The sequence below is a fragment of the Streptomyces sp. NPDC059875 genome (assembly GCF_042731085.1).
GTDB lineage: Bacteria > Actinomycetota > Actinomycetes > Streptomycetales > Streptomycetaceae > Streptomyces.
The window spans coordinates 1-115,343 of sequence record NZ_JBHWJZ010000007.1 but is presented as its reverse complement, the minus strand read 5'-3'; the positions used below and the strand labels follow the sequence as shown (position 1 = coordinate 115,343).

Genomic DNA, 115,343 nt, shown 5'->3' with positions numbered 1-115,343 from the left:
CTCACCGGGTCCCGGAAGCGGTGCGCCCGTCTCGGAGTCCTGGCCGACCCACGGCTGGCCCGGCGCCGCGTACACCCGCGAGAAGGCGTACCTGGAGCGGGTCCTGGACACCTTCGAGCGCGATCATCCGCAGACCCGCGTGGTGCGGATGCGGCCCTGCTTCCTCTTCAAGGAGGAGTCGGCGAGCGAGCAGCGCCGGATCTTCGCGGGCCGATTCTTCCCGGGCGGGCTCATGCGCCCCGACCTGCTGCCGCTCCTGCCCGAGCTGGAAGGGCTCCGCTTCCAGGCGATGCACACCGACGACGCGGCCGACGCCTACCGCCGGGCGCTGGTACGGGACGTCCGAGGCGCCTTCAACCTGGCGGCGGATCCGGTGATCGACACCGCGGCCCTGGCGTCGCTCCTGGACGCCCGGGCGGTGAAGGTGCCGAGCGGCGCGGTACGGGGTCTGCTCTCGGCGGCCTGGAAACTGCGCGTGGCCCCCGCGTCCCCGGACCTGTTCGACGCCGTGCTGCGCCTCCCGCTGCTGTCCACGGAGCGCGCCCGCCGGGAGCTGGACTGGGCGCCGTCCATGACCTCCCTGGAGGCCATCGGCGCCTTTCTGCGGGGCGTACGCGCGGGCAGCGGCGACGCGACCGCCCCGCTCGCCGGGCGCCGCATCGGCTGAGACGGCGCGGTGGCCCGCCGTACCTGGCCCGCACCCGCCGCACGCGCCCGGCCGCACCCGCCCCGCCGCGCCCACCCCGCCCGCATGGGCGGGAGCGAATCGGGTAGGCGCGGTGCGTCCCACCCCCGGCCTCCTCCGCGAGGCCTGTCCCGAGAGGCGCGCACGCCATGGTTTCCCTCGCCGACCCGGCAGCGGCCCTTCCGCTCCAGGAAGGCCGTATCGTCCGGCTGCTCGGACTGGCGCTCCGGTTCACCGGCCCGGGCGACATCACGCTGCCGGTGCCCCCCTCGGGGTCGGCCCCGGCCCCGTTCACGGTGAAGGAGGGCGCCGAGTTCCGTGCCGTGGTGCGTTTCCGGGTCGAAGGCCCGTCGGTGACCGGCCTGAAGGTGGTCGACGTCCGGACCAAGGACGGCGCGGAGATCGGCAGGCGCGAGGTGGCGCTCGGGGACTTCCGGCACGGCGGCCCGTACGACCTGGAGCTCCCGCCGGAGCGTGTCCCGAGCGGGCCGCGGGCGCGCGGGGTCTACGAGGTGTACGCCGCGCTGGTCGACGGGGAGGGCCGGACGCTCGACCGGCGCGACTACCGCTTCGAGGTCAAGAAGGACTGGGAACCGCCGTACGCCTGAGACCGTTCCCGCCGCGCCCCGGGCACGGCTCGTGCCGCCTCGGTCGCGGCGCGAGCTCCATGACGCTCACCGGGCGTACGAATCCGGTCACCTCGGTGCGGAATAATGCGGCACATGCGCATCTCAGCCAGGGCCGACTACGCGGTGCGAGCCGCGCTTCAGCTCGCCGCCGCCCAGGACGCGGGGCCGGTGAAGGCGGAGGCGATCGCGGAGGACCAGGGCATCTCCCACAAGTTCCTGGAGGGGATCCTCGGCGACATGCGCCGCGGTGGTCTGGTGCTGAGCCAGCGGGGCGGGAACGGCGGGTACTGGCTGGCCAGGCCGGCCGACTCGATCTCCGTCGCGGATGTGATCCGGTGTGTGGACGGCCCGCTGGTGTCGGTACGCGGGGTGCGCCCTCCGGAGCTCTCGTACACGGGACCGGCCGAATCGCTGCTCACGCTGTGGATCGCCCTGCGGGCGAACGTGCGCCTGGTGCTCGACGGGGTGTCCCTCGCGGACGTGGCCGCGGCGAAACTGCCGGACGGGATCTCCGAGCTGGCGGAGGACCCCGAGGCATGGACCAACCCCTGACGGACGCCGGTCTCGCCCGGCGAGATTGATCTGTCCATGATGTGAACACCTCTTGGGACCCCGATCGACCCTCTGCCAATATCCCTACTATTCCAGTGGGAATACTAGGGATCATGTGAGGTGACGTGAGAACGCCGAAGAAGTCAGCGATACGGCCCACCTCCGGACGGGCCGACTCCCCGCCCGACCGCCCGGCGGTCCGCTCGGCCGACGACGAGATCTGGCCCCGTGTCACCCGGGAACTCGCCGACGACCTCGCGGTCGACGCGCCGGCCAGGGACCGGGCCGGCAAGGTCCCCTTCGACGAGGTGGCCCGGCTCCGGGAGGCCGGACTGCCCGCGCTGCTCACTCCACCGGGGCCGAGCCGCCGCGGCGCCGACTTGCGGGCCGCCTGCGCGGTGATCCGCGAGATCTCCGCGGCGGACAGCTCGATCGGCGAACTCCTCGCCCACCACTACGTGTTGTCCTGGACCGGCCGCTTCCTCTCGGGAGGCGACGAGGCGCCGGGCGGCCCGGAGAGCCTCGAGGAGCGCACGACACAGGAGCGGTGGCTGCTCGCCGGCAGCCTCGAGCCGTCCCGTACAGCCGGCCTCGAGCCCTCACGTACAGCCGGCGAACCCGAACTCACCCTCACCCCGGTCGACGGCGGTCACGTCCTCGACGGACGCCGCTCGTTCGCCTCCGGCGTCACCGTCGCCGACCGCCTGATCGTGGGGGCGCGGTGTACCGGGACGGGTGACTTCCTGGTCGCGCTGGTGGACCCAGCGGATCCCGCCGTGTTCACCGACGCCGGGACCGACCGGATCGGCCAACGCCTCGCGGGCGCCGGAACCGTGACCTTCGACCGGGTCCCGGTGAACGCCCCGAACATCCTGGGCGTGCTCCCCCGCGACGAGCACGCCGTGGCTCCCTTCACGACCCTGGCCCCGCTCGCCCTGCGGCTGACCCTGGTCCACGTCGCCCTCGGCGTCGCCGAGGGGGCGCTCGCGGAGGCCCGGGACATCAGCCGCGCCACCCAGGCCGCGCCCCCGCCCACCGAGCCGCGCACCGGGCCGGACGAGTACCCGGTACGCGGCGGGGAGGACCCGTACCTCCTGCTGGCGTACGGAGAGTTGGCCACGGCGGCCCACGCCGCCGCGGCGGTCGTCGAACGGGCGACGGAGGCCCTGGCACGCGGACTGCGCGCGGAGCGCTCGCTGGGGGTCGAGGAGCGCGCCGACATCGCCGTGCTTGTCGCCGCGGCCGAGGCGGTGACCAGCAGTTCGGCGGTCCGGATCACCACGCGGATCCTCGAACTGGTCGACACCGCGGAGACCGCCGATGCCTCGGGCGGCGGGCCGGGCTTCGACCGCTTCTGGCGCAACGCGCGCGCCCTCACGGCCCAGTCGTCCTCCGCCCACCGGCTCCGCGACATCGGCGACCACTACCTCAACGGGACCCATCCGCGGCTCACGCTGCGGGCGTGAGCCGCCGGTCCCACCAGGTCACGGGCAGCCGGTGCGGGTGTCCCCCGGGTCGGTGGAGCAGGAGTCGAAGCCCGGACCGCCGTGGGCGCTGTGAGCGCGGGGGCGAGCAGGCCCACGACCAGCGCCGTCGCGGCGGCGGCCGGCGCGGCGCGCCACGGCAGGCCCGGTCTCGGTACTGAGCTGAAGGAGGTCATCACAGGTCCACGCGCCGCTCGTCCTCGTCCGGCGAACCTTCGGCCGCCGCCGCCGGTCCCCACGCTCCCGGCGCATCGGTGTGACGACGACTCAGCACCTGTCGGGGCTGCGCCCACTGGCGCTCGTGATCCACTCCCCGGGGTGAGCGGAGGCGGCGGACCGAGGACCGACGTACCGTCATGTCGGGACGTCCGGCCCTCTCGTCAAGCGGCCGACGGTCCCACGCTGGGAGGGAGAGGAGCGGGTCGACGTGCCCGGCCCGCCACGGACGGACGGAGACAGCCTGATGAGCCGAGAGATCGTCGTGGGAGTGGACGGTTCGCCCGAGAGTCTCGCTGCGGCCGACTGGGCCGCCCGCGAGGCGCGACGTCGGCGCCTGCCCCTGCGGCTGGTCCACGCCTGGCGCTCGCAGCCGCTCGACATCCCGCTCGAACAGGACCGGGCGAGCCAGGAACGGATGGCCGACGGTGTGCTGCGGGAGGCCGAGTCGGCGCTCGCCGAGCGCCATCCCGACCTGACGCTGACCGCCGAGGTGGTGCCCGACACCCCGGTCGCCGCGCTGCTGAGCACCGAGGAGCGGGCCGAGATGCTCGTCATCGGCTCCCGCGGGCATGGTGCGTTGGCCGGGTTCCTGCTCGGCTCCCACGGTCAGCAGATCATCGCGGCCGCCCACCGGCCGCTGGTGGCGGTGCGCTCGCGGGACGGCGCCGGTGAGGAGGACCCGGACGGCGGCGAGATCGTCGTCGGTCAGCTGGGCGGGGCGGAGGACAGCGCGCCGGCACTGCGCTTCGCCTTCGAGACGGCGGCGGCCCGGGGTGCGTCGGTCCGCGCGGTACGGGCGTGGAACCTGCCGCCCCTGTACGCCTACAGCCCCGGGTCCATGGCGCTCGCCGACGAGGCGGGCGGCCTCGTCCCGTACGAGGAGAAGGCGCTGCACGAGGCACTGGCACCGTGGCGGGAGCGGTTCCCCGAGGTGCCGGTCGCCGAGCACGTGGAGATCGGCAGCGCGGGGCAGGTACTGCTCGCCGCCACCGGCGCCGCCCGGCTCCTGGTGGTCGGACGGCGGGCGCGGCGCGGGGCGATCGGGCCCCGGATCGGCTCGGTGGCCCATGCGGCGCTGCACCTGGCGCCGTGCCCGGTGGCGGTCGTACCGCACGAGTGAGTCGCTGGCACACCGGTTGACGAGGTGTGTCGACGAGTCGGGGGCCGGAAAGTGTAATGGCCGTCGCCCCGGCGGCTCTCCTTTGTACCGGACCGTCCGGTGGACTCGGAGAAGAGAGCGGAGCCCATGCAGCACCACGACGAGCGCAGCCCCGAGGACCAGCGGACGAACGGCGGCGGCAGGCACCGTAGAAGAGGGGGTGCGCGCCGGCGCGCGCGCCGGGCGCCGTCCTTCCGGACCGCCGTGACCGTCGCGGGGACGGCGACGGCCGTCCTCACCGTGGCGGCCGGGGCGTACGTGGCGTCCCTGGGCACTGCGGACGGTGCCGGGACCCGACACCCGGAGGCGGTCGCCCTGTCGCAGGTGGCCCCGCTGACCGAGCGGTCCGTGCCGTCGGCCGCACCCGCGCAGCGGACGCCGTCCGCCGCGCCGACCGCCCCTTCGGTCGCCTCGCCGCCTCCGTCCGTCGCGGCGTCGGCTTCCGCCACGGCCGTCGCCCCGGCTTCTCCTCGGCCGACGCCGCCCCGGGAGAAGGTGGCGGCGCGGCCCGTCCCGCAGAACGCGGCGGCGCCGGCGGCCGAAGCGCCTGCCGTCGGGAAGGCTGACCAGTACGTCGACCGGGTCGTCTCGCTCGCCAACGCCGAACGGGAGAAGGCGGGTTGTTCCCCGCTCCACTCCCACAGCCGGCTGCAGCAGGCCGCCCAGGCGCACGCGGACGACATGGCGGCGCGCGACTACTACGAGCACATCAGCCCCGAGGGGCGGGACGCGGGCGACCGCATCAGGGCCGCCGGGTACGCGTCGTCCGGCTGGGCCGAGAACATCCACCGCGGCCCGAAGAGCCCCGCGGAGGCGATGGAGGACTGGATGAACAGCGACGGGCACCGCCGCAACATCCTCAACTGCTCGTTCAAGGACATCGGCGTCGGGGTGACGCTGACCGAGAACGGGCCGTGGTGGGTACAGAACTTCGGCACCGGCCGCTGACGGTCCGGTCCTGCGTGCGGTGGGGGTTCAGGAGGCGGGCGAGGCCAGCTTCTGCACCCACACCGTGCCGTCGGGTCCGGACACGGCGGCGACTCCCGTGTGCCGGTAGCGGCAGTTCAGCATGTTCTCCTGGTGCATCGCGCCGTCCATCCATCCCTCGAAGACGGCGGCGGGGTCGGCCGTCCCGCGCGCCAGGTTCTCGGCCCAGGCGGACCAGGTGTAGCCGGCCGACGAGATCCGTGCGTCGGCGAACTCGCCCTCGGGGCTGCTGTGCGCGTAGTAGCCGCGCCGGACCATGTCCCGCGCGTAGTCCCGGGCCGCCTCGGCGAGCCGGGGATCGCTGCGCAGCGGCGCGCACCCCGCCTCCGCGCGGCGCTGGTTGACCAGCCCGTTCAGCCGCTCCTCTGGGGTGACCGTCCGCGTCGGGGTGGGTGTCCGGGACGGCGTCGGGGTGGGCGTGGGCGTGGTGCGGCTCGGCGGGGGCACGGTCGTGGGGGACGGGGGCGGCGCCGCCGCAGGCGTGGCGGGCGCGGGTTCGCGGGCCTCCGGCTCGGACGGTACGAGCAGGATGACCCCGCCGAGCACGCCGAGGGCCACCGCCCCGGCGACCCAGGCCCGTCGCAGCGAGCCGCCGGCCCCGCTCGCACCGGCCCCGGAGTCGCCCGCCGTGCCGGTGTACGGCGTCGCGTCCGGAGCCGACGCCGGGTGGGTGAGCGGGTCCGGTTCTGCTCCTCCGTAGGGCATCGCATCCGTGCCGTTGCCGTCACCCGGAGCCCAGGCCGCCGAGCCGGTCGGGTCCGGAGCGTCACCCGCCCAGGCGGCCGCTTCGGTCTCCGGACGCACCGCGGGCCAGACCAGCAGCGGCGCGACCAGGCCGAGGCCCACCAGGAGCCCCTCGGCGGGGGCGAGGCCCGAGCGGGTGCGGCCGCACGAGGCGCAGGTCGTCACATGGCGGGCGAGGCGCTTGCGCCAGACCGCCGCCGGGCGGCCGTCCCAGCCCGCGGTCACGCGGGCCAGTTCCGCGCAGGACGGCCGGGCGGCGAGGGCCCGGACGACGGCCCGGCCGGTCTCCAGCCGCTCCTTCATCCGCTGGACGCGGACCGCCGCGTGCGCGGGGGTGAGGGCCAGGGCCTCGGCGAGTTCCGCGCGGCTCAGTTCGCCGCCCGCCTCCAGCCACCACAGGGCGAGCAGTTCACGGTCGCTCTCGTCGAGCCAGCGGGTCGCCTCGGCGACCTCGCGCCGCTGTCCGGAGAGGCCGAGCCGCAGGATGGTGAGGTCGACGAAGTCTCCGGAGGGGTCGGCGAGCTCGGCCGCCCGGTCGAGTCCGGGCAGGGGCCCCGTCTGCCGCTCGCGCCAGCGCCGGCGGACCTGGTTCATCGCGATCGCGACCAGCCAGGACCGGAAGCGTTCGGGGTCGCGCAGCCCGGGGAGTCCATCCAGGGCACGGAACATCGTCTCCTGCACGACGTCGTCGACGTCGGCGTGCCCGTCGAGCGCGCGGCCGACGATGTTGTAGACGAGCGGAAGGTACGCGCGTATCAGCCGCTCACGGGCGTGCGGGTCCCCCGCCGCGGCCGCGTTCACCAGTGCGGCCGTGCCGCGCTCGTCGCTGTGCATCCTGCCTGCTCCCTCGTGCCTGGGTCCGTCCGTCCCCGTCGTCAGGAGACCCGTGGGTGCGGGTGGGATAACACTTCTCGACGATGTTCATGCCGGTGGATGCGGCAGGTACGGCACGGTGGCCGCCTTCCCCGCCCGTACGGCCTCGACCGCGGCCTCGTGGAGTTCGCGGCTCTCCTCCTCGGTGGCGCACGGAACCGGACTGCCCGACATCGTGAACCAGTCGGACGCGCCGCTGTACTGCACGGCCACGCGTGCTTCGCCCTCTGCCCAGGTGGTGTGCACGGTCAGGTCGCCCGTGACCGCACCGACTTCGTCGGTGAGCACCCCACCGCGCCCGGTGTAGACGCCGGGGGTCGTCCATGAAGCCCAGCTCATCCATCCAGGTTCACACCCGGATGCCACATCCGCCACCGACAAGGCCGCCCCGGCCGGAGGAATTCCGGCCGGGGCGGAACAGCTTGTCGCGCCGGATCAGGCGAGGGACGCGATGGCCTCGTTGAAGGTGGCGGACGGACGCATCACGGCCGCGGCCTTGGCCGCGTCCGGCTGGTAGTAGCCACCGATCTCGGCCGGGGAGCCCTGCACCGCGATGAGCTCGGCGACGATGGTCGCCTCCTGCTCGGTGAGGGTCTTGGCCAGGCCGGCGAAGGCCTCCGCGAGCTGCACGTCGTCGGTCTGCTTGGCCAGCTCCTGGGCCCAGTACATGGCCAGGTAGAAGTGGCTGCCGCGGTTGTCGATACCACCGACGCGACGGGTCGGCGACTTGTCCTCGTTGAGGAAGGTGCCGGTGGCGCGGTCGAGGGTGTCGGCAAGGACCTGGGCGCGGGCGTTGCCCGTGGTGGTGGCCAGGTGCTCGAAGCTGGCGGCCAGGGCGAAGAACTCGCCGAGGGAGTCCCAGCGGAGGTAGTTCTCCTTGACGAGCTGCTGGACGTGCTTCGGGGCGGAGCCGCCGGCGCCCGTCTCGAACAGGCCGCCGCCCGCCATCAGCGGGACGACCGAGAGCATCTTGGCGCTGGTGCCCAGCTCCAGGATCGGGAAGAGGTCGGTCAGGTAGTCGCGCAGCACGTTGCCGGTGACCGAGATGGTGTCCTCGCCGCGGCGGATGCGCTCCAGGGAGAACGTGGTGGCGTCGACCGGGGAGAGGATCTTGATCTCGAGACCCTCGGTGTCGTGCTCCGGCAGGTACTGCTCGACCTTGGCGATCAGCTGGGCGTCGTGCGCGCGGGACTCGTCGAGCCAGAAGACGGCCGGGGAGCCGGTGGCGCGGGCGCGGGTCACGGCGAGCTTGACCCAGTCCTGGATCGGCAGGTCCTTGGTCTGGCAGGCGCGGAAGATGTCGCCCTCGGCGACCTCCTGCTCCAGGACGACGTTGCCGGCGGCGTCGACGAGGCGGACGGTGCCGGCCGCGGCGATCTCGAAGGTCTTGTCGTGGGAGCCGTACTCCTCGGCCTTCTGCGCCATCAGGCCGACGTTGGGGACGGAGCCCATGGTCGACGGGTCGAAGGCGCCGTGGGCGCGGCAGTCGTCGATGACGGCCTGGTAGACGCCCGAGTAGCTGCTGTCCGGGAGGACGGCGAGGGTGTCGGCCTCCTGGCCGTCCGGGCCCCACATGTGGCCGGAGGTGCGGATCATGGCCGGCATGGAGGCGTCGACGATGACGTCGGACGGCACGTGCAGGTTGGTGATGCCCTTGTCGGAGTCGACCATGGCGAGGGCCGGGCCGTCGGCGATCTCGGCGTCGAAGGACGCCTTGATCTCGGCGCCGTTCGGGAGGGCGGCCAGGCCGTTGAGGATCCCGCCGAGGCCGTCGTTCGGGGAGAGGCCGGCGGCGGCGAGCGCCGCACCGTGCGCCGCGAAGGTCTTCGGGAAGAAGGCGCGCACGACGTGGCCGAAGACGATCGGGTCGGAGACCTTCATCATCGTGGCCTTGAGGTGCACGGAGAAGAGCACGTCCTCGGCCTTGGCGCGGGCGATCTGCTCGCCGAGGAAGGTGCGCAGGGCGGCGACGTGCATGACGGAGGCGTCGACGACCTCACCGGCGAGGACGGGGACCGACTCGCGCAGGACGGTGGTGGTGCCGTCGGCGGCGACGTGCTCGATGCGCAGCGTGCCGGCCTCGGAGACGGTGGCGGACTTCTCGGTGGAGCGGAAGTCGTTCTCGCCCATGGTGGCGACGTTGGTCTTCGAGTCGGAGGACCAGGCGCCCATGCGGTGCGGGTGCGTCTTCGCGTAGTTCTTGACCGAGGCGGGGGCGCGGCGGTCGGAGTTGCCCTCGCGCAGGACCGGGTTGACGGCGCTGCCCTTGACCTTGTCGTAGCGGGCGCGGACGTCCCTGTCCTCGTCGGTCTGCGGGTCGTCCGGGTAGTCCGGGAGGGCGTAGCCCTGCGCCTGGAGCTCGGCGATCGCGGCCTTCAGCTGCGGGATGGAGGCCGAGATGTTCGGCAGCTTGATGATGTTGGCCTCGGGCGTCTTGGCCAGCGCGCCGAGCTCGGCGAGCGCGTCGTCGATGCGCTGTGCCTCGTCGAGACGCTCGGGGAAGCCGGCGATGATGCGCCCGGCCAGGGAGATGTCCCGGGTCTCGACATTGACGCCGGCCGTCGAGGCGTAGGCCTGGATCACGGGCAGGAACGAGTACGTCGCCAGGGCGGGCGCCTCGTCAGTGTGGGTGTAGATGATGGTCGAGTCAGTCACCGGGTGTGCTCCGCTCCACGTCTGCGTCTGCGAGATTGCTCGACATCAAGATATCTCGTGATCCGCCTCGGTGGGAAAGGGCCCTGCCTCCTCTGTGGGAAGGGTGGTGCCGGTGAGTCGGTACGGAGGGGGGATGGCGTCCAGGTCGACATGGCGCAGCAGGGCGAGCAGCACCAGCGTGGCCGCGGCGCTCGCACCGGCGGCGAGGCCGTGTCCGGCCTGGTAGGCAACGTGGGACAGGTTCGGGTCGGTGGGCTCCAGGACGAACATGGAGTCGACGAGGAGGACCAGGCCGGCGCCGAGCCCGCCGACGGCGGCGACGCCCAGGGGGACGATCACGAAGACGGTGCGCAGCGGGAAGCGGCGCGAGCGGGCGGGGCCCACCTTGCCGCGGCGGGCGAGGAGGGCGACGAGTCCGCAGGCCACGGCGAGGACGAGCAGGTCGGCGCCGATCGCGTCGCTGGGCCGGTGCCATCCGGCGGCCACGGTGTACGCGCCCACGGCCGTCGCCCACAGGGCGCAGAGGCCCACGGCGAGGCCGCGGACCCGGTACGGGACGACGAGGGCCAGGCCGAACATCACGCTCATCGCGACCGTGGTGTGTCCGCTGGGGAAGCTGTTGTGGGTCAGGTGGGCGGGCGCGTGGGCCAGATCCGCGCGGCCGAGGACATAGCCCTTGAGCACCTCGGCCAGGAAGAGGGAGACGCCGACGGTGCCCAGTGCGACGAGCATGAGCGCGTACCGTCGCCGCAGCATCCCGATGACGGTCAGCACGAGCATGGCGACGGCGAGGGAGTACACCGTGATGTGCTGCAGGGTGCGGTTCGCCTCGTGGGCGGCGGCCAGGGTCTCGTCGGTGAGCCGGCCGGTAAGCACGGCGTTCTCCCAGCGCTGGCCGGTTGCGGTCAGCACGAGGCCGGCGTAGACGACGGCGAGCAGCAGGACCGCGGCGAGGCAGGCGCGCTGCATCCTTTTGCGTACCCGGGCGCTGAAGGAGTCGGCCGCTTCACCGGCGATGTTGGCGTACCACCAGGTGCCGGTCTCCAGCGACTGCGTTCTGCGGTCGGCGCGGAGCCTGTCGTAGGGAGCCATGCTCCGATTCGAACCCGGCACGGTCCGGCGCGCCCGCTGGGCGCACCCGAACGAATCGCCGAGCGGTCGTTCCGGGGCGGTGGCCGACGGCTCAGCCGTCCTGACGGGGCCGCTGCGCCAGCACGCTCAGGGCGAGACCGCTCGCGAGCGCCACGAATCCGACGTTGCTCACGACGATGCCCAGGTCAGGATCCTCGACGAGCAGCGCGTCGACGGCCTGGAGCAGGAACGATCCCGCCATCACGAGCTGCGCCCAGCCGAACAGCGGGGTGCGGTGGATCCATCGGCGCTGGTAGGAAAATATCCATCCCCGTCGGATCGCGGCCACGCCGCCCGTCGCGAGCAGCAGTGCCAGCAGCAGGCTGCCGACGCCCAGGTACGACTCCATGATCCCGCCCCTTCCCCCAGTGTCGGCGGGATCATGCCACAGCGGAGTGCCCGGCGGGTGAACGATCGCGCTTGCGCGTCCCGAAGAGGGTGAACGCCGTGTTCACCAGGGCGACATGGCTGAGCGCCTGGGGCATGTTGCCCAGCTGGCGGCGGGTGTGCGGATCCCATTCCTCGGCGAGCAGACCGACGTCGTTGCGGACGTCCAGGACCCGCTCGAAGACGTCTCGCGCCTCGGTCTGACGCCCTGTCATCGCCAGTGCGTCCGCGTACCAGAACGTGCAGGCCACGAAGGCCCCTTCGGCGCCGGCGAGGCCGTCCACCTCGTGGACCTCGCCGTTGCTCACGTCCGCGTACCGTCGCAGGAATCCGCCGTCGTCGAGGCGGCCCATCGCCCGGACCGTACTCAGGACGCGCGGGTCGGTCGCGGGGAGGAAGCCGAGCCGGGGGATCAGCAGCGCCGTGGCGTCGATCCGCCGGGCTCCGTAGTACTGCACGAAGGACTGCTGCTCGTCGCTCCAGCCACGGGCGCACACCTCGTCGCGCAGATCGCGGCGCAGGGCCTGCCAGCGCCGGACGGAGGTGCGCAGTCCGGCGACGCGGGCCAGGCGCAGGGCACGGTCGGCCGCGACCCAGGCCATCACCTTGGAGTGGACGAAGTGGCGGCGCGGGCCGCGCACTTCCCAGATGCCCTCGTCCGGATCCTGCCAGCGCTTCTCCACGTACTCCAGGAGCGAGGCCATCAGGCTCCAGACGTGCGGGTCGATGGCGACTCCGGCCCGGACGGCCGAGTAGATCGTCCCCAAGACCTCGCCGTAGATGTCCAGTTGGAACTGGTCGACGGCCGCGTTGCCGAACCGGACCGGGCGGGATCCCTCGTAGCCGGGCAGCCAGTCGGCCTGCACCTCGGGGAGGTTGCGCTGTCCGCCCACCCCGTAGAGCGGTTGCAGATCCGCGGGGTCGCCGGCGATGGCGCGGACGAGCCAGTCCTTCCAGGCGAGCGCCTCGCGGCGGTATCCGCTGCGCAGCAGACAGGAGAGGGTGAAGGTGGAATCGCGCAGCCAGCAGAAGCGATAGTCCCAATTGCGCCGGCCACCGATGCATTCGGGGAGCGAGGTGGTGGCCGCGGCGACGACTCCACCGGTCGGCTCGTAGGTGAGGGCTTTCAGGGTGACGAGCGATCGGATGACCGCCTCGCGATATGGCCCCTCATAGCGAAGATTCGACGTCCAGTCGTCCCAGAAGGCGAGCGTCCGCGCCAGTTCCGCCGCCACGTCGGGCGCCGGGGGCGGCGCGGAATGGGAGGGGCTCCAGCCGAGGACGAAGGAGACGCGCTGACCGGCCGTCACCGAGACGTCGAGCGAGACGCATGCGTCGGTGACGGAGATGTCGGTCCCCGGACCGCACCGCAGATACGCCGCGTCCGGCCCCGCCACGGTCGCGACCGTACGCCGGTCCACCAGGCGCGACCAGGGCACGACGCTGCCGTGATTGAAGCGCATCCGCAACTCGCCGTGCAGGTCGACCCGTCCGGCGACCCCCTCCACCAACCGGATGATCTGCGGGGTCCGTTCGCGCGGGGGCATGAAGTCGATGATGCGCACGGTGCCGGAGACGGATTCCCATACCGATTCCAGAACGAGCGACTCGGCCCGGTAACTCCGGCGGTTGCAGGGGCGATTCCCGACCGGCGCGAGACTCCACCGCCCGTGGGACTCATCTCCCAGAATCGCTGCGAAGCAGGCGGGCGAGTCGAATCGGGGGGCACACCACCAGTCGACAGCCCCGTCCGTCCCTATGAGAGCGGCCGTCTCCGAATCGCCGATGAGGGCGTAGTCCTCAATTCGCCCGGCCATGAACGGATTGTAATACCGTGGAGACGAGGCCGCCCGGACGGGAATTGATGAATTCCCACCGTTCCGCATAACGAGCCGTCCGGACGATGCCGATCGCGGAAAGCCGTACCGCTGAGTAAGAGGTCGTCAACGAGCGGACCAGGCGCGCCGCGCTTGACGGATCAGATATCGGATGCTAACGGTGGAAGTCAGGCATTTCAGATGCATGACAGGCCCTCGGCTGGGTCGGTTGCCGGAAGAAGCTCATCGTGACTTCACTCCACATCAGCCGAACGCCGGCGGCACCCGCTCCGCATCCGCTGCGACGGGTGACCGACTGGCCCACCGCCGAGTCCCGGCGCCGTCGACCGTGCGTCCCGTCCCGCCGTCCCACCTCCCATCCCGCACGGCGGGCGACCGACCGGCTCTCCCCCGCGGTCCGGACCTGCCGTTCCGCCGTCCGCCGGCCGCGGGCGGCCGCCCGGCGCCGACGCTCCCGTACCGTCCGCGCCCGCGCCGCGGACAACCGGCGCGACGGCGGCTCGGACGGCTCCGGCCGAACCGCGAAACCCGCTGACCGCAGGCGATCGGGCGGGCCCGCCGTGCTCGGCGCCCTTGCCCCATCCCTGCTCCTGGCCGCATCGCCGGCGGCGCTCCGGCTGCCCCATGCCGTCGCCCGGCTGATCGCGACGACGGCGACGACCACTGTGGCGCTGTGGCGGTTCTTCGCCCGCCGCGGCGCGCCCGTCCCGTACGAGCCCGGCGCGAGCGGGCCCGACGGGACCGGGCCGACCGGTACGGAGCCCGGTGTGCCGGACCGGGCTCCGTACCGCCGACCCGCGCACCCGGCTCGTGACACCTCGGAGATCGGCCGGATCCAAGGACCCGACCAGGACGCCGGGCGCGACCCCGACCGCGCCGCGGGCATCCCCACGGTGCTGATCAAAGCCGACCTGTCCGGCGACCGTGTGGACGGGAACTTCGACCTCGTCGTCCCCACGGACCGCTGGAAGGCCGCCCAGGCGGACCGGTTGGGGACCTCGCCGGCCCACGGGCTGTTCCAGAACCTGTCGCTGCGCAAGCTGTTGGCGCCCGAGGTGATGGCGCGCACGCAGGGCGCCCGGGAGGGCTGGTTCTCCGACGGCGGCCGGGCCCTCGCCGGCGCGGCGGCGCGCGAGATGGCGCTGCGGGTGCCGTTCGTCGTCACCAAGAGACGGCGGAGGCGCACCTCATGAGCACGGTGCGAGGTCCCGTCATGGTCGCGGTGTCCGGACCCGACGGCGCGGGCCGGTCCTCCCTGGTCCGGCGCATCGCCGGGCTGCTGCGGGAACGCGGTCTCGCCGTCGCCACGCTCCACTGCTACGGCTGCTTCCTGTGCCGTAGCTTCAGCTCTCCTCCGCGGGTGAGGGACGAGGAGGAGAAGGCACGGCGCCCTGACGGTCCCACGCGCCGGGGATCGTGGGCGCGCCGTGCCCACGCCTTGCTCGACGCCGTACGCAGCCGAGGCCTCCCGGACGCCGGGAGCGGAAACGCCACGCCCCGCAAGCGGGTCGTCGTCTCGATCTACGACGACGTGGGCAACCCCGAACACCGGGGCGGTGGAGCGCGGGTGGTCGAGAAGGTCGCCCGGCGGCTCTCGGACGACTTCGACGTGACCGTGGTGACCGCCGGGAGGCGCGGCGGCACGCGCGAGCGCGACGGCATCCGCTACGTCCACCTCCCCGTCCGCTGGGCCGGCCCGCGCGCCGGACAGCTGCTCTTCCTGACCCTGCTCCCCTTCCTGGCCCGCAGGCTTCCGCACGACGCGTGGCTGGAGAACTTCACGCCGCCCTTTTCGACGAGCTTCCTGCCGCTCTTCTCCCGCGCGCCGGTCACCGGCATCGACCAGGGGCGCAGCGCCGAGGCGCTGTGGCGCAGGTACCACATCCCACTCTTCCTGGTGGAGCGGCTCGGGCTGCGCTGCTATCGGCACATCGTGGTGACGAACGAGGCCGACGCCTCGGCCGTCCGGCGGCTCACCTCCCGGGCCGACGTCCAGGTGATCGCCAACGGTGTCGAGCAACGCCAGATCGACGACGCCCGGCTCGGCGCCGGCGACTACATCCTGTTCCTGGGGCGCATCGACATCTGGATCAAGGGGATCGACCTGCTGCTCGACGCCTATCGCCGGGAACGTCCGCCGATGCCCCTGCTGTTGGCCGGCAGCGGCACGCAGGCCGAGGAACGGAAGCTGGCGGCGCTGCTCGCAGCGCACCCGGACAGCGTCCGCTGGGTGGGTTTCGCCGGAGAGGGGCTCGAGCGGGACCTCCTGCGGAACTGCGCCTTCCTGGTCATGCCGTCGCGGCACGAGACCTTCGGTCTGGTGGCGCTCGAAGGCATGTCGTACGGGAAGCCGATCCTCCACTTCGACCTGCCCGCACTGAGGTGGATGAGCGACGGAGGCGATGTCACCGTGCCGCCGTTCGACGTGGTCGCGCTGGGCCACCGGATGCGGATGCTGGCCACCGACGAGGCTGCGCGCCGCACGCTGGGGCGGCAGGCGGGGCAGGCAGCGCAGCGCTACACCTGGGACGAGATGACGGGCCGATACCTGGCCCTGGCCCACCGCCTCGTCGACGCTCCGGCCGCCGGGCGACGGCCGAGGAAGGACAGGAGGGGTGCGCCATGGCGGACGACGCTCTGACCGCCGCCATCGGATCCGATCACCCGTTGGTCGCGCTGTCGCCGCATCTGGACGACGCGGTGCGGTCCTGCCGGTCGCCGCGTGCGGGCGGCCTGACGGGGCGGCTGCCGGAGATCGACCATGTCCACCCCACGTACCGGCTCCATCTGTCGCGTGGCCGGGTCTCCCGCCACGACGCGGGCACTGATCATGACCGTTAGCGCGCGGCCGCCCCGTGTCCTGCTTCTGACCAGCAGTCCGCTGGACGGGGCGGACGGGTCGGACGTGGGGCTGGCCAGGGAGGTTCTGGGAGGGCTTCCCGATGTCGAGTTCCTCTGGTTCTCCCAGCGGCCGGGGCGGACCGGTTCGCCGGTGCCGCCGGTCGGCCGGGCGATCCCCCTCTGGTCCGGCGACGGCTCCCCCCACGCATCCGTCCGCGTGCAGGCCGCGCTCGCCGGGGCCGTCGCGGCACGCCGGGCCGATCTGGTGCACGCCTTCCTGACGATCGGGCGCACCTTCCCCGCGTTCTCCTGGCTGCGCCCCCTGCTGCTGGGAGCACGGCCCGTCGTGCACACCGTGCCGGGGGTGATGCACACCCGGCTGCTGGCGCGCAGCCGGCCGCTGGGCACGACGGTCGCCCTGTCGGAGTCGATGGCCCGGCGGCTGCGGGCGGCCGACTTCGGCGACGTCCGGGTGATCCTGCCCATGATCCCGCTGGCCCACTGGCCCTGTCGGCCCCGGCCCGAGGGCCTGCCGGTGGTCCTCTTCGCCGGCCCTCACGACCCCGAGGGCGGGGCCGTGACCGCGATCGAAGCTGCGGCCGAGGCGGAGCGCGCGGGGGCCGGGTTCCGGCTCGTCCTCGCCATGCGCGGGCGTCCGGGGCAGGAGACCGCGGCTCTGGAGGAGGAGCTGCGGGAGCGGGCCGGGTCCGCGGGGCTGCGGGACGTCGAGGTCCGCGGATATGTCGACGACATGAACTCCCTGCTGGCCTCCGCCCATGTGCTGCTCTTCCCGCCGCCGACGATCGGCGCCAAGGCGGACATCCCGCTCACCGTGCTCCAGGCACTGGCCACCGGGCGGCCGGCCATCCTCAGCGACCTCCCGCAGTTCACCGACTTCGGCGACGCGGTGCTGCGCGCGCCCGCAGGGGACGGGCGCCGGACCGGTGACCTGCTGGTGTGGCTGCTCGACCAGCCCCGGGTGTGGGACATGCTCGCGGAGCGGGGCAGGGCGACCGTGGAGGAGCGCTTCAGCCCGCAGCGGTTCATCGCCCAGTACGCGGCGCTGTACCGGGAATTGCTCCCATGAGCCGTTCCCCCGCCGTCACGCCGTGCTCCTGCCGGCCCGCCGGCCCCACGCGACGGGAGCCGCACCCGGTCACGGCCGGTCCTCCCTTCGTCCGGCCGTCAGCAGGAGCACCCCGGTGTCGCCGTACTCGGGCAGGGTGCGGTCCTTCGCCAGCCGGCGGATCCGCAGCTCCTCGGTCAGCGGGGCGAAGACGGAGCGGAGGGCGTCCGCGTCCACCGGGCAGGCCGGCCACGGGGGTCCGGTACCGATGCGGTAGCTCGGCATCCGTTCCATGAAGGAGGCGACGAGGCGCCCGCCCGGACGCACCGAGCGGACGAAGGCTCCGCACAAGGCGGTGACCTCGGCGAAGTCCTCGGTGACGCTCTCGGCGACGAAGTTCATCGAGGCGAGGTCGTACGCCCCTTCGGGGATGTCGGCGGCGTCGCCGGGCACGATCCGCACCCGGGCGAGGGCGTCGGCGGGCGTGTCGGGAAGGCCCGGGTCGAGCTCGCGGCAGAGGGTGTAGAAGGCTTCCCAGCTGTCGTCGGGTCCGCGGGTCAGCTGGTCCCGGAGGTAGCGGATGTTGGCGGTGCTGGGTTCGAGCGCGTCGATGTGCCGGCTGGCCGCCGCTGCCAGCATGAGCGGGTAGAGGTTGGGTCCGGCGCCGAACTCCAGGGAACGCCCGATGCTGCCGGGCTCGAAGTGCCGGTAGAAGGCGGAGTGGTGGCAGATCACGCCGATGTCGTACGGGTGCAGTTGCCGGTAGTTCTCGGAGAGGTAGTCCGCGACGGGCCAGGCGTTCCAGTCCGCGTCGCGGTTGCGCCGCACCCCTCCGCGGCGGCCCGCCCGGTTCATCAGGGATCCGACGAGGGGTGTCCGGCCGCGACGCCGCCGGCGTGCGGCTCCGCGGGCCGCTGCAGCGCGAAGTAGTGGGACAGGTCGGTCAGCGCCGCGTTGAGCTGGTCGATCTCCTCGTCGGTGTTGGCGGCGGTGACCTGGATGCGGAAGCCCACCCGGTCGCGCGGGACGAGCGGATAGCTCGCCAGCGTGACGTAGATGCCCCGGCCCCACAGGAACGCGGCGACCGCTTCGAGGTCGAGCGCTTCGGCGAGCGGGATCCCGATGATCGGGAGTCCGTCGGTGTTCGGGGTGGCGATGTCCAGGCCCCGTACGTGGCGCAGGACCCGGTCCGTCTTGCGGTGGAGGTCGGCGCGGATCGCGTCGCCCCGCTCCGCGTTGACGTCGAGGCCCGCGAGCGCCGTCGCGAGCGAGGCCGTCGGGGAGGGGCCGGAGTAGAGGTAGGGGGCCGCCGCGACCTTGAGATGGTCCTTGAGCCGGCGGGGCACGGCGAGGAAGGCGAGGAGCGAGGAGTACGCCTTGGAGAAGCCGCCGACGAGCACCAGGCTGTCGTAGGACTCGCCGAGATGACGGACGATGCTGTTGCCCCGGGAGCCCCAGGGGGAGCTTTCACCGGGGCCGCGTTCGCCGATCACGCCGAACCCGTGCGCGTCGTCCACGTACAGCAGCGCGCCGTTCTCGCGGCAGATCCTGGCGATCTCCCGGAGGTCCGGGTAGTTGCCGGTCATGCTGTTGACGCCGTCCATGCAGACCAGGCGGCTCACGTCGCCGGGTACGGCCCGCAGTTGCATGTCCAGCTCCCAGGGGCTGTCGGCGTGGAAGCGCTTCACCGTCGCGCCCTGGCCGCGCGCCACCACGCACCCGTCGTACACGGTGCGGTGGGCCTGGGCCTCGACGAAGACCCTGCCGGTGCCCGCGAGGAGCGGGATCACCGACTGGTGGATCAGGGTGACGGTCGGCAGCAGCAAGGTGTCCGGTGCGCCGAGGAGTTCGGTCAGCCGCTCCTCGATCCGGGGGTAGAGGCGGGGGCTCCCGATCAGGCGCGACCAGCTGGGATGGGTTCCCCAGCTTCTGACGTGCGGGCCGATGGCGGCCATGATCTCCGGGTCGAGGTCGAAGCCGAGGTAGTTGCAGGAGGCGAAGTCGACGAGCCACTGCTTCTCGACGCGGAGCTTGCGTCCGTCGATCTGGTCGATGACGGCGTCGCACATCGGGCTGGTCCGCTTCAGGCGCTCCAGGTCGCGCCATCGTAGGTCGCGCTGGACGGGCCCGCCCCGCCGGCTTCCGACGGCCCGCCGGGCGGCCGTCTGCCGGGCCGCGGTACCGGCCCCGAGGCGGGTGGGCAGCCTGCCGCCCGGCGTCCCGGGCTCCGCCCGCACGGCCGCGGCGGCGTCGGCCCTGCCCTGGGCGCGGCGCAGGAAGGACTCGGCCTGGTGGGCGGTCATGGGCCGGGCGAAGAGATAGCCCTGGCCGTACTGGCAGCCCATGTCGGCGAGGAGTTCGCGCTGCCCCTCGTTCTCGATGCCCTCGGCGACCACCCGCAGCCCGAGCACGTCGGCGATGCGCACGATGCCCTCGACGAGCGCCACCTGCTGGCGGTCGGTGGTGATGTCGTCGATGAACGACTTGTCGACCTTGAGGACGTCGATGGGGAACTCGCGCAGATAGCTGAGCGAGGAGAACCCGGTGCCGAAGTCGTCGATCGCGAGGGACACGCCGAGGTCCTTGAGGGCGCGCATGGTGGTGCGGATCTGCTCGTCCTTGCGGGTCAGCACGGTCTCGGTCAGTTCGAGGACCAGGGAGCCGGGCGCGAGCCCGGAGGAGGCGAGCGTGCGGCGCACCTCGTCGAGGAGCCCCGGGTCGCGGAACTGGCGCGGGGACACGTTGACACTGGCGTACAGGGGCGACTGTCGGCCGGGGCGGGCCCGCTGCCAGCGGGCCACGTCGAGCGCCGCGTGTTCGAGCACCCAGGCGCCGAGCGGCATGATGTGCCCGCTCTCCTCGGCCAGGGTGATGAACTGGTCCGGCGGGACCATGCCCCGCCGCGCGTGCGGCCAGCGGATCAACGCCTCGAAACCGGCGACGGCTCCGTCGGCGACCTCGACGATCGGCTGGTACCGCAGGGCGAAGGCGTGTTCGGCGATGGCCGTGTCCATGCCCTCCTGGAGTTCGTGTCGGGCGACCAGCCGGGAGTGCAGCTCGGGCCGGAACCGCCGCCAGCGCTTCTTGCCCGCCGCCTTGGCCGCGTAGAGGGCGAGGTCGGCGTGGCCGAGCAGCTCCTCGGCGTGGGCGCTGTCCAGGACGGTGGCGACCCCCACGCTGGTCGACACGGAGACGGCGCCGTCGGTCAGGTGGAAGGGCTGGCTGAGGGTCTGCACGATGTGGGCCGCGAGCGCTTCCGCGTCGGCGGGCTCCTTGGCGCCCTCGATGAGCACGGCGAACTCGTCTCCGCCCAGGCGGGCGGCGGTGTCGCTCAGCCGCAGCACGGAGGTCAGCCGGCGGGCCACGGCGACGAGCAGTTCGTCGCCGACCGAGTGCCCCATGGTGTCGTTGACGACCTTGAAGTCGTCCAGGTCGACGAAGAGCATGCAGGTCAGGGTGGACTCCCGGCGGCCGCGCAGCAGGGCGCGCTCGATCCGTTCGAGCAGCAGGACACGGTTGGGAAGCCCGGTGAGTGAGTCGTGGAACGCCCGGTGGGTGAGCTCACGCTCGAGCTTCCGCTGCTCCGTCACGTCGCGCAGGGTCAGCACGAGGCCGTGGACGGTCTGCTCGTTGCGGAGGTTGCTGCACCGGATCTCGACGTGCAGGTCGGTGGAGTCGCCGCCCAGCAGCTTCCAGTCGTCCCGGGCGTCGAGGTCGTCGCGCGAGCGCACGTCGGCCAGGATGCGCAGCGCGCTCGCGGCGTCGCCCGGGGCCAGGATCTCGACGAGGGGGGTGCCGGGCAGCAGGGGGTGGCCGAACATCGACTCGGCCGAGGGGCTGGCGTACCGCACGGTGTCGTCGTCGTCGACGATGAGGATGACGTCCGAGGTGTTGTGCACCAGGGTGCGGAAGTACGCCTCGCTGGTGCGCCGGTTGACCTCCTCGCTGAGCCCGAAGCGCTCCAGGGCCAGGGCCGCCTGGGAAGCCAGGGACTGCGCGGGTCCGGATATCCCGTGGAGCTTCTTCTCGGGACCCGCGAGCAGCAGGACGCCCAGCATCGACTCGCCCGCGGCGGGCGCCTGCAGGGCCACCGGGCACAGCAGTGCGTGCGAGAGGGGTCCGAGGGCGTGCGCGACCGTGGGGTCGAGCTCGTCGGTGGGGACGAGCCGGCTGCCCTGGGCGAGGAGTTCGGGCCACGGGGCGCTGCCGGGGCCGGAGAGCTCGGTGCCCCGGAAGTTCCAGGGCAGGTGCCCGGTCGGGACGGCGTACAGGGAGCCCCGGCGGTCCCGGGCCAGGAGCATCGTCCTGTGGGGTGTGCCCGGTCCGACGAGCGTCGCGGCGGCCACTTCCACCGCGCCGGCGACCTCGCGGGGGCTCAGCGAGGCCACGAGGGACGCGGCGGCCACGCGCAGACTGCGTTCGCGGGCCTCGGCGTTGCGATGTTCGGCCATCATGCCCCACAGGCGCGTGAGGACGAGCAGGAACATGATCGCGGAGAAGACCGCGATGACGGCGATGTCCTGTTCGCGGTCGTTGCGCAGGGACTGGTGGAGCAGCAGGGCGGGGGCGACGAGCGAGGCCGCCGCGAGCAGGGCGAGGCGCCGTTCGGCGTTGACGGGCGTCGGCTGGGGCGCGCGCTCGGTCAGCCCGGTCATGGAGGGGTGCAGGGCCGCGAGACCCCAGGCGGTGAAGAAGATGACCCAGCCGAGGTCCCAGCCGGTTCCGACGTGCCAGGTGCCCTTCAGCTGGAGCGTTCCGTAGATGACGTCGGAGGCCAGGATTCCGCAGGTCCCCACGGTGAGCAGTTGCACCGCCCGGGACTTCAGCCCGCCGGGGACGAGGAGGCGGGCGAGCATCGCGAGCATCAGCACGTCGCCGAGCGGATAGGCGATCGAGATCGCCTTCTCGATCCACGTCATGTCGGGCGACTTGGCGAGCGGGGTGATCAGGTTCACCCACGAGAGCAGCGCGAGTCCTGAGGTGAGGATGAGGGCGTCGAGCGCCACGGCGAGGTCGCGCCCGGCGGCGCGGTAGCGGATGAATCCGAAGAGCCCGAGGGCGAAAAGGGGGTACGTGGCCAGGTACAGGGCGTCCGCGACGGAGGGGAAGGGGTTGGTCCGGCCGAACAGGCTCTCCAGGAGGTTGTACGCCGTGTCGCCCGCCACGAAGGTGAAGTTGGCCCCCGCGAGCACGAGCCAGGGCCAGCGCTTGGCCGGCTTGTGGAGATGGACGCCGGTGAGGATGGCGGCGACGCCGCCGAGTCCGATCAGCGCCCACAGAAGGGTGTGCCAGTCGGGAAACGCGAGATAGGCGGCCGTGACTCCTGAGACGACCACCACGTACACCAGGGTCCAGCGCCTCAGCGTCCCGGGCCGGGAAGGCGCCCGGTTGTGCTGTCGCACCGGCATAGTCGACCGCCCTCTTGCCAGCTTGGCGTCCGGTGGCGGAACGGACCCTGTGTGTACCAATTCTCCGCACATCGCACGCGTGGTGCATCTCGAAGGGGCGTCGCGCGGGAGCGTGAGGGGAACGGGGCGTCAGTGCGGGCGCACGGGCCGTCAGGACGAGTCGCGGACGACCAGTTCCGTCGGCAGGACGCGGTGGTGCCGCTCCTCCGATGCCCCCGCGATCTCCTGGAGCAGCAGCCGGGCCATCGTGCGCCCCATCTCCTCGATCGGCTGGCGCACGCTGGTCAGCGGCGGGTCCATGTGGCGGGCCACCGCCGAGTCGTCGACGCCGACCAGGGCCACGTCCTGCGGGACCCGGCGCCCCGCCGCGCGCAGGACGGCGCGGGCGCCCGCCGCCATGACGTCGGAGGCGGCGAAGACGGCGTCGAGGTCGGGACCGCGCTCAAGGAGCGACCGCATGGCCCGGCGCCCCCCGTCCTCGGTGAAGTCGCCGGTGGCGACGAGCGATTCGTCCGGGGCGAGTCCGGCCTCCTCGAGGCCTCGGCGGTAGCCGTCGAGACGGCAGCGGGCGACGTACATGTCGAGGGGGCCCGTGATGGTCGCGATCCGGCTGCGGCCCCGGCCGGCGAGGTGGGCGACGGCGGAGCGCCCGGCACCGACGTTGTCGGAGTCGACGTACGCCACCGGTTCGGCCTCGGTACGGCGGCCGTTCAGTACGGCCGGCAGCCCGAGGGCCCGCACCTGGTCCGGCAGCGGGTCGTCGCCGTGGACCGACACCAGCAGCACGCCGTCCACCCGCTGGGCGGCGAGGTACTGCTCGAAGCGCTGGCGCTCCTTGTCGCTGCGGATCAGCGTGAGCAGCAACTGCTTGTCGGCGTCCGCGAGTTCGGCACTGACACCGCGGATGATGTCGAGGAAGTACGGCTCGGCGAAGAGCCTGGCCTCGGTCTCGGGGATCACCAGCGCCACGGCGTCGGTGCGACTGCCCGCCAGGGCCCGCGCCGCCCGGTTGGGTACGTAGCCGAGTTCGGCGACGGCACGGTCGACGGCGGCCTTGGCCTGCTCGCTCACCCGCGGGGAACCGTTGATCACCCGCGAGACCGTGCCCCGGCCGACGCCCGCCCTGGCCGCGACCTCTTCCAGGGTGGGCCTGCCGGTCTGGCGCCCGCTCACCACCATCTGCCGTCTCCCCTCGTGTCCCCTGCGTCCCCGTGACCCTATCAACAGTGGGAGCGCTCCCACAGCCCGCGTAACGGATCCCGGCCCACCTCTTGACACTCCTGCGAGCCAGCGAGCAGTCTTCCGACGAGACGCGGTGGGAGCGCTCCCACGCATGGGCTGCTCCGCCGTCGTCGCACGCATCGCACCACCCCGGACGAGGAGAGTCGTATGCGCACTTCCAGCACGAGCCGCAGCAGACAGAGACGCCGGACCGCACGCGCCGCGGTCGCCGGAGCCGTGGTCTGCGCCGCACTGGTCACCGGTTGCGGCGGCGACGGTGGGTCCGACGAGGCCGGCGGCGACGGGAAGATCACCCTGCGCATCGGCACGTACGGCTCCTTCGGCTACGACGACAAGACCGGCGCCAAGCTCTACTCCGAGTACGAGAAGACGCACCCCAACATCAAGATCGAAGAGTCGAACGTCGCCGACGGCCAGAAGTACTGGGACACCCTCAAGCTGCGCCTCTCCCGCAACAGCGGCCTCGCCGACATCCAGGCCCTGGAGGTCGGCTACATCGCGGAGGCCACCGGCCCCACGATGGCGGACAAGTGGGTCGACCTCGGTACGACGGGCGGCGCCGACCTCGGCGCGTACCTCGACTGGAAGGTGAAGCAGGCCACCACCCCCGACGGCAAGGTCATCGCCCTCGGCACCGACATCGGCCCGATGGCCATCTGCTACAACAAGGATCTGTTCGCCAAGGCCAAGCTGCCCACCGACCGCACCGCGGTCGCCGCGCTGTGGCAGGGCGACTGGTCGAAGTTCCTGGAGACGGGCAAGAACTACCAGAAGAACGCCCCCGCCGGAACGGCCTTCCACGACTCCGCGAGCGGCCTGTTCAACGCGGTCGTCTCCAGCGAGCCGGTGCAGTACGCGAACACCAAGGGCGAGCTGGACTACGAGAACAGCCCCGGTGTGAAGAAGGCGTGGGAGACCGCCGTCGCGGCGGCGCAGGCCGGTATCACCGCCAAGCTCCGCCAGTTCGACGAGAAGGGGACCTGGAACGCCGCCTTCAAGAACGCCAAGTTCGCCACGGTCGCCTGCCCGAGCTGGATGACCGGCATCATCAAGGACCAGGCGGGCGCGGCCAACCAGGGCAAGTGGGACATCGCCGCGCCGCCGGTGGCGGGCAACTGGGGCGGCTCGTTCCTCGCCGTCCCCAAGTCGGGCAAGCACGCCAAGGAGGCCGCGGAGCTGGCCGCCTGGCTCACCGCCCCCGCCCAGCACGCCAAGGTCTTCGGCGTGAACGGCAACATCCCCCCGTCCAAGGACACCCTGACCTCCGCGGCGGTGCTGGAGGCCAAGCTGCCGTACTTCGGCGACACCCCGGTCGGCAAGATCTACTCGGAGGCCGCGGCCGGTATCACGCCGGCCCCGATCAGCCGCTGGGACGGCCAGGTGAAGACCTTCCTCACCGACAACGGCATCCTCGACATCGAGCAGCGCGGCACCGATCCCGCGAAGGCGTGGGACAACGTCAAGAAGCTGATCGACGACAAGATCGAGCAGTAGCGGGGGCTCCTCGAGCCGCCCGGCGCTCCCCCGCCGGGCGGCCGCCCGACCACGCCCCCGCGCGCCGCGCTTCCGCACCGACCCCGAAGGGACGCCCCCGTGGCCACCTCCCTCCGGGCGGCGGCCGACGGCTCCCCGCCGCCCGCCCCGCCCACGCCGGAACCCCACAACCCCGGTCCCCCGCGCCCCGGTTGGCGCAGCCGCCTGTACCGGTGGGACCTGCGCTTCAGTCCGTACGCCTTCGTCGCCCCGTTCTTCCTCACCTTCGCGGCCTTCGGGCTCTTCCCGCTGGTCTACACGGGCTGGCTCTCGCTCCACCGGGTGGAGCTCGGCGGCGAAGCGGAGTGGAAGGGGCTTGGCAACTACACCGCCCTCGCGGACAGCGAGTTCTTCTGGAACGCGCTCGCGAACACCTTCACCATCGGCGTCGTGTCCACCGTCCCTCAGCTGCTGATGGCCCTGGGCCTGGCCCATCTGCTCAACTACAAGCTGCGCGGCCGCGGTTTCTTCCGGGTCGCCGTCCTCGCCCCGTACGCGACCTCGATCGCGGCGGCGACGCTGGTGTTCGCCCAGCTCTTCAACACCGACTACGGCCTCATCAACACCCTCCTCGGCTGGGTCGGCTTCGACCCGGTGGACTGGGAGTCCTCCCGGTGGCCGGCGCAGATCGCCATCTCGACGATCGTGACCTGGCGCTGGACCGGCTACAACGCGCTGATCTACCTGGCCGCGATGCAGGCCGTACCGCAGGACCTGTACGAGGCGGCGGCGCTCGACGGCGCCTCGCGGTGGCGCCAGTTCCTCAGCGTGACGATCCCGTCGATCCGTCCGACGATCCTGTTCACGATCGTCGTCTCGACGATCGGAGCCACCCAGCTGTTCGGCGAGCCGATGATCTTCGGCGGCAGCCTCGGCGTCAGCGGCGGCAGCGGGAACCAGTTCCAGACGCTGAGCCTGCTGATGTACGAGAAGGGCTGGGTGACCGGCGCGCTGGGGCAGGCGTCCGCCATCGCCTGGGTGATGTTGCTGCTCCTGCTCCTGATCGGGGCGTTCCGCATGCTCCTCGCACGGGCGAACCGCAAGAAGCCGGGGGCCTGACCTCATGTCACGTGTTCGTACAAGCCTGCGCCCGTCGGCCGGCCGCCAGCACCACGCCGGCCCGCTGACCTACGTCCTGCTGGGCCTGGCCGCGCTGTTCTCGCTCTTCCCGCTGTACTGGAACCTGGTCGCCGCCTCCCACTCGGGCGAGCGCGTGGTCGAGGCCCCCGCCCCGTTGCTGCCCGGCCCCCGGCTCTTCGACAACCTCACCTTCGCCTGGAACCAGGTGGACATGGGCGAGGCGCTGATCAACACCACCGTCGTGGCGGGGCTCGTGGCGCTGTCGACCGTCCTGTTCTCCACGCTCGCGGGTTTCGCCTTCGCCAAGCTGCCGTTCAAGGGACGGGGCGCCATGCTCACGCTCGTGGTGGCGACGATGACGATCCCGCCGCAGCTCAGTGTGATCCCGCTGTACCGGATCATCACCGACCTGGGCTGGGTCGACCAGCTGCAGTCGGTCGTCCTGCCGTCCCTGGTCGCCGCGTTCGGGGTGTTCTTCATGCGGCAGTTCCTGATCGAGGCGCTGCCGGTGGAGCTGGTGGAAGCGGCACGCATGGACGGCGCGCACAGCCTCCGCGTCATCTGGCACGTCGTGTTCCCGGTGGCGAGGCCCGCGATGGCGGTGCTCGGGATGCTCGTCTTCGTGCAGGCCTGGAACGACTTCTTCTGGCCGTTCATCGCGCTGACCCCGGACGGGAACCCGACCCTCCAGGTCGCCCTGGCCGGTCTCGGCGCGGGCAACCACACCGTCGACCAGTCGATCGTGCTGACCGGCGCGCTGATCTCCACACTGCCGCTGCTGCTGGTCTTCGCCGTGCTCGGCAAGCACATCGTGGGCGGCATCACCGCAGGCGCGGTCAAGAGCTGACCGGCGCCCGATCCCGTCCTTCCGTCGTTCGTCCCTCTCACCCGGGAGCACTTCCGTATGACCGCGACAGATCCCCGACCGCTCACCACGGTCCGAGAGTTTCCGGCCGGCTTCCTGTGGGGCGCCGCCACCGCCGCGTACCAGATCGAGGGCGCCGCGGCCGAGGACGGCCGTACCCCGTCGATCTGGGACACCTTCTCGCACACCCCCGGGAGGGTCTTCGAGGGCCACACCGGCGATGTGGCGGTCGACCACTACCACCGCTTCCGTGACGACGTCCGCATGATGGCCGAGCTGGGCCTGAGCGCCTACCGGTTCTCCGTGTCGTGGCCACGGGCGCAGCCCACCGGCCGCGGCCCGGCCGTCCAGAAGGGTCTGGACTTCTACCGCCGCCTGGTCGACGAGCTGCTCGGCGCCGGTATCGAGCCGGTCGTCACCCTCTACCACTGGGACCTGCCCCAGGAGTTGGAGGCGGCTGGCGGCTGGCCCGAGCGGTCCACCGCCGAGCGGTTCGGCGCGTACGCCGCGCTCGTCGGCGAGGCGCTCGGCGACCGGGTCACGCGCTGGACGACGCTCAACGAGCCCTGGTGCAGCGCCTTCCTCGGCTACGGCTCCGGCGTCCACGCGCCCGGTCGCACCGACCCGGTGGCCGCCCTGCGCGCCGCCCACCATCTCAACCTGGGCCACGGTCTCGCCGCCCAGGCCCTGCACGCGGCGCTCCCCGGCCGGGCCCGGCTCTCCATCAGCCTCAATCTGCACGAGATCCGGCCGCTCACCCCCTCGGCCGAGGACCGGGAGGCGGCCCGCCGGATCGACGCGGTCGGCAACCGGGTCTTCCTGGGGCCGCTGCTCGACGGCGCGTACCCGGAGGACCTCCTCGCCGACACCGCGTCCCTCACCGACTGGGACTTCGTACGGGACGGTGACACGGCGGCGATCCGGCAGCCGCTGGACTCGCTCGGCATCAACTACTACACGCCGACGGTCGTGTCGGCGGTCGCGGAGGGCGAGGCGAAGCCGCAGGACGACGGTCACGGCGCCAGCGACCACTCGCCCTGGCCGGGCGCGGACGACGTGGCCTTCCACCGGGCACCCGGCGAACGCACCGCGATGGGCTGGGCGGTGGACCCGGACGGACTGCACGAGCTGCTGACCCGGGTCTCCGCCCGGTACCCCGACCTGCCGCTGCTCGTCACCGAGAACGGCGCCGCATACGAGGACGAGGTCCGAGGCGACGGCACCGTCCACGACCCCCACCGGATCGCTTACGTACACGCCCATCTGGCGGCCGTCCACCGGGCGATCGCCGACGGAGCCGACGTCCGCGGCTACTTCCTCTGGTCGCTCATGGACAACTTCGAGTGGGCGTACGGCTACGCGAAGCGGTTCGGCGCGATCCATGTCGACTACACATCACTCGCCCGTACCCCCAAGTCGAGCGCCCACTGGTACGCGCGGGTGGCGCGCTCGAACGCGCTCGCGGACCCGACGGAGGACTTGAAATAAGACCAGGTCAGGACCTTCCGACATGCGTGAGGCACCCGCTCGGCGTAACGTCGCCGGTGGATCTCGGGTACCCCGACCGCACCGGGAGGCTGTGTGCGCGACTCCAGTCACGAGGACGACGCCACGCCGTCGTCCTCTCGCAGTCGGCGAATACGCATCGCGCTGTCGGCGGCCGGAGTGGCCCTCCTCGCCGTGGGCGGACTGTACGTGGCGGGGCTCGTCGCCGACGGCGACGAGATAGCGGAGGGCACCCGGGTCGACGGGGTGGACATCGGCGGCATGAGCCGCGACGAGGCACGCGCGAAGCTGACGTCCTCGGCGCCGGCGTCCTGGACCGCCCCCGTACCGGTGCGGATCGGTGAGAGCACCGGCACCGTCGACCCCGCCACGGCCGGCCTGAGCGTCGACGTCGAGAAGACCGTCGAGCAGGCCGCCGACCCCGCCCGCGACCCGGTGACCGTGATCGGGCGGTTGTTCTCCGACGGGGAGGGGGACGTCGAACCCGTCGTCGCCTTCGACGAGACGAAGGCCCGGGCGGCGATGGGCGAGACGGCCCGGACGTACGACCGCGCGACCGTCGAGGGGGCCGTCTCCTTCAAGAACGGCCAGGCGGTCACCGTCCAGGCCCGTGACGGACAGAAGCTGGACGTCGACGGCGCCGTCGACACGCTGCGCGCCAACTATCCGGAGCCCGTGGCGAGGTACCCGGTCGCGCTGCCGACCGCCGTCTCCCGGCCCAAGGTGGGCGAGACCGAGACCGCGCGCTTCCTCAACGAGTTCGGAACGCCGGCGATGTCCGGACCCGTCACGCTCACCGTCGACGGCGAGAGCCTGCGGATCACCGCGACGACGCTCGGAAACCATCTGACGGTGAAGGCGGACGACAAGGGCCGGCTCGTCCCCACGCTGAACGCGCAGGGGCTGATCCGCGACCCGGCGGTGGCGCGGCCGCTCGACGAGATCGCCACCGGGCCGGTCGAGGCGGAACTGGGTGTGGAGGACGGCCGGGTGGTGGTGTTGTCGGACGGCCGCGCGGGTCACGAGGTGTCCGCCGATGCCCTGGGCGACGCGGTGCTCCCGCTGCTGCCGAAGAAGGGCGAGGCCGCGCGCACCGGGCCCGTGGCCACGCAGCTGATCCAGCCGGTCCTCACCCGGAAGTCGGTGGCGGAGATGGGGATCAAGGAGCAGATGTCGACCTTCACGGTCAACTTCCCCACGGCGCCCTACCGGACGACCAACATCGGCCGCGCGGTCGAGCTGATCAACGGCTCACTGGTGAAGCCCGGCGAGGTCTGGAGCTTCAACAAGACCGTCGGCGAGCGCACCAAGGCGAACGGTTTCGTCGACGGCACGATGATCCTGGACGGGCAGTACCACTCGGCGCCCGGCGGCGGTGTCTCCGCCGTCGCCACCACCGTCTTCAACGCGATCTTCTTCGCGGGGGTCAAGCCGGTCGAGTACGGGGCGCACTCCTTCTACATCGAGCGGTACCCGCCGGGCCGGGAGGCGACCGTGGCCTGGGGCACGCTCGACCTGAAGTTCCGCAACAACTCCGACGCGGCGATCTACATCCGGGCGAGTTCCACGGACTCCTCGGTGACCGTGAGTTTCCTGGGCACGAAGAAGTACGACGTCGTGGAGGCGGAGGAGGGTCCCCGGACCAACCTCACCGAGCCCGCCGAGCGGAAGGGCACCGGCCCCAAGTGCGAGCCGCAGCCCCCGCTCGAGGGCTTCGACATCACCGTGGACCGCGTCTTCCGCGACGGCGGGGCGGAGGTCGGCCGGGAGACCTTCCGTACGCACTACACCCCGCGCGACCGCGTCACGTGCGAATGAGCGGCGCGTCGGCGAGGGGCGCGTCGGCCGCCAGCACCCGGAGCAGGTGAGTGACGGCCTCGGCGACGGCGGTGCGCGCCGGGCCGAGATACCGGCGCGGGTCGACGGTCGAACCGTTCTCCCCCAGGTGGGTCCGGACGGCCCCGGTGAACGCCTTGTTCAGGTGGGTCGAGACGTTCACCTTCGTCATGCCGGCGTTCACGGCGCGGCTGAGGTCCACGTCGCCGACCCCGGACGAGCCGTGCAGCACGAGGGGTACGCCGACGGCCTCGCGCAGCCGGGAGACGAGGTCGAGGTCGAGGACGGCGTCCCGGGTGAGCATCGCGTGGGAGCTACCGACGGCCACGGCGAGGGCGTCGACGGAGGTGGCGGCGACGAACTCCCGTGCCTCGTCCGGGTCGGTGCGCACCCCGGGGGCGTGGGCGCCGTCCTTGCCGCCCACCTCGCCGAGTTCGGCCTCCACCCAGACGTCGTGGCGGTGGCAGTAGTCCGTGATCTCGCGGGTGGCGGCGATGTTCTCCGCGTACGGGAGGGTGGACGCGTCGAACATGACGGAGCAGAAGCCGAGGGCGACGGCCTCGCGCACGAGTTCGGGCGACTCGGCGTGGTCGAGGTGGACGGAGACGGGGACGGCTGCGCTGCGGGCGATGGCGAGGGTGGCGAGCCCGATGGGTTCCAGCGCGCCGTGGTAGCGCGCCGTGTTCTCGCTGATCTGGAGGATCACGGGCAGTCCCGCGGCCTCGGCCCCGGCGACGATGGCCTGCGCGTGCTCGATCTGGATCACGTTGAAGGCCCCGGCGCCGGCGTTCCGCTCGCGCGCGCCGAGGACGATCGCGTCGGTGGTGGCGAGCGGCATCAGCTCTGCTCCGTCGCGTCGGTCGAGAGGACGACGGACCGGGTGAGGTTGCGCGGCCGGTCGGGGTCCTGGCCCTGGGCCTCGGCGAGCAGGACCGCGAGTCGCTGCGCGCGGATGAGGTCGGCCATCGGGTCGAGCGCGTCGTCGGCGCCGCTCGACTCCGCGACGAGGGTGCCGCCGACGCGGGCGACGTCGTCGGCGAGGCCGGTGGGAACGGGGCCGAGCGACCAGGCCACCCGGCCGGGCGCGGTGATGCTGATGGGGCCGTGCCGGTACTCCATGGCGGGGTACGCCTCGGTCCAGGCGCCCGCGGCCTCGCGCATCTTCAGTCCGGCTTCGAGGGCGAGGCCGTAGGTCCAGCCGGTGCCCAGGAAGGTGTACTGCTCGGCGCCGGTGATCTCGGCGGCGAGGGGTTCGGCGACGGCCCGCTCGGCGTCCTTGGCCGCCCGCTCCACCGTGCGCAGGCCGGCCGGAAGGGCGTCCTCGGCCTCCAGGTGGGCGCGGAGCAGGGCGAGGGCGGTGGTGGCGAAGCGGGTCTGCACCACCGACTCCTCGTCGGCGAAGTCGAGGACGGCGACGGCGTCGGCGGCTGCCATGACGGGGGTCTTCGGGTCCGCGGTGAGGGCGCCGGTGGCGACGGTCCCCTTGACGCGGGTGAGCAGATCGAGGACCTCGGTGGTGGTGCCCGAGCGGGTGATCGCCAGGATCCGGTCGTAGCGGCGGCCGAGCGGGAACTCGGAGGCGGCGAAGGCGTCGGTCTCGCCGTGGCCGCCGCTCTCGCGGAGCTGGGCGTAGGCCTGGGCGATGAACCACGAGGTACCGCAGCCGATCACCGCGACGCGTTCCCCGCGCGCCGGGAGGGCCGCACGGTGCTGGGGCAGGGTCTCGGCGGCCTTGCGCCAGGAGGCGGGCTGGGAGGCGATTTCGGCGGCGGTGCGGGAGGGGGAGAGTCCCGAGGTGGGCACGTGCGGCTCCTTCACTGGAGAGTGATGCTCATTTCTGCTCGTAACAACATACTTTCAAGCAACTTCGAGCATCTGTTCTGTGCGCAGTATCCATCAGTCGGCGCGTTCGGTCCAGCTCTCCCCTTCCCGTACGGCGGCTAAAATCGCGATCATGTCGAAGCACGAGCGGTGGAACACGCTCCTCGAACTGCTCGCCGCCACCGGCAGGCTGGAGGTCGAGGACGCCGCGGCGACGCTCGACGTCTCCCCGGCCACGATCCGCCGGGACCTGGACGAGCTCGCCGAACAGCGGCTCCTCGTCCGCACCCGTGGTGGGGCGGTGCCGCAAGGGGTCTCGTACGAGCTTCCGTTGCGCTACAAGTCCTCCCGGCACGCCGCGGAGAAGCAGCGCATCGCCGCGGCCGTGGCGGAGCTCGTCCACGAGGGCGAGGTCGTGGGTCTCAACGGGGGGACGACGACGACCGAGGTGGCCCGCGCCCTCGCGCTGCGCTTCGCGGGCGGTGGCACACGGGAGACGACCGGCGCCCCGGCCCTGACGGTGGTCACCAACGCGCTGAACATCGCGGGCGAGCTCGCCGTCCGCCCGCAGATCAAGATCGTGGTCTCCGGGGGCGTGGCCCGCTCGCAGACGTATGAACTGGTGGGCCCGCTGGCCGCCGGGGTGCTCGACGAGGTCGTTCTCGACGTCGTCGTCCTCGGTGTCGACGGCATCGACCCGCGGCTGGGGCTCATGGCGCATCACGAGGACGAGGCGGGGATCAGCCGGCTCTTCGCCGAGCGGGCGAGCCGGGTCGTCGTGGTCGCCGACGCCTCGAAGCTGGGCCGGCGCGCCTTCGCCCGGATCTGCGGCGTCGACCGGGTGGACGTCCTGGTGACGGACGCGGCCATCCCGGCAGAGGCGGTGCGGGAGTTGACGGACGCCGGCGTGCGGGTCGTCACCGTCTGACCCGCCGCACCGCCCGACCCGCCGCACCGCCTCGTCGGTCCCCTAGGCGGTGATGATGCCGGGGTCGCTGACGCCGGGGGCACCGGTCTCCACATGGCCGGCGAAGCGGCGCAGGAAGGTGGTGTCCCGGTCGGACACGACCGACACGTCGTACCAGCGGCGGCTTCCGCTCAGCGGCACGGTGTGCGTCACCGTGGCGCCCTTGGCGACCGTGACGGACTGCGAGCCGCCGCCGTAGGCGGGGGCGTTGGTGACCTTGAGCGTGACGTCGACGGAGCCGGCGTTCGTCATCGTGAGCACCAGGGTGCCGCCGACGGCGTCATGACGGGCCTTCACCTCGGGTCCCGCGGTCTTGCCCGGCCCCCGGAAGGTCCGCAGGAAGCCCTGCGGGCCGTGCACGGTGAGGTCGTACACCCCGTTCGAGTACGTGGTGTTCCAGGTGTCCGGCAGGGTCTTGCCGGGCCCGGCGGTGTACGTCCACGGACCGTCGGTGCGGTTCGGCGCGGTGACGTGGAAGAACGCCCCCGCCTTCGCCCCGGCACCGAAGGTGAGGGTGAAGCGGCCCGTCGACGGGGTGGCCGTGCCGTCGACGAACAGCTCGTACGGCGTCGGCCGGGTGGGGCGCGCGCCCCGCTCCTGCACGGGCAGCACGGGCTGGGCGGGCGGCTTCGGTACGTAGCTGGGGTGCCGGACGTTGTCCGGCGGCTCGTAGCCCGAGGTGTCCGGCAGCGTCGGCGGCGCGGTGTCCTCGAGACCGAAGTCGAAGGCCGAGGTCAGGTCGCCGCAGATGGCGCGCCGCCAGGGCGAGATCTGCGGCTCCTGCACGCCGAAGCGACGCTCCATGAACCGGATGATCGAGGTGTGGTCGAAGACCTCGGAGCAGACGTAACCGCCCTTGCTCCAGGGCGAGACCACGAGCATCGGCACGCGCTGGCCGAGACCGTAGACGCCGGCCGCGTACCCGGCGTTGCCGGAGAACCGGTCGAGGGAGGTGTCGACGGTGGAGAGCCCCTGGGCGGCCGAGGACGGCGGGTAGGGCGGGACGACGTGGTCGAAGTAGCCGTCGTTCTCGTCGTACGTGATGAACAGCGCCGTCTTGCTCCACACCTCGGGGTTGGAGGTGAGCGCGTCGAGGACCTGGGAGATGTACCAGGCGCCGTAGTTCGCGGGGAAGTTGGGGTGCTCGCTGAAGGCCTCAGGGGCGGCGATCCAGGAGATCTGCGGGAGCCGGTTCGCGGCGACGTCCGCCCGCAGGATGTCGAAGAACCCGTCGCCGTTCTTGGCGTTCGTGCCGGTGCGGGCCTTGTCGTAGAGCGGGTTGCCGGGCTGGGCGTTGCGGTACTTGTTGAAGTAGAGCAGGGAGTTGTCGCCATAGTTGCCGCGGTAGGCGTCGTTGATCCAGCCCCAGTGGCCGGCCGCGTTCAGACCGTCGCCGATGTCCTGGTAGATCTTCCAGGAGATCCCGGCCTGCTCGAGCCGCTCGGGGTACGTCGTCCAGTCGTATCCGGCCTCCTCGTTGCCGAGGACGGGGCCGCCGCCGGTGCCGTCGTTGCCGGTGTGGCCGGTCCACATGTAGTAGCGGTTGGGGTCCGTGGCGCCGATGAACGAGCAGTGGTACGCGTCGCAGACGGTGAACGCGTCGGCGAGCGCGTAGTGGAACGGGATGTCGTTCCGGTTCAGATACGCCATCGTGCCCGCGGACTTGGCGGGGATCCACTGGTCGTACTTGCCGTTGTTGAAGGCCTTGTGGCCGCCGGCCCAGTCGTGGTTGAGCCCGGCAATGAACTGCATGCCGAGGTCCTCGGCCGTGGGGTGGTACGGCAGGACGGTCTTGTTGCCGTCCTGCTGGTGCCAGACCGACTTGCCGCTGGGGAGGGTGACCGGGCGGGGGTCACCGAAGCCCCGGACGCCTTTCATGGCGCCGAAGTAGTGGTCGAAGGATCGGTTCTCCTGCATCAGCACGACGATGTGCTCGACGTCGGCGAGGGTCCCGGACGCGCGAGCGGCGGGAATGGCGGCGGCCCGGGCGATGCTGCTGCCGAGAGCGGCGAAGCCTGCGGTGGCGCCTGCCACCTGCAGGAAGCGACGCCGATTGAGTTCCGTCATGGGTCTGAGCACCTCTGATGGATTCCGGGGGACGGTGGTCCGAGCGAGCCCAAGATCAGTGGGTGAGGGGACGGGGACGTGTCGACGACACGTGGGGGCGCGGTACAGGACATGAACGCGAATCCGGTCGGGCGTCCCCACGGCCGGGAACACCGTAGGGTCCGGCGGCGCGCGGGCGAGGCCGGTCGACGAAGAGTCCATGGGCTCGTGCGAGAAGTCCATGCGCCGTCCGTGCGCCCTTCCCGGGAACCGACCGTGGCCGGAATCTGTCCCCATGGAGGAGGACGGGGGGCGATATGGACGCATGGGTGGTCCCCGGGTACACGGAGTACCGGGAACTGGGTTCGGGCGGCAGCGGGCGGGTGGTCCTCGCCGTCCACGACGCGACCGGCGTGCCGGTGGCGGTGAAGTACCTCGGTGAACGCCTGCGGACGGACGCCGCCTTCGTCCGGGGCTTCCGGGCCGAGGCGCGCCTGCTCGGCGGCCTCGACTCGCCGTACGTCGTGGGTCTGTACGAGTACGTCGAGGCCCCGCGCGGCGCGGCCATCGTCATGGAACTGGTCGACGGGCTCGCGCTGCGTGCCCTGCTCGCACGCGAAGGCGCCACCGGTCCCGAGGCGGCGCTCGTGGTGCTCAAGGGCTCGCTCCTGGGCCTCGCCGCCGCGCACCGGGCGGGGGTCGTGCACCGCGACTACAAGCCCGAGAACGTCCTGGTCGCGGCCGACGGCTCGTCCAAGCTGGTCGACTTCGGCATCGCCACGGACCGCGGCAGCACACCCGGTGTCGCCGGCACACCCGCGTACATGGCTCCCGAACAGTGGAACGGCCGGCCCGCCTCACCCGCCGCCGACGTGTACGCGGCGACCGCGACGTTCTACGAGTGCCTGACCGGGCACAAGCCGTTCACCGGCCAGAACATCGCCGAACTGGCGCTCCAGCACCTCGATGCGCCCGTTCCCAACGCGGACGCGCCGGAACCGTTGCGTCCGCTGATCCGGCGCGGTCTCGCCAAGGCTCCCGAGCAGCGGCCGGCGAACGCGGCGGCGTTCGTGACGGAGTTGGAGACCGTGGCCACGGCCGCGTACGGGCCCGACTGGGAGGAGCGCGGCCGGCGCGCGCTCGCCGCGCTCGTGGCCCTGCTGCCGCTGCTCCTCCCCTCGTCGGGCGGAGGGCCGGCCACGGGCACGACCGCACTCGCTACGACCACCCTGCCGCCGCCGCCCGCGGGTCGCGGGATCCGGCTCTGGCCGAGGGTGCTGCCGGCCGGCGTGGCGGCGCTGATCCTGGCCGTGCTGGCCGCTGTCGCCGCACGTGCCGGGGACGACGGGCCGGGCCGTACGACGTCCGAGGCCTTCGTCACCACCAGCGCGCTGCCGGCGGGCCCCGCGCCGTCGGAAACGCCGGCACCGACGAGCAGTCCTCCAGAGGTGCCGCCCACGGACGCGCCGACCACTCCCCCGCCGTCACCGTCGGACGTGCCGACCTCCACCGCCCCGCCGACGACGACCGCTCCGCCCACTCCGACGTCACCGACACCGACGACACCACCGACGACAGCGCCACCGACGACCACTCCGGCCACGGAGCCCACCTCCGCCCCGCCGACCACGCGGCCCGTCGCCGTGAAGTCCGTCTCCGTCACGAGCCTGCGTCAGACGGGCACGAGCACCGCCGAGGCGACGTTCGAGGTCGTCACCGACGGGACCGGCCCGGTGACCGTGGCCGTCTCCTGGTTCACCGGCGGCACCAAGGGGGAGCTGGGCACGGCCGACGGTTCCGAGAGCGTCAGGCGAAGCGGAGCGACGCGGTACACGATCATGCTGACCCATACCTTCCAGGGCCGTGGCTGCTACTGGGGTGTGCGGGCGACGACCGACCCCTCTGCCGCGAACGGCGGTTCCTCCCAGCAGCTCCTCACCAGGCGGTGCACGGTCTCATGAGCGATCCCCGACGCCCGTACGACCCGGACGAGTACAGCGCCACGGTGCTCGGCAGCCAGTGGTTCGAACGACCGGCGGAAGGGGTGGCACCCGACCGCGTCGAGGGTGAGGTCCTGCGCTTCGGTCCCGGTGTGACCGCGGCCGTCCGGCGCCGGTCCGGGGGCGGCGGTGGCCCCACGACGGAGCAGATCTGGCACGGCACGCTGCCCGGGCGGACCACCAGTGGACCGCCACCTCCCGCACGGCGTCCGGGTCTTGGCCGGTACGCCCTGGCGGGCGTCGTGCTGCTGGCCGTGCTGGCCTTCCTGGCCTGGCAGCGGCTCGGTCCGACGGTGTCCGTACACGGAGTGACGGTCACCGCGCCGCGGCAGCCGCTCGGCTGCGACGGCACGGCGGACGTCGTGGCGGTGGTGGACACCGACGGGCGCCCCGGAACCGTGACGTACCGCTGGGAACGCAGCGACGGCACCACGTCCGGACAGCTCCGGGAGACGGTCGCCCGGGACCAGAAGCAGGCGCGGCTCCATCTGCTGTGGACGTTCCGCGGTCAGGGCGAACACCGGGCGACGGCCAGGCTGGTGATCGTCTCACCCACCCGGCACACGGCCGAGACCCGGTTCGTCTACCGGTGCGCATGAGAGCGCGTCCGTGAACCTGCCGGCCGGGCGTGGTCCCTGCGGGCGAGGCCGGGGACGCCCCGACGAGTACCGACCGGGTCGCGAGTCTGCCCTGGTGAGCGGCGTAGGACGTGGTACGACGCTGCCAGGCGCGAGACACCACGGAGGACACCATGACGACCACTCCCGGCGACGCGAGCAGCGACCTCCCCGGCAAGCCGCCGGTCGTCGACCTGGCCACCTGGCAGGCGGCGCGCGAGGAGCTGCTGGTCCGCGAGAAGGCGCACACCCACGAGGGGGACGCGATCGCCGCGGCCCGGCGGCGGCTGCCGATGGTCGAGCTCGACGGCGCGGTCGAGGTCACCGGCGCCGACGGGCCGGTCCCGTTCCTCGACCTGTTCCAGGGTCGCGACGAGCTCATGGTCTACAAGCACATGTGGTACGACGGCGCGCCGCACCAGGGGCAGTGCGAGGGCTGCACCACCACGGCCTGGCACGTGAAGGACGCCGTCTACCTCAACGCCCGGGGCGTCTCGTTCGCCGTCCTGACCTCCGGCCCGTGGGACGAGGTGGTTCCCTACGTCGAGTTCATGGGCTACACCCAGCCCTGGTACTCGGCGCGGGGCGTGGAGGCGCCGGTCGGCGGAGACATGGGTTACCTCGCCTGCTTCCTGCGCGACGGCGACCGCGCGTTCCTCACCTACTCCACGACGGGCCGTGGAAACGAGGCGGCCAACGGTTCCTTGGGCCTGCTCGACATGACGCCTTACGGCCGCGGCGAGGCGTGGGAGGACAACCCGGAGGGTTGGCCCGTGATCGGCGATGTCCGCGAGGGGTCCCCGTCCGACCGCCGCCAGGCCTGCTGGTACTGGCGCTCGGACGCGGACGGGAACGCCACCTGGGGCCCGACCAGCCGGCCCGTACCGCAGTGGACCCGCCCCGGTGCGACCCCCGTGGACACCCTCGGCCGGCGCGGCCACCACCACTGACGCGTCTTCGTCGGCGGCGTCGACGGCGTCGACGGTCCTGGGGCCCACCCGACCCTGATCCGCCGGACAGGCCCTAGCGGCCGCGGCGGATCCGGGCGGCCGCGCGGGCCTCGGCCGTCTTGCGGGCCTCGGCGGAGCGCCGGGACTCGTTCTTGGCGCGGCCGGGCTTGCCGGGGACGGTCCCCATGCCCCGGAAGGGCGCGCCGCCGCGCTTGGGGCGTTCGCTGCTCGGCGCGCTGCCGTCGACGGGAACCCCGGACGGGGCCTTGGCGCCGGTGATGCGGCTGAGTTCGGCCTCGCCGGAGCGGACCTGGGTGACCTGCGGACGGATCCCGGCGTCCGCCATCAGGCGGACCACGTCGCGCCGCTGGTCGGGCAGGACCAGGGTGACCACACTGCCGGACTCGCCGGCGCGCGCGGTGCGCCCGCCGCGGTGCAGATAGTCCTTGTGGTCGGCCGGCGGATCGACGTTGACGACGAGGTCGAGCTCGTCGACGTGGATGCCGCGCGCCGCGACGTTGGTCGCCACGAGGACGGTGACGTCGCCGTTGCGGAACCGGTCGAGGGTGCGGGTGCGCAGCGGCTGGGACTTGTCGCCGTGCAGGGCCGCGGCCCGTACGCCACTGCCCAGCAGGTGCGCGGTGAAGCGGTCGACGGCGGCCTTGGTCGCCAGGAACATGATCACGCGGCCGTCGCGGGCCGCGATCTCGGTCGCGGTGGCGTACTTGTCGGCGCCGTGCACCTGGAGGACGTGGTGCTCCATGGTGGTGACGGCGGCGGCCGAGGGGTCGACCGAGTGGACCACCGGGTCGTGGAGGTAGCTCCGGACCAGAAGGTCGACGTTCTTGTCGAGCGTGGCGGAGAACAGCATGCGCTGGCCGTCGGTGCGCACGAGGTCGAGCAGCCCGGTGACCTGGTCCATGAAGCCCATGTCGGCCATCTGGTCGGCCTCGTCGAGGACGGTGATGTCCACCCGGTCCAGGCGGGCATCCTTGCGCTCGACGAGGTCCATGAGGCGGCCGGGGGTCGCGACGACGACGTCGGCCCCTTCGCGCAGCGCGGCGGCCTGCCTCCCGATCGACATGCCGCCGACCACGGTGGCCAGGCGCAGCTTCAGCGCCCGGGCGTACGGCTCGAGCGCGTCGGTGACCTGCTGGGCCAGCTCGCGCGTGGGCACGAGGACGAGCGCCCGCGGCTTCCGGGCCTCGGCCCGCTTGCCGGCGGTGCGCACGAGCAGCGGAAGCCCGAAGGCGAGGGTCTTGCCGGACCCGGTACGGCCCCGCCCCAGGACGTCGCGCCCGGCGAGGGCGTTCGGCAGGGTGGCGGCCTGGATCGGGAAGGGCGTCTCGAAGCCCTGCGCGGTGAGCAGCTCCCGTACCCCGGCGGGCAGGCCGAGCTCATCGAAGGACGCGACGGCGGGCAGGGCCGGAGTGTGGCTGACCGGCTGCGCGAATTCGTCCTTGGAGGCGGCGGTGCGACGGGTGTGGTCCGAACGGGCTGAACTGCTCATGAAAACCTGGAAACCTTTACGAGGAACCTTTGTGCCGGGAATTGGCCGTGAAACGCAACGAGCCGGGGCCCTCACCTCTCGGGTGAGGACCCCAGCTGCGTCGGACGTGAGGACGTCAGGCGGGGAGGATGTTCTCCGCCTGCGGGCCCTTCTGGCCCTGCGTGACGTCGAAGGTCACCTTCTGGCCCTCCTGCAGCTCACGGAAGCCAGAGGTCGCGATGTTGGAGTAGTGGGCGAACACGTCCGGGCCGCCACCCTCCTGCTCGATGAACCCGAAACCCTTTTCCGAGTTGAACCACTTCACGGTGCCAGTAGCCATGCCATATCTCCTTCGGGGCATTACCCGGAGACCCGCACTGTGCGAATCCCGGAGTCGCCGCGCGATTACCCCGTCCGGAAACAGCACCGAAAATACAAAAAGTGCCCGACGATTCATCATCGTCAAAGGCACTTGAAGTTTATGGGAACCACAACTGCAACTGATCTCGACTGTAGCACGGCGTGGTCATCCGCGCACGGAATTCCTCATTCCGTCTCTCGTCGGGGCGAGCCCCTTCCGCCGCCGGACGTATCCTCGCCCGGGACATGCCGAACGGAGGGCCGAGGACGTGGCGGACAGAACCAGGAGCGGCTCAGCGGCCAAGGACAGCGGCTCGCGTCCGTCAGCCATGGGAAAGACCGCCGGAACGACCACGGGAACGACCGCCTCGCTGAGCGCACGCGCACGCGAGGCCGTGCTGCAGCGGATCGTCGACCGGCGGTACGCACAGGGCTCGCGCCTGGTCGAACGGGAGGTCGCCGAGGAGCTCGGCATGTCCCGGGTGCCGGTGCGCGAGGCCCTGCGTGCGCTGGTCGCCGAGGGCCTCCTCGAACTGCTCCCGCACAGTGGCGTACGCGTACGGCGCCTGGAGCGCACGGACGTGGAACACCTCTACGAGGTGTGGGAGCCGCTGGCGGTCCAGGCCTCGCGCCTCGCGGCGCGGGCCGCGGCGGCGGGCGACACGGCAGGGCTCGTCGCCTTGGAGGCGACGCTCCGTCAGGCGGAGTCGGCGGCCGCGGCGGACGAGGGGACGCGCGAGGTGGCCGCACACACCGCGTTCCACGAGAGCGTCGTGACCATGTCGGGCAACCCGCTGCTCGCGCGCACGATGGAACAGCTGAGCTGGCAGCTGCGCCTGCTGTTCGGCCTGCGCGAGGAACCCGCGCACATGAGGGCCCAGCACGCCGAGATGTACCGGCACATCGCCGCCGGCGACACGGAGGCGGCCGAGGCGAGCACGCTGCTGCACGTGCGCGACAGCAGGGCTGTAGCGCTGCGCTCGCTCTTCGGCGACGCCTGAGGTCTTTGTATACCAAGCCTGCGTAGCCCAACCATCCCACCCAGTCGAATGAGGCCTTCTGTTGGGCTCATCATGGTCGCGTGGCCACCACCCTTGCCCCGCCTCTCGCGCTTGGTATACAAAATCGGGGAGCCGTCGCCCTACTCCCCAAGGAGCTCCCATGTGTGTCGAAGCCACACCGCCGCCCGCCGGCAGGCTGACCCGCCGTGGCGTCCTCGCCGGTGCGGCCGCGCTCGCCGGCACCTTGGCCGCGGCCGGTTCGGCGGCGGCCACCGCCGGGGACCGCGACGGGGCGTCGCCCGCCGCCCGGCCCACCCACGGTGGCGCCCCGGCACGGGGCGGACACCTCGTCATCCAGGGCGGCACCCTCCTCGACCCGGCCACGGGCGAGGTCAGCGAGGACGCCGTCGTGGTCATCGAAGACGGGACCGTACGCGCGGCCGGCCGTCGGGGCAGCGTCACCGTGCCCAAGGGCGCCGAGGTCCTCGACGCCCACGGCCGCTGGGTGCTGCCGGGGCTGGTCGACGCCCACATCCACCTCAGCACCGCCGCCGAGGCCCGCGCCGCGGTCCTGCAGGGTGCGACCAGCGCGCGCAGCGGATCGACCGCCTTCTACCAGGACATCGCGGTCCGTGAACTCGCCCGACACAGCCCCGCCCTCGCGCCCCGTCTGACGGCCGCCGGGGTCTTCGTCACCCCCGACCTCGGCGACACCGTCCTCGCGGACCCCGACCTCACCCCGCTCGCGCGCCTCAAGGACGGCGTGCGCTCGGCCGAGGCGCTGCGCCGCGTCGTCGAGGTCAACCTCGCCCGTGGCGCGGACGTGATCAAGACGCGGGTCAACGAGCGCGCCGGGCTCCCGGAGCAGGACCCGCTCGCCCAGGTGTACTCGCACGAGCAGCTCGCCGAGATCGTCGCCGCGGCCCGGCGGCGCGGCAAGGGCGTCCTGTGCCACAGCTACAGCGAGCAGGGCTGCCACGACGCCGTCACGGCCGGCATCCGCTCCCTGGAGCACGGCGCGTTCGTCGGCGAGCGCACCCTGCGCGAGATGCGTCGCAGGGGGACGTACTTCACGCCCACCCTCACCGCCATCGCCGGCCTGGCGGAGTCCACGAACCCGGTCCTCGCGGAGCGGGGGCGCACGTACCTCCCCGTGCTGAAGCGGGCGGTCCTCGCCGCACACGAGCTGGGCGTCCCGCTCGCCGCCGGGACCGACTCCTCAGGCGGCACGGTGCGCCCGATCGGTCGCGAGGTGGAGCTGATGCGCGCCGCCGGGCTCCCGGCGCTCGACGCGATCCGCACCGCCACGACCGGCGCCGGCCGCCTCCTCGGCCTCGAGCGCACGGCGGGCCGCCTCGCGCGCGGCTTCGCGGGCGACGCGATCCTCGTGGACGCCGACCCGCTGGCCGATGTCACCACGCTCATGCGTCCGGTAAGGGTGGTGCGGGCGGGCCTCGCGCTCTGATCGCGGCGGCCGCTCACCGGTACGGACGCCGGACCGCGCCGACGTAGGCAGGCCGGTGCCCACCCCGCGGGGCGGGCGTCGCGCTCTGACGCCGACGGCGGCCCTCCGGTACCGACGCCGGACCGCGCCGGTATCAGCAGGCCGGGCGCTGCCCCGCGCCTTTGGCCCGCGCGCCACCGCGCCTCGATGCCGCCCGCCGTTCCTCGTACGGCTTCTGCTCCCGCTCCCCACAGGTCCGCACCACCCCCCTTCCCCCTTCCCCCTTCCCCCGCACCGTCCCCGCCGAAGGAGTCCCCATGCAGCCGACCCCGTCTTCCCCCGGCGCTCTCTCCCGCCGCACGATGCTGGCCGGCGCCGCCGCACTGGCCGGCACCACGGCCGGCATCGCCGCCACGACCACCCCCGCCCAGGCCCACTGCTCGACGGTGGGCGCCGAAGCCCCGGCGCCAAGCGCCGCGGGGCGTCGCGCCAATGCCGTGGTTTTCCGCGACGTACGCCCGTTCGGCGCGGCGAAGGCCACGGACCTCGTGGTCGTCGACGGCCGCGTGTCGGACGGCCCGGCGCCCCGCGGCGCGAAGGTCGTCGACGGCGACGGCCGGATCGCGCTCCCGTCCCTCGTGGACGCGCACATCCATCCCGACAAGACGACCTGGGGCGGCTCCTGGGTGTCGCGGCGGCCGGCGAGCGGGATCGCCGACTACGTGGCCCAGGACGTGGAGCTGTTCCGCAGCCAGCGCCGCCCCGTCGCGGAGCGCGCGTACGGCCTGATGGCGCACGCCGTCACCCGCGGCACGCGGGCGATGCGCGCCCACGCCGACGTGGCCCCGGCCTACGGCCTCGCGGGCGTGGAGGGCGTGGCGGAGGCGCGTGAACGGCTGCGTCACGCCCTCGACGTCCAGATCGTGGCGTTCCCGCAGCACGGCGTCATCCGTACCCCGGGCACGGCGGAGCTCCTGGAGGAGGCGGCGCGCACGGGCACGATCGACATGATCGGCGGCATCGACCCGATCGGTTTCGACCAGGCCCTCGACGAGCAGCTCGACCTCGTCTTCGGGATCGCGGACCGGCACGGCGTCGGCGTGGACATCCACCTGCACGACCGGGGTGAGAAGGGAATCAAGGCCATGCGCGGCATCGTCGACCGCACGCGCGCCCTGTCCCTCGCCGGCGAGGTCACCGTCAGCCACGTCTTCTGCCTGCCCGGCCTGACGGACGGCGAACTCGGGCCCCTCGCCGCCGACCTGGGTGAGCAGGACATCGCCCTCACCACAGTGGCGCCGTCCGACTCCCTCGTGCTGCCGATCGCCCGACTGCGCGAGCACGGGGTGCGGGTCGGGCTCGGCTCCGACGGCGTGCGCGACTCCTGGAGCCCCTTCGGCAACGCCGACATGCTGCACCGCGCGCATCTGCTCGGGTGGGTGACGGACGTGCGCCTCGACGAGGAGCTGACGAACTGTTACCGCGTCGCGGCCCACGGAGGAGCCGACGTCATGGGCCTCGCGCACGCGGACTTCACGCCCGGCGCGCCGGCCGACTTCGTCCTCGTACGGGGCGAGTGCCTGCCCCAGGTCGTCGTGGACATGCCCCGCCGGGACATGGTCGTGCACGGTGGAGTCGTCGTGGCCCGCGACGGGGAGTTCCTCCACTGAGTCGCGGAGGGGCGGGGTCCGTCCGACGTCGGACGGACCCACGCGGTGGAGGTCGTCAGCGGAGCACCAGAACACCCGGGGCTTCGTCCTCGAAGATCTCGACCAGCCAGTCGAAGACCGTCGGGCCCCGTCCCGCGCGTGCCTCGGCGATCTCCTCGGCGACCCGAGCGCGATGCGTGGGGTGGCAGCGCGTCAGCCGGATCTCCAGTTGACGGGCCGTCTCCGGGTGACCCAGCGCCTCGCGGGAAGAGGCGTGGTCGTGCCACTCGACGGTGAAGTCGCCGTCGTCAGGGGTGCCGTAGCCCCCGCGGAGGCAGTCGTTGAACGCGTCCAGGCCTCGTCCGAAGTAGCCGCCGGGGCCGTTGACTGCTTCGCCCATCACACGCCAGAAGTCCTCCAGCGTCCGGATCCGCTTGCCGTCGAGCATGTAGATCGTCGTCACGCGGCCAGGCTAGGGCCTGTCCCGCGGATCAGGGTCGGACAGGCCCTGGGCGACCGGATGCCCGAGGCCGTCGGTCACGCCCCGACGTACTCCGCGAGGTGCTCGCCGGTGAGGGTGGAGCCTGCCGCGACGAGGTCGGCCGGTGTGCCCTCGAAGACGATCCGCCCGCCGTCGTGTCCTGCGCCCGGGCCGAGGTCGATGATCCAGTCGGCGTGCGCCATGACCGCCTGGTGGTGCTCGACGACGATGACCGACTTGCCGGAGTCGACGAGCCGGTCGAGCAGCCCGAGCAGTTGCTCGACGTCGGCGAGGTGGAGGCCGGTGGTCGGCTCGTCGAGGACGTAGACGCCGCCCTTGTCGCCCATGTGGGTGGCGAGCTTCAGCCGCTGCCGCTCGCCACCGGACAGCGTGGTGAGCGGCTGGCCGAGGCTGAGATAGCCGAGCCCGACGTCGGCGAGCCGCTCGAGGATTCGGTGCGCGGCCGGTGTGGCCGCCTCCCCGCTGCCGAAGAACTCCTGGGCCTCCGTCACCGACACCGCGAGCACCTCGCTGATGTCCCGGCCACCGAAGCGGTACTCCAGGACCGAGGAGTCGAACCGCTTCCCCTCGCAGTCCTCGCAGGGGGTGGCGACGGTCTGCATGATCGCCAGATCGGTGTAGATGACGCCGGCGCCGTTGCAAGTAGGGCAGGCGCCCTCGGAATTGGCGCTGAACAGCGCCGGCTTCACACCGTTGGCCTTGGCGAACGCCTTGCGGATCGGGTCGAGCAGGCCGGTGTACGTCGCCGGGTTGCTCCGTCGCGAACCCTTGATCGGGCTCTGGTCGACCGACACCACCCCCTCGTCGACCGGGATCGATCCGTGCACGAGCGAACTCTTGCCGGAGCCGGCGACGCCGGTGACGACGGCGAGCACCCCGAGCGGGATGTCCACGTCGACGTCGCGCAGGTTGTGGGTCGTGGCGCCGCGGATCTCGAGCGAGCCTCTGGGCGTCCGTACCGTCTCCTTGAGGGAGGACCGGTCGTCGAAGTGGCGGCCGGTGATGGTGCCGCCGGCCCGCAGCTCCTCGACGGTGCCCTCGAAGCAGAGGGTGCCGCCGGCCGTACCGGCGCCGGGGCCGAGGTCGACGACGTGGTCGGCGATCGCGATCACCTCGGGCTTGTGCTCCACGACGAGCACCGTGTTGCCCTTGTCCCGCAGCCGCAGCAGCAGGTCGTTCATCCGCTGGATGTCGTGCGGGTGCAGGCCGATGGTGGGCTCGTCGAAGACGTACGTGACGTCGGTGAGCGAGGAGCCGAGGTGGCGGATCATCTTGACGCGTTGCGCCTCGCCGCCCGACAGCGTGCCCGACGGCCGCTCGAGGGCGAGGTAGCCGAGGCCGATCTCCACGAACGAGTCGAGGGTGTGCTGCAGTGCCGTCAGGAGCGGCGCGACCGACGGCTCCTTGAGCCCGCGGACCCAAGTGGTCAGGTCCCTGATCTCCATCGCGCAGGCGTCGGCGATGCTGATCCTCTTGATCTTCGACGACCGCGCGCCCTCGCTGAGCCGGGTGCCGTCGCACTCGGGGCAGGTGGTGAAGGTGACGGCCCGCTCCACGAAGGCCCGGATGTGGGGCTGCATCGATTCCTTGTCCTTGGACAGGAACGACTTCTGGATCTTGGGGATCAGCCCTTCGTAGGTGAGGTTGATGCCGTTGACCTTGACCTTGGTCGGCTCTCCGTAGAGGAAGGCCTGCATCTCCTTCTTGGTGTACCTGCGGATCGGCTTGTCCGGGTCGACGAAGCCGGACTGGGCATAGAGCTGCACGGTCCACTGGCTGTCCGACTTCCAGCCGGGGATGGTGAACGCGCCGTCGGAGAGCGACTTGGAGTCGTCGTAGAGCTGGGTGAGGTCGATGTCGGAGACCGTGCCGCGACCTTCGCAGTGCGGACACATGCCGCCGGTGCGCTGGTAGGTCGCCCTGACCGCCTTCTTGGCGCCCTTCTCGACGGTGATCGCACCGCTCGCCCGGACCGTGGCGGTGTTGAAGGAGTAGGCGCTGGGCGGGCCGATGTGCGGCTTCCCGAGGCGACTGAAGAGGATGCGCAGCATCGCGTTGGCGTCGGTGGCCGTGCCGACGGTGGAGCGGGGGTCGGTGCCCATCCGCTGCTGGTCGACGATGATCGCGGTCGTCAGGCCTTCGAGCACGTCGACCTCGGGCCGCGCGAGGGTCGGCATGAAGCCCTGGACGAAGGCGCTGTACGTCTCGTTGATCAGCCGCTGCGACTCCGCGGCGATCGTGTCGAACACGAGCGAGCTCTTGCCCGAACCGGAGACCCCGGTGAACACCGTCAGCCGGCGCTTCGGGATCTCGATGCTGATGTCCTTGAGGTTGTTCACCCGCGCCCCGTGCACGCGGATCATTTCGTGGCTGTCGGCGACGTGCGGCGCAGGCGACTGCGTCCTCTTCCTCGTGGCCATGCTCTTCGTTCTCCATCTTTCGGGCGGGCCGCCTTCGCGGCCTCCGCCGGCGTCGCCCGGCTCGATCCGATCAGCGTCGAGCAGTACGTCGAGGGACCCACGGGCCCCGGCCGCGCGGCGACATCGCCGACGACGGTCGGGGCCGGGGGACGGTGCTCATCGGTCCTGGAGCAGTCCGAGGACGTTGCCATCGGGGTCGGTGACGGTGGCCACCAGGCGACCGCCACCGACGTCGTGCGCGGGCTCCTTCACGCTGCCACCCGCGGCGGTCACCTCGGCCAGCTTCGCCTCGATGTCCGTCACGTGCCAGTAGGCGACCGGCGAGGTCATGCCCTGCGACGCGCCGCCCGGCACCAGCCCGATGTGCTGGCCCGCGACGTCGAACCCGACGTAGTAGTCCGAAGCGTTCTGGGGTTCGATGCCGAGCAGGGCGATGTACACCGCCTTCGCCTTGGCCAGGTCGGAAACGGGATGCAGCACGGTCTTGATTCCCAGCGGGGAAGAGCCGGTGGCCATGGTCACTCCTGAAGTCGTGGGCGCCTGTGTGGTGCTACCCATGGCTTCGACGCTATCCGTGGCTCCGGGTCCGCGCTTCTCGATTCCTGACCGGTCTGATCGCCCGCACCCTGTTCCGGGCACGACACCCCCATATCGGGCCGTAACGGGCCGCCCCGGAAGCTGCCGCCCTTCGGGGCATCCCGTGGCCGGCCGCCGCGCGGCGTCGGCGCCCGGCCCGGGGTTCGGGATATCTGTGGCCGCAAGCGGCGGTCAGCGGTGATCGTCACAGTCCGGAAAGGCGGGAGACCGTGACCGTCCAGCCCATCCCCGAGGGATATCCGCGTGTCACGCCGTACCTCTGTATCGACGGAGCCGCGGCCGCGCTCGACTTCTACGTGTCCGTGCTCGGCGCGGAGGAGCGCATGAGGATGCCGGCCCCCGGCGGCAAGATCGGCCACGCCGAGCTGGCGCTGGGCAATTCGATCATCATGCTCGCGGACGAGTACCCGGACATGGGATTCCGCTCCCCGAAGGCGGTCGGCGGCACACCGATCACCCTGCACGTGTACGTGGAGGACGTCGACGCAATCTTCGCCAAGGCCCTCGCCCAGGGCGCCCGGGAACTGTCACCGGTCAAGGACGAGTTCTACGGCGACCGCACCGGTCAGTTCGAGGACCCTTTCGGCCACCGCTGGAGCGTCGCCTCGCACATCGAGGACGTCCCCGAGGAGGAGATGGAGAAGCGAGCCCAGGAAGCCATGCAGTCCATGGGCTCCAAGCCGAACGGCGACTGATCCCATTCGACACCCCTGGGTGTTGAACATGTTCAACACCGTTCATAATGAAGCCCGGTCCGCGCTTCCCCAGGGAAGAGGTTCGGGCTTCTTTCCGTCGTCTCCGCACCTTCAGGGGTCACACCGCACATGACGCCACGACTCTCCGGGCGCGCGCTCCCCGCCACGGCCGCGCTGTACGTCGGCCTGGTCGCGGCCGGAGTGGTGGCCAACGCCGTCGCCGGCGGACCGCCGGACAACACGACCCCGCTGTACTTCGCGACCCTGCCCGGCTCGCTTCTCGTGACGGTCTTCGCGGTCCTCCCCCTGGCAACATTCCTCGGAGCGGGCGACGCGACCGACGCCGACCCCGCCAACCCCTTCGGCCTCCTCGTCCCTCTCGCCGGCGGCGCGCTGGTGAACGTCCTGCTGGCCTGGGCGATCCTCGCCGTGCTCCGCAGCGCGAAGCCCTCCCGGCGCGCGAGCCGCTGACGTCCGGCACTGAAGGTCCACGATGCCCACCCCCGCCGAGAGGGCGGCGCACCGGAGAGGCTTCGTCCTCAGGAGTAGACGATGGGGCAGCCCCGCCGGACCGAGTGCTGGGCAGCGCGCAGAAACAGCGCTACGTAGAAGGCCGTGTCCAGGTCATCGCTCCATGGTCCAGCTCGCGCAGCGGCCAGTTCCTGCGCGCCTCCGTCCATGAACCACAGGGTCAGGTCGAGGTTGTCGCACATCTCCGGTGTCTCGGCCGGGAGTTCGATGACCGCAGCCAGCTTCTCGGCGATCGCCAGCACCTGAGGAGCGCCGGCGACCATGGTCGACCCCTCTGTAAAGGTCGAGTCGACGGGCAGCCAGACCTCCTCGTCGAGTGAAACCGGGACCAGCGCCGTCCAGCCGCACACGGTCTCGACTTCCTCGCGTGACAGCTGTGCCTGACACAGCGCGCCGAACCCGTCCATGGAAGGGATCAGCTTCTCCTCGAAGGCCTGCCCCGATCCGCGAACGAAGTCGGCCTCCTCGGGCACGGACTCATAGGCAGGCATACCCCGGCGCCTCAGCTCCTGGTTCAGCGCCGAGGCGATTTCGCCCCACCCGCCCTCTTCCTCGTCGAACCATTCCTCCGCGCCGACACTGACCAGATAGATGCCCATGGCCGCAACGTACAGCGCACCACTGACACCCTGACCGCCTCGTCAGTCGATGACGGCCGTGGCTTCGATCTCGACCAGATGGTCCGGTACGTCCAGCGCCGCGACGCCCAGCAGCGTGGCCGGCGGGACCGGGGTGACGCCCAGCTTCGTGAACGCCCGGGTGATGCCCTCCATCAGGAGGGGCATCTTGTCGGGGGTCCAGTCGACGACGTAGACGCTCAGCTTCGCCACGTCGTCGAAGGAGGCACCGACCTCGGCCAGGGCGGTGCCGATGTTGAGGTAGCACTGCTCGACCTGAGCCGCGAGGTCGCCCTCGCCGACCGTGACGCCGTCGGCGTCCCAGGCGACCTGGCCGGCGATGAAGACCAGCTTCGATCCGGTCGCGATCGAGACCTGCCGGTAGGCATCGATCTCCGGCAAGCCGTTGGGATTCACCAGGGTGATGGCCATGCTGTCCGCCTCCACATTTCGTTCGAAAGTCGCTCTCTTGCGGTTACTCAGGAACCGTAGGAGAGTGTCCGCTGACATGGAAGAACGCACTTTTCGGTGACTGGGGAACCTGATGGTGACCAAGCAGTTCAGCGGCTCGCCCGAGGACGCGGACCTGAGGCGCGCGGACTCGCTCGCGCGGGAGATCTTCACGGACGTCGCCAACAAGTGGGCGCTCCTGATCATCGAGGCTGTGGGTGAACACACCCTGCGCTTCAGCGAGCTGCGCAACGAGATCGAAGGCATCAGCCACAAGATGCTCACGCAGAACCTGCGCATGCTGGAGCGCAACGGCCTGATCGATCGGACGGTGCACCCCGTCGTGCCGCCGCGGGTCGAGTACACCCTCACCGAGGCGGGCCAGGCCCTGCGGGTGACGATCGACGGACTGTGCGACTGGACGCACCGGTACCTGGGTCACATCGACGCCTCCCGCCAGCGCTTCGACAGCTGACGCGTCCACGACCGCACGGCGTCCGGCGGCGCCGCCGGCGTCCCATCCGCGCGGATCCCGGCGTATGCGCCGTCACCCTCCGGGGCGAGCCTCATCCACGCGACGTCCGAGAAGCAGCAGGTGACGGCAGCGTCCGACGGCCGGTCGACCTCGCCGCGCCGCATTCGGCGGTATCGACGGGACCGCCCGAGCTGCGTAGATCCCTCAACCGTGAGGAGACTACGAAGCAAGGACGTCTGCACGTACCGCAGCCGGGACCCGCGTGGCGAGGGAGTGGTGAATGACCGAGGCGCAACCAGAGGGCGCGGCCACCGAACGCGCCCCGGCGAGTGATCGGCCGCACACGTCCGCTCAGAGCTCCGGAGCCGTTCCGGACCTCCGGAGAATCGGCATCGATCCCAATTTCTGGTACCCGGTCGCCGTCTCACGGGACGTCCCCAAGGGGAAGACATTCCCCGCCGTATTCGCGGGCGAGCGCATCGCGCTGTATCGCGGCGAGAGCGGCGAGGTCTTCGCCCTGGAGGACCGGTGCGCACATCGGCAGGTGCCACTGAGCATGGGAGTCGTGGAAGGCGAGACACTCCGGTGCTGCTATCACGCATGGACCTACCGCGGAAATGGACGCATCTCCCAGATCCCCTACCTCCCCAAGGGGGTCGAGCGGCCACCGCGTGGCGTGCGCGCCTATCCGGTCCGCGAAGTGTACGGACTGGTGTTCGTCTTTCCGGGCGACGCGGAGAAGGCGGTCACGGTACCGCTGCCTGAGCTGCCGGAATTCCATTCGCCGAACCACAAGACCATGACGTTCTCGCGCACAGTGCGGTGCCACTACACCTTCATGCACGAGAATCTGCTCGACATGAACCACCAGTTCCTGCACCGGGGCGTCCTGGGCAGAATCCATCCCAAGCTCCTCGGGTACGACACCGGACCGAATTTCGTCGAGGCCCGCTATCTCTTCGTCCCCGGCGGTGGGAGGAAGGACCGCGGGGCCGGGCTCCTGTCCGCCGAGGGGCTCGGCGGCGCCGACTCCCCCGACGCCGTCACCGTACGCACCGAGTATCCGTACCAGATCCTCCAAGCGGTTCCCACGAATTCCGAACAGCCCGCGTTCTCGCTCTGGGCCGCGTACGTGCCGAAGGACGCCGAGCAGCGCGTGAATCACACGTACGGTCTCCTCTCGATCGCGAAGCCGTCGATCCCGGGGGCTCTCGATATCGCCTGGCCGTTCATCCGCCGCTTCACGGAGCGAGTCTTCGCCCAGGACCGGATGGCGGTGGAGGCCGAGCAGCAGGCCTGGGACGAGCAGGGCGAGGACCGAAATCACGAGGTGTTTCCCCTGATCCTCGATGTCCGAGACGTCCTGCGTACGAATGGAGTCCCGCTGTCTCCCGCATCGCCCTGAACAGCGGCGCCCTCACTCGACGGGCCAGGTGTGCACCGGAACGTTCAAATGCATGAATTCGATGTACTGCTGGGTCATCCGCCTCAGTGCCTGGTGCCGGTCCGCGTGGGCGATGTCGTGGAAGTGGTGGAACATCTCGGATTGCCACACCGCGCCGTTACGGCCGCTGACGCACCGCTGCTCGATGATCCCCAGCAGGGGCTCCCGCCAGGCCGCGTCCATGCCCAACCGCTCGAGACCGCGGTCGGCCAGCGACAGCAGGCGCCGCAGTACGAGCTCGGTCACCGGGACCTCGCCCATCCCGGGCCAGTACAGCTGCGCGTCGATTCCGTGCCGGGCCGCGGCGTGCAGATTGTCCTCCGCCGCCGAGAACGACATCCGTGACCAGACGGGCCGGTCCTCGTCGACCAGGGCGCGGACCAGCCCGTAGTAGAACGCGCCGTTCGACAGCACGTCCGTCACCGTGGGCCCCGCGGGCAGCACCCTGTTCTCCACCCGCAGATGCGGTACGCCGTCGACGACGGCGTAGACGGGGCGGTTCCAGCGGTAGACGGTCCCGTTGTGCAGGGTGAGCTCGGCCAGGCCGGGGATCTCGCCGCGGTCGAGCGTCTCCTCCGGGTTCTCGTCGTCGCACAGCGGCAGCAGCGCCGGGAAGTACCGCGCGTTCTCCTCGAAGAGGTCGAACACGGAGGTGATCCACCGCTCGCCGAACCACACCCGTGGCCGCACTCCCTGCACCTTGATCTCGTCCGGCCGGGTGTCGGTGGCCTGCTCGAACAGCGGAATCCGCGTCTCCCGCCACAGCTCCTTGGCGAACAGGAACGGAGAGTTCGCCGCCAGGGCCACCTGCACCCCCGCGATGGCCTGCGCGGCGTTCCAGTAGTCCGCGAACTCGTCCGGCGAGACCTGCAGATGGAACTGGGTGCTGGTGCAGGCAGCCTCCGGCGTGATCGTCTCGGCGTAGGTCCGCAGTTTCTCCACCCCGTCCACCGAGATCAGCAGGTCCTCGCCCCGCGCGGCGAAGATCTGCTCGTTCAGCAGGTGATACCGCGGGTTCTCGGACAGCGCCGCCGGCCCCGCGTCCTTGAGCTCCAAGGTCGGCAGTATCCCGATCATGACGAGATGCGCGCCGATCGCCGCGGCCTTCTCCTCGGCGTGGTTGAGCGCGGCGCGGATCTCCTGCTCCCAGGAGTCGGGACCACCCGCGGTGAGCCGCCGCGGCTCGATGTTGATCTCCAGGTTGAAACGGCCCAGCTCGGTCGACCAGGAGGGATCCGCGATCGCCTCCAGGACGTCCGTGCTGCGCATGGCGGGCTCGCCGGCGGCGTCCACCAGGTTCAGTTCGATCTCCAGGCCGACCTGCGGCCGCTCGAAGTCGAACCGCGCCTCCCGCAGCATCCGTGCGAACACGTCGAGGCACGTGTGCATCTTGTTCCGGAACTGGCGACGGTCGTCACGGGTGAAGACCAGCGCCGGGACGTCGCGTCCCATTCGGCCCTCCCGAGTCTCCTCGGCACGGACCCCCACCTTTCAGCCTCCCACTCCAGGGGCGGCCCAACCACCGAAGCCGTCGGGTGAGGTGATACGCGTCGCCACGCAGCGTGAGCAGGCGCCGGCACGTGACCGCGTGCGCCGGCCGCGCCTACGAATGGGGCGGCCCGTTCCCGACACAGGAGGGGCACAGCCCGCGGTAGGTGACGTCGACCTGGGACACCGTGAAGCCGAAGCGTTCCCCCTCCGGGAGGCAGGCCAGTGGATCGCCGGTCGGGTGGACGTCGCGGATGCTGCCGCAGCCGGCGCAGACCAGGTGCTGGTGCGGGTGGTGCGCGTTGGGGTCGTAGCGTTTCGCGCGGCCGTGGGCGGAGACCTCCATCACCTCACCGAGCAGGACCAGTTCGCCCAGGGTGTTGTAGACGGTGGCCCGGGAGATCTCGGGCAGCATCCGTACGGCGCGGGCGTGCACCTCGTCGGCCGTGAGGTGGACGTGCTCACCGTCGAGGACCTCCGCGACGACACGCCGCTGAGACGTCATCCGCCAGCCCCGCCCGCGCAATCGCTCCAGCAGGTCGCTCATTTCGGTTCACCTGTTCAGGCTCGGTGGAGTGACGGAAGTTTAGCGGTGGAAGTCCGGTTCCCATGGGAAGCGAAAGAGGCGAATTTCCGGAACCGACTCCTTGATACGCGGGGGTGCTCTGCGTGTTCTCGTAGCCGTGCCGTCTGCGGTGCGCGACCATAACGTGCGCCGACACACGCTCGATCATCGACGTCTTTCGTGAGGACCACGGGCGCGGGTCGCCATGCTCGAGACCGGAAATACAAACAGGAAGAAGGATGGACGTGTCCGGCAGCGAAAGCGAGAACCCGGTAATCCCCTCCCCCACCACCACGACGACTCCGCCCAGGACGAACCGGGACTGGTGGCCGAACCAGCTCGACCTTCAGGTGCTCCACCAGCACTCGCCCCAGTCCAATCCGATGGACGAGGACTTCGACTACGCGGAGGAGTTCGCGCGTCTCGACGTCGACGCGCTGAAGCAGGACGTCTTCGAGGTGATGACGACGTCGCAGGACTGGTGGCCCGCCGACTACGGCCACTACGGACCGCTCTTCATCCGGATGAGTTGGCATGCCGCGGGGACGTACCGAATCGCCGACGGCCGGGGCGGTGGCGGCTCCGGCGCTCAGCGCTTCGCCCCTCTCAACAGCTGGCCGGACAACGCGAGCCTCGACAAGGCGCGCCGCCTGCTCTGGCCGGTCAAGCAGAAATACGGCCGGAAGATCTCATGGGCCGATCTTCTGGTCTTCGCAGGCAACTGCGCGATGGAATCGATGGGGTTCAAGACGTTCGGATTCGGATTCGGGCGAGAGGACATCTGGGAACCCGAGGAGATCTTCTGGGGGCCCGAGGACACGTGGCTCGGCGATGAGCGCTACAGCGGCGACAGGGAACTCACCGGTCCCTTCGGTGCCGTGCAGATGGGACTGATCTACGTCAATCCGGAGGGCCCCAACGGAAATCCGGATCCGATCGCGGCCGCCCGGGACATTCGCGAGACGTTCGGGCGTATGGCGATGAACGACGAGGAGACGGTGGCGCTCATCGTCGGCGGTCACACGTTCGGCAAGTGCCATGGCGCGGTCGATCCCTCGTACATCGGCCCGGAACCCGAAGCCGCTCCGCTCGAGATGCAGGGCATCGGCTGGCGGAACACGTACGGCAGCGGCAAGGGCGTCGACACGCTCACCAGTGGGCTCGAGGGCGCGTGGACCAACGAGCCGACGAAGTGGGACAACGGGTACCTGGACAACCTGTTCCGGTACGACTGGGAGCTCACGACGAGCCCGGCGGGTGCGCACCAGTGGACCCCGAAGGATCCCTCGGCGAAGGGCACCGTGCCGGATGCCCATGACCCGTCGAAGAGGCACGCTCCCATGATGCTGACGACGGACCTCTCGTTGAAGCTGGATCCGATCTACGCGCCGATCGCGAAGAGCTTCCACGAGAACCCGGACAAGCTCGCGGTCGCGTTCGCCAAGGCGTGGTACAAGCTGTTGCACCGCGACATGGGTCCCGTTGCGCGTTACCTCGGCCCGTGGATTCCCGAGCCGCAGCTGTGGCAGGACCCGGTCCCCGAGGTCGATCACGAACTGGTCGGGGACGAGGACATCGCCGACCTGAAGAGAAGGATCCTCTCCTCGGGACTGTCCGTCTCCCAGCTGGTCACCACCGCCTGGGCGTCGGCGGCGAGCTTCCGCGGCACCGACAAGCGCGGAGGAGCCAACGGGGCACGGATTCGACTCGCGCCGCAGAAGGACTGGGAGGTCAATGACCTGCCCGAGGTGGCCGAGGCGGTGCAGACCCTCGAGCGGATCCAGCAGGACTTCAACCGCTCACAGTCCGGCGGAAAGAAGGTGTCGCTCGCCGACCTGATCGTCCTGGGCGGGTGCGCGGCCGTCGAGCAAGCCGCGAAGAACGCCGGCCACGACATCACCGTCCCGTTCGCACCAGGACGCACGGACGCCTCGCAGGAGCAGACGGACGTGGAGGCGTTCGCCGTGCTCGAACCCCGGGCGGATGCGTTCCGCAACTACCTCCGGGCGGGCGAGAAGTTGTCGCCGGAGACCCTGATGCTGGACCGTGCCAACCTGCTGACGCTGACCGCTCCGGAGCTGACGGTCCTGACCGGCGGCATGCGGGCCCTGAACACCGGCTTCAAGCGATCGCCACACGGCGTCCTCACCGACCGGCCGGAGGCGTTGACGAACGACTTCTTCGTCAACCTCCTGGACATGGGTACGGAGTGGAAGGCGTCCACCTCGGCGGAGAACGTCTTCGAAGGCCTCGATCGCGCCACGGGCGAGGCCAAGTGGACCGCCACCGCCGTCGACCTCGTCTTCGGTTCGCACTCCCAACTCCGCGCGATCGCGGAGGTCTACGCGGCGGAGGACGCGGGAGCGAAGTTCGTGCGTGACTTCGTGGCGGCGTGGGACAAGGTGATGAACCTCGATCGCTTCGACCTCGCGTGAGCCCTGTCCCGGTCGGCCGCGCGTCGGCCGACCGGGACATCGTCGGGACCCGGTTGCGTGCTCCGACCCCGCCCGTACTCCTGCTCGCCGGCTGCCGCTCTAGCCCAATTCCGGGTAATAGCCCTCCTGGTACGGCGACAACGCGGAGATCGCGAGCTCCCCCGCGCCCCGGCAGATCGGGCAGACGCCGTCCCGGTGGCATTCACCGCAGTTCTTCCGCCCGCGGGCCTCGTCGCGCACCCAGCGGCGTCCCCCACATCCGGGGCACCATCCCAGGCCGTCGCACTCGTAGCACAGCACATATCCGGGCGTGACGGTCTCGGCCGTGCGTACCGGCTCCGGCCACTGGAACTCCTCCGGCTCGTTCAAGGCGATCGCCGGCGTCAGCCCGCTGAACCACACGACGGGTACGTGGTCGCCCACCCGGATCTCGATGCTGTTGCCGTCGCGGCGAGCGGTGACCACCATCCAGGACCTGCCGCCGACGTTCTCCTGCGACGTCGCGACCTCCCAGCCCGCCGAGCCGAGCAGCGCGGCCGCGCGGGACACGATGTCGGTGGCGCCGACATTCGCGGGAAGCTCCCCGTTGAAAGAGCTGGTCGAGTATCGGTAGCGGAGCGGTTCGTGCCAGTCGACGATGCTCGGCTCGTCGAGAAACAGCAGACGCAGGTCGCTGCCGGGGGTCAAGTCGTTGATCAGCTCGACCAGTTGCGCGTGCAGGGCTCGGCCCAGCCGGTCCAGCTTTTCGCGTGCGCCCGGTATGGCGCCCATGGCCGCCCCCCTTGCTCGCCGGGCCTGCTCACCGCCCGATCACCGCCCGATCATCGGCATCTTATTGCCGTTCGCCTGGAGTTGGGCTTGGCTGTGGCACGGTCGGCCTGGCCAGGGCGAGAATCGGCGAGTTCGAGGCGCGCCTGAACACTGGGCCCACCCGCCGGTTCCGGCACCACCCGACACCGAGCGCCGACGGCATTGCCTTTGCCGCATCCCATTGCAACGCTTCATTGCATTCACGCCATCGCCGTTGCATCAATTTGCCGCAACCCACCCGCGACAACGCCTCACACGTGATTGACGAAATCATGAACGCAACGTAGCTTTCGACATGCGTCAAACACGTAGCCGCGAGATGAGGAATGGTCATGAGCGAGTCCCTCCACACCGTCACGACGCTTCCGACGGAGCGTCGGCCCGGCTGCCCCTTCGACCCGCCGGCAGAGCTGATCGACGCCCGTCGGCACGGCCCCATCAGCCGCTACACCCACCCCGGCGGCAAGCCCGGCTGGCTGATCACCGGATACGACCTGGTCAGGTCGGTCCTGGCCGACTCGCGGTTCAGCTCGCGCAAGGACCTCATGAACGTGGTCGACTTCGAGCTCCCCCCGGCGCCGCCCGGCGAGTTCCTCCTCATGGACGAACCACAGCACGGCCGCTACAGGAAGCCGCTGGTGGGCAAGTTCACCGCACGGCGGATGCGACTGCTCACCGAGCGCGTCGAGCAGATCACCACCGAGTGCCTCGACGCCATGCAGAAGGCCGGGCCGACGGCCGACCTGGTGACCGCGTTCGCCAAGCCCATCCCCACCATCATCATCTGCGAGCTGCTGGGAGTGCCGTACGAGGACCGCGACTCCTTCCAGGAACAGATCGACAAGTTCATGAACGGGGAGACGGGCGATGAGGACCTGATAGCGGCCTACACCGCGACCCAGAACTACCTCGCACAGCTGGTGGCCGCCAAGCGCGCGAACCCCACCGACGACGTGCTCAGCGAACTCACCGACAGCGACCTGACCGATGAGGAGCTGCAGGGGATCAGCCTCATCCTGCTGGCAGCCGGATTCGACACCACCGCGAACATGCTGGCTCTCGGTGCCTTCGCGCTGCTTCAGAACCCGGCCCAACTGGCCGCGCTGCGCGCCGATCCCGCACTCGTCGACCAGGCCGTGGAGGAGCTGCTGCGGTACCTGAGCGTCGCCAAGTCGTTCATGAGGACGGCGCTGGTGGACGTCGAGGTGGGCGGCCAGACCATAGAGGCCGGCACGACGGTCGTCCTGTCGTACAACACCGCCAACCGCGACCCCGAGCGCTTCCCCGATCCCCACACGCTCGACCTCCAGAGGGAGTCCGGCGGACACCTGGCCTTCGGCCACGGCATCCACCTGTGCCTGGGCGCGCAGCTGGCTCGCGTCGAGATGCGGGTCGCGTTCGCCGCACTGCTCAACCGCTTCCCCACGCTGCGCCTGGCCGTACCGGCCGAGGAGGTCGCCCTGCGCCCGGAGACCGCGGACATCTACGGGGTGAAGAGCCTCCCGGTCACCTGGGACGTGTGACCGCGAGCCGTTGCCAGGTGCGGTCGCGTACGGTCGCCCGCCACCACTGTGATCGCTCGCCTGCGGCGAACACGCCGACGGCGCGGGCGGTCCGGGTCGGTGGGGCGGCCGGGGCCGGGCCGCCCCACCGACCCGCAGACGTGCACCGGCTTCGCTCTACCGACGTCCAACTAGCGGTTGCCCGCCGTGGTCAGGTCTTGCTGGTGGTACCGCGCCTGTCCGCCGGGCCAGTGACGGGAAAGGAAGGGCGGGCGGTCGATCCGGTCGAAGCAGCGAACGACGAAGTCCGTGAATGTGCCGGCGGTCTCGAACCAGCCGCCGCACCCGCCCTGCACGACGATGCGCCACTCGTCAGGGTCCGGCTCCAGGGGCAGGAAGAAGTACGCATTGCCCTCCTCGTCGTGCCCCCACTCGATGAGGCCACCCGCTTCGGGGTGAAACGGCCAGGGGTACAGATCCGCGTCCCGATCCTCAGGCAGGCGTGGCGGCCAGAGACGCTCCGCCTCCTCCGCGGTACCGGCCACTGGCCGGTCCAGCCACAGGTACCCGTCGATGGCCCCTGGCCCGTAGAGATCAAGAAACGCCTTGTAGTCCGACGGCAGCGTCAGCCCCAGATACGCCTCCGAAGCCTCCCACAACGCCGGCCTCGCCCACCCCCAGGTCTCCGGCTCTCCGAGCAACTCCCTCAACCGACCCAGTCCCAGCCCCAGACCCAGCCCCAGACCCACGACAGCCATGCCTCCCCCACCTCACATGAACGCGTACGGGGCGAACCCTGCCAGGTAGCACCGACGGTGCCCACTCGCTGCTCTTCGCGCCGGGACGCACGTGGTCAGAGGGGCCGGAGCCGGGCGTGCAGAAGGCAGAATTCGTTGCCTTCCGGGTCGGCCAGGACGTGCCAGTTCTCGGTGCCGGTCTGGCCGACGTCGGCGGGCCTGGCGCCGAGGGCGAGCAGCCGCTCCAGCTCGGCGCCCTGGTCGCGGTCGGTGGCGCTGACGTCGATGTGCAGGGGGAGCTTCCCGCTCCGCGGAGCGCGGCTGGAGCTGAGGACCAGGGTGGGCTGCAGGCCGCCGAAGCCGGCGTCGGGCGGTCCGATCTCGATGCTTCCGTCGTCCTCCCGGCCGAGTTCGACGTAGCCGAGGACCTCGCTCCAGAATGCGGCGAGCCGCTCGGGGTCGGCGGCGTCGATGACCAGCTCACTGATACGGCATGCCATGCCCGTCAGCGTACGTGGACAACCCGAGAATCGGGGAGATTCGGGAAGGCTGGCAGCCGATGCGAGGAGGAGGACTGCGTCCCGTAACTGGCCTGGCCCGGGGGTATGGGCGGAGTGCAGTGGTTCTGCAGCTGTCGTACTCCTGCCGGGCCTGCTGTGCCTGCTATGCCTGTTGGGACAAGAGCCTGTGCTGGGCTCAGCCGTTGTGATGTGCTGAGCCATTGGCCCAGCAGGGCGCGGACTGCCGGAAACGTCGACGCGGAGAGGCACATGGAGCTCGGAACCGCAACGCAGTTGATCACCGTTGGGGCGACTCTGAGCGGCGTTGTCCTGACTCTTCTGGCCAACGCCTACCTCGAGCACCGCCGGGCACGGGACACGCGCGAACTTGAGTCGATGCGCATTGATTCGGAGCATTCGAAGTGGCTGCGGGAGGAACGTACGAAGGCTTACGCCGGCCTCTCGCTTGCAGGCGAGGAGGTGCTGCAGTTCATACGTTCTGAGATGCCACTGCTCATCGGCTCAGAGGGTGCTGGTCGACGTGCTGATGCGGAAGCTCGCTGGCGCGAACTTCGCACCGAGCTCCGGAAGGCGTACAACCAGGTAGCGCTCTTCGGCGCCGACCAGGCTCGGACAGCCGGCCTGCACATGTGGCGGACCGCGCGTAACGAAGGCAACGACTTTCTACGTGGCCTCGACGAAGCCCCCTCCGATCAGCTCGACCTCTCCGAGCAGATCAGGACGATCACATCGGACCTCGGGACGGCTGGCGATCGGTTCCTGGAAGCCTGCCGCAGTGATCTACAGGGTGGATGATCCCCCCTTGCAAGCAAGGCCCGGTCCTGACAGGCGAGCCTGCAGGCAGAGGAAGTACCGGCGCCGGCAGGCGGGGCAGGTCTGCCGGGCGGCCATCGCCTTGTCGAGCGCGGCTCCTTCGCGAGCGTCATCGGGATGTTGGGCAGGGCCCGGTCGATCCGGCACAGCCACGCGCACCGCGTGGGATGCGGTCTACGGGTACTTCGCCGCCTGGCAGAAGGACGGCGCGTTCGACCGGGTCGACGGCCTCCTCCGACGGCTCGCGCGCGACTACGAAACCCATCCGCACCGTTCTCGAGCCATGATCGAACTGGCGATGGTTGACCTGATAGGCCGCCGGCTGACCAGGGAATCCACCCCGAACCGGCGCGATACCTGAACTCCTGGCGCATCAATGGAACGGGTGGGACCGCTGGCTCGGACCGGGAGGGTCGAAGCTCACCCCGTTCTCGTCGAGTGCGTTGAAGACGGTCACGCGACCCGTCTCGAAGGCGAAGCTGATGTCGACGTTTCCCTGAGCGACGTCCCCGTCTGTCCATTGGAGCAGTTCGGCCCCCTTGAGCGGGATCCCTCGCAGAGCCTGGAGCCCGGGGAAAGGATCGGGGCGCCACTGCAGATCGAAGTCGGGCCACCGGACGGGACGGGTGGGGTCGATCATGTTCCACGTGAGGGAGAGATCGCCGAGCTTTTGATGGTTGATCTCGACCTGCTCGCCTTCGAAGTCGAACAGCACCGGGCAGTCGCAGAACCACTCGTCATCCCTGAGGTCCCAGACCATCCAGACTCTCGTGAGCGGTCGGCCGGCAAGACCACGCAGACGATGGCCATGCTTCTGCACGACGTCACTACGGCCGTCCAACCATGCCGGTTGGTAACCCGCGATGCCGAAATCGAACATGACGTCATCTTTCCAGAGGCGCCCCTCCCACTTCCCGGCACTCGACGGACACGACGCCCGCCTGGCCACCCGCCCGACCCCGGTCCACGTCGCCGGGCCCTCAGAACTGCTGTGTACCCGGGCCCTGATTCGATGCTGCCTGCACTCCAGTCCAGCGTGAGCCCAGCTGTCGCGGCGTCGAGGTCCCAGCCCGGGGTGCCGGGCGATCGCCCGGCCTGGGTGGCCTTGGGCGAGCAGCTCGTGGACCAGGGCGTGTTCGGCTTGCTCGCGTGCGGTTCGCTCCCCCTCCGTACGCCGCGTCGGCGTCGACCGTGCGGCTGTCGTCCTTTGACTTCTCGCCGGTGCGGGCCCAGGGCGCCTGCCTCACGCACGCGGACGACGCCCTGACCGACCTGGGCATCCCCTCGCCCCGCCCGGCCGAGGCCGGCCCCGTCCCCGCACCGGGTGAACTGCCCGCCAAAGCGGTCCGGCCCGGCCTCGCGTGGCTCGGCTGCGACGTCCTGTGCGAGGGCAGCACCGCGGTGCCCGACTACCTGATGCTCGCCGAGCAGTTCGACACCCTGGTCCTCGACGGCGTATCGCCGCTCCCGGACTACACCCCCGACGCGCGGCGGCGGTTCACCAACCTGGTCGACGTGTGCTGCGACCGCGACGTCCGGCTGGTCCTGATCGGCGCCGACCCGGTGGCCGGCGGCCCCGGCATGACCGGTCTCCTGCACGACCTGGACCGCACACTGAGCCGGCTGTCGATGCTGCACCGGACCCGGCGAGCCGGTTGACCGGATCATCCGACGCGCACGTACTCCGCCCGACCTTCAGGTAGTGCCTCGTGCCTCGCAAGAACGTCCGCACGAAATGTCGGGGCACTCTGCATACTGCGCACACCGCGACCTCGGCCGACCGAGGTCTGCTCGACCGCCGCCTTCGCGACCGCCATCGACGAGGCCGTGGCCGACGGGTGGACCCGGAGGCCGTCACTCTCGCGTGCCGGGAACGAGGCCGGCGAAGGCGGCCGCGTACGCTGGGGCGACTTCGACGGCGACGGCAGGCCCGACCAAGTGGCCATCGCCTACAACGGAGCAGACTCCGTCCGCCTCAACCGCGGGGGGCACCCTGCCCGGCGGCGAAGGATGGCAGGATCTGAGCCAGGTCGTGTGGGGCTGAACAACGGGGGTGACGCCTCCGGCACCAACGGCTGGCGGCTCACCGGACGCGTCACCACTGCGACGCATGACCGTGCGCGGGTGCGCTTCGCGGACAACGACGGCGACCACCGGGCGGGCTACCTCGTCATCAAGCCCGACGGAGGGGTCGGACCTCTACCTCAACCGCGGCGGCGACTTCACCGGTCCGCACGGCTGGCAGACCGTCGGCCAGGTCGCCACCGGCGTCACCACGGACCACACCACCGTCTACTTCGCCGACTTCACCGCCGACACCCACGCCGACCACCTCCACATCGACGCCAACGACACGACCACCGTCTACGCCTGGAACGGCGGCGGCCCCTGCCGGAGCCAACGGCTGGATCAACCTCGGCCCGCAGTAAGACGTCGTTCTACTTGGTGGGTCGCGGACCTGCTTCGGTTACGAGTTGAGCCAGTTGGTGCAGGCGCTGCCAGTAAGGGGGGTCCTCTGTTGCGCTGAGCAACGGCAGGATCTGCTCCAGGTCTGCGATGCGGTTGTGCAGGATCCTCTGGCGCTCTGCATCGAGAAAACCGTCGTTGTTTTGCCAGGTGGACACGCACCCGGCGATGGCGGCATCGAGTAGGACCAGGTCGACGCCTGCCCGGTCCGCACCGCGTAGTCCGGCGGGGAACGGCGCACGCATGTGTTCCTGCCACGAGTGGGCCACGACAGCGACGGACTCATCAGTTCTGTTCACACGATCCATTATCGCGCAGCGTTCCCCCGTGAAGGATGGTGTTCACCTGCTCAGACGGCGGCAGATGAGGGCTGCGGCTGTGCCGACCATGGCAAGGAAGTGCTCGGCCTTGCGTTCGGAGCGACGGTGGAGCCGTCGACAGCCGGCCAGCCAGGACACGGTTCTCTCGGCTACCCATCGGTGGCGGCCGAGCAGTTGTGAGGAGTCGACACCCTTGCGGGTGACGCGGTACCGGATGCCGCGGCTGCGGAGCCATCGACGCAGGTGGTCGTAGTCGTAACCCTCGTCGGCGTGCAGGTGGATCTCCGATCCTGCTGCGATCGGTCGGATTCGGTCCGGTCAAAGGCCCCTTTGCAGCCCGGACGCTGACCGAGTCGATCGCGCACCGCGACCAGTCCAACTCCCCTCGGGCGCCGAGCTCGTCGAGGACGACGCGGGCGGGTCGCTGTTCGGCCAGTACCTTGTCTCGCGAGCGAGTACCCGGCAGCTCGAAGTGCAGGAATCGGCCGCGCACCGCAGGGTGCTGAAGGACGTGATCCTCAAGTTCCTGAGCATTGCGTCGCGGGTGGAGAAGGCGGTGCTCAGGCACCTTCCCAGTGACGGCACTTCGACCGACCTCGAGCTCGACCCCCTTGTCGATGACCTGTGGCTCGCGCAGGCGGAAATCGATCTGGCTGCCAGAAGCGAGCCTCTGCGGGGCGCGACCTGTCGATATGCGGCGCGTCTTACCGAGGCGGCCCGCGGCGACATGGCCGACACGTCCGCGCTGCGCGGGCCGCAGGTGCAGTTCATGGACGCAGCGTATGACGACATGTGGCCTGGCCAGCGACGGGCAACCGGGGATTCCCCCGCACCTCGGTGAGACCGCGGTTGTCGGTGACGACGGTGGCGTAGAGCGCGGCCTGGTAGGCGACGGCGAGTTTGTCGCATCGCGTGGCCAGTCGAGTCACCCCAAAGGAAATTCCCTAGTCGTCCGCGCCGGTAGCCGACGGCGGTACCTCGGCGACGAAGAACAGGAAGGTGGGTTTGGTCGAGAGGGCATGGAAGTCGTCGGGGAACAGCTCACGGGCGGCCGGGTCGGGCTGCGGCTCGCTGACGACGGCAAGGCGGAAGCCGGCGGCAGTGAGGGCATCGGTCATCGCGTGCAATGGCTTGCGCCAGAACCTCATCGGGGCGGACTGTCCGTTGAACGTCCAGTCGAAGGCATAGCTGCTGGTCGCAAAGTAGTTGGGCCGAGGATCCTGGAACGTGTAGGCCACGAAGGGGTGGTCCACCGACGCGATCAGCCGGCCGCCGGGCCTGAGCACTCGCCGCAACTCGGCCAGTGTCGGCCCCCAGTCCTCCAGGTAGTGCAGCACCAGTGACGCGACCACGTCGTCGAACGCACCGTCCGCGAACGGCAGGCGGTCGCGCAGGTCGACCACGTGCAGAGCTACGTCGTCACCGAGCCGCCGCCTTGCCAACTCCAGCATCCCGGCGCTGGCGTCGATGCCGGTGACGACCGCACCGCGGTCGCGCAGTGCAGCCGTCAGGGGGCCCGACCCGCAACCGGCGTCCAGGATCCGACGGCCGGCCACGTCTCCGGCGAGCGCCACCATCGCGGGCCGCTCGTAGTACGCGTTCACGAGGCTGTTCTCGTTCTCCGACGAGTACGCGTCGGCGAAACTGTCGTAGTCATTCACCCGGGCCGGATCTGCAGACTGAGCGAGACTCTCGGGCACATCGGTTACGTGTTCCATCGGCGCAGCCTAAGGGCTGTGGTCCGTAAATGATCTCTGAGTCGCCTTGGGCTGGGTCGGTCGCGGTGTGGTCGTCTCGCCTGTCCGGCGAGGGCGAGGCGCACCATCCCAAGGAGTGCTATCAGCGTCGGCTACGGAGAACCGTTCCAAGGGCCAGTCCGGTGCCCAGGCCGATCAGAACGCCGACCGAGGCCCTCCACCGGTGCGATGCCCCCGCAGCGTGCCCGGAGGGCGAGCTGGGCGCGAGCGGAGGGCGGGGCGGTGGGCCGGCGGCCACGGCACGCGCGTGCTCCTCACCCACGACGCCGACGAAGCGTCGACCGATACGGCTCCCGGACGAGCGGGCGATCCACGACGCCTCAGCCCTCCTCCAGTAGTCACGCCCAGCCCTTCCGCTGAACATCCCGGCCAGCATGTCCCGTAGAAGGGCCTCAGGAATCGTCCCGATCTCGAAGCCCATCCACGCGTAGTTCATCATCAGATCGGCGTACACGTGCTGCTTCTGCTCGTCCGGATCGACGATGTCCGTGACGCCCCACACAGGCTGGAAGAGTGCCATGTCGTCCAGTTCCAGCCGGGCCAGCTCAAGGTAGTAGCTGCGAATTCCCTGAATCTGCTCCGCCCTGGCTTGCCGATTCTGAACGATCAGCGACACCGCGACGCCGGTCAACGCCAGCGCCGACACGATCGCCGATGTGAAGCCGTAGGCGGCGCCGACCTGGCTCAGCCGGTTCCAGTTGACGCCCCGAGACCCGGATATCTCCTCCAGCACGAGAGGCGAAAACAGCACGACCGTCAGTGCCATCGCCGCGGCGGCAAGCAGCAACAGAACCTTGGTCACCCGGCGAACCACCCATGCCGGCCCCGCAGACCCATGACGAACCATCAGGTCAGGCACCCCCAAGTCGGTCTGCCCCTGCGGCGAGACCGAGCCTGGGCAGCCTACTTCCAGTCGACACCCCGGGTTCGCCCACCTGTTCGCCCGCCCCTGGCTACCCGGAGCAGGCGAACACCTACCCACGGAACCTTTACGGGACAGCCCTAGTTGGGCGTCATCTCCTTGCCCCTTCTGAGCGCACATAGAGCCTGCTGTGCGTGTCATCCGGAGACTTCCTGAAGTTTCCTATCCCCCATGTGCTAGGCGTGGAGAGCAGGCATCTCCCCCGGGCCAGAAGGGCATGTGCGTGACTGTCGGCGAAGAGCTCAAGAGGCCAGCCCCTCCATCACTGCGAACTCTCGCGACCAGCCGACGAGTGAACGCCCTGTTCAGGGCGATGTCCGCGGACCTCCTGCTCCGGGAGCAGTTCGTCACCGACCCGGCGCAAATCCTTTCCGAGTACGTCGACGGCAACAGGATCTCGCCACAGAAGGCCTCTGTCGTCAACCAGCTGATCTACTCGGTGGCATCCGACGCGGAGGCGCTGCGGTGGCTGCGGGGCTACGTCATGGCGCACCGCGACACACCCGTACCCCGGGACCGGTTCATGGTGGACCTCGGCCGCGCGGTGACCGAGAGGAAGTCGGTTCATGTCGTTCTCGCGCTCCTGAGGTTCTCTCTCGAAAGAGAAGACATCGCCGCCGTCGTCGATGGGGACCTGGTACCGATCGTCAGCGACTGCGGGCTCTTCCGGGACGAACGCGAGTCCGGTACGGAGACGAGCACGGGTACCCAGTTCGGCACGCAAACGAGCGGAACCCACATGAGCACCGGAGCCGTCATCTCCGGCACCGAGACGAGCACAGGCACGCAGTTCGGCACCGAGACGAGCGGGACCCACATGAGCACAGGAGCCGTCATCTCCGGCACCGAGACGAGCACGGGTACCCAGTTCGGCACCGAGGTCAGCGGGACGCAAGTGAGCACCGTCGTCAGTCTTTTCGGTGGCCATTACGTTCCGGCTCTCGAGGCTCTCGTCGAGTACTCCGTCCGGCTACGCGACCGCGGGGTACTGGAAAGCGTTGGGAACCAGTAGGTGGAGGACCTCCGCGCCCCGGACGCAAGCCTCCCACGCGGTGCCGAGCACGTGCACAACCTCGGCCGCACCCGCCAGGAGCAGGGTGATCACGAGGGAGCCGTCACCTGTTTCCGGGAAGCGCTGCGCGCCGCTCCCCACCTGCGCGTCGTGCGCCGGGATCTCACGACGTCCCTGGCACGGCTCGGCCGGAGTGACGAGTGCGTCTCTCTGTGGCGAGGCGAGGCCGCCTACGATGCCGAAGACCTCGCCTGGCTGGAGCACCAGTCCTGGCTCGCCCTGTTGACCCATGACCTTCCGATCGCAGGCGAGTACGCGCGTATTCATGCTGCGGTCCGCCTGGGCAGCGCGTGGTACCCCCGATCCGCCCCGCCGCCGAGCGCAGTGGATCCGGAGATCCGCCTGACGATTCCGAAGCTGCGCCACGACATCGAGCAGTTCCGGTACCTGCAGCGGCGCGGCGTCCTCGGTGAGGAGTTCACCGACATCATCAGCGCCTTTCAGGAGACGGTTTCCCGCCTGGAGTCGGCCGGTGCGGAGGGGCAAACGCCGATGGATGCCGCTGCCGGGCGGAGTATCGAGCGCGTCTACGGCCGGCTCATCCATGTGCGGGACACTCCCCGCGTGCGGCGTGCCCTGTCCGACGCGTGGAAGCCCCGGGAGGTGGAGAACCAGTATCTCGATCAGCCGCCGGGCGTCGTCGTCATCGACGACTTCCTCGCTCCCGAGGCGCTCGAGAGCCTCCAGCAATTCTGTCTGGAATCCACCGTATGGCTGGGAAACCGCTACGCGCATGGACGGCTCGGCGCCTTCTTCCGGGACGGTTTCAACTGCCCGCTGCTGCTCCAGATCGCCGAAGAGATCCGGAACGCCTTGCCCCGGGTGATCGGCAAGCGCTACCCGCTTCGCCAGTTGTGGGCATTCAAGAACCAGAGCAACTTCCCGGCGGATTCCAACACGCACGCGGATTTCGCCGCCGTCAACCTGAACTTCTGGATCACTCCGACTGACGCCAATCTGGACGAGGAGACAGGAGGCCTTGTCGTCTACGGGGTCGACGCTCCTCTCGATTGGGACTTCGCCACGTACAACAACCGCACCGACGTCATCGAGCCCTTCCTGCGACAGCAGCACGCGAAGGCCTTCAAGATTCCCTATCGTCAGAATCGAGCGATTCTGTTCAACTCGGACCTGTTCCACGGCACGGATGGCCTGTGTTTCCGCCCGGGGTACGAGAACCGGCGCATCAACATCACGATGCTCTACGGTGAGCGGGAGCACGACGCCCACCATCGACAGCTCTCACCCACTTCCCCGGAAGGTTCGTCCGGAGCCGCCTGGCGTTCCGAGGCCTTCAGCCGCGTTCGGGGAAACAGGTTGTGACCTCCCAGTACAGTCAGGACGAATTCGTCGTCGACGTACTCGATGGAATGCGCGACGGGTTCTTCCTCGACTCCGGGGCGTCGGACGGTGTGCAGGCGAGCAACACTCGCCTGCTCGAGGAGTCCTTCGGTTGGTCGGGCATCTGTGTCGAGCCGAACAGGGAGTTCTTTGCGCGGCTCGTGGAGAATCGTCGGTGTGTCTGCCTGAACTGTTGCCTCTACGACCGGGAAGGCGGCGTCGACTTCGTGGAGGCCGGCACGGTCGGGGGGATCCTCCACGAATACGATCCCTCCCTGCTGCGATACGCCAAAGGGTTTCTGCAGGTCTCCGACGGCAGCAGGCCTCCCACGGTCCGCAGGACCGCGCGTACGGTCCGCTCGGTCCTGGACGGATGCGGGGCTCCCCCCGTCATCGACTACTGGAGCCTCGACACCGAGGGTTCGGAACTGACGATCCTGCTGAGCTTCCCTTTCGACCGGTACTCCTTCCGTGTCTTGACGATCGAGCACAACTGGCTGCCGGTCCGCTCCCGCATCCGGGCCTTCCTCGAAAGCCGCGGGTACCTCTGGGTGCGGGAGGCCGGCTGCGACGACTGCTACGTGCGGCACGACGTCCTGCGCCGTCCGGCCTGGCGAAGCAGTGTGTGGAGGCGGGGGCGCTAGCGGGGACCGGACCGGACCGGCCACGAACAGGGAGGAAAGGCGTGGCCGGCGTGTGGATCGACGAGCCGGGTCAGGCGACCGTGAGGACCTGCGGGGTGCCGGCGGCGGTGGGGTCGAAGGTGTCGGCGAGGCGCATCGCCTCCTCGATCAGCGTCTCGACGATCTTCGACTCCGGGACGGTCCGGATCACCTCGCCCCTGACGAAGATCTGGCCCTTTCCGTTGCCGGAGGCCACGCCGAGGTCGGCTTCGCGGGCCTCGCCCGGGCCGTTGACCACGCAGCCCATCACGGCGACGCGCAGGGGGATCTCCATGCCCTCCAGGCCTGCGCTCACCTCGGCGGCGAGCTTGTAGACGTCCACCTGGGCACGGCCGCACGAGGGGCAGGAGACGATGTCCAGCTTGCGCGGGCGCAGGTTGAGGGACTGGAGGATCTGGGTGGCGACCTTGACCTCCTCGACCGGGGGCGCCGAGAGCGAGACCCGGACGGTGTCACCGATGCCCTGGCGGAGCAGCGCGCCGAAGGCGACGGCGGACTTCACGGTGCCCTGGAACGCCGGGCCGGCCTCGGTGACGCCGAGGTGGAGGGGGTAGTCGGAGGCCTCGGCGAGGAGTTCGTAGGCGCGGACCATGACGACGGGGTCGTTGTGCTTGACGGAGATCTTGAGGTCGTGGAAGTCGTGCTCGGCGAAGAGGCTCGCCTCCCACAGCGCCGACTCGACGAGGGCCTCCGGGGTGGCCTTGCCGTGCTTGGCGAGCAGGCGGGCGTCGAGCGAGCCGGCGTTGACGCCGATGCGGATGGGGGTGCCGTGGTCCTTGGCGGCCCGGGCGATGTCCTTGACGCGGTCGTCGAACTTCTTGATGTTGCCGGGGTTGACCCGGACGGCGGCGCAGCCGGCCTCGATGGCGGCGAAGACGTAGCGTGGCTGGAAGTGGATGTCCGCGATCACCGGGATCGGCGACTTGGCGGCGATGGTGGGAAGTGCGTCGGCGTCGTCCTGGGAGGGGCAGGCGACCCGGACGATGTCGCAGCCGGCGGTGGCCAGTTCGGCGATCTGCTGGAGGGTGGCGTTGACGTCGGAGGTGAGCGTGGTGGTCATGGACTGCACGGAGATGGGTGACCGGCTGCCCACGCCCACGCTGCCGACCTGGAGCTGGCGGGTGGGGCGGCGGGCGCCGAGGACCGGGGCGGGCATCGACGGGATGCCGAGCGCGACCGTCATGGGGTGTCTCCTGCTCTGGTACGGGTGAGGGGCGGGCGGTTCACTGGTCGGCGCCGACGGGCTGCGGGGTGAGGTGGTCGATCGTGACGGAGTCGTCGCGGCCGGCGAGCGCCTCGACGACGGAGCGGGCGATGTGACGACCGGTCAGGCCGTGGGCGGCGAGGATGTCGTCACGGCGGCCGTGGTCCAGGAAGCGCTGGGGCAGTCCGAACACACGGGTGGGGGTGCGGGCGCCCGCGTCGGCGAGGGCCTGGGCGATCGCGGCTCCGGCGCCGCCGCTGCGGCCGCCGTCCTCGACGGTGGCGACGAGGGAGTGGCCGAGGCCGAGCTCCACCAGGGCGGCGGGGACGGGGGTGATCCACCGGGGGTCGACGACGGTGACGCCGAAGCCGTGCTCGGCGAGCCGGTCGGCCGCCTCCAGGCAGACGCCGGCCATCGCGCCGACGGAGACCAGCAGGACGTCACGGGCGCCCGAGGCGTCGTGGCGCAGGACGTCCATGCCGTCGAGGGTGGCGACGGCGGGGACGTCGTCACCCGTGGAGCCCTTGGGGAAGCGCAGCGCGGTGGGTCCGTCCTGGACGGCGACGGCCTCGCGCAGCGCGCGCCGGAGGGTCGCGGCGTCGCGCGGGGCGGCGACCCTCAGGCCGGGCACCATCTGGAACAGCGACAGGTCCCACATGCCGTTGTGGGAGGCGCCGTCGTCGCCGGTGACGCCGGCCCGGTCGAGGACGAAGGTGACCGGGGCGCGGTGCAGGGCGACGTCGAGCAGCATCTGGTCGAAGGCCCGGTTGAGGAAGGTCGCGTACACCGCCACCACGGGGTGCAGTCCGCCGAGGGCGAGACCGGCGGCCGCGGTGACGGCGTGCTGCTCGGCGATGCCCACGTCGAAGGTGCGGTCGGGGAAGCGCTCGGCGAAGGGGGCGAGGCCGGTGGGGGCCAGCATGGCCGCGGTGAGCGCCACCACGTCGGGGCGCTGCGCGCCGAGTTCGGCCAGCTCCTCGCCGAACACGTCGGTCCAGGCCGGTCCTCGGGAGGCGGGGGGCGCGGCCGGGGCGGCCGGGCGGGGGCGTACGGCGTGGAACCGGTCGGCCTCGTCCTGTTCGGCGGGGGCGTGGCCGCGTCCCTTCTCGGTGAGGCAGTGGACGACGACGGGTCGGCCGAGGCCGGCCGCGTGGCGCAGCGCGCGTTCGAGGGCCGGGATGTCGTGGCCGTCGACGGGACCGACGTAGGCGAGTCCCAGGTTCTCGAAGACGGAGTGCGGGGGGCGGTCCTCGGCGCGCAGCTCCGCGAGGTGGGCGGGGATGCCTCCGACGGTGGGGGCGTAGGAGCGGGTGTTGTCGTTGAGGACGACGACCACCGGGCGGTCGGCGCCGTCGGCGAGGTTGTTCAGTGCCTCCCAGGCCATGCCGCCGGTGAGGGCACCGTCGCCGATGACCGCGACGACGGCGCGGTCGGCGATGCCCCTCAGCCGGTGGGCCTTGGCCAGTCCGTCGGCGTAGGACAGGACGGTGGAGGCATGGGAGTTCTCGATGTGGTCGTGCTCGGACTCGGTGCGCGAGGGGTAGCCGGAGAGTCCGCCGGGCTGGCGCAGGGTGCCGAAGGCGGCGGCCCGACCCGTGATGATCTTGTGGGGGTAGGTCTGGTGGCCGGTGTCCCACAGGATGTGGTCCCGGGGGGACTCGAAGACGCGGTGCAGGGCGAGGGTCAGCTCGACCACACCGAGGCTCGGGCCGAGGTGGCCGCCGGTGCGGGTCACCTCCTCGACGAGGAGTCGCCGGATGTCGGCGGCGAGTTCCTCGGTCTGGTCGGCGGTGAGAGCGCGCAGGTCCGCGGGGCCGTGGAGCGACTCGATCGACGTCATGACAGATCCTGTTCTGCTCACAGGGCCTCATCGGCCAGAGGGGTCCGGGGGACACGGCCGGTGATGGGGTCGGCCAACCGGGCGGGCATGGAGAAGACGACGTCCTCGGCGATGCCGTCGTCCAGTTCGACGTCGTGGTAGCCGAGTTCGGCGAGCCGGTCGACGAGTCGGCGGACGAGGATCTCCGGGGCGCTGGCGCCGGAGCTGACGCCGATGCTGGACGCGGTGGCGAGCCAGGACTCTTCGAGATGGCCGGCGTCCGGAACGAGGTGCGCGGCGCTGCCGTGCTCCCGGGCGACCTCGACCATCCGGATCGAATTGCTGGAGTTGCGGGAGCCAACGACAAGGACGAGGTCGTTGCGGCGGGCGAGCGCCTTGACGGCGTTCTGGCGGTTCTGGCTGGCGTAGCAGATGTCGCCGTCGGCCGGGCCGGCGAGGTCGGTGAACCGGGCGCGCAGCGCGTCGACGACCCGCCGGGTCTCGTCGAACGACAGGGTGGTCTGGGTCAGGTACGCCACCGGGGCGTCGTCCGGCAGGTCCAGGGCGGCGACGTCGTCCTCGTTCTCGACGACGATCGTCCGCTCGGGGGCCTCGCCGCGGACTCCCTCGACCTCCTCGTGGTCCGCGTGGCCGACCAGCAGGATGGTCCGGCCGTCGCGGGCGTAGCGGACGGCCGCCTGGTGGACCTTGGAGACCAGCGGGCAGGTGGCGTCGATGACCTCGAGCCGGCGGTCGGCGGCGCCGCTGCGCACGGCGGGCGAGACGCCGTGGGCGGAGAAGACGCAGACGGCGCCCTCGGGCACGTCCTCCTCGCTGTCGACGAAGCGGGCTCCGCGCTTCTCCAGTTCGGCGACGACGTGGTGGTTGTGCACGATCTCCTTGCGCACGTACACCGGGGCGCCGTGGAGGTCGAGGGCGCGTTCCACGATGCCGATGGCGCGGCGCACCCCGGCGCAGAAGCCGCGCGGCTGGGCGAGGACGACGCGCTTGGCCCGTTCGTCGGCCGGGACGTCCGGGGCGGCCGTCGGGATGGTGGCGCTCATGAGGCGTTCCGTTCGTAGGAGGCGGTGGTGAGGGTCGTGGGCCGGGGGGCGGGGGCCGTGGGCGAGTGCCCCTGGGAGGCCCGCCACAGCGCGGCGTAGATCCCGTCCAGGGCGAGCAGTTCGTGGTGGGCGCCGTCTTCGCGGACCCGGCCGCCGTCGATGACGACGATCCGGTCGGCGCGCGAGGCGAGGCTGAGCCGGTGGGCGACGATCAGGGCGGTGCGGTCGGCGACGAGGCGTTCGGTGGCCTGGTTGACCAGGGCCTCCGTGGCCAGGTCGAGGGCCGCGGTGGCTTCGTCGAGCAGGAGGACGTCGGGGCGGACGAGCTCGGCGCGGGCCAGCGCGATCAGCTGCTGCTGTCCGGCGGAGAGGTTGCGTCCGCCCTCGGCCACCCGGTGCTCGTACCCTTCGTCGAGCGCGCTGAGGGTCTCGTGGGCGCCGACCCGGCGGGCCGCGTCGGCGATCTCGGCGTCCGTGGCGTCCGGCCGGCCGTAGGCGATGGCCTCGCGAACGGTCCCGGCGAAGAGGTACGGGTCCTGGGGGACGACGCCGAGCCGCTGCCGGTAGCCGGTGAGGTCCAGGTCCCGCAGGTCGGTCCCGTCGATGCGGACGGCGCCGCGGGTCGGGTCGTGGAAGCGGGCGACGAGCTTGACGAGGGTCGACTTGCCGGCGCCCGTGGGGCCGACGAAGGCGACGGTCTGGCCCTGCGGGATGCGCAGCCGGATCCCGGTCAGCGCCGGGCGGCCGTCGCGGTACTGGAAGTCCACGTCGTCGAAGACCAGTTCGCCGCGCAGGGACCGGACGGGGAGCGCGTCGGCGGCGGCGGGCGTGGTGCTGCGCAGCCGGAGCAGGTCACGGATCCGCAGCAGGGACACGCGCGCCTGCTGATAGCCGTCGAAGAGCTGGGAGAGCTGCTGGACCGGGACGAAGAACAGGTCGAGATAGAGGAGGTACGCGACGAGCGCGCCGACCGTCATGGCGCCCGCGGCCACCCGGTGGGCACCGACCGCGAGGACCACGGCGGTGACGCAGGCGGCGAGGAACTGGATGAACGGGAAGTAGCGGGCGGACAGGAGCTGACCGCGGACGCGGGCGCGCCGGTAGGCGTCGCTGTGCCCTGCGAAGGCGGTGACGACCGACTCCTCGCGGCGGAACGCCTGGACGGTGCGCATGCCGGCCGCCCCCTCCTGGAGCGCGGCGTTGACGACGGCGAGTCGCTCCCGTGCCTCGGTGTAGCTGCGGGCGGAGACCCTGCGGAAGACGGCGGTGGCGAGGACGATCGGCGGCAGGACGGCGAGGACGACGAGCAGCATCCCGGCGTCGGCGACGCCGAGCGCCACGAGCACGCCGAGCAGGGTGAGACAGCTGACGAGGACGCTGATCAGGCCGGTCTGGAGGAAGGAGGAGAGCGAGTCGACGTCGGTCGTCATCCGGGTGAGGGTGCGGCCGGACGCCTCGTTCTCGAAATGGTCCAGGCCCAGGCGGTGCAGATGGGCGAAGACCCGGATCCGCAGCGCGTACAGCAGCCGCTCCCCCGTGCGTCCGGTGACCCGGACCGCGCTCCACTGGACGGCGTACTGCGCGAGGACCAGGGCGAGCGCGGCGAGGGAGGCCGCGCCGACGGCGCCGAGGGCGAGGCGCTGGGCGCCGCCCTCGATGCCCTGCCGCAGCAGGAACGGAAGGGCGAGCCCGGCGAGCGCGTCGGCGACCACCAGGGCGAGGCCCACGGCGAGCGGCAGCCGGTGGTCGCGCAGCAGGCGGCGCAGCCCGAACTCGCCCTCGCCGCGCGGGGCGCGGGCGGCCTCCGTCTCGTCGACGCCGGGGGTGTCGAGGGCCGGGGGCAGCGCCGCGACCCGGGCCTTCATCCGAGCGGCGGCCGCGGACGGCGGCGCGGGGACTCTGGGGGTGCGCGCCGTGGCGGCAGACTGCGGTGCGGGGGCCTGCCCGGTCGGTTCGGGGGTCCGCTCGGTCGGGGCCGCGGCCGGCTGTCCGCCGCGGGCCGGGGTCTCGTCGGGCTCGTGCTGGAGGATCGTGCGGTAGAGGGCGCAGCGGTCCGCGAGTTCGCGGTGGGTGCCCAGGTCGACGATCCGGCCTTGGTCGAGGACGGCGATCCGGTCCGCGAGCGCCAGGGTCGAGCGGCGGCGGGCCACGATCAGGGTGGTGCGGCCGCCGGCCTGGGCGCGCAGCGCGTCGTGGACGTCGCGCTCGACGCGGGCGTCGACGGCGGAGGTGGCGTCGTCGAGGACGAGGACGCGAGGCGCGGCGGCGAGGGCCCTGGCGAGGGCGAGGCGCTGGCGCTGTCCACCGGACAGCGCGCCGCCGCGTTCGCCGAGCACCGTGTCGTAGCCGTCGGGAAGGGCGGTGACGAAGGCGTGCGCCTGGGCGGTACGGGCGGCGGCGTGGACCTCCGCGTCGGTGGCGTCCGGCCGGCCGTAGCCGACGGCCTCGCGGATCGTTCCGGCGAACAGGGCGGTGTCCTCGGGCACGGTGGCGACCGCGGCCCGCAGGGAGTCGAAGGTCAGGTCGCGCACGTCGGCACCGCCGATCCGCACCGCGCCCTCGGAGACGTCGTGGAAGCGGGAGAGCAGCAGGGCGAGGGTGGACTTGCCCGATCCGGGGGCGCCGACGACGGCCAGCGTCTCGCCGGGGGCGATGCCGAGCGAGAGGTCGGTGAGGACGGGCCGGTCGGGTCGGTAGCCGAAGGTGACGCGCTCGAACTCGACGCCGAGGGCGCCCTGTCGGGGCAGCTCGCCCGCGCCCTCGGTCACCAGCGGGCGCGTGTCGATCACTTCGAGGACGCGCTCCACGCCGGCGCCGGCCTGCTGGCCCATGGTGAGCAGCGCGGCCAGGGTCTTCACGGGGCCGACGAGCTGGGCGAGGTAGGCGGAGAAGGCGAGGAAGGCCCCGAGGCTGAGTTCGCCGCGGGTCGCCAGCCAGCCGCCGACGGCGAGCGCGCCGACCTGCCCGAGGGCGGGCACGCACTGGAGGGCGGGGCCGTAGCGCGCGTTGAGCCGTACGGCCCGCATGCGGCCGGCGAAGAGCCGGCGGGCGGCGTCGACCAGCCGGTTCATCTCCCGCTGCTCCTGGCCGAATCCCTTGACGACGCGGATGCCGGCGGTGGAGCTGGCGACGACTCCGGCGACGGCGGCGGCCTGGTTCTGTGCGTGCCAGGTGGCGGGGTAGAGCCACGTGCGGCTGCGGCGTCCGATGAACCAGAGCGCCGGCACGAGGGCGAGCGCGACCAGGGCGAGCAGGGGGGAGAGCGCGGCCATGAGGGCCAGGGAGACCAGGAGCAGGGCCGCGCTGGAGATCGCGGTGGGCAGGGTGGAGACGAGGCCGAAGACCATGTTGAGGTCGCCGGAGGCGCGTCCGAGCAGCTGACCGGTGCTCAGTTCGTCGCGCCGTATGCCGTCCATGCGGGACAGCGAGCGGAACAGGTCCACGCGCAGGTCGTGTTGGACGTCGGCGGCGAGCCGTCCGGCGTACAGGCGGCGCAGGTACGCGGCGAGGTAGCCGAGTGCGGCGACGGCGAGCAGCGCTCCGGTCCACAGGGCGGCGGAGCGGGCGGGGCGCAGGACGACGTCGTCGACGATCACCATCGTCACGAGGGGGACGAGGGCGCTGGTCGCGGTGGTCAGGAGGGCGGCGAGGACCGCCACGAGGACGCTGCGCCGATGCCGCAGGCAGCGGCGCGTCAGCCGCCCTGTCCAGGAACCCCGTTCGGTGTCGTCGGTGTGGGTCGTCATCCCGCGGCCTCCTCTCGTCGTGGTGGTGTGGGTGGTGTGGCTGGCGGTGGGGTGTCGGCGGTGGTGCGTCAGGGGTCGCAGCGGCGCAGGTCGACCGGGGCGCCCGGGGCGCCCAGGCCGGCGACCGCGAGGACGTGCGGGCCGGGGCCGGTGGGAAGGACCGTGCAGGCGGCCCCGGTTCCGCCGGGCAGGGCGCGCAGGGCGGCCGCCCGGGCGGGGCGAGGGGGCCAGTGCGGGGGGTGGGACAGGGGCTGGGTGAGCCCGCCGTGGGCGATCCCGTGGCCGCGGGCCTTGCCGACGGCCTCCTTCTGGGTCCAGAGCCAGTAGAAGGCGGGGACCCGGTCCGCCGCGGAGAGGCGGCCGAGCCAGTCGGCGTCCGAGGGGGCGAGCCAGCGCCGGGCGATCGCGAGAGCGGGCAGGGGCCGTACGGTCTCGATGTCGACGCCGACCGGGGCCCGGGCGGCGAGCGCCACGGCCCGGGCGCCCGGGCTGTGGCTCACGCTCACGTGCAGTCCGGCGGCGGCTCCGGTGAGCCGGGGGCGGCCGCCGGGTTCGTGGGCGAGCCCGATCCGGTGGAGCGGGCTGCCGGTCAGCTCCGCGGCGGCGCGCAGCAGCGTGGTGTGCGCCGCGCGCCGTTCGCCGGAGGCGACGGGACCCCAGAGCACCATGACGGCGTCGGGGCCGGTCACCGGGTCAGGCCGCCATCGCGCGGACGAGGCTCTTCGGGCGCATGTCGGTCCAGTTGGCCTCGATGTAGTCCAGGCAGGACTGGCGGTCGTTCTCCGCGAAGGCGACCTCCCAGCCGGCCGGCACCTCGGCGAAGTCGGGCCACAGGGAGTGCTGGCCCTCGTCGTTGACCAGGACGATGTAGCGGCCGTCGGCGTTCTCGAACGGGTTCGTCATTTCTTTTCCCTTTTCCTTTTCCCGAGGTGACTTCTTTTTTCCGTCGCCGATATTTCTAACGAATCCGAGAAAGTTCGGCAAGCCTTTCCGGAAATATTTCAGCGCATATCCGTGAGGCCCGGTTCGGGCGCGTTCACGAGCACCGCCACATTGCCCGGCGGCTGCTTGTTCTCGTAGACCAGCTGATGGGCCCGGCCGATCTCGGCGAACGGCAGGGCGAGGCTCAGGCAGGGGTCGATGTGGCCGGCGGCCACGAGGTCGATGACCGCCGCGGTCTGGCGCACGTTCGCTGCGTGCGAGCCCTGCAGCCGCTTCTGGAACATCCAGAGGAAGCGCAGGTCGATGTCGCCGTTGTAGCCGCTGGTGCCGGCGCAGGTGACGACCATTCCGGCCCGGTCGCAGACGTAGACCGAGGTCGGCAGGGTGGCTCGGCCCGGGTGCTCCAGGACGATCCAGGGATCTCTGCGCTCGCCGAGCGCGTCCCAGAACGCGCGGCCGAAGGAGCGGACGCCCGAGAGCCATTTCCCATAGGCGACGCCATCACTCGAATCGGGCAGTCGACCCCAGTGGTCGAATTCATTCCGATTGATGACGCCGTGCGCTCCCAGGCGCTTACAGTAGTCGAATTTATCGTCGTCCGACACCACGGCGATCGGAATTCCGCCGAAATATTTCACGAGCTGGATCGCCATGGATCCGAGGCCGCCGGCGCCGCCCCACACGAGGACGGGGTCGCCGGGGCGGACCGTGTGCGGGTGCCAGCCCATGAGCATGCGGTACGAGGTGGAGCCGCCGCCCAGGAAGCAGCCGGCCTCCTCCCACGTCAGGTGCGGGGGCTTCTTGTGGCACTGGTACTCGTCGGCCACGGTGAACTGCGCGAAGGAGCCGTGGTTCAGCTCGTAGCCCCAGGCCCGCTGGGAGCGGGAGGCGGTCGGGTCGACGCCGAGCCGGATGTCGGGGGCCGACTCGTCCCACTTGACGCCGCCGACGATGACGTGGTCGCCCACCTTGAGCTGCTTGACGCCCTCCCCCACGGCCCAAACGACTCCGGCGCCCTCGGATCCGGCGATGTGGTAGTCCAGCGGATCGCCGGCCCGCTGCCGGTCGGCGATGACGTCGGCGGGGGTACCGAGGCCCGCCCAGACGCCGTTGTAGTTGATCCCGGCGGCCATCACCATGACGAGCACCTGCCCCCGTCCGACCGGCGGCACCTCGACCGTCTCGACCTGGATCGACTGCTCGGGCGGGCCGTACCGCTCGCGCCGGGTCACCCCGGCGTACATGTAGCGGGGCACCTCGCCCAGCGGCGGCATCTCCCCCAGTTCGTACAACTCCCGGGTCATCAGCTGTCCTTCCGTGTGGTGCGTGCGTTCAGGTGGGCGGCGAGCAGGCCGCCGACGACGGCCAGCGGGGCGGGCCGCAGCATGTCCTCGTGCCGGCAGTCGACCGGGTGGACGGCGATGTCGCCGCCGACGTGCGTCCGCCAGCGCTCCGCCTTCTCGGCGACCGCGTCCGCGGAGCCGTTCGGTGTGCCGTTCGACGAGCCGTTCGCGGAGCCGTCGGAGGCGCCGTCACCCCCGTCGCGCGCCTGGCCGTTCGCGACGAACAGCAGCAGGTCGCCCGCGAACCGGCGCGGCGTGAACCCGGCGCGCAGCTCGACGCCGGTGCGGTACGCGTCCACGACGGCGCCCACCCGATCGGCGAGCAGCGCAGCGAGCGGCCCCCCGCGCGCCCGCAGCAGCGCGGCGCCCGCCTCGGGGGTCAGTTCCTCGCCGCCCCGGTCCGAGCCGACCCCGGCCGCGTCGAGGAGGGCTCCGAGGACCTGCCCGGCGGGGGGCACGACGACCGGGTCGCCGGGCCGGGCCGGGTAGGAGTCCAGGACCGCGACGGTCGCGACCTCCTCGCCGGCCTCCTCCAGGAGCACCGCGGCCGCCTGGGCGACCAGGCCGCCCAGCGACCAGCCCACCAAGTGGTAGGGGCCGGACGGCCGCACCGAGCGGATCTGCGCCACGTAGTCGGCGGCGACCTCCTCCAGGCTCTCCGGCCGGTGGCCGGGCTCGGCGAAGGCGCGGGCCTGCAGGCCGTACACCGGGTGTCCGGCGGGCAGGTGCCGCAGCAGGGCCGCGTACCGCCAGCTCAGGCCGCCCGCGGCGTGGAAGCAGAAGACCGGCGGGAGTTCGCCTCGGGTGCGCAGCGGCAGCAGGACGTCCAGCGCGCTCGCGGCGTCCGCGCCCTCGTCGTCGAGGGCGGCGCCGACTCCGGCGACCGTCGGCGCCAGGAACAGGGCCTGGATGCCGAGCTCGGCGCCGAGGACGGAACGGATCCGGCTGACCAGTCCGGCCGCGAGCAGCGAGTTGCCGCCGAGGGCGAAGAAGTCGTCGTCGATGCCGACTTCGGCGACGCCGAGGACGTCCGCGAACAGCCCGCACAGCAGTTCCTCGCGAGGGGTGCGCGGGCCGCGTCCGCCGCGCCCGGCGTCGGCGGGGACGGGCAGCGCTGCCCGGTCCAGTTTGCCGTTGGCGGTGAGCGGCAGCGCGTCGAGGGTGACGATCGTGGCCGGCACGAGGTAGTCCGGCAGCGTCTCGGCCAGCCGGGCGCGCATCTCCGCCGCGTCCGGGGCGGTTTCGCCGGGCGCGGGAACCGTGTAGGCGACGAGCCGCTTGTCGCCCGGCCGGTCCTCCCGGACGAGGGAGACCGCGTGGGCCACTCCGGGCAGGGCCGCGAGCGCGCCGTCGACCTCACTGAGCTCGATGCGGAAGCCGCGCAGCTTCACCTGGTCGTCGGCCCGGCCGACGAACTCCAGGACGCCGTCGGGGCGGCGACGTGCCAGGTCGCCCGAGCGGTACATCCGTGCCCCCGGCTCCCCGAACGGGTCGGCGACGAAGGAACGGGCGGTCAGCGCCGGGTCGTTCTCGTAGCCCCGGGCGAGCCCGGAGCCCGCGAGATACAGCTCGCCGACGGCGCCGGTCGGGACCGGCTCCAGCTCGGCGGACAGCACGTAGGCCGCCATCCCGGCCAGCGGGACGCCGATCGGCACGTTGTCCGGGACCGGGTCGCCGGACCGCATCACGTGGTGGGTCGCGAAGACGGTGGTCTCGGTGGGGCCGTAGCCGTTGCTGACGACCGTGCCGGGGCAGGCGGCGAGGACCTTGCGGACGGCGTCGGCGGGGACCACGTCGCCGCCGGTGCGGACTTCGCGGACGCCGGCGAAGCAGCCGGGCTCCTCCTCAGCGAGCCAGCGGAACAGGCCCGCCGTCAGCCACAGTCCGGTGACGCGCTCGGCGACCAGGAGCCGGGCCAGCGTCCGCAGGTCGACCTCTCCGGGCGGGGCGACGACGACGGTCCCGTGGTTGAGCAGGGTCCCCCACAGCTCCAGCAGCGCGGCGTCCCAGGCGTGCGAGGAGTGGAACAGCACCCGCTCCAGCGCGCCCGGGGCCCAGCAGGGCTCGTCGGCCAGCTCGACGACGTCGCGGTGGGTGACCGCCACGCCCTTGGGCACGCCCGTGGAGCCGGAGGTGAACATCACGTACGCCAGCCGGTCCGGCTGGACGGGCATGCCGGGGTCGGTGGGCTCCTGACGGGCCGTGCGCGGATCGGTGTCGACGGCCACGGTCGTGAGGGCGTCGCCCGGCTCGCCGGGCCAGTCGCCGGCGCGGGCCGCGTCGGTGAGCAGCACCCGCGCGCCCGCCCGGTCGAGGACGGTCCGCTGCCGCGGTCCGGGGTGCGCGGGCTCCAGCGGCACGCAGACCGCGCCCGCCTTGAGGACGGCGAGGAAGGCGACGACCAGTTGGGGCGACCGGTCGAGCAGGACGCCGACGCGTGCCTCCGGTCCGGTGCCGAGCTCGAGCAACAGCCGGGCCAGCCGGTTGGCGCGCTCGTCCAGCTCTCGCCAGGTGAGCCGCTCGTCGCCGAAGGACACCGCGACGACGTCCGGGGTGCGGGCGGCGAGGGCGGCGGCCCGGCCGTGAATCGTGTCGAGGAGCGTGCCGTACGGGCCGGACGGGTCGAGCGCAGTCCGCATGCCGCCGTCGGCGAGAGCGCGACGCTCCTCCCGGGACAGCCCGGGCGTCAGCCCGCCCACGCGTCCCACCGGCTGCTCCGGGTCGGCCGCGACCGACTCCAGGACACGGGTCAGCCGCTCCAGCAGGGCCGGCGCGGTCGCCGCGCCGATCACGTCGGGCCGGTGGTCGAGGCGGAACCGCAGGCCCTGCGCGCGCAGCGACGCGACCAGCAGCATCGGGTAGTGGGCCGCGTCCCGGCCCTGCACCGCGGTGGCGCGCAGCCGGGACGGGGCGCGCTCGGTGTTCTCCGGCAGCGGGTAGTTCTCGTAGACGAGGGCCGTGTCGAACAGCGGCCGGACGCCTGCGATCCGGTGCACGTCGGCGAGGCCGAGGTACTGGTGGGTGCGCAGGGCGGTCTGTTCGTCCTGGACGCGGGCCAGGGCGGCGCTCCAGCGCTCGGAGCGGTCGAACCGGACCCGTGCCGGCAGGGTGTTGATGAACAGGCCGATCATGTTCTCGGCGCCGGGGAGCTCCGGCGGCCGGCCGGAGACCGTGGTCCCGAACAGGACGTCGTCGCGGTCGAGATGACGGCCGAGGACCAGCGCCCAGGCCGTCTGGACCACGGTGTTCATGGTGACGCCGGCTCGGGCCGCGTGGGCCTGGAGGGAGGCGGTGAGCTCCGGTGACAGGTCGTGGACGATCTGCTCGGGCAGCGCGGGTCCCGCCGGCTCCCGGCCGGGGGCGAGCAAGGTGGGCTCCTCGACGCCGGCGAGCGTCTCCCGCCAGGCCCGCTCGCTCGCCTCGCGGTCCTGCGCGGCGAGCCAGGTGACGTACGAGCGGAACGGGGCGGGCGTGGACAGCGCGGAGGCGTCGCCGCCGTTCTCGTACAGGGTGACCAGTTCGCGCAGGAACAGCGGCATCGACCAGCCGTCGAGCAGGATGTGGTGCTTGGTGATGACCAGCCGGTGCCGTTCGGCGCCGAGCCGGATCAGCAGGAAGCGGACCAGCGGCGGCCGGCTCAGGTCGAACCGGCGCCCGCGGGCTGCCTCGGTGAGGGCCGCCAGCTCCCGCTGGACGGCGCCCTCGGGCAGCGCGCTCAGGTCGGCCTCGTCCCAGGGCAGGGTCGCGGTACGCGGCACGACCTGGACGGCCGTTCCGTTCGTGCGGTGGTGGAAACCGGCCCTCAGGTTGGGATGGCGGTCCAGAACGGTCTGGCCGGCGGTGCGCAGGGCCGCCGGGTCGAGCGGGCCTTCGAGGTCGAGGACCAGCTGGACGGTGTAGACGTCCGTGCCGCTGTCGTCCGCCTGGAGGGCGTGGAAGAACAGGCCCTCCTGGAGCGGAGTGAGGGCGAAGGCATCCTCCAGACCGCCGGGGGCGGCGGCGAAGTCGTCGATCTCGGGCTGGGTCAGCCCGGAGGTCGGCAGGTCGCCGGGGGTGAGGGCGCCGCCGCGCTCGGACTGGCCGGGGTCGGCGAGGGCGCGCAGGGCGGTGAACCACAGCTCGGCGAGCTCCTCCATCTCGGCGCGGTCGAAGAGACCGGCCGGCCAGGAGTACGTGACGTGGAGCCGCGGTCCGCCGTCGCCGTCCCGGGTCACCGCGTTGATCTCCACACAGTGGCCGAACGGCATGCCCGGGTCGGCGGGCAGCAGCGGGATCCGCAGGTCCGACGCGCTCGACCAGCCCGCGGTCCCGTTTTCGCCGAGCGTGTCGCCGCCGGTGCCGACCCGCCCCAGGTAGTTGAAGCCGATCTGCGGGGTGGCGGCGCCCGCGAGGGCGAGCGCGGTGTCCGCGTTCAGGTAGCGCAACAGGCCGTAGCCGAGCCCGTTGTCGGGCAGGGCCCGCAGCTGCTCCTTGATCCGTCCGAGCGCGGCGACGGTCGCGGCGCCGCCCTCCAGCGCCTCGTCCAGGTCGATCACGCCCGGGTCGAGCCGGACCGGGAACCGGCTGGTGAACCAGCCGACCGTACGGGACAGGTCGAGGGTCTCGTCGAGCTCCTCGCGGCCGTGGCCCTCCATGTCGACCAGGACGGCGTGGGAGGCGTCCTGGGTCCAGCGGCGGCGCCACCGGGCGACCGCGAGGGCCAGGCCGGTGAGCAGCACGTCGTTGATCTGGGTGCGGAAGCGGGCCGGCACGTCGGTCAGCAGCGCCGTCGTCAGGTCCGCCGGGAGGGCGGCCGTCAGGTGCTCGGCCGTCTCGCGGGTGTCGACGGCGGGGTCGAGGCGGCGCGCGCCGAGGAGCGGGTCGCGCTCCTGGGTCTGCCGCCGCCACAGCGGGAGTTCGGCGATCCGGGCCGGGTTCTGCGCCTCCATGACGAGGGCCTGCGCCCAGCGGCGGAACGTCGTCCCGACGGGGGCGGGCCGCGGTTCGCGGCCGTCGCGCGCGGCCTGCCAGGCGGCGGCGAGGTCGGGCAGCAGGATCCGCCAGGACACGCCGTCGACGACGAGGTGGTGCAGGAGGACGAGGAGGAAGCCCTGCTCGTCCGGGCCGGCGTCGAACCAGACGACCTGGAGCAGCACGCCGTTCTCCGGGTCGAGCCGGCGCCGGGCCGCCTCGCCGTGCGCCGACACCGCCGCGGCGAGGTCGCCGGCGTCCCGTACGTCGACACGGGTGACACAGGCGCGGGCGTCGACGCTGCCGCGCGGGGCCGTCTCCAGGTTCCAGGGCAGGCCGAGTTCGGCGCCGGTGAGCCGGGCGCGCAGGACGTCGTGGTGGTCCACGACGGCCTGGACGGCCCTGGTCAGCGCGTCCTGTCCGAGGTCGCCGGGGACGCGCAGGAGGACGGACTGGTTGAGGCCCTGGAACGGGCCGCCGAGCTGGTGGAGCCAGCGGACCACCGGGGTGCCGGGGATCGCCCCGATGCCGTCGTCGGCGACGGGCGCGGCCTCCGCGGAGGCGGGCCGGATCGCGGTCACCAGCTCCGCGACGGTCTGGTGGCGGAAGATGTCCCGCGGGGTGACGACCAGTCCGGCCCGGCGGGCCCGGCCGGCGACCTGGATGGCGTTGATGCTGTCGCCGCCCAGGGCGAAGAAGTTGTCGTCGGCGCCGACTTCGGCCAGGTTGAGGACCTCGCCGACGATCCGGCACAGCAGGACGTGCGGGTCGTCGTCGGCGGTGACGTGCTCGCCCGACGTGGCCGCCTTGGCGGCGGGGGCGGGCTGCTCGGGGGCGGGCAGCGCGGCCTTGTCGGTCTTGCCGTTGACGGTCAGCGGGATGCGGTCGATCTCCATGAGGACGGAGGGCAGCAGGTGCGCCGGCAGGGCGGCCCGCAGGTGCGTCCGCACCGCGCCGAGGTCCAGGTCGTGGCCCGCCTCGGGCACGAGGTAGCCGACGAGCTGCCGGACGCCCGGGCGGTCCTCGCGGACGGTCGCCACGGCGCGCGCGATGCCCGACGCCTCGGCCAGGGCGGCCTCCACCTCGCCGAGTTCGATGCGGAAGCCGCGCAGCTTGACCTGGTCGTCGGCGCGCCCCACGAACCGCAGACGGCCGTCGCGCATCCGGCTGACCACGTCGCCGGTGCGGTACATCCGGCTGCCTGCGGGGCCGAACGGGTCGGCGACGAAGCGCTCGGCGCTCAGGCCGGGCCGACCCAGGTAGCCGCGGGCCACGCCGATCCCGGCGACGTACAGCTCGCCGGGGACACCGACGGGGACCGGCCGCAGCCGGTCGTCCAGCACATGGACGCGCATGTTGGGCAGCGGCCCGCCGATCGGCGGCACGCCGGCCTCGGGCGCGAGCGGCCCGGCCATGGTGCAGGACACCGTGGTCTCGGTGGGCCCGTACGCGTTGAACATGCGCCGCCCGGGCGCCCACGTGGCGACCAGGCCGGCCGGGGCGGCCTCACCGGCCGTCACCAGGGTGCGGACCGTGCGCAGGCTCGCGGGCGACAGCTGGGCGAGCACCGCCGGAGGCAGCGTCGCGTGGGTCACGCCCTGCTCGCGCAGCAGCGCGGGCAGTTCGGCGACCTGGAGCAGCATGTCGGCCGGGCCGAGCACCAGGCACGCACCGGCGGACAGCGGGGTGCAGATCTCCGACATCGCGGCGTCGAAGCTGAGCGACGCGAACTGGAGCGCCCTGCTCCCCGGACCCATCGCGTACGGACCGGTCCTGGCCAGGACGATGTTGGGGATGCCGCCGTGCTCGACGACGACGCCCTTGGGGCGGCCGGTGGAGCCGGAGGTGTAGATGACGTACGCGGGCGTGCGGGCCGTCAGCGGGGCGGTGCGGTCGGCGTCGACCGGGTTCCGCGGAGACCGGTCGGCGAGCGCGGCGACGGTGTCCGGGGCGTCGAGGACGATCCGCTCGGCGTCCACCGAGTGCGGGACCCGCGCCTCGGCCTCGCCGGTGGTGACCACCAGGCGCGGCCGGGCGTCGTCGAAGAAGTACGCGATGCGGTCGGCGGGGTACTCGGTGTCGACGGGCAGGTAGGCCGCGCCGGACTTCAGGACGGCGAGCACCGCGACGACCATCTCCGGCGAGCGGGGCACCGCGATCGCCACGACGGACTCGGGACCCGCGCCCCGCCCGATCAGCAGATGGGCCAGCCGGTTGGCGCGCTCGTTCAACTCCGCGTACGAGAGGGTGACCTCGCCCGCCGAGAGGGCGGGCGCGTCCGGCGTGCGGGCGACCTGGGCCTCGATCAGCTCCGGCACGAGGAGCTCGGGCAGGGGGCGCGCGGTGTCGTTCCAGCCGTGGAGCAGCTGGTCCCGCTCGGCCGCGCTCAGGATGTCGACGTCCTCGATACGGCGGTCGGCGTCCGCGACCACGGCCCGCAGCACCGTGACGAACCGCTGGGCCATCGCCTCGACGGTCTCGCGGTCGAACAGGTCCGCGGCGAAGGCCACGGTGCCGTGCAGACCCGCCGGCGCGCCCTCGTCGGAGCGCTGCTCGGAGAGCCGCACCGACAGGTCGAACTTGGCGCGTCCCGCCCCGTCCCCGACGGGCTCGCCGACGGCGTCGACGGCCAGTCCGGCGAGGTCGACGTCGGCCCGGGAGACGTTGTCCAGGGAGAGCATGACCTGGAAGAGCGGGTGGTACGCGGGCGACCGTCGCGGGCCGGCCGCGTCCACGACCCGTTCGAACGGGACGTCCTGATGGGCGTAGGCGGCGAGGTCGGTCTCCCGGACCCGGGCGAGCAGCTCGCGGAAGGACGGGTTGCCGGAGGTGTCCGTGCGCAGCACCAGGGTGTTGACGAAGAAGCCGACCAGGTCGTCGAGCGCCTCGTCGCCGCGTCCCGCCACCGGCGTGCCGATCGGGACGTCCGTGCCCGCGCCGAGGCGCGTCAGCAGGCCGGCCAGCGCCGCCTGGAGGACCATGAAGACCGTGGTCCTGCTGGAGCGCGCGAGGTCGAGCAGACCGGTGTGCAGCTCGTCGTCGAGCGAGAGGGACACAAGACCGCCGTCGTGCCCGGCCTCCTCCGGCCGGGGCCGGTCGGTGGGCAGGGCCAGGACGTCGGGGAGACCCGCGAGGGTCTGCGTCCAGTGGGCGAGCTGGCGGGAGATCTCGCTGTCCGGGTCCGCTTCGTCGCCGAGCAGCTCGCGCTGCCACAGGGCGTAGTCCGCGTACTGGACCGGCAGCGGCGCCCACTGCGGCGCACCGCCCTCGCACCGGGCCGTGTACGCGGCGGCCAGGTCCCGTACGAGGGGCCGCATGGAGGAGGCGTCGCCGGCGATGTGGTGCAGCACCAGTACGAGGACGTGGTCCTCCGGACCGAGCTCCAACAGCTGGGCGCGCAGCGGGAGATCGGTGTCCAGCGCGAAGTCGACGCGCTGCGCGGCTGCCACGGCCGCGTCGATGCCGGACTCCTCGACCTGGACGACGTGCAGGTACGGACGCGCTTCGGCCGGCTCGAGGACGACCTGGGCGGGCGTGCCGTCGGGGGCCGGGAAGACGGTGCGCAGGGACTCGTGGCGGGTCACCACGTCGGCGAGCGCGGCCTCCAGCGCGAGGGCGTCCAGCGGGCCGCGGAGCCGGGTGACCATCGGGATGTTGTACGTCCCTGCCGTGGCGCCCAGCTCGCTCAGCGCCCACAGGCGGCGCTGGGCGTACGAGAGCGGGACGTCGGCGGGCCGCGGCTGCGGGACGAGCGCGGGCCTGGTCTCCGCTCCGCGCTCCAGGCACGGGGCGAGGGCGGCGACGGTGGGGGTCTCGAACAGAGCACGGACGGGCAGTTCGACGCCGAGGACCGAGCGGATCCGGGAGACGAGACGGGTCGCCAGGAGCGAGTGACCGCCGAGGTCGAAGAAACTGTCGTCGATCCCCACCCGGGACAGACCCAGGATCTCCGCGAACAGACCGCACAGGATGTCCTCCTGCGCCGTCCGCGCCTCACGCCGAACCGCTCCCGAGGCCGCAGGGGCGGGCAGCGCCTTGCGGTCGGTCTTGCCGTTCGGGGTCAGCGGTACCGACTCCAGGGCGACCACGGCGGAGGGGACCATGTATTCCGGCAGCACGTCGGCGACCGCGCGGCGAACCGCCTCCGCATCCAGGGCCGTTCCGTCCACCGGAACGACGTAACCGACGAGACGACGGTCGTTCGGGGAGTCCTCACGGACCATCGCCACGGCACGCGCGACGCCGGGGACGCCGGCGAGTGCGGACTCGACCTCGCCGAGCTCGATGCGGTAGCCGCGGACCTTCACCTGATCGTCGACACGGCCGACGAACTCCAGCACGCCGGACTCCGTCCAACGGACCAGGTCGCCGGTCCGGTACATGCGCGTCCCCTCGGCTCCGAAGGGATCGGCGACGAACCGCTCGGACGTCAGACCGGGTCGGTTCAGGTACCCCTGGGCGACGCCGTCGCCTGCGATGTACAACTCACCGGCCACACCCGGCGGGACCAGACGAAGCCGGCTGTCCAGCACGTAGACGCGGGTGTTCGCGATGGGGGCGCCGATCGGCGTACGACCGTCCCCCGAAACGAGCGCCTGGGTGGACCAGATCGTGGTCTCCGTGGGTCCGTACATGTTCCACACCGACGCGCCGGCGTCCGCCAGCTCCGAGGCCAGCCGACCGTCCAGCGCCTCACCACCGACCAGGATCCGCAGGTCCTGCGCAGCCTCCGGGTCGGCTTCCATCAGCGCACGCCACAGACCAGGAGTCGCCTGCATCACCGACACGCCCTCGGCCCGCACCAGCCGGCCGAGCGCGGCTGGGTCGCGCACCACATCACGATCCGCGACCACCACGACCGCGCCCGACACCAGCGGAAGAAACACCTCCAGCAGCGAGATGTCGAACCCGAAGGTCGTCACCGCCAACCACTTCTCCCCCGCCGACAGACCCACCTGAGAACCCATCGACCACAGGAAATTCGTCAGCGCGCCATGCGGCACCACCACACCCTTCGGACGACCCGTCGAACCCGACGTGTACAGCACATACGCCGCATCCTGCTCTGACACCCCGCACTCCACCGCCAACTCCGCAGCGGGCTCGACCGCGTCGAGAAGCACCACCGGGACACCGATGTCGTCGGGCAGCCGGTCCGCGGTGCCACGGGTCGACAGGATCACCGAGGGAGAAGCGTCGGCGAGGATGTAGGCGATCCGGTCGGCCGGGAAGTCCAAGTCCACCGGCAAAAACGCCCCGCCCGCCAGACCCACACCAAGCATCGCCACCACCGCATCCACCGAACGCGGCACCGCCAACGCCACCACCGAACCACGACCCACACCCACACGCGTCAGCTCATTCGCCACACCCACCGCACGCGACCACAACTCCCCATACGACACACGCACCTCACCACACACCACCGCAAGCTCACCCGGAGCCGACGCCACACGCTCCGCGAACCACACCGGCACCACACCCACCGGCACCACGGCGCCCGACGCGTTCCAACCACTCAGCAACCGATCACGCTCAGCGGCGTCGAGGATCTCGACGTCGGCGATGGAGCGGTCGGGGTCGGCGACGGCCGCGCGGAGCAGGCGCTCCAGGCGGGCGACGATCGTGTCGACCGTCTCGCGGTCGAAGAGGTCCGCGGAGTAGTCGGCGACGCCTTCCAGGCCGTTCGGGACTCCGTTCGCGGTGTGCCGCTCCCCGAGTCCCAGCGAGAGGTCGAACCGGGCCCACGCGGACGCGCCGGCCTCGGCGGACGCGGACAGCCCCGGCAGTTCGAGCGCGGCGTCACGCGAGTTCTGCACGGTCAGCGTCACCTGGAACAGCGGGTGACGGGTCAGCGACCGCTGCGGGTTGAGCGCCTCGACGATGCGCTCGAACGGCAGGTCCTGGTTGGCGTACGCCGCGAGGTCGGTCTCCCGGACCCGGGCGAGCAGCTCGCGGAAGGACGGCGCGCCGGAGGTGTCGGTGCGCAGCACCAGGGTGTTGAGGAAGAAGCCGACGAGGTCGTCCAGGGTGTCGTCGGTGCGGCCGGCGATCGGGGCGCCGATCGGGATGTCGTCGCCCGCGCCGAGCCGGTTGAGGACGGACGCGAGTCCGGCCTGGAGGACCATGAAGAGGCTGGTGCCCGTGGCGCCGGCCAGGGCCAGGAGCTGGCGGTGCAGCTGGGCGTCGAAGGAGAACCGCAGCTTCGCGCCGCACTGCGCGCCGCTGAGCGGCCGGGGCCGGTCGACGGGCAGGGCGAGCTCTTCCGGCAGTCCGGCCAGGGCCTCGGTCCAGTGGGCGAGTTGGCGGGAGATCTCGCTGTCCGGGTCCGCTTCGCCGCCGAGCAGCTCGCGCTGCCACAGCGTGTAGTCCGCGTACTGGACGGGGAGCGGCGTCCACTGCGGGGCGGCGCCCTGGAGCCGGGCCGCGTAGGCCGTGGAGAGGTCCGCGGCGAGCGGGGCGAGGGACCCGGCGTCGCCGGCGATGTGGTGCAGGACGAGCACGAGGACGTGCTCGTCCGCGCCGGTGGCCAGCAGGGCGGCCCGCAGGGGCGCCTCACGGGTCAGGTCGAAGCCGCTGCCGACCAGCCCGGCGATCAGCGTCTGCGGGTCGGTGTCGCCGGAGGCGTCGAGGACGGTGAGGCCGACGGGCTCCGCCGCGCCGTCGAGGACGGCCTGACGCGGTTCGCCGTCCGCGGCCGGGAAGACGGTCCGCAGGCTCTCGTGGCGCAGCACCACGTCGGCGAGCGCGGCGCCGAGGGCGTCCCGGTCGAGGGCCCCGCTCAGCCGGAGGACCATGGGGATGTTGTAGAGGGGGCTCGCCGGGTCCATCTGGTTGATGAACCACAGGCGGCGCTGGGCGAACGACAGCGGGATCACGTCGGGCCGCTCGGCCGGCGCGGGCGCGGGGCGGGCCGTGCCGGCCCCGTCGAGGCGCTCGGCGAGACCCGCGACGGTCGGGGCCTCGAAGAGGGCCCGGATGCCGAGCTGGACGCCCAGCACCGCGCGGATGCGGCTGAGCAGCCGGGTGGCGAGCAGCGAGTGTCCGCCGAGCTCGAAGAAGCCGTCGTGGACGCCGACCCCGCCGACGCCGAGGACCTCGGCGAACAGGCCGCACAGGATCGCCTCCTGCGGCGTGCGCGGCTCCCGGCCCCGTACCGCCGCGGTCTGCTGCGGCGCGGGCAGGGCCTTGCGGTCGGTCTTGCCGTTCGGCGTCAGCGGCAGCGCGTCGAGGACGACGACGGCCGACGGGACCATGTACTCGGGCAGGACGGCGGCGACCTGGCGACGGGCCGCCTCCTCGTCCAGGGCGGCGCCTTCGACGGGCACGAGGTAGCCGACCAGGCGGCGGTTGCCGGGGGTGTCCTCGCGGACGGCCGCGACGGCGCGGGCGGCGCCGGGGACGGCCGCGAGCGCGACCTCGACCTCGCCGAGCTCGATGCGGTGGCCGCGGATCTTCACCTGGTCGTCGGCGCGGCCGACGAACTCCAGGGCGCCGTCGGCGCGGCGGCGCACCACGTCACCGGTGCGGTACATGCGCGTGCCGGCGGGGCCGTACGGGTCGGCGACGAAGCGTTCGGCGGTGAGGGCGGTGCGGTTCAGGTAGCCGCGGGCCACGCCGCCGCCGGCGAGGTACAGCTCGCCGGGGACGCCGACCGGGACCGGGGTGAGCCGCCGGTCGAGGACGTACGCCTGGGTGTTGCGCAGGGGGCGGCCGATCGGGACGGCTCCGTCCGGCAGTTCCTCGCCGGGGGCGATGCGGTGCTGGACGGCGCTGACCGTGGTCTCTGTGGGGCCGTAGACGTTGAACAGCGCGCCGTCGGGGTGCCGGCGGCGCCAGGAGGCGACGGAGGCCGCGGTGAGGGCCTCGCCGGCGACGAGGAGTTCGGCGCCGGCCGAGGCCTGTTCGACGGTGTCGGTGAGCAGGCCGAGGTGGCTGGGCGTCACCTTCAGGAGGCTGAAGTCCTTCTCGACGGCGCCTTCGAGGAAGTCGGTGAGCTGGATGTGCCCGCCGACGGTGAGCGGTACGTGCAGCGAGGTCACCGTGGTGTCGAAGGAGACCGAGGAGTGCAGCAGCACGGCGCCCGCGACGCCCTCGTAGTCGGCGACGGCGCCCGCGATGTAGTCGGCGAGGCCGGCGTGCCGGACGACGACGCCCTTCGGGTTGCCGGTGGAGCCGGAGGTGTAGATGACGTACGCGGCGTGGTCGGGCAGCAGGGGGCCCGTACGGTCCGCGTCGGCGGGGTCGTCGGCGCGGTGCCCGGCGAGTTCGGCGACGGTCGTCGCGGCGTCGAGGGCGAGGACCGGCTGCGTGGCGCCCTTGGGCAGGTGCGGCACGACGTCCTGGGTGGTGACGACGAGGGCGGGCGCGGAGTCGGCCAGCATGTAGGCGATGCGGTCGGCGGGGTACTCGGTGTCGACGGGCAGGTAGGCCGCGCCGGACTTCAGGACGGCGAGCACCGCGACGACCATCTCCGGCGAGCGGGGCACCGCGATCGCCACGACGGACTCGGGACCCGCGCCCCGCCCGATCAGCAGGTGCGCCAGCCGGTTCGCGCGCTCGTTCAGCTCCGCGTACGTGAGGGTCACGTCGCCGCCGGACACGGCCGGCGCGCCCGGCGTGGCGGCCGCCTGCGCCTCGATCATCTGCGGCGCCAGGAGGTCCGGCAGGGGGCGGGCGGTGTCGTTCCAGCCGTGGAGCAGCTGGTCGCGCTCGGCGGCGCTCAGGATGTCGACGTCCTCAATACGGCGGTCGGCGTCCGCGACCACGGCCTTCAGGATGGCGACGAACCGGTCCGCCATGGCCTCGACCGTCGCGCGGTCGAACAGGTCCGTGGCGAACTCGGCGAGGGCGTCGAGGCCGGCGGGCGCGCCGTCGGCGGTGAGGCGCTCGTTGAGGCCGAAGGACAGGTCGAAGCGTGCCACGCCGCCGCTGCCCGGCTCGGCGCCGATGGTCAGACCCGGCAGCGCCAGGGTGGGCTGCGCGGTGTTCTGCAGGGCGAGCACGATCTGGAAGAGCGGGTGACGGCCCAGCGACCTGGGTGGGTTCAGGGCCTCGACGAGGCGCTCGAACGGCACGTCCTGGTGGGCGTAGGCGGCGAGGTCGGTCTCCCGGACGCGGCCCAGCAGTTCACGGAAGGACGGGTTGCCGGAGGTGTCGGTCCGCAGCACGAGCTCGTTGATGAAGAAGCCGACCAGCTCCTCCACGGCGTCGTCGGTGCGGCCGGCGATCGGTGTGCCGATCGGGATGTCCGTGCCCGCGCCGAGGCGGGTCAGCAGGCTGGCAAGCGCCGCCTGGAGGACCATGAACAGGCTGGTGCCGGACTCCCGGGCAAGGGTCAGCAGCTGCCGGTGCAGCGCGGCGTCCAGCTCGAAGCGGATCCGCTCGCCCCGGTGCGAGGAGGCGTCGGGGCGGGGCCGGTCGGTGGGCAGGGTCAGCTCGTCGGGGAGGCCCGCGAGGGTCTGCGTCCAGTGGGCGAGCTGGCGGGCGATCTCGCTGTCCGGGTCGGACTCGTCGCCGAGCACCTCGCGCTGCCACAGGGCGTAGTCCGCGTACTGGACCGGCAGCGGCGCCCACTGCGGCGCGGCGCCCTCGCACCGGGCGGCATAGGCGTCGCCCAGGTCGCGGGCGAGCGGCCGCATGGACCAGGCGTCGCCGGCGATGTGGTGCAGCACCAGCACGAGGACGTGCTCGTCCGGCCCGAGGCTGAGCAGCCGGGCGCGCAGCGGCGTCTGCACGGCCAGGTCGAACCCCTGACGAACCGTCTCGGCGACGTGCGCGGCGACCTCGTCCTCCGTCACGTCGGCGGTACGCAGGACCCGGCCCGCGACGGTCTCGGCGTCGAGGACGACCTGCGTGGGCGTGCCGTCGGGCGCGGGGAAGACCGTCCGCAGGGACTCGTGGCGGGTGACCACGTCGGCGAGCGCGGCCTCCAGCGCGAGGGCGTCCAGCGGGCCGTGCAGACGCAGGCCCAGGGAGATGTTGTAGAGCGGGCTCTCGGTGTCCAGCTGGTTGATGAACCACAGCCGGCGCTGGGCGTACGAGAGCGGGATCTCGGCCGGCCGCCGCTGCGGGACGAGCGCGGTACGGGCGGCCGCGGCGCCGCCGCCGTCGAGGTGACGGGCGAGGGCGGCGACGGTGGGGGTCTCGAACAGGGCGCGGACGGGCAGTTCGACGCCGAGGACCGAGCGGATCCGGGAGACGAGGCGGGTCGCCAGGAGCGAGTGACCGCCGAGGTCGAAGAAACTGTCGTCGATCCCGACCCGGGACAGGCCCAGGATCTCCGCGAACAGACCGCACAGGATGTCCTCCTGCGCCGTCCGCGCCTCACGCCGAACCACTCCCGAGGCCGCAGGGGCGGGCAGCGCCTTGCGGTCCGTCTTGCCGTTCGGCGTCAGCGGCACCGACTCCAAAACGACCACAGCCGACGGGACCATGTACTCCGGCAGCACGTCGGCGACCGCGCGGCGAACCGTCTCCGCATCCAGGGCCGTTCCGTCCGCCGGAACGACGTAACCGACGAGACGGTGGTCGTTCGGGGAGTCCTCACGGACCATGGCGACCGCGCGGGCGACGCCGTCCACCTTCGACAGGGCGGTTTCGACCTCGCCGAGCTCGATCCGGTAGCCCCGGACCTTCACCTGATCGTCGACGCGGCCGACGAACTCCAGCGCGCCCGCGTCGGTCCAGCGGACCAGGTCGCCCGTGCGGTACATCCGGGAACCCGGCTCACCGAACGGGTCCGTCACGAACCGCTCCGACGTCAGACCCGGACGGCCCAGGTAGCCACGAGCCACGCCCTCGCCGGCGATGTACAACTCACCGGCCACACCCGGCGGCACCAGTCGCAGACGCCCGTCCAACACGTACACCTGCGTGTTCGCGATCGGTCCTCCGATCGGCGTACGACCGTCCCCGGTCAGCAGGGCGCTCGTCGACCAGATCGTGGTCTCCGTCGGCCCGTACATGTTCCACACCGACGCACCCGTCTCCGCGAGCACGCCCGCAAGCTGAGCGTCCAACGCCTCACCGCCGACCAGGATCCGCAGACCCTCGGCGGCCTCCGGGTCGACCTCGGTCAGCGCACGCCAGAGACTCGGCGTCGCCTGCATCACCGACACGCCCTCGGCCCGCACCAGCCGGCCGAGCGCCACCGGATCACGCACCACATCACGATCCGCGACCACCACGACCGCGCCCGACACCAGCGGCAGGAACACCTCCAGCAGCGAGATGTCGAACCCGAAGGTCGTCACCGCCAACCACTTCTCCCCCGCCGACAGACCCACCTGAGAACCCATCGACCACAGGAAGTTCGTCAGCGCGCCATGCGGCACCACCACACCCTTCGGACGACCCGTCGAACCCGACGTGTACAGCACATACGCCGCATCCGACGCCGACACCCCGCACTCCACCGCCAACTCCGCAGCGGGCTCGACGGTGTCGAGGAGCAGCACCGGAACGCCGGTGTCGTCGGGCAGCCGGTCCGCGGTGCCATGGGTCGAGAGGATCACCGAGGGAGAAGCGTCGGCGAGGATGTAGGCGATCCGGTCGGCCGGGAAGTCCAAGTCCACCGGCAAAAACGCTCCACCGGCCAGACCCACACCCAGCATCGCCACCACCGCATCCACCGAACGCGGCACCGCCAACGCCACCACCGAACCACGACCCACACCCACACGCGTCAGCTCATTCGCCACACCCACCGCACGCGACCACAACTCCCCATACGACACACGCACATCACCACACACCACCGCAAGATCACCCGGAGCCAACGCAACACGCTCCGCGAACCACACCGGCACCACACCCACCGGCACCACGGCACCCGACGCGTTCCAACCACTCAGCAACCGATCACGCTCAGGGCCTTCCAGCACATCGACCGCACCCACAGGCCGGTCCGCGTCCATGACCGCCGCACGCAGCACACGCTCCAGTCGTCGAAGGATTCGGTCCGCCTCCGCCCGGTCGAAGAGGTCGGGGCGGTAGTCGATGCGGACCTGCACGCCGGCCGCCGTCCGGGAGACGACGAGGGTCAGCGGGTAGTGGGTGGCGTCGCGGCCCTTGGCGCCGACGAGGCGCAGGCCGGATTCCAGTCGGGCGCCCTCGGCGGCCGGGTCCACGGGGTAGTTCTCCACCAGCACGGTGGTGTCGAAGAGTTCGCCTGCGCCGGCGAGCGCCTGGATCTCGGCGAGGCCGAGGTGCTGGTGCGGGCCCAGGTCGGACTGCTCGTTCTGCACGCGCGCGAGCGCCTTCGACCACGGCTCGTCCTCGTCGAGCGCGACCCGGACCGGGACGGTGTTGATGAAGAGGCCGACCATGGACTCGACGCCGGGGACCTCGGCCGGGCGGCCGGCCACGGTGGTGCCGAACACGACGTCGTCGCGGCCGGTCAGGCGGCCCAGGACGACGGCCCAGGCGAGCTGGACGACGGTGTTGAGGGTCACCGCGCCGGAGGCGGCGAGCTCCGCGATGCCGTCGCCGAGGTCGGCGGGGAGCAGGGTCTCGACGCGCTCCGGCATGCGGGCCTCGCGGCCGGCGCCGGCCGGGGCGAGGCGGGTGCCCTCCTCGACGCCGGTGAGGGTGCGCCGCCAGACCTGCTCGGTCTCGGTGCGGTCCTGGGCGGCCAGCCACTGGAGGTAGTTCTTGTACGGGGTGACCGGCGGCAGGGCGCTCTCGCCCTGCTCGTAGACGGTGAACAGCTCGCGCAGGACGACCGGCATGGACCAGCCGTCGAGCAGGATGTGGTGGTTGGTGACGACCAGCCGGTGCAGCGCGTCCTCGCGGCGGATCAGCAGGCAGCGGATCAGCGGCGGCTGGGCCAGGTCGAAGCGCTCGGCGCGGTCTTGGTCGGCGAGCCGGCCGAGCTCGGCCTCCCGCTCGTCGGCGGGCAGGTGGGTGAGGTCCGCCTCGCGCCAGGGCAGTTCGACCTCGCGGAGGATGAACTGCACCGGCTTTCCGGACCGTACGGAGCGGAATCCGGCCCGCAGGTTGGCGTGGCGGCGGAGCAGCGCGGTCATCGCGTTCTTGAGGCGGTCCGCGTCGAGCGGCCCCTCCAGGTCGACGGCGAGCTGGACGGCGTAGACGTCGGGGCCTGCGCCGTCGTCGAGCAGGGAGTGGAACAGGAGGCCTTCCTGCAGGGGGGACAGGGGCAGGACGCCCTCGAGTCCGGACGGCTTGCGGGCCGGTCGGCTGGTGTGCGTCACGTCAGATCCTCCAGGTCGGCCAGGTCGGCCTCGAGCTCGTCGATCTCGTCCTGGTCCAGGTCCACCAGGGAGAGGTCGGATGTCGTCAGACTGCGGGTGGCGCCCCCGTCGGGGGCGGCGTGTGCGGTGCTGTACCGCGTGAGGGCGTCGAGGGCCTCGAACCAGAGACTGGTGAGGTCGTCGATGTCGGGGTCGTCGAAGAGGCCGCCGGGCCACGTCCACGTCACGGTCAACTCGGGTCCCGAGGGCCGGTCGTGGGTGACCGCGTTCACCTCCAGGCTGTGGGCGAACGGCAGGTCCGGGTCCGTCGGGGCGATGCGCACGTCCTCGGGCGCCGCGCCCCAGTCGGCGGGGCCGGTGGAGTGGTCGGTGCGGACGCGGCCCAGGTAGTTGAAGCCGATCTGCGGTGCGGCCCCGCCACGGAGGAGGTCCGCGGTGCGCGGGTTGAGGTGGCGGAGCAGGCCGTACGCGGCGCCCTTGGCGGGGACCGCACGGATCTGGCCGGTCACCCGGCGCAGCGCCTCTCCTGCGCCCGGGGCGCCGCCCCTGGCCTCGTGCCACTTGACGCCCGGGTCGAGGCGCAGCGGGTGCATGGCGGTGAACCAGCCGACGGTGCGGGAGAGTTCGGCGCCGTCGTCGTCTGCGCGGCCGTGGCCCTCCACGTCGAGCAGGACGGTGCCGCCATGGGCGCCGCGTCCGCGGACGCGGCGCCATTCGGCGAGTGCCAGCGCGAGGCCGGTGAGCAGGATCTCGTCGGGGCCGGCGCCGGTGGCCGCGGGCACGGCGGTGAGCAGGGCCTCGGTGCGGTCCGCCGGGAGGGTCCGGGCCCGCCGGCGGGTGGTGGCGTGGGTGTCCACCGCCGGGTCGAGGGGCCGGTCGGCGAGGCGCGGGTCCGCCTGCGCGGTCATCCGTTCCCACAGCGGGAGTTCGGCCTCGACGGCGCCGGTGAGGGCGCGGTCGGCGAGCCGGCGGGCCCAGGTGCGGAAGGAGGTGCGGGCGGGTTCGACGGCGGGCTCGCGGCCGGCCTCCGCGTCGGCCCAGCAGCTCATGAGCTCGGGGACGAGGATGCGCCAGGAGACGCCGTCGACGACGAGGTGGTGTGCGAGGAGCAGGAGCCGTCCGGGGCGTTCCGGGCCGGCGTCGAACCAGACGGCCTGGAGCATGACGCCCCGGTCGGGGTCGAGTGCCCGGCGCGCGGTCTCGGCCTGCTCGGTGAGGAGCGGGGCGAGGGCGTCGTCGGGGACGGCGCTGATGTCGACCCGGCGGACGACGTCGGCGGCGTCGGTCTTGCCGGCCGGCGGGACGTCCAGGGTCCAGGGGCCGTCACCGGTTCGGTCGAGGCGGGCGCGGAGCAGGTCGTGTCCGTCGAGGACGGCCTGCACGGCGGAGACGAGGGCGCGTTCGCCGAGGTCGGCGCCGGTGCGCAGCAGGACGGACTGGTTGAAGCCTTCGACGGGGCCGCCGAGGCCGCGCAGCCACTCCATGATCGGGGTGGCGGGCACGGTTCCGGTGCCGTCGTCCGGCGCCGTCGTGGCGTCGGTCTCCGGGGCGGTCGCGGCCAGGGCGAGGGCCTCGACGGTCTGGTGCTGGAAGATGTCGCGCGGGGTGAGGACGAGCCCGGCCTCCCGAGCGCGGCTGACGAGCTGGATGGAGACGATGCTGTCGCCGCCCATGGCGAAGAAGTTGTCGTCGACGGCGACTTCGGCCACGCCGAGCAGGTCGGCGAAGAGCGCGCACAGCAGCTGCTCGCGCTCGTTGCGCGGGGCGCGTCCGCCGCCGCCCGCGTAGTCCGGTGCGGGCAGCGCCTTGCGGTCCAGCTTGCCGGTGCGGGTGAGGGGCAGCGCCGGCAGCTCGACGAACGCGGCGGGCGTCATGTAGTCGGGCAGCAGGGCCGCGACGTGGGTGCGCAGGGCGTCGGTGTCGAGCGCGGCGCCGGTCGCCGGGACGAGGTAGGCGACCAGGCGCTTGTCGCCGGGCCGGTCCTCGCGGACGACGACGACGGTCTGGGCGACGGCCGGGTGGGCGGCGACCGCGGCCTCGACCTCTCCGAGCTCGATGCGGAAGCCGCGGACCTTGACCTGGGCGTCGGCGCGGCCGGCGAACTCCAGCGCGCCGTCGGCGCGCCAGCGGACCCGGTCGCCGGTGCGGTACATCCGGGAGCCCGGGGCGCCGAAGGGGTCGGCGACGAACCGTTCGGCGGTGAGGCCGGGGCGGCCGACGTAGCCACGGGCCAGGCCCTCGCCGGCGACGTACAGTTCGCCGGTGACGCCGTCCGGGACCGGCCGCATGCGGTCGTCGAGGACGTAGACGCGGGTGTTGTCGAGCGGGCGGCCGATGGGGAAGGAGTTGCGGGCGACGTCCTCGTCGGTGAGGGCGTGGTGGACCACGCACAGGGTCGTCTCGGTGGGGCCGTAGCTGTTGGTGAGCCGGGCGCCCGCGGTCTGCTCCAGGACCTTGCGGACGGCGGTCGCCGAGGCGGTGTCGCCGCCGACGTAGATGTCGCGCAGGTCGCGGAAGGCGTCCGCGTGGTTCTCGGCGAGCAGCCGGAACACGCCCTCGCTGAACAGGCCGACGGTGACGCGGTGCCGGGTCATGGTGGCGGCGAGGGAGGCGATGTCGGTGGCGTCGCCGTCGGAGGCGACGATCCGGGCGCCGCTGAGGAGGGGGCCCCAGAGCTCGTACGTGGAGGCGTCGAAGGACGGCGGCGAGTGCATCAGCACCCGGTCGTCGGCGCCGTGTCCCCAGTAGCGGTCGCGGGCGAGCCCGGCGACGTTGCGGTGGGTGACGGCGACGCCCTTCGGCTCGCCGGTCGAGCCGGAGGTGTACATGACGTACGCGAGCTGGTCGGGGCGGGTGACGGGCAGTTCGGCGCCGGGCGCGTCGGCCGGCGGGAGTCCGTCGTCGACGAGGAGCACGGGCGCGGCACTGTCGGGGACGCGGGCTGCGGTGGCCGCGTCGGCGAGGACCAGGACGGCCGCGGTGCCGTCCAGGATCTGGCGGGTGCGGGCCTCGGGGCTGCGGAGGTCCAGCGGGACGTAGACGGTGCCGGCCTTGGCGACGGCCAGGGTCGCCACGACGTGGGCGGCCCGGTCGGCGAGGAGCAGCGCGACCCGGTCCTCGGGGCGGGCGCCGTGCTCGACGAGGGCGCGGGCGAGCCGGTCGGAGCGCTCGTCGAGCTCGGCGTAGGTCAGGGCGAGGTCGCCCCGGACGAGGGCGACGGCGTCGGGAGTCCGCTCGGCCTGCCGGCGGAACAGCTCCGGCAGGGACGCCTCGGGCCGCTGGTGGTCGGTGTCGTTGCGGACGACGAGGAGGTCGTGGAGTTCCTCGTCGTCGAGGACCGCGAGGCCGCTGAGCGGCAGCTCGGGGTCGCCGGCGGCGGCGGTCAGGAGCCGCTGGAGGCGGGCGGCGAGCGCTTCGGCGGTGGACCGGTCGAACAGGTCGAGGGCGTACTCGATCTGGCCGAGGACACCGTCCGCGACGCCGTCGTCGGTGTGCCGCTCCCAGAGGCTGACGGACAGGTCGAACTTGGCGACGGGGGCGTCCGCGCCCTCGACCTGGACCCGGAGTCCGGGCAGGTCGAGCTCGGGGCGTCCGGTGTTGTGCAGGATCAGCATGACCTGGAACAGCGGGTGACGGGCCAGGGACCGGACCGGGTTGAGCTCCTCCACCAGCCGCTCGAACGGCAGGTCCTGGTGGGTGTACGCGGCGAGGTCGGTCTCCCGGACCCGGGCGAGCAGTTCACGGAAGGTCGGGTCGCCGGCCGTGTCGGTGCGCAGGACCAGGGTGTTGACGAAGAAGCCGACCAGGTCGTCGAGGGCGTCGTCGGTGCGGCCCGCGATGGGCGTGCCGATCGGGACGTCGTCGCCGGCGCCGAGCCGGGTGAGCAGGGCGGCCAGTCCGGCCTGGAGCACCATGAAGAGGCTGACGCCGTGGGCGCGGGCGAGCGCAGCGAGCGCCGCGTGGGTCTCGGCGCCGAGCTCCAGGGGCACGTTGGCGCCGCGGTAGGTGGCGACGTCGGGGCGGGGCCGGTCGGTGGGCAGGTCGAGTTCCTCGGGGAGGCCGTCGAGGGCGGCCTTCCAGTGGGCGAGCTGCCGCGTGAGCTGGCTCTCCGGGTCGTTCTCGTCGCCCATGACGGTCCGCTGCCACAGGGTGAAGTCGGCGTACTGGACGGGCAGCGGCTGCCAGTCGGGGGCGGCGCCGCGGGTGCGGGCCGTGTAGGCGCGGGACAGGTCGGCGAGGAGCGGGGTGAGCGACCAGCCGTCGCTGGCGATGTGGTGGGTGACGAGGACGAGCACGGCGGCGTCGGGGGCGTCCGTGGCGAGCAGGCGGGCCCGCAGCGGCGGCTGGACGGTCAGGTCGAAGCCGCCAAGGACGGTGTCGGTGATCGCCCGCGGGAGCTCCTCGGCGGCGACGTGGCGTTCCTCCAGGACGGCGGCGCCCTCGACCGGGCCGAGGACGTGCTGGCTGGGTACGCCGTCGGTCTCGGGGAAAACGGTGCGCAGGCTCTCGTGGCGGTCGGTGACGTCGCGGAGCGCGGCGCGCAGGGCGGCCCGGTCGAGCGCGCCGGAGAGGCGGATCACCAGGGGGACGTTGTAGGTGGCGTTGGGTCCTTCGAGCCGGTTGAGGAACCACAGCCGGGTCTGGGCGAAGGACAGCGGGACGCGCTCGCCGCGGTCGGCGGGGACGAGCGCGGGGCGCGTCTCGCCGGGGGCGGTGAGGCGGGCGGCGACGCCGGCGACGGTCGGGGCGTCGAAGAGCGCCTTGACGCCGACGCGTACGCCGAGGGTGGAGGCGATCCGGCTGAGCAGGCGCATGGCGAGCAGGGAGTGGCCGCCGAGGGCGAAGAAGTCGTCGTCGACGCCGACGCGGGCGACGCCGAGCACGTCGGCGAACAGGCCGGCGAGGATCTCCTCCTCCGGGGTGCGCGGGGTGCGGGTCACCGGGCCGCCGAGGTTCTCGGGGGCGGGCAGCGCGGCCCGGTCGACCTTGCCGTTGGCGGTGAGCGGGAGTTCGTCGAGGACGACCACGGCGGTGGGCGTCATGTACTCGGGCAGCCGGCCGGCGACGTGTTCGCGGACGCGGTCGGGCACGAGCTGCGCGCCGGCGGCGGGGACGACGTAGGCAGTGAGCCGCTTGTCGTCCTGCTGGTCCTCGCGGACCAGCGGCAGGGCCTGGCGGACGCCGGGGGCGGACAGCAGGGCGGCCTCGACCTCGCCGAGCTCGATGCGGAAGCCGCGGACCTTGACCTGGTGGTCGGCGCGGCCGACGTACTCCAGGACTCCGGCGGAGTTCCAGCGGACCCGGTCGCCGGTGCGGTACATGCGGGAGCCGGGCGGGCCGAACGGGTCGGCGACGAAGCGTTCGGCGGTGCCGCCGGGGCGGCCGAGGTAGCCGCGGGCGAGGCCGGTGCCGGCGATGTACAGCTCGCCGACGACGCCGTCGGGGACGGGCAGCAGGGCTCCGTCGAGGACGTAGGCGCGGGTGTTCCACATCGGGCGGCCGAGCGGGACCGGTCCGGCGGACAGCGGGGCGCCGGCCGGGACGCGGTGGTCGAGGACGCCGACGGTGGTCTCGGTGGGGCCGTAGTGGTTGACGACGGCGACCTGCGGGTGCCGGGCGCGCCAGGCGGCGAGCTGCTCGGCGTGCAGGGCCTCGCCGCCCGTCATCAGCTCGATGGTCGGCGAGAGTTCGTCGGGCAGCGTGTCGAGGATGGGCAGGTGGCTGGGGGTGGCCTTGAGGAAGGTGAGGCCGCCGGGGACGTCGAGGGTCTCGTCGAGGTCGCCGACGTACAGGCAGCCGCCGGCGAGCAGCGTGCCGTACAGGGTGGTGAGGCCCAGGTCGAAGGAGAGCGGCGAGTGGAGCAGGGTGCGCCCGCTCAGACCGGGGTACTCGGCGGCGCAGCGCACCACGTAGTCCACGAGGGCCCGCTGGTCGACGACGACGCCCTTGGGGGCGCCGGTGGAGCCGGAGGTGTAGACGACGTAGGCGGCGTCGAGGGGGGTGACGGGGGCGGTGCGGTCGCCGTCGGCCGGGTTGTCGGTACGGGCGCGGGTGAGCGCGTCGGCGACGTCGGGGGCGTCCAGGACGAGGACCCGGGCGCCGGCGTCGGCCAGGTGCGGGGCGGCCTCCAGGGTCGCGGCGGCGGTGAGCAGGAGGGCGGGGCGGGCGTCGGCGAGCAGCCGGGTGACGCGCTCGCCGGGGTGCTCGGGGTCGAGCGGCAGGTAGGCGGCGCCCGCCTTGCCGACGGCGAGCATCGCCTCGACGGAGGCGGCCGAGCGGGGCAGGGCGAGGGCGACCAGCGTGTCCTGGCCGGCGCCGTGCTCCAGCAGGAGGTGTGCCAGGCGGTTCGCGCGCTCGTTGAGTCCGGCGTAGCGGAGCTGCTCGGCGCCGCAGACGAGGGCCGGGGCGTCCGGGGTGCGGGCGGCCTGGGCCTCGAAGAGCTGCGGGAGGGTGGCGTCGGGGGTCGCGTGGGCCGTGTTGTTGCGGGTGACGAGCACGTCGTGCCGCTCGCTGCCGTCCATCACGGCGAGCCGGCCGATCGGGCGGTCGGGGTCGCCGAGGGCGGATTCGAGGAGCCGGACGAACCGGCCGGCGAGCGCCTCGACGGTGGCGCGGTCGAACAGGTCGGCGGAGTAGCCGGCCGCCGCTTCGACGCCCTGCGGTTCGCCGTGCTCGTCGTACCGCTCGGCGACGGAGAAGAGCAGGTCGAACTTGGCCATGTCGGGGTCGATCCGGGCGACGTCGGCGTGCAGGCCGGGGAAGTCGACCTCGGGGCGGTCGAGGTTCTGCAGGACGAGCTTGATCTGGAACAGCGGGTGGCGGTTGAGGGAGCGGCGCGGGTTGAGCGCCTCGACGAGCCGCTCGAACGGCAGGTCCTGGTGGGCGAAGGCGGCGATGTCGGCCGTGCGGGTGCGCTCCAGGAGCTCGGCGAAGGTGGGGTCGCCGGAGGTGTCGGTGCGCAGCACCAGGGAGTTGACGAAGAATCCGACGACGTCGTCCAGGGCCTCGTCGGTGCGGCCGACGACCGAGCCGCCGATGGGGATGTCGGCGCCGGCGCCGAGGCGGGTGAGGAGTGCGGCGAGCGCGGCGTGCAGCACCATGAAGGAGGTCACGCCGTGGGCGCGGGCGAGGCGCAGCAGGGCGCGGTGCGTCTCGGGGCCGAGGTTGAAGGGAACCAGGCCGCCGCGGTGACTGGGCAGCGCGGGGCGGGGCCGGTCGGTGGGGAGCGCGAGTTCCTCGGGGAGGCCGGCGAGGGCCTCCTTCCAGTACGCGATCTGGCCGGAGATGACGCTGTCGGGGTCGGTCTCCTCGCCGAGCCGGTCGCGCTGCCACAGCGTGTGGTCGGCGTACTGCACGGGCAGCGGGGTCCAGGCCGGGGCCCGGCCTTCGAGGGCGGCGGCGTAGGCGACGCTGAGGTCGCGGGCGAGGGGCGCGGTGGACCAGCCGTCGCCGGCGATGTGGTGCACGACGACGACGAGGACGTGCGTCTCGGAGTCGACGACGACGAGGCGGGCGCGCAGCGGGGCCTCGCGGGTGACGTCGAAGCCGCGGCCGACCGCCTCGGCGACGAGGGCGTCGGCGTCGCGTCCGGCGGCGTCGACGACATCGAGTCGGGGGCGCGCCTGCTCGGGGTCGAGGACGACCTGGCGGGGGACGCCGTCGGTCTCGGGGAAGACGGTGCGCAGGCTCTCGTGCCGGTCGGCGACCTCGGCGAGGGCGCGGCGCAGGGCGTCGTGGTCGAGCGGGCCGGAGAGCCGCAGCACCAGGGGGATGTTGTAGGTGCCGTCGGCCGGGTTCATCCGGTTGAGGAACCATAGGCCGCGCTGGGCGTACGAGAGCGGCAGCACGTCGGGGCGTACGCGGCGGGCCGCGCCGCCGCGGGCGGGTCCGGCGGAGGCGAGCCGGGCGGCCAGGCCGGCAACAGTCGGCGACTCGAAGAGCGCGGCGACCTCCAGGTCCGTGTCGAGGGCCGTACGAATCCGGGCGATCAGGCGGGTGGCGAGGAGCGAGTGGCCGCCGAGGGCGAAGAAGTCGTCGTCGACGCCGACCCGGTCGAGGCCGAGCATCTCGGCGAAGACGCCGCAGAGGATCTCCTCCTGCGGGGTGCGCGGGGCGCGGCGCTCGACGGCGGTGAAGTCCGGGGCGGGCAGCGCCTTGCGGTCGGTCTTGCCGTTCGGGGTGAGCGGCATGGCGGGCAGGGCGACGAGCACGGCGGGCACGAGGTGTTCGGGCAGTGCGGCGGCGAGCGCCTCGCGGACGCGGCGGACGTCGTCGGCGCCGACGACGTAGCCGACCAGGTGGCGGTGTCCGCCGGGGCCGGGGACGACCGCCGCGGCGGCGTCGGTGACGCCCTCCTGGGCGCGCAGGTGGGCCTCGACCTCGCCCAGTTCGATGCGCTGGCCGCGGATCTTCACCTGGGCGTCGCGGCGGCCGATGAACTCCAGCTGGCCGTCGGGGCGGTGGCGGACGAGGTCGCCGGTGCGGTACATGACGCTGCCGTCGTCGGCGAACGGGTCGCCGACGAACGCGGCGGCGGTGCGGTCGGGGTCGCCGAGGTAGCCGCGGCCGACGCCGATGCCGGCCACGTACAGATCACCGGGGACGCCGGGCGGGACCAGCTCCAGTTCGTCGCTGAGGACGTACAGGGCGGTGTTGCGCACGGCGCGGCCGATGGGGGCGGTGACCCGCCGCTCGTCGAGGGTGTCGGGGGTGATGACGGCGTGGGTGACGTCGTCGGAGCACTCGGTGGGTCCGTACGCGTTCATCATCGGGACGCCGGGGAAGCGGGCGAACCAGCGGCGGCACAGGTCGGCGGGGAGCTCCTCGCCGGTGACGACGAGCCGGCGCAGGGCGGGCAGGGCGGGGACCTCGGCGCCCTCGTCCCAGGTGTCCAGGGCGGCGCGCAGCAGGGAGGGGACGACTTCGAGGACGGTGACGCCGTCGTGGCCGACGAGCCGGAACAGGCCCAGCGGGTCGGCGGCCAGGAGCTGGTTCACGGCGAGGACGCGGCCGCCGGTGAGCAGCGGGGCGATCATCTGCCAGACGGAGACGTCGAAGGTGAGGGGGGCGTTCTGGACGACGGCGTCGGCGTCGGTCAGGGCGAGGTCGTCGACCTTGGCGAGCAGGTGGTTGTTCATGCCCCGGTGGTGCACCATCGCGCCCTTGGGGCGGCCGGTGGAGCCGGAGGTGAAGATGACGTACGCGAGCTGCGCACCGGCCGGCACGGTCGCGGCGACGGCGGGGGCGTCGTCGGCCGGGTCGTCCACCGGCAGGGCCTGTGTCCCGGTGCCGGCGACGACGGCGGCGGCCGTGTCCTCGTGTCCTGGTCCGGTGAGCAGCAAGGCGGCCGAGGCGTCGGCGAGCAGGGACGCGGACCGCTCGTGCGGGGCGCGGGTGTCCAGCGGGAGGTAGGCGGCGGAGGCGGCCTGGATGCCGAGGAAGGCGGTGATCGCGGCGGCGCCCCGGTCGGCGAGGACGGCGACGACGGTGTCCTCCTGGGCGCCGCGGGCGCGCAGTCGGGCGGCGAGATGGTCGACGCGGTCCATGAGGGCGGCGTACGTGAGGTCGCCGTGGTCGTCGGTGACGGCGACGGCGTCGGGGTGCCGGGCGGCGACGGCGCGGACGCGAGCGACGACGTCGGTCATCGTCTCGGGAGCGGCGGTCTCGTTCCACTCGACGAGGAGCCGGTGGACCTCCTGGTCCGACAGGATCGGGGCGCTGCCGATGCGGGCTCCGGGGTCGGTCACGGCGGCTTCGGCGAGGCGGGCGAAGCGGGCCAGGAAGGCTTCCGCGGTGGTGCGGTCGAAGAGATCGGAGCGGAACTCCAGGGCGACGAGCAGGCCGGCCTCGTCGCCGCCCGGGGCGCGGTGCTCGCGGACGTTGAACGACAGGTCGAACTTGGCGGCGCCGGTGGGCACGTCGACCAGGCCGAGCGTGAGCCCGTCGGCGGCGGGCAGCGAGCGCTCCGAGCTGTCCATGGAGATCATGACCTGGAACAGCGGGTGGTGGGAGGTGGAGCGGGCCGGGTTGAGCACCTCGACCAGGCGCTCGAAGGGGAGTTCCTGGTGGGCGTAGGCGTCGAGGTTGCTCTGCCGGACGCGTGCCAGGAGCTCGGCGAAGGTGGGGTCGCCTGAGGTGTCGGTGCGCAGCACGAGGGTGTTGGTGAAGAAGCCGACGAGGGAGTCGAGGGAGTCCTCCGGACGGCCGGTGACCGGCGTGCCGATGGCGAGGTCGGCGCCCGCGCCGTGCCGGGTCAGCAGCGTGGCGACGAGGGCCTGGACGACCATGAAGGTGCTGGTGCCGGTGGCGCGGGCGAGTTCCGCGAGGCGGCGGTGGGCGCTCGCGTCGAGGTCGAGCGTGACCAGGTCCGCGGGGGCGGCCGAGGTGGCCTGCCGGGGGTGGTCGGCGGGCAGGTCGAGGTGGTCGGGCAGGCCGTCGAGCTGCCGCTTCCAGAAGGCGATCTGGCGGGCGGCGGCGCTGTCGGGGTCGTTCTCGTCGCCGAGGGCGCGGCGCTGCCAGGCCGCGTAGTCGGCGTACTGGACGGTGAGCGGGGCCTGTTCGGGGGCGCGTCCGTCGCGGCGGGCGGTGTAGGCCTCGGCGAGATCGCCGAGGAGGGGGCCGAGGGAGCCCGCGTCGGCGGCGATGTGGTGGAGCAGGATCAGCAGGACGTGCCGGTCGGGCGCGAGGGCGAACAGGGTGGCCCGCAGCGGGGGTTCGCCGGCGAGGTCGAAGCGGTGGGAGACGGCTTCGGACAGTTCCTCGTCGAGGGTCCGGTCGTCGGTGGTGCGCACGCTGAGCTCGGGCGCGGCGCCGGCGGGCAGGATGTGCTGGGCGGCGACGCCGTCGGTCTCGCGGTAGACCGTGCGCAGGATCTCGTGGCGGTCGGTGAGGTCACCGAGGGCGGCGGTGAGGGCCTCCCGGTCCAGCGGGCCGTCGAGGGTGAGGACGAGCGGGATGTTGTACGCGGCGCTGGGGCCTTCGAGCTGGTCGAGGAACCACAGGCGCTGCTGGGCGTAGGAGAGGGCGAGGTCGCCGTCGCGCGGCACGGGGGTGAGCGCGGGGCGCTCGGCGGCGACGCCTTGGAGGCGGCCGGCCAGTCGGCGGACCGTGGGGGCGGCGAAGACCGCCTCGACGCCGCAGTCCAGGCCGAGTTCGGCGGAGACGCGGCGCGCGATCCGGGCGGCCATGAGGGAGTGGCCGCCGAGCATGAAGAAGTCGTCGTCGGCGAGGACGGCGTCCAGGCCGAGGGCGTCGGCGAACAGGGCGGCGAGGGCGTGCTCGAGCGGGCCGCGGGGAGCCCGACCGGCGCCGGTGGCGACCGGGCCCGGCTCGGGCAGGGCCTTGTGGTCGACCTTGCCGTTGGGGGTGACGGGGATGGCGTCGACGACGGTGACGGTCGCGGGGACGAGGTAGCCGGGCAGGACCTCGGCGAGGGCCTCGCGGACGGCGGCGGGGTCGAGGCCGGCGCCGTCGGCGGAGGCCTCGGCGGGCACGACGTAGCCGGCGAGTGCGGGGGCGCCGTCGGCGTCCCTGCGCACGGTCACGGCGGCCTGGGCCACGGCGGGCAGGCGCAGCAGCGCGGCCTCGGCCTCGGCGGGCTCGACGCGGTAGCCGCGGATCTTGGCCTGCTCGTCGGCGCGGCCGACGAACTCCAGGGATCCGTCGAGGAGTTGACGGACCAGGTCACCGGTGCGGTACATGCGCTCGCCGGACAGCCCGAAGGGGTTGGCGACGAACCGCTCGGCGGTCAGCGCGGAGCGGCCGAGGTAGCCGCGAGCGAGGCTGGGCCCGGCGACGTACAGCTCGCCGGTGACCCCCGGGGGCACGGGCAGCAGCGCGCTGTCGAGGACGTACACCCGGGTGTCGGCGATGGGGTCGCCGATGGGGGGCGTACGGGTCCCGTCGAGGGCCTCGCTCATGGTGGCGCAGACGGTGGTCTCGGTGGGCCCGTAACCGTTGACGAAGAGGCGGCCCGGCGCCCAGCGGGACACCAGTTCCTCACTGGCGGCCTCGCCCGCGATGAGGATGGTCATGCCCGGGGGCAGGTCGGTCGCGGGGTCCATGACGGCCAGCGACGACGGCGGCAGGATCGCGTGCGTGATCGCGGCCTCGCGGGTGAACGCGGCCAGCGGGTCGCCGGGCAGCAGCCGGTCGGCCGGGGCGAGCACGAAGGTCGCGCCGGCGAGCAGGCCCATGCACAGCTCGGGCACCATCGCGTCGAAGCCCATGGAGGCGAACTGGAGGACCTTGCTGCCGGGGCGGACGCCCAGGCGCCGGATGAAGGTGTCGGCGAGGCCGGGGATGCCGGCGTGGGTGACCACGACGCCCTTGGGGCGACCGGTGGAGCCGGAGGTGTAGATGACGTACGCGGCGTGAGCGGCGGTCAGCGGGGCGGTGCGCTCCGCGTCGCCGAGGTCGGTGTCGGGCAGCGACGCCAGCTCGTCGTGGAGGGCCGGGTCGTCGAGGGCGAGCGGGGCCCGCCCGGCGGCCTCGGCGACGGCGGCGGTGGTGGCGTCCACGAGGACGCGGACGGGGGCGGCGTCGTCGAGGATGTGCGCGATGCGGGCGGCGGGGTAGGCCGGGTCGACGGGGACGTACGCGGCTCCCGCCTTGACCACGGCGAGGATCGCGACGACGAACTCGGCCGAGCGCGGCAGCAGCAGCGCCACCCGGTCCTCGGGCCCGACGCCGCGGGCGGCGAGGAGCCGGGCGAGCCGGTTGGCGCGCCGGTTCAGTTCGGCGTAGTCGAGGACGGTGTCCTCGAAAGCGAGGGCGGGCGCGGTGGGCGACGCGAGGACCTGGCGCTCGAAGAGCGCGGCGAGCGTGGGGCCTTCGGCGACTCCGTCCTGCGCGGCGGGGAGGGCGACGGCCGCGGCGAGTTCGTCGTCGTCGAGGAGCCCGATCCGGCCGAGCGGCGTGCCGGGCTCGTCGAGCGCGCGGGCGATCCGGCCGACGAACCGCAGGTAGCGGTCCTGGTGGGCGGCCAGTTCGGCGGGGGCGTACAGCTCGGGGTGGGCGTCGAAGTCGACGCGGATGCCGCCGCCGTCGCCCCGGTCGTAGACGGAGACGGCGAGGTCCTCGATGAGCCGCAGCGACATGTTGTGCGCGTCGGCGCGCAGTCCGGCGAAGCGCAGGTCGTAGTCGAAGGGGACGACGTTGAGCAGCGGGCCGAAGAAGCGGCGGTGGTCGTTGGGCAGGCCGAGGTCGCGGCGCAGCTCCTCGCCGCGGTAGCGCTGGTGGGCGACGAGGCCGCGCAGGGCGACCCGGGTGCGCTCCAGGAGCTCGCCGACGGTGGTGGCGTCGTCGACGGCGACGCGCAGGGGGACCACGTTGGCGGCCATGCCCGGCGCGGTGCGGGACTTGGGCCCCGGCCGGGCGGTGACCGGCAGGCCGAGCACGACGTCGGTGAGGCCGGTCATGCGGTGCATGTAGGCGACGGTGGCGGCGATGACGACGCGGGAGCGGGCGGTGCCGGCCTGCTCCGCCGCGCGGACGAGGTCCGCCTGGACGTCCTCGGGCAGGTGGGCGCTGCGCCGGACGAAGTCGGCGGAGGGCTTCAGCGGGCGGGTGGAGAGGGCGACCGGCTCGGGCTGGTCGGCGTACTGGCCGCGCCAGAACTCGCGGTCGTCGGCGAGGTCCTGGGAGGCGCGGTAGTCGGCGTCCTCGGCGAGGAGGGTGCGGACGGAGGCGAACGGCGTGGCCCCGGGGTCGTCGCCGGCGGCGAGCGTGGTGTAGACGTCGGCGACGCGGCGGACCAGGAGGGCGGCGCCGACTCCGTCGAGCAGGATGTGGTGGTAGGCGTGGTACCAGAACCAGCGGTCCTCGGCGGCCTTGAAGAGCGCGTAGGTGAACAGCGGGGAGCCGGTCAGGTCGATGCGGCGGCGCAGGTCGCGGCCCATCCACTCCTCGGCGGCGCGGCGGGGGTCGTCCTCGCCGGAGACGTCGACGGTGCGCAGGGTCCACGCGGGCTCGGCGCCGATCACCTGGCGGGGGCCGTCCTCGGTGTCGACGAACCGGATGTGGAGGGCGTCCGCCTCCGCGGTCATCCGCCGCAGCGCCCGCTCGAAGAGCTCGGCGTCCAGGGTCCCGTGGATCTCCAGGTACTCCGCCGCGCGGAAGATCGGGCTGTCGGGTTCGACGGCCTGCGCGAACCACACCCCGGCCTGAGCCCCGGTCAGCGGAAGCAGCTGCTCGCCGTCGGCAAAAGACTGAGACAGGTCCATGATTCCTCGCCATCCACCTACGGGCACACGGCAGGGAATTCCTGACGCACACCGCAAGAACAAACAGGTCAGTGGTTTTTCCGCAGACAGCGTCTGCACACTGGCGAGGACGGTAGTCCAGGGCCGGCTGCCCCCTCTGGACAGCGCCTATACGCCAAGCTGCCTCTTTTCGGGGGCCCTTGGGTGTGCGAGAAAGAGCGTGTTGAGGTCTACCCGGTATCAGGAGATCCGCATGTCCACTACCTTCCCAGTGAGTCACGAATTCACTGGTGTCGCCGTCCGCGAATCACGCGACCGCATCTTGGCGCGGGTCGAGCGACGCATTCATGAATTCCTCGCCGAGGAGCGCCGTTCCTGGGCGGCGCTCAACGCTGATTCGGCCGAACTGATCGACTGCGTGAGCCGCATGGTGGGCAGCGGGGGCAAGCGCCTGCGCCCCGCCTTCTGCGTCGCCGGCTACCTCGCCGGCGGCGGGGACCCGGAGGCGCAGGTCGTCGTCGACGTGGCGGCGGCCCTGGAGCTGCTGCACACCTTCGCGCTGCTCCACGACGACGTCATGGACGACTCGGGGCTGCGCCGCAACGAGCCGACCGCGCACGTCCTGCACTCGACGCTGCACACGGAGCGCGACTGGCGCGGCGAGCCCCGCCGGTACGGCGAGAGCGTGGCCGTCCTCGCCGGCGATCTCGCGCTGGTGTACGCGGAGCGGCTGCTCGCCGACTGCCCGCCGCACGCCCGGCGCATCTGGGGCGAGCTGTGCACGGAGCTGATGATCGGTCAGTTCCTGGACGTGCGGGCCGCCGCCCGTTTCGTGCCCGACCCCGAGCTCTCCAGCTGGATCGCGCTGTTCAAGTCCGGCCGCTACACGGTCTACCGGCCGCTGGCGATGGGCGCCGAGCTCGCCGGCGCGCAGGGGCTGCGCCCCGTCTTCGAGGAGTACGGCCTCGCGCTCGGCGAGGCGTTCCAGCTCAGGGACGACCTGCTGGACGCGTTCGGCAGCTCCGACGTGATCGGCAAGCCCGCCCAGCTGGACTTCAAGCAGCACAAGATGACGCTGCTCATGTCGACCGCCCTGCGCCACGAGCCCGAGGTCAGGGAGCTGGTGGGGGACGATCTGGCCGGCGCGGACCCCGACCGGCTGCACGAGGTGCTCATCAGGACCGGGGTGCGCGACCGGGTGGAGCGGGTCATCGCGGAGCGCATCGAGACCGCGCGGTCCGCGGTCCGCGACGCGCTGGACGCGGACTGGGCCGACGAGCTCCATACGATGGCGAGGCAGGCCGCCTACCGTGACAAGTGACCTGAGCGTCCCGGTCCCGACCGCCCTGGGCCCAACCGTCCCGGTCCCGACCGCCCTGGGCCCGACCGTCCCCGGCCCGACCGCCCTGGGTCGGGCCGCCCCGGGCCCGACCGCCCCGGACCGGACCGTCCCGGGCCGCCCGGCAGCGGCCGGGTCCGGGCGGCTCGCCTCCGAACGGGTCGTGGTGGACTGGGAGTTCACCCCCGTCCCGGGTGCCCCGGCATCCTTCTGGGACACGGTCGACCCGGTCGCGGGGCTCGACGTCTTCGCCGGGGCGCTGACCCGCGGCGCCGGCGGCCCGTCCCCCGATCCGGCGGTGCGTCTGCGGGTCCGGACGGCGGACGCGTACCGCCCGCCGGTCGACGAGCCGCCGCCGGCGCCCGGCGGGCCCTGGGCCTCGTACAGCGAGAGCGGGGAGGTCCGCCGGATCCACTGGCGGGCCCGGGAGGCGTCGGGCACGGCCGGGCTGCTGGCGGCGTCGCCCGAGGCGGCCGGCGCGGACGGCGCGCCCCGCACGCTCGTCGAGGTGTCGGCGAGCCACGAGGGCTTCCGGCGCAAGCTGTCGCGGACGGCGCTGATCGCCCCGCTGATGCTGAACGGCGGGATGGCCCTGATCCACGGCGTGGTCGTCACCCGCGACGACGGGTTCACCGTGCTGCTTGCCGGGGCCTCGGGGTCGGGCAAGAGCACCCTGGGTCTGGCGGCCTTCGCCCACGGCTGGCGGGTGATCGCGGAGGACCTGGTCTTCGTCAGCGCGGACCGGGCCGTCGTACCGCTGTTCCTGAGCGGGGCGTGGGAGTGCCGGGCGCACCCCGACGACCGGGCGCTGATCGAGCGGGTCACCGGGACGCCGGTGACCGGGCACGCCTCGGGGCTGCCCGCGGACCACCGGGGCCGGGAGTACATGTTCCCGGTACGTCCGGGGGCCGGTCCGGCGCCGGACCGGCCGCTTCCGGTGGACCTGGTGGTCTTCGTGGACCGGGACGGCGACGCCCCGGTCTCCCCCGGCGCCCGCGCCGGGCAGGTGCTCGGCGCCGGGCCGGGCAGCACGCTGGGCGCGGTGGCGAAGCTGCTGCGGCTCGACTTCTCCCCGGTGGTACGGGAGACGGAGGAGACGCTCCGTAAGGTCGTCGAGGGGCTGCCGTCGCGGCGGTTCGCGGCGTCCGGACGGATCGCGGACGACGTGCCGGCGTTCCTCGCCGCCCTCGACGGCTGGGCGTCCTGACGGCGCCCCGTCGCGCGGAAAGCCTCGAAGGGCCCGGCCGTTCGGGGCCGGCCGTCGGGGGGTGTGCGGCGGGTCAGGCCCACGCGA

At 72.2% G+C, this 115,343-nt stretch carries 73 protein-coding genes and 2 pseudogenes (1 of these 75 running past the window's edge); 37 read left to right on the top strand and 38 right to left on the bottom strand.

Going from position 1 to position 115,343, the window contains the following annotated elements:
* The 6 genes from ACFV9D_RS11075 to ACFV9D_RS11050 form a co-directional block, all read left to right on the top strand.
* Positions 1-667 carry the 3' portion of an NAD-dependent epimerase/dehydratase family protein gene (locus tag ACFV9D_RS11075; protein ID WP_385144012.1) on the top strand. The gene continues 371 nt to the left of window position 1, outside the view, so the window shows 667 of its 1,038 coding nt (coding positions 372-1,038); the start codon falls outside the window, past its left edge; its stop codon occupies positions 665-667.
* Positions 668-834: 167 nt separating this feature from the next.
* Positions 835-1,293, top strand: coding sequence for a hypothetical protein (locus ACFV9D_RS11070; RefSeq protein ID WP_385144010.1), 459 nt, complete (start codon positions 835-837; stop codon positions 1,291-1,293).
* A 114-nt stretch (positions 1,294-1,407) separates the two neighbouring features.
* On the top strand, positions 1,408-1,866 hold the full coding sequence (locus ACFV9D_RS11065) for an RrF2 family transcriptional regulator (protein WP_385144008.1): 459 nt from the start codon (positions 1,408-1,410) through the stop codon (positions 1,864-1,866).
* Positions 1,867-1,991: 125 nt separating this feature from the next.
* Complete coding sequence (locus tag ACFV9D_RS11060; protein ID WP_385144006.1) at positions 1,992-3,332, top strand: acyl-CoA dehydrogenase; 1,341 nt, start codon at positions 1,992-1,994, stop codon at positions 3,330-3,332.
* Between the two features lie 481 nt (positions 3,333-3,813).
* Positions 3,814-4,689 (top strand): universal stress protein, encoded by an 876-nt coding sequence (locus tag ACFV9D_RS11055; RefSeq protein ID WP_385144004.1) that lies wholly within the window; start codon positions 3,814-3,816, stop codon positions 4,687-4,689.
* Positions 4,690-4,815: 126 nt separating this feature from the next.
* Complete coding sequence (locus tag ACFV9D_RS11050) at positions 4,816-5,676, top strand: CAP domain-containing protein (protein ID WP_385144002.1); 861 nt, start codon at positions 4,816-4,818, stop codon at positions 5,674-5,676.
* A gap of 27 nt (positions 5,677-5,703) precedes the next feature.
* Here ACFV9D_RS11050 and ACFV9D_RS11045 read toward each other — a convergent pair whose 3' ends face one another.
* From ACFV9D_RS11045 to ACFV9D_RS11020, 6 genes are all read right to left on the bottom strand, one after another.
* Entirely contained in the window at positions 5,704-7,293 is a 1,590-nt protein-coding gene (locus tag ACFV9D_RS11045) for a sigma-70 family RNA polymerase sigma factor (protein ID WP_385144000.1), read from the bottom strand.
* An 87-nt stretch (positions 7,294-7,380) separates the two neighbouring features.
* The gene (locus ACFV9D_RS11040; protein ID WP_385143999.1) at positions 7,381-7,671 is read right to left on the bottom strand and encodes a hypothetical protein; all 291 of its coding nucleotides are present in this window, start codon (positions 7,669-7,671) and stop codon (positions 7,381-7,383) included.
* Positions 7,672-7,767: 96 nt separating this feature from the next.
* On the bottom strand, positions 7,768-9,987 hold the full coding sequence (locus tag ACFV9D_RS11035) for an NADP-dependent isocitrate dehydrogenase (protein WP_385143997.1): 2,220 nt from the start codon (positions 9,985-9,987) through the stop codon (positions 7,768-7,770).
* Positions 9,988-10,032: 45 nt separating this feature from the next.
* Positions 10,033-11,079 (bottom strand): phosphatase PAP2 family protein, encoded by a 1,047-nt coding sequence (locus ACFV9D_RS11030; RefSeq protein WP_385143995.1) that lies wholly within the window; start codon positions 11,077-11,079, stop codon positions 10,033-10,035.
* 91 nt (positions 11,080-11,170) lie between these two features.
* Positions 11,171-11,467, bottom strand: coding sequence for a hypothetical protein (locus ACFV9D_RS11025; protein ID WP_385143993.1), 297 nt, complete (start codon positions 11,465-11,467; stop codon positions 11,171-11,173).
* A 31-nt stretch (positions 11,468-11,498) separates the two neighbouring features.
* Positions 11,499-13,322 (bottom strand): glycoside hydrolase family 15 protein, encoded by a 1,824-nt coding sequence (locus tag ACFV9D_RS11020; RefSeq protein WP_385143991.1) that lies wholly within the window; start codon positions 13,320-13,322, stop codon positions 11,499-11,501.
* Between the two features lie 248 nt (positions 13,323-13,570).
* On the opposite strand from ACFV9D_RS11020, the gene ACFV9D_RS11015 reads away from it, so the two are divergent.
* The 4 genes from ACFV9D_RS11015 to ACFV9D_RS11000 are packed head-to-tail and all read left to right on the top strand — an operon-like array spanning position 13,571 to position 17,271.
* Entirely contained in the window at positions 13,571-14,536 is a 966-nt protein-coding gene (locus ACFV9D_RS11015) for a hypothetical protein (RefSeq protein ID WP_385143989.1), read from the top strand.
* On the top strand, positions 14,533-15,984 hold the full coding sequence (locus ACFV9D_RS11010; RefSeq protein WP_385143987.1) for a glycosyltransferase: 1,452 nt from the start codon (positions 14,533-14,535) through the stop codon (positions 15,982-15,984). The genes ACFV9D_RS11015 and ACFV9D_RS11010 overlap by 4 nt, the downstream gene beginning before the upstream one ends.
* On the top strand, positions 15,966-16,184 hold the full coding sequence (locus ACFV9D_RS11005) for a hypothetical protein (RefSeq protein ID WP_385143985.1): 219 nt from the start codon (positions 15,966-15,968) through the stop codon (positions 16,182-16,184). The genes ACFV9D_RS11010 and ACFV9D_RS11005 overlap by 19 nt, the downstream gene beginning before the upstream one ends.
* Positions 16,174-17,271, top strand: a complete 1,098-nt coding sequence (locus ACFV9D_RS11000) for a glycosyltransferase family 4 protein (protein WP_385143983.1) — start codon at positions 16,174-16,176, stop codon at positions 17,269-17,271. Before ACFV9D_RS11005 ends, ACFV9D_RS11000 begins: the two co-directional genes overlap by 11 nt.
* 69 nt (positions 17,272-17,340) lie before the next feature.
* Here ACFV9D_RS11000 and ACFV9D_RS10995 read toward each other — a convergent pair whose 3' ends face one another.
* The 3 genes from ACFV9D_RS10995 to ACFV9D_RS10985 form a co-directional block, all read right to left on the bottom strand.
* Positions 17,341-18,105, bottom strand: coding sequence for a class I SAM-dependent methyltransferase (locus ACFV9D_RS10995; protein ID WP_385143981.1), 765 nt, complete (start codon positions 18,103-18,105; stop codon positions 17,341-17,343).
* Positions 18,105-22,652, bottom strand: coding sequence for an aminotransferase class I/II-fold pyridoxal phosphate-dependent enzyme (locus ACFV9D_RS10990; protein WP_385143979.1), 4,548 nt, complete (start codon positions 22,650-22,652; stop codon positions 18,105-18,107). The genes ACFV9D_RS10995 and ACFV9D_RS10990 overlap by 1 nt, the downstream gene beginning before the upstream one ends.
* Positions 22,653-22,808: 156 nt before the next feature.
* On the bottom strand, positions 22,809-23,837 hold the full coding sequence (locus ACFV9D_RS10985) for a LacI family DNA-binding transcriptional regulator (RefSeq protein ID WP_385143977.1): 1,029 nt from the start codon (positions 23,835-23,837) through the stop codon (positions 22,809-22,811).
* Positions 23,838-24,047: 210 nt separating this feature from the next.
* On the opposite strand from ACFV9D_RS10985, the gene ACFV9D_RS10980 reads away from it, so the two are divergent.
* The 5 genes from ACFV9D_RS10980 (at position 24,048) to ACFV9D_RS10960 (ending at position 30,702) form a co-directional block, all read left to right on the top strand.
* Entirely contained in the window at positions 24,048-25,394 is a 1,347-nt protein-coding gene (locus ACFV9D_RS10980) for an ABC transporter substrate-binding protein (protein WP_385143975.1), read from the top strand.
* 99 nt (positions 25,395-25,493) lie between these two features.
* The gene (locus tag ACFV9D_RS10975) at positions 25,494-26,492 is read left to right on the top strand and encodes a carbohydrate ABC transporter permease (RefSeq protein ID WP_385143973.1); all 999 of its coding nucleotides are present in this window, start codon (positions 25,494-25,496) and stop codon (positions 26,490-26,492) included.
* Between the two features lie 4 nt (positions 26,493-26,496).
* Entirely contained in the window at positions 26,497-27,360 is an 864-nt protein-coding gene (locus tag ACFV9D_RS10970; RefSeq protein WP_385143971.1) for a carbohydrate ABC transporter permease, read from the top strand.
* A gap of 57 nt (positions 27,361-27,417) precedes the next feature.
* Entirely contained in the window at positions 27,418-28,866 is a 1,449-nt protein-coding gene (locus tag ACFV9D_RS10965) for a GH1 family beta-glucosidase (RefSeq protein WP_385143969.1), read from the top strand.
* Positions 28,867-28,959: 93 nt separating this feature from the next.
* Entirely contained in the window at positions 28,960-30,702 is a 1,743-nt protein-coding gene (locus ACFV9D_RS10960; RefSeq protein WP_385143967.1) for a VanW family protein, read from the top strand.
* Here ACFV9D_RS10960 and ACFV9D_RS10955 read toward each other — a convergent pair.
* Together ACFV9D_RS10955 and ACFV9D_RS10950 are read right to left on the bottom strand one after the other, a co-directional pair.
* Positions 30,689-31,558 (bottom strand): ketose-bisphosphate aldolase, encoded by an 870-nt coding sequence (locus tag ACFV9D_RS10955; protein ID WP_385143965.1) that lies wholly within the window; start codon positions 31,556-31,558, stop codon positions 30,689-30,691. The two genes, ACFV9D_RS10960 and ACFV9D_RS10955, sit on opposite strands and share 14 nt — an antisense overlap.
* On the bottom strand, positions 31,558-32,523 hold the full coding sequence (locus ACFV9D_RS10950; protein WP_385143963.1) for an SIS domain-containing protein: 966 nt from the start codon (positions 32,521-32,523) through the stop codon (positions 31,558-31,560). Before ACFV9D_RS10950 ends, ACFV9D_RS10955 begins: the two co-directional genes overlap by 1 nt.
* A gap of 151 nt (positions 32,524-32,674) precedes the next feature.
* Here ACFV9D_RS10950 and ACFV9D_RS10945 point away from each other — a divergent pair, with 151 nt between their 5' ends.
* Complete coding sequence (locus ACFV9D_RS10945) at positions 32,675-33,469, top strand: DeoR/GlpR family DNA-binding transcription regulator (protein ID WP_385143961.1); 795 nt, start codon at positions 32,675-32,677, stop codon at positions 33,467-33,469.
* 42 nt (positions 33,470-33,511) lie between these two features.
* Here ACFV9D_RS10945 and ACFV9D_RS10940 read toward each other — a convergent pair whose 3' ends face one another.
* Positions 33,512-35,575: a phosphocholine-specific phospholipase C gene (locus ACFV9D_RS10940; protein ID WP_385143959.1), complete on the bottom strand. Its 2,064-nt coding sequence runs from the start codon at positions 35,573-35,575 to the stop codon at positions 33,512-33,514.
* Positions 35,576-35,871: 296 nt separating this feature from the next.
* On the opposite strand from ACFV9D_RS10940, the gene ACFV9D_RS10935 reads away from it, so the two are divergent.
* The 3 genes from ACFV9D_RS10935 to ACFV9D_RS10925 all read left to right on the top strand — a co-directional run bounded on the left by ACFV9D_RS10935 (position 35,872) and on the right by ACFV9D_RS10925 (position 39,121).
* A complete protein-coding gene (locus tag ACFV9D_RS10935) occupies positions 35,872-37,515 on the top strand; it encodes a protein kinase (protein WP_385143957.1) in 1,644 nt (547 codons plus the stop codon).
* Positions 37,512-38,153: a hypothetical protein gene (locus tag ACFV9D_RS10930; protein WP_385143955.1), complete on the top strand. Its 642-nt coding sequence runs from the start codon at positions 37,512-37,514 to the stop codon at positions 38,151-38,153. Before ACFV9D_RS10935 ends, ACFV9D_RS10930 begins: the two co-directional genes overlap by 4 nt.
* Before the next feature lie 152 nt (positions 38,154-38,305).
* On the top strand, positions 38,306-39,121 hold the full coding sequence (locus ACFV9D_RS10925; protein WP_385143953.1) for a DUF899 domain-containing protein: 816 nt from the start codon (positions 38,306-38,308) through the stop codon (positions 39,119-39,121).
* 73 nt (positions 39,122-39,194) lie between these two features.
* On the opposite strand, the gene ACFV9D_RS10920 is transcribed toward ACFV9D_RS10925, so the two are convergent.
* Complete coding sequence (locus tag ACFV9D_RS10920) at positions 39,195-40,631, bottom strand: DEAD/DEAH box helicase (protein ID WP_385143951.1); 1,437 nt, start codon at positions 40,629-40,631, stop codon at positions 39,195-39,197.
* Between the two features lie 115 nt (positions 40,632-40,746).
* Positions 40,747-40,950, bottom strand: a complete 204-nt coding sequence (locus ACFV9D_RS10915) for a cold-shock protein (protein WP_033201600.1) — start codon at positions 40,948-40,950, stop codon at positions 40,747-40,749.
* Positions 40,951-41,299: 349 nt separating this feature from the next.
* Here ACFV9D_RS10915 and ACFV9D_RS10910 point away from each other — a divergent pair, with 349 nt between their 5' ends.
* The 3 genes from ACFV9D_RS10910 to ACFV9D_RS10900 all read left to right on the top strand — a co-directional run bounded on the left by ACFV9D_RS10910 (position 41,300) and on the right by ACFV9D_RS10900 (position 45,085).
* Complete coding sequence (locus ACFV9D_RS10910; protein ID WP_385143949.1) at positions 41,300-41,971, top strand: GntR family transcriptional regulator; 672 nt, start codon at positions 41,300-41,302, stop codon at positions 41,969-41,971.
* A gap of 160 nt (positions 41,972-42,131) precedes the next feature.
* Positions 42,132-43,436, top strand: a complete 1,305-nt coding sequence (locus tag ACFV9D_RS10905) for an amidohydrolase family protein (protein WP_385143947.1) — start codon at positions 42,132-42,134, stop codon at positions 43,434-43,436.
* 296 nt (positions 43,437-43,732) lie between these two features.
* Complete coding sequence (locus tag ACFV9D_RS10900) at positions 43,733-45,085, top strand: amidohydrolase family protein (RefSeq protein WP_385143945.1); 1,353 nt, start codon at positions 43,733-43,735, stop codon at positions 45,083-45,085.
* A gap of 55 nt (positions 45,086-45,140) precedes the next feature.
* Here ACFV9D_RS10900 and ACFV9D_RS10895 read toward each other — a convergent pair whose 3' ends face one another.
* The 3 genes from ACFV9D_RS10895 to ACFV9D_RS10885 all read right to left on the bottom strand — a co-directional run bounded on the left by ACFV9D_RS10895 (position 45,141) and on the right by ACFV9D_RS10885 (position 48,502).
* A complete protein-coding gene (locus tag ACFV9D_RS10895) occupies positions 45,141-45,512 on the bottom strand; it encodes a barstar family protein (protein ID WP_385144337.1) in 372 nt (123 codons plus the stop codon).
* Positions 45,513-45,601: 89 nt separating this feature from the next.
* Complete coding sequence (locus ACFV9D_RS10890; RefSeq protein ID WP_385143943.1) at positions 45,602-47,986, bottom strand: ATP-binding cassette domain-containing protein; 2,385 nt, start codon at positions 47,984-47,986, stop codon at positions 45,602-45,604.
* A gap of 156 nt (positions 47,987-48,142) precedes the next feature.
* On the bottom strand, positions 48,143-48,502 hold the full coding sequence (locus tag ACFV9D_RS10885) for a VOC family protein (RefSeq protein ID WP_385144335.1): 360 nt from the start codon (positions 48,500-48,502) through the stop codon (positions 48,143-48,145).
* A gap of 290 nt (positions 48,503-48,792) precedes the next feature.
* Here ACFV9D_RS10885 and ACFV9D_RS10880 point away from each other — a divergent pair, with 290 nt between their 5' ends.
* Together ACFV9D_RS10880 and ACFV9D_RS10875 are read left to right on the top strand one after the other, a co-directional pair.
* On the top strand, positions 48,793-49,278 hold the full coding sequence (locus ACFV9D_RS10880) for a VOC family protein (RefSeq protein ID WP_385143941.1): 486 nt from the start codon (positions 48,793-48,795) through the stop codon (positions 49,276-49,278).
* 129 nt (positions 49,279-49,407) lie between these two features.
* Positions 49,408-49,749: a hypothetical protein gene (locus ACFV9D_RS10875; RefSeq protein WP_385143939.1), complete on the top strand. Its 342-nt coding sequence runs from the start codon at positions 49,408-49,410 to the stop codon at positions 49,747-49,749.
* A gap of 68 nt (positions 49,750-49,817) precedes the next feature.
* Here ACFV9D_RS10875 and ACFV9D_RS10870 read toward each other — a convergent pair whose 3' ends face one another.
* Together ACFV9D_RS10870 and ACFV9D_RS10865 are read right to left on the bottom strand one after the other, a co-directional pair.
* Positions 49,818-50,408, bottom strand: a complete 591-nt coding sequence (locus tag ACFV9D_RS10870; protein ID WP_385143937.1) for a hypothetical protein — start codon at positions 50,406-50,408, stop codon at positions 49,818-49,820.
* Positions 50,409-50,450: 42 nt separating this feature from the next.
* The gene (locus tag ACFV9D_RS10865) at positions 50,451-50,858 is read right to left on the bottom strand and encodes a RidA family protein (RefSeq protein WP_385143935.1); all 408 of its coding nucleotides are present in this window, start codon (positions 50,856-50,858) and stop codon (positions 50,451-50,453) included.
* Positions 50,859-50,970: 112 nt separating this feature from the next.
* Here ACFV9D_RS10865 and ACFV9D_RS10860 point away from each other — a divergent pair, with 112 nt between their 5' ends.
* The gene (locus tag ACFV9D_RS10860) at positions 50,971-51,351 is read left to right on the top strand and encodes a winged helix-turn-helix transcriptional regulator (RefSeq protein ID WP_385143933.1); all 381 of its coding nucleotides are present in this window, start codon (positions 50,971-50,973) and stop codon (positions 51,349-51,351) included.
* A gap of 280 nt (positions 51,352-51,631) precedes the next feature.
* On the top strand, positions 51,632-52,756 hold the full coding sequence (locus ACFV9D_RS10855) for a Rieske 2Fe-2S domain-containing protein (RefSeq protein WP_385143931.1): 1,125 nt from the start codon (positions 51,632-51,634) through the stop codon (positions 52,754-52,756).
* A gap of 12 nt (positions 52,757-52,768) precedes the next feature.
* Here ACFV9D_RS10855 and ACFV9D_RS10850 read toward each other — a convergent pair whose 3' ends face one another.
* Together ACFV9D_RS10850 and ACFV9D_RS10845 are read right to left on the bottom strand one after the other, a co-directional pair.
* Entirely contained in the window at positions 52,769-54,247 is a 1,479-nt protein-coding gene (locus ACFV9D_RS10850; RefSeq protein WP_385143929.1) for a glutamate--cysteine ligase, read from the bottom strand.
* A gap of 151 nt (positions 54,248-54,398) precedes the next feature.
* Positions 54,399-54,830, bottom strand: a complete 432-nt coding sequence (locus tag ACFV9D_RS10845; RefSeq protein WP_385143927.1) for a Fur family transcriptional regulator — start codon at positions 54,828-54,830, stop codon at positions 54,399-54,401.
* 263 nt (positions 54,831-55,093) lie between these two features.
* On the opposite strand from ACFV9D_RS10845, the gene katG reads away from it, so the two are divergent.
* On the top strand, positions 55,094-57,283 hold the full coding sequence (gene katG, locus ACFV9D_RS10840) for a catalase/peroxidase HPI (protein WP_385143925.1): 2,190 nt from the start codon (positions 55,094-55,096) through the stop codon (positions 57,281-57,283).
* 99 nt (positions 57,284-57,382) lie between these two features.
* Here the strand turns inward: katG and ACFV9D_RS10835 are convergent, their stop codons facing one another.
* On the bottom strand, positions 57,383-58,054 hold the full coding sequence (locus ACFV9D_RS10835; protein WP_385143923.1) for a hypothetical protein: 672 nt from the start codon (positions 58,052-58,054) through the stop codon (positions 57,383-57,385).
* A gap of 371 nt (positions 58,055-58,425) precedes the next feature.
* Between ACFV9D_RS10835 and ACFV9D_RS10830 the strand changes: the two genes are divergently transcribed.
* Positions 58,426-59,616, top strand: a complete 1,191-nt coding sequence (locus tag ACFV9D_RS10830; protein WP_385143921.1) for a cytochrome P450 — start codon at positions 58,426-58,428, stop codon at positions 59,614-59,616.
* A 170-nt stretch (positions 59,617-59,786) separates the two neighbouring features.
* On the opposite strand, the gene ACFV9D_RS10825 is transcribed toward ACFV9D_RS10830, so the two are convergent.
* On the bottom strand, positions 59,787-60,353 hold the full coding sequence (locus ACFV9D_RS10825; protein ID WP_385143919.1) for an SMI1/KNR4 family protein: 567 nt from the start codon (positions 60,351-60,353) through the stop codon (positions 59,787-59,789).
* A gap of 95 nt (positions 60,354-60,448) precedes the next feature.
* Entirely contained in the window at positions 60,449-60,832 is a 384-nt protein-coding gene (locus tag ACFV9D_RS10820; RefSeq protein ID WP_385143917.1) for a VOC family protein, read from the bottom strand.
* A gap of 270 nt (positions 60,833-61,102) precedes the next feature.
* Between ACFV9D_RS10820 and ACFV9D_RS10815 the strand changes: the two genes are divergently transcribed.
* Entirely contained in the window at positions 61,103-61,648 is a 546-nt protein-coding gene (locus ACFV9D_RS10815; protein WP_385143915.1) for a hypothetical protein, read from the top strand.
* 253 nt (positions 61,649-61,901) lie between these two features.
* Positions 61,902-62,027, top strand: a pseudogene (locus tag ACFV9D_RS10810) (IS5/IS1182 family transposase); the annotation flags it as partial.
* Between the two features lie 12 nt (positions 62,028-62,039).
* On the opposite strand, the gene ACFV9D_RS10805 reads toward ACFV9D_RS10810, so the two are convergent.
* Complete coding sequence (locus ACFV9D_RS10805; RefSeq protein WP_385143913.1) at positions 62,040-62,546, bottom strand: hypothetical protein; 507 nt, start codon at positions 62,544-62,546, stop codon at positions 62,040-62,042.
* Positions 62,547-62,815: 269 nt separating this feature from the next.
* On the opposite strand from ACFV9D_RS10805, the gene zapE reads away from it, so the two are divergent.
* Entirely contained in the window at positions 62,816-63,325 is a 510-nt protein-coding gene (gene zapE / locus ACFV9D_RS10800) for an AFG1/ZapE family ATPase (RefSeq protein ID WP_385143911.1), read from the top strand.
* Between the two features lie 779 nt (positions 63,326-64,104).
* Here the strand turns inward: zapE and ACFV9D_RS10795 are convergent.
* Positions 64,105-64,431, bottom strand: coding sequence for a hypothetical protein (locus ACFV9D_RS10795; RefSeq protein WP_385143909.1), 327 nt, complete (start codon positions 64,429-64,431; stop codon positions 64,105-64,107).
* 42 nt (positions 64,432-64,473) lie between these two features.
* Positions 64,474-64,867, bottom strand: a pseudogene (locus ACFV9D_RS10790) (transposase); the annotation flags it as partial.
* Positions 64,868-64,963: 96 nt separating this feature from the next.
* On the opposite strand from ACFV9D_RS10790, the gene ACFV9D_RS10785 reads away from it, so the two are divergent.
* Positions 64,964-65,293: a hypothetical protein gene (locus tag ACFV9D_RS10785; protein ID WP_385143907.1), complete on the top strand. Its 330-nt coding sequence runs from the start codon at positions 64,964-64,966 to the stop codon at positions 65,291-65,293.
* A 103-nt stretch (positions 65,294-65,396) separates the two neighbouring features.
* Here the strand turns inward: ACFV9D_RS10785 and ACFV9D_RS10780 are convergent, their stop codons facing one another.
* Both ACFV9D_RS10780 and ACFV9D_RS10775 read right to left on the bottom strand, forming a co-directional pair.
* Positions 65,397-66,170 carry a class I SAM-dependent methyltransferase gene (locus ACFV9D_RS10780; RefSeq protein ID WP_385143905.1) on the bottom strand — a complete coding sequence of 258 codons (774 nt, stop codon included), beginning with the start codon at positions 66,168-66,170 and terminating at the stop codon, positions 65,397-65,399.
* Positions 66,171-66,291: 121 nt separating this feature from the next.
* Positions 66,292-67,011, bottom strand: coding sequence for a DUF6082 family protein (locus ACFV9D_RS10775; protein ID WP_385143903.1), 720 nt, complete (start codon positions 67,009-67,011; stop codon positions 66,292-66,294).
* Positions 67,012-67,354: 343 nt separating this feature from the next.
* On the opposite strand from ACFV9D_RS10775, the gene ACFV9D_RS10770 reads away from it, so the two are divergent.
* The 3 genes from ACFV9D_RS10770 to ACFV9D_RS10760 are packed head-to-tail and all read left to right on the top strand — an operon-like array spanning position 67,355 to position 70,188.
* Positions 67,355-68,143 (top strand): hypothetical protein, encoded by a 789-nt coding sequence (locus tag ACFV9D_RS10770; protein ID WP_385143901.1) that lies wholly within the window; start codon positions 67,355-67,357, stop codon positions 68,141-68,143.
* The gene (locus ACFV9D_RS10765) at positions 68,144-69,526 is read left to right on the top strand and encodes a hypothetical protein (protein WP_385143899.1); all 1,383 of its coding nucleotides are present in this window, start codon (positions 68,144-68,146) and stop codon (positions 69,524-69,526) included.
* Complete coding sequence (locus ACFV9D_RS10760) at positions 69,523-70,188, top strand: FkbM family methyltransferase (RefSeq protein ID WP_385143897.1); 666 nt, start codon at positions 69,523-69,525, stop codon at positions 70,186-70,188. Before ACFV9D_RS10765 ends, ACFV9D_RS10760 begins: the two co-directional genes overlap by 4 nt.
* A 70-nt stretch (positions 70,189-70,258) precedes the next feature.
* Here ACFV9D_RS10760 and ispG read toward each other — a convergent pair whose 3' ends face one another.
* The 9 genes from ispG to ACFV9D_RS10715 all read right to left on the bottom strand — a co-directional run bounded on the left by ispG (position 70,259) and on the right by ACFV9D_RS10715 (position 112,731).
* Positions 70,259-71,410, bottom strand: coding sequence for a flavodoxin-dependent (E)-4-hydroxy-3-methylbut-2-enyl-diphosphate synthase (ispG, locus tag ACFV9D_RS10755; protein ID WP_385143895.1), 1,152 nt, complete (start codon positions 71,408-71,410; stop codon positions 70,259-70,261).
* Between the two features lie 40 nt (positions 71,411-71,450).
* The gene (locus ACFV9D_RS10750) at positions 71,451-73,271 is read right to left on the bottom strand and encodes a 1-deoxy-D-xylulose-5-phosphate synthase (protein WP_385143893.1); all 1,821 of its coding nucleotides are present in this window, start codon (positions 73,269-73,271) and stop codon (positions 71,451-71,453) included.
* Positions 73,272-73,288: 17 nt separating this feature from the next.
* Positions 73,289-74,314 (bottom strand): 4-hydroxy-3-methylbut-2-enyl diphosphate reductase, encoded by a 1,026-nt coding sequence (gene ispH, locus ACFV9D_RS10745; RefSeq protein ID WP_385143891.1) that lies wholly within the window; start codon positions 74,312-74,314, stop codon positions 73,289-73,291.
* Complete coding sequence (locus tag ACFV9D_RS10740; protein WP_385143889.1) at positions 74,311-78,060, bottom strand: ABC transporter ATP-binding protein; 3,750 nt, start codon at positions 78,058-78,060, stop codon at positions 74,311-74,313. The genes ispH and ACFV9D_RS10740 overlap by 4 nt, the downstream gene beginning before the upstream one ends.
* A gap of 68 nt (positions 78,061-78,128) precedes the next feature.
* The gene (locus ACFV9D_RS10735; RefSeq protein WP_385143887.1) at positions 78,129-78,749 is read right to left on the bottom strand and encodes a 4'-phosphopantetheinyl transferase family protein; all 621 of its coding nucleotides are present in this window, start codon (positions 78,747-78,749) and stop codon (positions 78,129-78,131) included.
* 4 nt (positions 78,750-78,753) lie between these two features.
* Positions 78,754-78,963 carry an MbtH family protein gene (locus tag ACFV9D_RS10730; protein ID WP_385143885.1) on the bottom strand — a complete coding sequence of 70 codons (210 nt, stop codon included), beginning with the start codon at positions 78,961-78,963 and terminating at the stop codon, positions 78,754-78,756.
* 98 nt (positions 78,964-79,061) lie between these two features.
* Positions 79,062-80,306, bottom strand: a complete 1,245-nt coding sequence (gene ccrA / locus ACFV9D_RS10725; protein WP_385143883.1) for a crotonyl-CoA carboxylase/reductase — start codon at positions 80,304-80,306, stop codon at positions 79,062-79,064.
* Complete coding sequence (locus tag ACFV9D_RS10720; RefSeq protein WP_385143881.1) at positions 80,306-98,509, bottom strand: non-ribosomal peptide synthase/polyketide synthase; 18,204 nt, start codon at positions 98,507-98,509, stop codon at positions 80,306-80,308. Before ACFV9D_RS10720 ends, ccrA begins: the two co-directional genes overlap by 1 nt.
* On the bottom strand, positions 98,506-112,731 hold the full coding sequence (locus tag ACFV9D_RS10715) for an amino acid adenylation domain-containing protein (protein WP_385143879.1): 14,226 nt from the start codon (positions 112,729-112,731) through the stop codon (positions 98,506-98,508). The genes ACFV9D_RS10720 and ACFV9D_RS10715 overlap by 4 nt, the downstream gene beginning before the upstream one ends.
* A 232-nt stretch (positions 112,732-112,963) precedes the next feature.
* Here ACFV9D_RS10715 and ACFV9D_RS10710 point away from each other — a divergent pair, with 232 nt between their 5' ends.
* Together ACFV9D_RS10710 and ACFV9D_RS10705 are read left to right on the top strand one after the other, a co-directional pair.
* Positions 112,964-114,031 (top strand): polyprenyl synthetase family protein, encoded by a 1,068-nt coding sequence (locus tag ACFV9D_RS10710; protein WP_385143877.1) that lies wholly within the window; start codon positions 112,964-112,966, stop codon positions 114,029-114,031.
* Entirely contained in the window at positions 114,021-115,256 is a 1,236-nt protein-coding gene (locus ACFV9D_RS10705) for a hypothetical protein (protein ID WP_385143875.1), read from the top strand. Before ACFV9D_RS10710 ends, ACFV9D_RS10705 begins: the two co-directional genes overlap by 11 nt.
* Positions 115,257-115,343 lie beyond the last annotated feature (87 nt).

Bases quoted from the DNA above. Each gene is read 5' to 3' on its own strand.
- ACFV9D_RS10730 (WP_385143885.1), bottom strand. From the start codon at position 78,963: ATGACGAACCCGTTCGAGAACGCCGACGGCCGCTACATCGTCCTGGTC.
- ACFV9D_RS10805 (WP_385143913.1), bottom strand. From the start codon at position 62,546: ATGTTCGATTTCGGCATCGCGGGTTACCAACCGGCATGGTTGGACGGC.
- ACFV9D_RS10850 (WP_385143929.1), bottom strand. From the start codon at position 54,247: ATGGGACGCGACGTCCCGGCGCTGGTCTTCACCCGTGACGACCGTCGC.
- ACFV9D_RS11055 (WP_385144004.1), top strand. From the start codon at position 3,814: ATGAGCCGAGAGATCGTCGTGGGAGTGGACGGTTCGCCCGAGAGTCTC.
- ACFV9D_RS10925 (WP_385143953.1), top strand. From the start codon at position 38,306: ATGACGACCACTCCCGGCGACGCGAGCAGCGACCTCCCCGGCAAGCCG.
- ACFV9D_RS10870 (WP_385143937.1), bottom strand. From the start codon at position 50,408: ATGGGCATCTATCTGGTCAGTGTCGGCGCGGAGGAATGGTTCGACGAG.
- ACFV9D_RS10955 (WP_385143965.1), bottom strand. From the start codon at position 31,558: ATGCCGCTCGCCACCACCGACGCGATCGTCCTCGGCGCGCGCGAGCGG.
- ACFV9D_RS10970 (WP_385143971.1), top strand. From the start codon at position 26,497: ATGTCACGTGTTCGTACAAGCCTGCGCCCGTCGGCCGGCCGCCAGCAC.
- ACFV9D_RS10710 (WP_385143877.1), top strand. From the start codon at position 112,964: ATGTCCACTACCTTCCCAGTGAGTCACGAATTCACTGGTGTCGCCGTC.
- ACFV9D_RS10835 (WP_385143923.1), bottom strand. From the start codon at position 58,054: ATGGGCGCCATACCGGGCGCACGCGAAAAGCTGGACCGGCTGGGCCGA.
- ACFV9D_RS11040 (WP_385143999.1), bottom strand. From the start codon at position 7,671: ATGAGCTGGGCTTCATGGACGACCCCCGGCGTCTACACCGGGCGCGGT.
- ACFV9D_RS10940 (WP_385143959.1), bottom strand. From the start codon at position 35,575: ATGACGGAACTCAATCGGCGTCGCTTCCTGCAGGTGGCAGGCGCCACC.
- ACFV9D_RS10855 (WP_385143931.1), top strand. From the start codon at position 51,632: ATGACCGAGGCGCAACCAGAGGGCGCGGCCACCGAACGCGCCCCGGCG.
- ACFV9D_RS10865 (WP_385143935.1), bottom strand. From the start codon at position 50,858: ATGGCCATCACCCTGGTGAATCCCAACGGCTTGCCGGAGATCGATGCC.
- ispH (WP_385143891.1), bottom strand. From the start codon at position 74,314: ATGAGCGCCACCATCCCGACGGCCGCCCCGGACGTCCCGGCCGACGAA.
- ACFV9D_RS10985 (WP_385143977.1), bottom strand. From the start codon at position 23,837: ATGGTGGTGAGCGGGCGCCAGACCGGCAGGCCCACCCTGGAAGAGGTC.
- ACFV9D_RS11010 (WP_385143987.1), top strand. From the start codon at position 14,533: ATGAGCACGGTGCGAGGTCCCGTCATGGTCGCGGTGTCCGGACCCGAC.
- ACFV9D_RS10930 (WP_385143955.1), top strand. From the start codon at position 37,512: ATGAGCGATCCCCGACGCCCGTACGACCCGGACGAGTACAGCGCCACG.
- ACFV9D_RS10910 (WP_385143949.1), top strand. From the start codon at position 41,300: ATGGGAAAGACCGCCGGAACGACCACGGGAACGACCGCCTCGCTGAGC.
- ACFV9D_RS10740 (WP_385143889.1), bottom strand. From the start codon at position 78,060: ATGACGACCCACACCGACGACACCGAACGGGGTTCCTGGACAGGGCGG.
- ACFV9D_RS11030 (WP_385143995.1), bottom strand. From the start codon at position 11,079: ATGGCTCCCTACGACAGGCTCCGCGCCGACCGCAGAACGCAGTCGCTG.
- ACFV9D_RS11005 (WP_385143985.1), top strand. From the start codon at position 15,966: ATGGCGGACGACGCTCTGACCGCCGCCATCGGATCCGATCACCCGTTG.
- ACFV9D_RS10885 (WP_385144335.1), bottom strand. From the start codon at position 48,502: ATGGCCACCGGCTCTTCCCCGCTGGGAATCAAGACCGTGCTGCATCCC.
- ACFV9D_RS10750 (WP_385143893.1), bottom strand. From the start codon at position 73,271: ATGACGTCGATCGAGTCGCTCCACGGCCCCGCGGACCTGCGCGCTCTC.
- ACFV9D_RS10920 (WP_385143951.1), bottom strand. From the start codon at position 40,631: ATGAGCAGTTCAGCCCGTTCGGACCACACCCGTCGCACCGCCGCCTCC.
- ACFV9D_RS10945 (WP_385143961.1), top strand. From the start codon at position 32,675: ATGTCGAAGCACGAGCGGTGGAACACGCTCCTCGAACTGCTCGCCGCC.
- ACFV9D_RS10825 (WP_385143919.1), bottom strand. From the start codon at position 60,353: ATGGCTGTCGTGGGTCTGGGGCTGGGTCTGGGGCTGGGACTGGGTCGG.
- ACFV9D_RS10995 (WP_385143981.1), bottom strand. From the start codon at position 18,105: ATGAACCGGGCGGGCCGCCGCGGAGGGGTGCGGCGCAACCGCGACGCG.
- ACFV9D_RS10780 (WP_385143905.1), bottom strand. From the start codon at position 66,170: ATGGAACACGTAACCGATGTGCCCGAGAGTCTCGCTCAGTCTGCAGAT.
- ACFV9D_RS10715 (WP_385143879.1), bottom strand. From the start codon at position 112,731: ATGGACCTGTCTCAGTCTTTTGCCGACGGCGAGCAGCTGCTTCCGCTG.
- ACFV9D_RS10905 (WP_385143947.1), top strand. From the start codon at position 42,132: ATGTGTGTCGAAGCCACACCGCCGCCCGCCGGCAGGCTGACCCGCCGT.
- ACFV9D_RS10915 (WP_033201600.1), bottom strand. From the start codon at position 40,950: ATGGCTACTGGCACCGTGAAGTGGTTCAACTCGGAAAAGGGTTTCGGG.
- ACFV9D_RS10900 (WP_385143945.1), top strand. From the start codon at position 43,733: ATGCAGCCGACCCCGTCTTCCCCCGGCGCTCTCTCCCGCCGCACGATG.
- ACFV9D_RS10890 (WP_385143943.1), bottom strand. From the start codon at position 47,986: ATGGCCACGAGGAAGAGGACGCAGTCGCCTGCGCCGCACGTCGCCGAC.
- ACFV9D_RS10815 (WP_385143915.1), top strand. From the start codon at position 61,103: ATGGAGCTCGGAACCGCAACGCAGTTGATCACCGTTGGGGCGACTCTG.
- ACFV9D_RS10935 (WP_385143957.1), top strand. From the start codon at position 35,872: ATGGACGCATGGGTGGTCCCCGGGTACACGGAGTACCGGGAACTGGGT.
- ACFV9D_RS11025 (WP_385143993.1), bottom strand. From the start codon at position 11,467: ATGGAGTCGTACCTGGGCGTCGGCAGCCTGCTGCTGGCACTGCTGCTC.
- ACFV9D_RS10980 (WP_385143975.1), top strand. From the start codon at position 24,048: ATGCGCACTTCCAGCACGAGCCGCAGCAGACAGAGACGCCGGACCGCA.
- ACFV9D_RS11045 (WP_385144000.1), bottom strand. From the start codon at position 7,293: ATGCACAGCGACGAGCGCGGCACGGCCGCACTGGTGAACGCGGCCGCG.
- ACFV9D_RS10965 (WP_385143969.1), top strand. From the start codon at position 27,418: ATGACCGCGACAGATCCCCGACCGCTCACCACGGTCCGAGAGTTTCCG.
- ACFV9D_RS10860 (WP_385143933.1), top strand. From the start codon at position 50,971: ATGGTGACCAAGCAGTTCAGCGGCTCGCCCGAGGACGCGGACCTGAGG.
- ACFV9D_RS10830 (WP_385143921.1), top strand. From the start codon at position 58,426: ATGAGCGAGTCCCTCCACACCGTCACGACGCTTCCGACGGAGCGTCGG.
- ccrA (WP_385143883.1), bottom strand. From the start codon at position 80,306: ATGACCCGGGAGTTGTACGAACTGGGGGAGATGCCGCCGCTGGGCGAG.
- ACFV9D_RS11020 (WP_385143991.1), bottom strand. From the start codon at position 13,322: ATGGCCGGGCGAATTGAGGACTACGCCCTCATCGGCGATTCGGAGACG.
- ACFV9D_RS11050 (WP_385144002.1), top strand. From the start codon at position 4,816: ATGCAGCACCACGACGAGCGCAGCCCCGAGGACCAGCGGACGAACGGC.
- ACFV9D_RS11000 (WP_385143983.1), top strand. From the start codon at position 16,174: ATGACCGTTAGCGCGCGGCCGCCCCGTGTCCTGCTTCTGACCAGCAGT.
- ispG (WP_385143895.1), bottom strand. From the start codon at position 71,410: ATGACGGTCGCGCTCGGCATCCCGTCGATGCCCGCCCCGGTCCTCGGC.
- ACFV9D_RS10895 (WP_385144337.1), bottom strand. From the start codon at position 45,512: ATGCTCGACGGCAAGCGGATCCGGACGCTGGAGGACTTCTGGCGTGTG.
- ACFV9D_RS10845 (WP_385143927.1), bottom strand. From the start codon at position 54,830: ATGAGCGACCTGCTGGAGCGATTGCGCGGGCGGGGCTGGCGGATGACG.
- ACFV9D_RS10875 (WP_385143939.1), top strand. From the start codon at position 49,408: ATGACGCCACGACTCTCCGGGCGCGCGCTCCCCGCCACGGCCGCGCTG.
- ACFV9D_RS11070 (WP_385144010.1), top strand. From the start codon at position 835: ATGGTTTCCCTCGCCGACCCGGCAGCGGCCCTTCCGCTCCAGGAAGGC.
- ACFV9D_RS11065 (WP_385144008.1), top strand. From the start codon at position 1,408: ATGCGCATCTCAGCCAGGGCCGACTACGCGGTGCGAGCCGCGCTTCAG.
- ACFV9D_RS10820 (WP_385143917.1), bottom strand. From the start codon at position 60,832: ATGGCATGCCGTATCAGTGAGCTGGTCATCGACGCCGCCGACCCCGAG.